Below are 113,493 nucleotides of genomic sequence, written 5' to 3'. Positions count from 1 at the left end.
CCCTCCGGCGCGGCGGTAGAGGACAGCCTGCAGTAGCTTGACAAGGAAGCGCGACCAGCAAAGCCCATAGTGGCCCCCTCCCCCACCGGGCGCTTTGAGAAGAATACACTCATACCCCCAAAGGAATTCCTCAAACAAACCGTTTGATATCAAGCGTTTAGTTTGCCGTCTTTGAATCCTTCGCCCTAAAGTCCAGTTCCTTTTCCTCAATAGGCCCAGGGAACCACCGGCCCACTCTCCGCTGGCCACGCACATGAACCTTACCGTCGCGTCGAAGCTCATCTAGAAGGGCGTTTATGGCGTAACGATGGAGATTTGGCATGGCCTGAACCAAGTCCCGCATCGGGCTTCCTTCGACTTGGTTTTCCTTGATGTGCTGTAACAGGAGCGCCTTCTCCGTCTCATGCGCTAGCCCTTTACGCCGGGTATAAACACCCTTCTGGCCCAGCGCTGCATAAAGGCTCCGAGCCAAGACCAGACGCCCCCGCGCGGCTCTTTCTAAGATCCCCTGCTCTACCAATCGGCCGATCCTAACCTCGCTGCCATCTGGAGAGTCCTCGTTATGGAAGACCGCGTCGATAACCCTTAGATCCAGGATGTCTAAGTCGTCTCGAAGACGTTTTTGTATTTGCTCAAGGACACCCATCAACGAGCTATCGCGGACCTGACCGTTTAGCGTGAGAAAGACGGAGAATTGATCGCTCCCTAAATAGCTCGGGACGTGCTTGCCTGCCCGAATTGCCTCGCTGAACATCAAGTCAGCACCTTGACCGGACCGCTCTACCAGTCCGCAACGCTCCATACCTTCGTGTAATAGCCGGTTTCTCGGCCTTGACACTGTAAGTATGTTTTCGGCCGTGACACCCCGGGGAAATCCACCTGGACTAAAGACCTCCAAGCGTCGAGGAAACTGCTTGACGATTACCGAACCTTGATCGAAATAACTTCTGTGGCAGACCGCATTTAGAAGGGCTTCCCGAACCGATCTTTCGGATAATGTCGGGATTTGATGGCGCAACAGCCCCGCCTGAAAAGCTTGGACTTCATTACGCTTAGAGATAGTAGCCCACACCTCATCCATATAGCCGAGAAACCCGCTCCGAAAGCTCCTCCGCTCTTGGTAATCTATATGGACGTCCGCCGACCTGTACTCGAATATGAGCTCGGCCTGCGGAAGATGTCTCGCTAGACCGCGTTCACCACCCAACATCACCAACGCTGCCCAAGTAACTGAGCCGTCCATGGTCAGATACACGTTTTCGAGCAGCTCGACGTCCGAACAGCTTTCCAGCGTTAACGCCGTTCTCAAAGAAACAGCATCGCCGTGGCGCTGGCACCGAGCTACCGCCAATGACCGAAAGCGTGCAATCAGCTGAGAGTCTAAAAGCGAATCGAATGACCCCGAAAGCAATGTTGCCGACGGATCACCCCCGCCTTGTAGCAGGAGATCGCGAAGGCGATCGCCTGACATCCCGGTAAGGCCTTCGCCGATGCGCATCAAGAAGCGGCCGTCTACAGAGATGGGATGACCTGGCGGTGCGGGTGGGGAGAACACTGACAAGACCCGCCCGGAAGCAGTGTCGATCTCGAAAATATCAACTCGTCGATGAAGCTTATTAAAAATCTTCTCTTTCGTGTCGACGATGTTGCGGAACACCGAAGTTCCCACGATTTCACGAGGGGGGGTGTCGGTAACGCCCAGGACGAGGTGACCTCCTCCCTCATTCGACAAAGCCACACAGTAATCTATTAGTTTGCTGACCTCGAAGTGTGACCGCGCTGCCTTAAATTCTAGGTGCTCGTCCTCGCTGCTCGCTTGCATAGCTATACGCAAATTTAGTTCGTTGTCGATTATCATGATCTTGCCTGATGGCAGTCTATGTAGCGACGAACGCGGATGACGAGCAGTGCAGCCTCATAGCTCACGCAGTCCCTCCCCACCCCGTCGCAGCCTCACCCCCGCCCCACCTCCGTTCTCCTGGATGAACTCAACACCAGCGGCCTCGAGTGCGGCGCGGATGGCCGACAGGTTGTTGGGATAGGGCACCCGGGCGCCTCGCTCGAAGTCCACTACAGTCTGACGGGAGACCTTGGCGCGCACCGCCAGTTCGGTCTGGCTGATTGCAAGCATTGCGCGCGCCCCGCGTGACTGCGCCGCGGACAACGTCATCGACGGCTCAATCTTTTTGATTGACGTTTGGTGCTCATGTCAATCATGATAATTGAGGTTGGACGACGTTCCAACTGAAAACGGCCGAGCGAGCGGCTGGAACCCGCGCGCCCGGCCTGACCATGAACCCGATGGAGGTCGGACTATGGCTACCCGCGCCCATACCACGCCCGAGGTGCGTCCGTCGCGCCGAGGCTTATTATCGACCGTCGGCTTAGCCGCGGTCGCGGCCGTCGGCTGGGTCCGGCCCGACACGACGGCGGCCGCTGCTCCGGCTCAACCGACGTCCAGTCCCGACGATCGACTGATCACCCTTTGCACCCAGTTCGATGACCTTGAACGCCAGATCATCCGGTCGCACGATGAAGACGGCGAGGACCAAGACGCCGAGGCCTTCCGCCGGAAGCTGTCCGATCGCCAGCACCCGCTGCTCCGGCAGATCGTCACCTTGCGCTCCACGACGCTGGAGGGCGCGCAAGCTCGGGCTCGGTCGCTGCACCTCTGGGACACAGAGATCAAGCACCAGGGGCAGTACGACGACAGCAACGTTAACGACGCGCTGCTCTGGGCCCTGGTCCGCGACCTGATCGGTGCAGCATGATGGCCAGCCTGGACGAGATCGCGCTAGTCCGGCTGGCGGCGCAGCGGACGGAAAGCCACCTCGGTTGGCTCAACGGCGCCATGACGTTGCTCTATATCTCGATGGGCAATGTAAAGCCTCCCGTGCACGAGGAGGTCGACACCTGGGTCCGGATCATCGAGTGGATGTCCGATGTTGTCGCCGACCTGGAGCGCAACCTGCAGCGGTCGCTCCAGCACGACGAGCTCGAGGCCATGGAAAAGCGGGTGAAGCAGTGACCCGCCAGTTCCGCGCCGCCGGCGATCCCATGCCCGCGACGCCGCCCAAGATGCCATCGCCGCCGCCGATCGGTCGGCCGCCTCGATCATGGAAGCCGCGCCCGCCAGCCGCGGGAGGCAAGCCATGACCCGCTGCTTCCGTATCCCGGTGCGCATCGGCGATCGCAAGCCGCCGGACGATGGCCCGCGCTGGCCGCCGGTGCCTGTCAGGCCGGCGCCGCCTGTGCTGGTGCCGACATGAGCCGCCCCGCGCGCAGGCCGTTCACCGCGCCCGGCGTGCCTGCAGCGATGCTTGCAGTAGCCGTCAACACCAAGCCATGCTGCTGGAAGGGGTGGCGGCCGGTACTGGACATACCGACCGCCTTGGCCTCGGAGATCAGGCTGGTGAGCAATGACGACGAGACCGGCAGGCATCCTGCATCCGGCATGTTTGGAAGGCCACTCTTTAATGCTCAGGACGTTCCCGGCCTGGTAAAGGTATCGGGCCTGCGTCCTGTTCAAGGCACCATCTTTTCGACGATTGCCGACGCACTATGTTTCGCCTTCGGCTCGGCAACATTTCTCGCACGGCTGAATACGTCGGAGAGCGATCTTGACGATCAGTTCCGCAAGATAGAACGATCAGCTCGCAACCTTCTTCAGGCCCTGGGTTACGAAAGTCGAGGAACATGGGAGGCCTTTCCAGGGCGCTTTCCTTCCCCACTGGATGACTTGATAGGGAGATCGACTGGTCAATTCCGCACGGGTGAAACCACCCGGGACATGAGGGAAGTCGGCCGCTTTCTCACAAGGCTGGCGGATCTCGCTAGAACTGCCGAGAGATATCCTGATCAAGAGCAACCAAGGACGGGCAAGCAACCGAAGCTCGGCGTCGACGAGCTCTTCAAGAGGCTAGCTGGGACATTCTTTGCCACCTTCGGGCTGGAGCCTATCGCCGGTCGCAAGGACACGTTCAACGAGCAACCAGGACAGCTATGGGCGGCGGCTGTACTGACGCTAGCCCGGGAGAGGTTCGCCAACTCGAATCAAGAACAGGAGCCAGAGCGGCAGAGACTTTTCGACCAGCTCGCGGAGATCAACGGACCACGCACGATTGCCGATCGTATGCAAGGCGGTTGGAAGCAGTGGGTTGCCTTACCTGAGGAAGAACGGTGGTTCGTCCCCGTGTGGCATCCGGCGGGTCATACGCCCGGTGATACCGGGGCGCCCGAATGGCTTTCTTTAGCCGGCATTCGAGCGCCCACAAATGATGGCGTCGAAACTTCGTCCTGATCAAACTGCCTGTGGATTACCGGAAATACCGGCACACGGGGAAATGATCATGAGCACGCCGTCCCGCCTCCTGACGATCGCTGAGGCCAAGGCCGAGTATCGCTACAGCCACTCGGGCATCTATCGCGACATCAACGCCGGCAAGATCGAGGCGATCAAGCGCGGCCGCAGTACTCTGCTGACCCGGGAGTCACTCGAGCGCGCAGTTGCGAGTGAGCCGCGCTTCGGCGCACAGGCCGCCTAAAGAAAAAGCCCCGTAACACAGCGGCGAGCTGCGCAACGGGGCTGATCAGATCAACAACGGCTACTCGTCCACGGCATGGTCGAAATAGCGGATCTGTTCGGCTCACTCAAGCTCTGCCTGCTCCCATTGGAGCGCAAAATGCGTGTCGACCCTTCCCGATTCGCCCGACAGGCGGATCCACTACTGAACCATCACTTCCGGCGGCGCTGGTGCGAGCCCAGCCTGTCCTCCCGAGAACTCGAGCACCTTAGCGAGCTCGCCGGCGCCGGCGGTAACCTGCAACGCGCCGAGGCTCTGTCCTGGGCAGCTCATGCCGCCCGGACCCGCGCGGAGGCGGCGCGATGAGCACCCGCCTCGCGATGATCCTGGAGCTGCAAGGCGTCGCGCAGGCGCCTCTGGTTCGGGCGGTTGCCGACGGTCACTTCGGCATGCTGGGGAGCGACCACTCCACGGACAACGTGTCCCGACACAAGCTCGACGTCCTGCCGGAGCCATACCTTGTTTGCGTTGCCGCGAACCAGGGGCCGGAACAAACAGCGTGCACCCGCTACATGCGAGAGTGGTCCTACTTCAGCGTCGTGCACGCCCGTGCCGAGCACGTAGACGACTACAAGGCGATCGCGCGCCTCGTGCCGCTGCACCGACGCGTGCTGCTGGTCGAGACGCTGCCGGCCCATGCGGCGGCGTGGCTCGCGTTCCTGTCCGGGAAGCCGTCCGAGAACTTCCTGGAGGCCCGGTCATGACGTGGGCCGATAGCGTCCGGACCATGGCGACCGAGAGCGGTGGCCTGCTGTCCCTACGCGTGTTCCGTCAGGACGACATGCCCGACCTGCTGGCTCATGCCCGCGCCGGCAATGCCGAGGCGTTCATGCTGGCAGAAGCGCTCTGCGGCGCACTGCAGGCGATTAGCAACGCACCCCGCAAGGCGCCGATGATTTGCGGTTGCTGCCCGCGGTCGTTCCCGAAGCATCCGTTCTCAATCGTCCTCGCTCTGCCTGAGGTCGACACCCCGATGACCGGGCTGTCTGTCGGGATCTGCAAGCGCTGCGCGACGGAACCCGAGGACATCCGCGACAAGGCCGTCATCGCGCTGCGCAAGCTGTTCCCGGATCTCCGACCGGTCGATCTCGGCCACGTGCACCAGGGTGGCCGCGCATGATCACCGCGGCGGATCTCGGACAGCGCCTCAGCCTGCGCAAGCTGAAGCGAGAGTGGCGCGGCGCCTGTCCGGCGTGCGGCTATGCGGCGGCTTTCAGCGTCCGCGCCGGCGAGCATGGCGCTGCTCTCGCCTGGTGCGCGTCCTGCCAGGACCAGGATGGCATCGAGGCAGCGCTGAACAGGGTCACAGCCGGCGCCTGGAAGCCGCCTGAGCGGCCGGACCAGCAGAGTGACCCTGAGCAGCGGGCCAAGAAGCAGGCAGCTGCCCTGCGCCTCTGGAGCGGTTCCGCCAAAGTGCCCGGCACCCTCGGTGAGCGCTACCTTGCGCAGCGTGGCCTGGCGACCCTCAGCACCTCCCCAGCCCTGCGCTTCCGCGAGGACTGTTACCATCCGCACAGCATGCGCCTGCCGGCCGTGGTGGCGCAGGTGGTCGACGTCGACGGCCGGCCGGTTGCGGTGCACCGGACCTACCTGGACCGCAGCAACGCCCGGAAGACGACGCACGAGCCGGCCAAGGCCTCTCTGGGTCCGGTCTGGCATGCTGCTGTGCGCCTGCAACCGCTCGAGCCAGGCCAGCCGCTGGTAATCGGCGAGGGGATCGAGACCAGTGCCAGTGCTGGCCTGATGATCGGGGCTCCGGCCTGGGCCGCAATCTCCTGCGGCAATCTGCAGTACGCCATGCAGCTGCCGCCCGAGGCAACCGACATCATCATCGCGACCGACAAGGACGATCCCGGCGAGCGGGCCGCACAGTCCGCTGCTTGCCGCTGGCAGGCCGAGGGCAGGCAGGTGCGCATCGCCCGTCCGAACGGCCCTGGCGACTTCAACCACCAGCTGCTGTGGGATGCGCATCATGGATAGCGCCGCGTCGTCGTTTCGCATCCAGCCTCCCCTGGCCTCGGCCTACAACGAGCCGGGCCTAACGTTCGACGGAGAGGACTGGCTCGAGGCGGAGATACCGCCGCGGCCATGGGTGGCGCCCGGTCACCTCCTGCGCGGTGCTGTGACGGTCTACGCAGGGGGCGCCGGCGTCAGCAAATCGAGCCTCATGGTCAGCTGCGCAGTGGCACTGGTTCTCGGCCTGCCGTTCGGCAAGTTCCGCCCGGTCAACCCGTGCCGAGTGCTGACCTACAACGTGGAAGACGACCAGGACGAGCAGCGGCGGCGGTTCTCAGCCGCCACACGTCACTTCGGGCATTCCGTTCACGACCTAACCGGCAAGCTCCTGCGCGTCGGCGTCGAGCGCATCGGCACCCTGCTCGGCGAGAGGCACGAACGTTTTGGGCCTCTGCCAGCCATGGAGGAGCTCGAGCTTCGCATCGCCGAGTTCGAGCCCGACGTCGTGATCCTGGATCCGCTGGTCGAGCTGCACGACCGCGACGAGAACGACAACACAGAGGTCCGCCGGGTCATGGCGCACTTCCGGTCGCTCGCCGTGAAGCACGATGTCGCTCTGGTGCTGCTGCATCACACCCGGAAGGGCACCGCCGCAGCCGCCGGCGATCCGGACAGCGCCCGCGGTGCCTCCGCCGTGATCGGGGCAGCCCGCATCGTTCTCACCGTCACCACGATGGCCGAGCCGGACGCGCAGGCCTTCGGCATCCCGGCCGACCAGCGGCAGAACTACTTCCGGGTCGACGAGGGCAAGGCGAACTACTCGGCCCTCGGCCAAGCCGACTGGTTCGAGAAGGTCGTCCACGTCCTGGAGAACGGCGACGCTGTCATGGCGCCGGCACCCTGGACGCCTCCGGTGGATGTCATCACCCCGGACAAACGCGCCAGCATCGAGGCCGACATTGCAATCGGCAGCGACACCGGCCCGTGGGCTGCCAAACTCTCCAAGGATGCCAGGTCGATCCGCAACCTGTTCTCCCGGCATGGGGTCAGCACCCTCAAGGGACAGCAGGCCCTGCTGGACGATCTGCTGATGCACGGCTTCGAGGTGGCAACCTTCAAGCGCCTCAACCGCACGACAGCGCAGGGCATCCGGTCCGCCGATGGTCGTCCGGCGAATGTCTCGTGGGTCGCCGGCGCCGAGGATCTGCCAGAGGGGACGCTGCAATGATCCGTGCGGTGTTCCGAGATAATCCGAGCGCTCGCATGGGTGGGAACCCCCTTAGGGAAAAAGCACCCATGCGTGCGCTTTTCCACACGTGCGGGTTCCGTGGTGATCCGTGCGGAAGACTGACCGAAAAGAGGGGTAGGACCCATGGGTGAAGCCAGACGGCGCCAGCAGGCGCAGACACATGCCGAGCTGCAGGCCGGCTTCGATGCTATGCAGGCGGAAGGGCAGGGTGTCTGGCGCATGGAGGCGATTGCCTCGCACCAGATCCCCTACATCCTGGTGGCAGCTGCTGGTGGCAACCAGGACGCGCGCCGCTATGCCGAGGCCATCGCCGATATGGTGCGTGCCATCACCCATTGGCCCGACGGTCAGAAGCCGCTCTGCATCACATGCGACACCATGTTCACGCCTAAGTCCGCTCATCCGGGTGGTCTCGTCATGCTGCACGCCGATCGCGCCGATGCCCGGCACCACTCCATCAGCTTGGTCTGCACGGATTGCTTTGATCGCCATGACCTGAAAGACCGCTGCCTCGCTAGACTGAACGGGCAAGGCTTCGACTTCCGCGAGATCCAGGTGCACCCCGCTGGGCAGGCCTGATCTCCCGGCAAACAGCCAGAGGCCACCACGCGCGAAAAATCACGTGGACGTCCGCTGGGGTGAACTCACCAGTGCAGTGCAGACGCGTTTAGCGAGGATCGTGCGCCCGGCTGTGTGCATGTCTCGCTTGTACCACCGCGAATGTTGCAAAGTCGGGAGTTCTGACGAGGCGATCGTGAGCTCGTCGAGACGACCGAGATTGCTTCGGCGCCGCATCGGACGAAGAAGAAGCTTGCAAGCGTCCAAAACGAGTGTAGCAATTACCCTCAACGTCCGTTCAGGAATTTCGCTACATGCCCAGACAGGTTGTCGCCTACCTCCGGGTCAGCACCGACAAACAGGGTCGCTCCGGGCTCGGCATGGAGGCTCAGCGCGAGGCCATAAGCCGTTTCGCCGCGGCCGAGGGCATGACGGTATCCACCTGGATCGCCGAGGTCGAGACGGGCAAGGGTGCGGACGCTCTTGAACGCCGCCCGATGCTGCGCGAGGCTCTCAACCAGGCTCGCGCCATCAATGGCCCGGTGATCGTGGCCAAGCTCGATCGGTTGAGCCGCGACGTGGCCTATATCGCCGGCCTGATGAGCCAGGGTGTGCCGTTCATCGTGGCCGAGTTGGGCGCCGATGCGGATCCGTTCATGCTGCACATCTACGCTGCGCTGGCCGAGAAGGAGCGAAAGATGATCTCAGAGCGGACAAAGGCTGCGCTGGCGTCGAAGAAGGGCACCGGGCAGCTAGGTGGCTATCGTCTCGGTGCGCCAGTGCCGGACACCGCTGTAGGCCTCGCTGCGCGCCGTGTGAAGGCGGCTGACTACGCTGCCAATGTCGGCCCGATCGTCCGTCAGCTGCGTGGTGAGGGTCTGTCCCTGCGTGCGGTGGCAGCCGAGCTGCAGCAGCGTGGTGTTAGAACCCCGCGCAAGGGCACCTGGACGGCGAAAGCGGTGGCAGGGCTGATCGGCTGAAGCCTTACGCGACCGGTAGCGGGCCACGTGCCTTTGGGGGCGGCGGCTTGGCAACCCCCACTGACGTCAGGCGCCGGATCATAATTGGCAGATCCGCAGCGACGTCCTTCGTCTTGCTAATCCCGGCCTGCAGCTCTGCCGCCACCAGGGTGGCCGCTGCCTGCAGGATCGCATCGTCGGAATACTGAGCCATAGCGTCTCCTAACCGACCAAAGCAGGGTCGGAGCGAAGTTCTAGCCGATGCCCCGCACGCTTCGCTATCCGCACCTGATCGCACCTAGAAGCAGACACGTTGTCGTTACTGAATTCCCACCTGTTCCCCGACGTTGCAGCGCCAGCACCAAGGTTCTAGGCCGAAAACCCGCACCGGACGTACTCTCGCACCAGCGCCGCAACGGAGTGCCTGGTGCCCGACCTCGATCTCCTTACTCTGGACGAAACGGCCGAGCGTGCACGGATCTCGATGCGCACGCTTCTCAAGCTGGTGGCCGAAGGCCGCGGTCCAGTCATCACCAAGCTCGGTGCGCGAACGTTCGTCCGCGCGGATCATTTTGCGCAGTGGATCGAGGGAAACGCTCAAACCTCCCGGCATCGATCTTCGATCGAGCTCACGAACCCTCTTACGGAGCAGCCCCATGGCTGAGCAAAAAGAACTGATAGAGGCCCTGACGGCGGTCGGGTGTGTCGACACCGACATCTGGCAGCTTGCCCACGAAGGCGTATCGGTGTCCGCGGCCGTGCTCGACCTGAAGGCCCGGTATCCGACGGTCTTCAAGAAGCCGTTCGATGTGATGACGGCCAGCGAGCCCGAGTATCAGGCGCACCGGAAAGGCTTCCTGCGCGACTTCAATCGCACGCAACAGCGGCGCCGCGACGAGCGTGAGATGGCCAAGCTGAGCGCTAGGTACGGGGCACGGGCATGAGCGACATCCAACGCCTCTTCGTCTCGGCCGCGATGAACCCGGCTAACGCCACGGTCGGTGCCTCGCCTGCCACGGGTCCGGGAACCGCGGCCTATGGCCCCAGTGGTGTCCCGGGTGGAACGATCGCAGCCGCCTTGACCCCTGGTGTCGTCGGCACGGTGCAGCTGCCCACGGTGCAGGCCGGTGGCGGCATCCTGGTCCGCAATGACGGCATCGCAGGCGCAATCCTGTTCTACAGCGACGCCGAGCCGAGTGGGGATGCAGTGTGGCCAGCCGCGGCCAGGAATGCCTCGCTTGCTGGAAGCCAGTCCGGTGGCACGGTGCGGATCCCACCCGGCCAGTTTGTCATCCTGACGGACACGACGGCCGGGCCGATTGCCACCTACACCGGCGGCCCACTGGCGATCTTCGCGGGCACATTTCAGTACGCCGTGCTGGCCAGCCCGCCGGATCACCCGAAGGCGGTGACCAAGCTATGAGCAAGGAACTGATCGAGGCCCTGCAGAAGGCGGGTGCGGTGGACTCCGACGTGCATCTGCTGGCCCGCACCGACGTGTCGGTGCAGGCAGCGGTGATCGACCTGCAGGGCCGCTACCCCGCCGCCTTCAAGCCGCCCTTCGATGCGCGCACGGCGCCCAAGGAAGAGGTCGAAGCCTGGTTTCGACGGCACACAGAAGACATGGAGCGCGAGACGCAGAGGCGGCGCAACGAGGCCGCCCTCGCTGACATGGAGCGGCTGTACGGAAAGGCGACCTGATGCTGGACATGACACTGCCACTGCTCACCGCGGCCGCGACCGAGGAGCAGCTGCGCGCGCACCTGACCCGGAACTGGAAGACGCGGGAACCTGTCCAGGCTGCCCTGGTGCAGGCCTATACTGCGGCCAAAAGCCAGCGCTTTGCCCCGATCGCGGCGCTCGATGCCTATTACCGCAGCCTGGAGCGCTCCATTTGGGACACGCGTCGACAGAACGCAGGCGCCGGGTTTAAGAATGCAGAAGACTGGAACTGCGAACTCAGGGTCCTGCGCCTGTCGCTGGCTGGCCTCGAGTACTACACGGCGTTCTCGGCACGCTGGGAAAAAATGTCCGATGCACAGCGCGTTGCCGAGCAGCTGCAGGCGCAAAAGGACGAGGAACACAAGGCCCTGCTGCGCAACATGAACCATGTCGCGGCGCTCACTCCTTCGCCGGTGTTCTCGCCGACCGCGTTCCTGCAGCAGCTCGAGGCCAGCGGCATCAGGGTTGCCGCCATCAAGCACGACCTGGTCGTGCACAATGCCGCGAAACTGACCGACCACCAGCGCCACCTCCTGAAAACCCAGAAGGCAGGCATCCTGCAGGCGTTAGGCAGCACGGAGACCTTCTGACGTGGGCATCGCCGTCGCCACCCCACGCTGTCAGGTCTGTGCCCACTCCAAGCTCGGCGAGATCAATCGCATTTGCATGGACAAGAAGAACACCAACGGCGCGATCGGCCAGATCTTCGGGGTGCACTACAAATCCGTTTCGCGGCACCGGAACGAGCACCTGCCCAAGGCCATGGTCGAGTATGCCACGCAGCAGGCCGCCGAGGTGCTGGCCGTGGAGACACCCGAAGCCGAGACGCCGCAGGACCAGATCAACGCCCTGATGACGAAAGCCCGGTCAGTCCTGGACAAGGTGGAGAAGAAAAAAGACTACACCAACACCATCCGGGCCCTGCGCGAGATCCGCGGCTGCATCGAACTGACCGCGAAGCTGAACGGCCAGATCGACCAGGGCGCCACCATCAACATCTTCGCGGCGCCGACGTGGATTGTCCTGCAGACAGCCATCATCACGGCGCTCGAGCCGTTCCCCGAGGCGCGCGCGGCGGTCCTGAAGGCGCTGCCCGCGTCGTGATCCCGATACCGCCCTTCGAGGAGCTGGCGGCAGAGATCCGGCATGCCCTGGACCCGGTGGCTTTCGCCCGGGAACGCTGCGCCTTCCAGCCGGACCCCTGGCAGGAGCGGGTGCTCGGATCGCGGCGGAAGCGGATCCTGATGAACTGCACCCGGCAGGCCGGCAAGACGACGGTCACCGCCATCCTGGCGCTGCATACCGCGCTCTATCGGCCCGGCTGCCTGATCCTGCTGTTCAGCAAGGGCGAGCGGCAGAGCACCGAGCTGCTGCTCAAGATACAGACGCTGATCGCCACCATGGTCCGGCCGCCAGGGATGCTGAAGGACGCCGCCACCGAGGTGCGCCTGAAGAACGGGTCTCGCATCGTGTCCCTGCCCGGCGATGGCGACAGCATCCGCGGCTACAGCGCGCCGGTGCTCATCGTGGAGGACGAGGCCGCCTTCGTGACCGACGCCCTGTTCGAGAGCTTCGCCCCGATGCTGGCCACGTCCAACGGGCGCCTGGTGCTGATGTCGACGCCGAACGGCAAGCGCGGGCATTTCCACTCGCTCTGGACGTCGCTGCGCCCGAACTGGCAACGCGAGAGCATCACGGCGCACCAGTGCCCGCGGATCTCCGCCGAGTACCTCGATGAGATGCGGCACGACTTCGGACCCTGGAAGTTCCGGCAGGAATTCGAGTGCGCCTTCGTGGAGGCCGACGATCAGTTCTTCTCGGACGTCGCGATCCAGCGTGCCTTCACCCGGTCCGTGCCGCTCCTGCCTCTGGTGTTCTAGATGCTCATTAACCCGTTCCTGCAGATCCCTGAGACGGTCTATGTCGAGGACCGCCAGGAGGTCACCCAGGGCGTGCCGCACTGTTTCGTCGTCGGCCTCGATCTGGGCAAGAGCCAGGACTACACCGCCCTGACCGTCAGCGAGCTGCACAAGGCCGAGCGGATCCACTGGAAGCGCACCGCCTTCGCGCCAGTGGCCACCGCCTACCGCCGCCGCGAGGTAATCAGGCATCAGGTCGTAAACTTGCACCGCTATCCCCGCGGCACCGACTATCCCTCGATCTACCGGTCAGTCCAATCGGTGATGCGCCAGCTGCCACCACGCGAGCGCAAGCCCGAACTGGTGGTCGACAAAACCGGTGTCGGGGCGCCCGTGGTCGACGCGATGCGGGAGATGGGGATGGCGCCGATCGCCGTGAGCATCACCGGCGGCAGGGTCGCGAACATGAACGACTACGCCAACTACACGGTCCCGAAGGCGCTGCTCGCGTCGGTGCTAGACATCACCCTGTCGGAGGAGCGGCTCGAGATCACCGAGGCGGCCGGTGCGTCGGAGGCGCTGCGCATGGAGCTGCAGAATTTCCACGCCAAGGTGAGCGCCAACGGCTCGGTGGCCCTCGAGGCGTGGCGAGAGGGGCATCACGACGACCTGGTGCTGTCGATGGCGCTGGCGGTGTGGCGGGGCGAGAACCTACCCCAGCCAGCACGGTGGACCTACATCGACATCATGAGCCGGTAGGCATCGTCGCTGCAGGCTAAAGAATGACGTTAATTACTTGGGCTTTTCGGAGTGACCAAACGCAGGGTGCTCATGTCAATGGGCCCCGCGGTGTTAAGGCGATCTCCAACACGCACCTGTCGGACCCAGTCAAGATTTTCATAGAAGGTCGCGGCAATTTCATCCACGCTGACTTCAGGTTGCGCGGGAATGACCGACAGCAGTTCCAGTCCTGCGGGCGTAAAGTTGCATCCGTCAACATGCCAACCAAACTTTATGGGCCGCACATCGACCAGTATGAAGCTGTCTCGGATCTCTAACAAGCCGGAAGGCTCATTAGGACCGACTAAAGTCCTAATACCAGGCTGGTTGACGATCGAGAAGCTTTCAAGAAGTCTGAGCGGCTCAGCCCATTCCCCCCGCTTGCTTACAGGAATGTAGATCCAGTTCTGCCTCAAGATATAGGGAGCAAGCTTGATCAAGGCATTTACGACTTGTGCGTCAAGAATGCTGGCTATGTGTAGAGTATGTCTGGAGATCGCTCCCGGGCGCCTAATTTCTCCCGCCAAAATTCGCCCTAACAGGTCCGCAAGTTCTTCCGTCGACGCTTTCTCGGCAACTTCTTCGAAAGCATCCATAAAATCGTCGGACGGCGCAGCTGCCGACGACGGGAGATCCTCGTCTGCCAGCGCTGCTACCGTCCTAGTTGCAACTGCTTCCCGGTTTTTCTGTTTTCGCGTCAGGCTGCGGGTCCACCGATCCAATGCACGATCAGCCAGTTCCTGGTTATCGTTATCGGAAACCCGAGATTTTGCCACTTTGGCAACTTGATTTATGATCAGCTTTCTTGCCTCAGTCTCGTCGCGAATGCCCTGAGCAATCTGTTCAAACTTTGCGACCGGCATGTCCGTCGTGGCAAAAAGCAGCCTGCCTAGAGCTTCCTGTACTGGTTTGCTGACAAGCAGGCGAAGAAGGCCACCGTCAGCGAGGTTGCCTAACATTTCTGTAGAGGAGGTGCCCTCACCGGAGGCGCCATCGCCTATATCCGCTGCAGCCATCTATTCAACTCCACGTCCGTATACTCAACCGTATACCGGCGCCCAAACTCGGCATTAACCTGTTGAAGTTGCTTTGCTCTGTGGCGGACCCGAAAGGATTCGAACCTTCGGCCTTCGCCTTCGGAGGGCGACGCTCTATCCAGCTGAGCTACGGGTCCCGCCGGGGCTGAATAGCCTGATCACCCCGCCCTGCCAAGCCTTCAGCTGCCGCCGGCCAGGTTGTCCAGGCCGGACGGCAGGAACACCGGCACGCTGGTCTGCCAGCTCGCGCCGGCACTCCAGGCCGACGCCGCGACATCGGCTCCCGACGGCAACGGCCGGCCGGGATCGCGTGTCCAGGAGACGATGTCGGCGATCACCGCGTCGCGGCCGCCGTCGCGCATCAGCAGGTGATAGCCGTGCGGGTAGTACGCGCGTCGGACCTGGGGCGGCAGCCGGGCCCAGGTGGCCGCCATGGCGCCAGCCGGCACCAGGTCGTCATGCGCGCCGTAGGCCATCAGCACGCGGCCCCTCGCCCCAAGCGCGCTCGCCGCCGCCCGGGTCATCAACTGCACGAGGCCGCGCAACGCCGTGGTCCGGCTGCCGGTCAGGGTCAAGGGATCGTACGACAGCCGGTAGAGCGCGGCCAGGTTGTCACTCGCCACCACGTGCAGCGCGACCTCGCGTCCGGTCAGGCGCCAGTCCGGGGTGAGCGTGGCGGCGGCCCAGAGCGAGGCCGTCAACAGCGGGCTCATCCGGGTGCTGCTCCACACCGCGGGCGCCAGCAGGATGACACCCGCCAGCGACGGCGCACCGGCGCGCGCCGCCAGGCACAGCGCCACCGCACCCCCCATGCTCTCGCCCATGACGTAGAGCGGCAGGCCCGGATGGGTGGCGGCGGCCAGGCGCGCCATCTGCGCCGCATCGTCGACCAGCCGGTCGCTGCCGGGCCAGCGGCCGCGATCGGGCGCCTGCCCGAAACCGCGCTGGTCCGGCGCATAGACGGCAATGCCGTGCGCTGCCAGCGCCGGACCCGAGAGCTCCCACGCGTCGCGGCTGTCATTGAAGCCGTGCAGGGCCAGCACGACGGCGCGCGTTGCGCCCGGCGGCGGCTGCCACACCCGGAGCGGCATGCGGGCGCCGTCCGCCAGCGTCCAGGTCAGGTCCGGGGGCACCAGCCGGCGATCGGCGTCCAATGCCTGGCGAGAGATCGCCGGCTGGGTCGCAGGATGCTGCGGCGAACCTGTGGCACAGCCGGCGAGCGGCAGCAGCACGGTGAGAGGCACCAGCACGGGGAGCAGCGGGAGACGGAGGTTTGTAAGCACGGCCTTCCTGCGTATCATCCGGCCACGATACCGGCCACAGACGAGGCGCATCCATGCCGTTCGGCGCATCGACCCCTACCCCGCAGCTCGGCGAGATCGAGACACTGGTCGTCGGCAGCCGGGTGCTGGCGTGCGACGGCGGCGACGGGCCGCTCGGCCATCCCCGGGTCTGGCTGCGCATCGTCGAGAGCCAGACCTTCTGTCCGTACTGCTCGCGTGTCTATGTGCTCGACCAGAACGCGGCCGATGCCGGCGATACCGGCCACTGAGCGCCCGGACGCGACGTGCCAGGACGCAGCGTGCCAGGACCTGACGTGCCAGACAGCATCGAGATCGACGCCGAGATCCCGCCCGCCACGCTCACGGACGCGCATCTCGTCCTGATCGACGGCTCCGGCTTCATCTTTCGCGCGTTCCATGCCCTGCCGCCGATGAACCGGGCCGACGGCACCCCGGTGAACGCGGTGTTCGGTTTCACCAACATGCTGGCGCGGTTCCTGCGCGACCATGTCGGCAGCCATCTCGCGGTCATCTTCGATGCCGGCCGCCGCACCTTCCGCAACGAGCTGTACAGTGCTTACAAAGCCCATCGGCCGGAGCCTCCCGAGGAGCTGATCCCGCAATTCGCCCTGGTGCGCGAGGCCACCGCCGCCTTCGGCATCCCGGCGATCGAGCTGGCCGGCTGGGAAGCCGACGACCTGATCGCCGCCTATGCCAAGGCGATGTCCCAGGCCGGCGGCCGCTGCACCATCGTCTCGTCGGACAAGGACCTGATGCAGCTGATCCGGCCCGGCGTGGACATGCTGGACCCGATCAAGCAGAAGCCGATCGGCGAGGCCGAGGTGCGCGACCGCTTCGGCGTCGGTCCCGACAAGGTGATCGAGGTGCAGGCGCTGATGGGCGACAGCGTCGACAACGTCCCGGGCGTGCCGGGCATCGGGCCGAAGATCGCGAGCACGCTGGTGGCCGAGTTCGGCGACCTCGAATCCATCCTGGCGGCGGCGCCGGCGATGAAGCCGTCCAAGCGGCGCGACATGCTGATCCAGCACGCCGAGGCGGCGCGTATCTCCCGCCGCCTGGTGATCCTCCGCGACGACGCGCCGCTGCCGCTGCCGATCGGCGAACTCGGCTTCGCGCAACCCGATCCGCCGCGGCTCGCGACCTGGCTGGACGGCATGGGCTTCCGCTCGATCAGCCAGCGGCTCGGCCTGGACGGCCAGGCGGTGGCCACGGTGCCAGCTGCCGCCGCCGGCCCTGCCGACGCCGCATCGCAGAGCGTGCCGTTCGCCGGCTACGAGACCGTCACCGATCTCGCCGTGCTGCAGGCGTGGATCGCGGAGGGGCAGGCCAGCGGCCTGTGCGCCATCGACACCGAGACCGACGGGCTGGACCCGATGCGCGCCAGGCTGGTCGGCTTCTCGCTGGCGACCGCCCCCGGACGCGCCTGCTACGTGCCGCTGCTGCATGACGGCGACCTGGAGAACCCGGTCGGCGCGCAGATCGAGGCCGGCCCGGCGCTGGCCGCGCTGGCGCCGCTGCTGAACGATCCCGGCACGCTGAAGGTGTTCCAGAACGCCAAGTTCGACCTCCTGGTATTGGAGCATGCCGGCGCGCCACGGGCGAGCCCGATCGAGGACACCATGCTGATCTCCTATGCGATGGAGGCCGGCAGCCACGGGCACGGCATGGACGAGCTGTCCGCGCGGCATCTCGGCCATACCCCCGTCACCTACGACCAGGTTACCGGCACCGGCCGCAACCGTATCCCGTTCGCCCGGGTCGATCTCCGCCGCGCCACCGACTACGCCGCCGAGGATGCAGACGTCACCCTGCGGCTATGGCACGTCCTGCGGCCTTTGTTGCGCCCGAACCGCTCGCTCGTGCTCTACGAGCAGCTCGAGCGGCCACTGATACGCATCCTGGCCGACATGGAGCAGGCCGGCATCAGCGTCGATGCCGTCGAGTTGCGCCGGCTGTCGGAGGATTTCGCCCGGCGCATGGCGGTGATGGAGACCGAGATCCACCGCCTCGCCGGACGCGCGTTCAACCTCGGCAGCGCCAAGCAGCTCGGCGAGATCCTGTTCGACGAGATGTCCCTGCCCGGCGGCAGGCGCATGAAGACCGGCGCCTGGGGCACGGACAGTTCGGTGCTGCAGGGCCTGGCCGAGCAGGGCCACGACCTGCCGGCGCGTATCCTGGACTGGCGGCAGCTGGCCAAGCTGAAATCCACCTACGCCGACGCGCTGGTCGACGAGATCAATCCGGCCACCGGCCGCGTGCACACCTCGTTCCAGATGGCGATCACCTCGACCGGGCGGCTGTCGTCGAACGAGCCCAACCTGCAGAACATCCCGATCCGCACCGAGGAGGGCGGCCGCATCCGCCGCGCCTTCATCGCCGCCCCCGGGCATGTGCTGGTCTCGGCCGACTATTCGCAGATCGAGCTGCGCCTGCTCGCCCATGTCGCCGGCATCCCGGCGCTGAAGCAGGCGTTCGCCGAGGGCCAGGACATCCATGCGCGCACCGCGAGCGAGGTGTTCGGCGTGCCGATGCAGGGCATGGATGCGGCGACCCGCCGCCGCGCCAAGGCGATCAATTTCGGCATCATCTACGGCATCAGCGCGTTCGGGCTCGGGCGCCAGCTCGGCATCCCGCCGGGCGAGGCGCGCAGCTACATCGACGCCTATTTTGCCCGCTATCCCGGCATCCGCGACTTCATGGAGAGCACCCGCGAGGCGGCGCGCCGGCACGGCTACGTGCTGACTCCGTTCGGGCGGCGCTGCTGGATCCCGGGCATCGCGGAGAAGAACCCGGCGCGACGCGGCTATGCCGAGCGCCAGGCCAGCAACGCGCCGCTGCAGGGCGGTGCCGCCGACATCATCAAGCGCGCGATGGTGCGCCTGCCCGCGGCCCTTGCCGAAGCGGGGCTGGCCGCGCGGCTGCTGCTGCAGGTGCATGACGAGTTGCTCTTTGAGGCACCGCAGAGCGAGGCCGCGCCGCTGCAGGCCCTGGCCAAGCGGATCATGGAGGGGGCGGCCAGCCTCTCGGTGCCGCTGGTGGTGGAGACCGGCCACGGGCATAGCTGGGGCGACGCGCATTGAACCGCGCCGCCGCCGCCTTGTCCGGCATTGGCGCTGCCCTGCTGCTGGCCGCGGTCGGTCTTGCGGTCATCGATCCGGCGATCCTGCATCCGTTCACTCCAGCGGCGGGGGGCGAACAGTCCAACCTGGATATCGGCGGTCCGTTCACCCTTACCGCCGCCGATGGCCGCACCGTCACCGATGCGGATTTCCGCGGCAAGTGGATGCTCGTCTATTTCGGCTATACGCACTGCCCGGATGCCTGCCCGACGGCGCTGAACAACATCGCCAATGCGCTCGACATGCTCAAGGAGCGCCAGAAGGACATGGCGCCGGTGTTCATCACCGTCGATCCGGCGCGCGACACGCCGGACGTGATGGGCAAGTATGTGGGACTGTTCGACAAGCAGATCACCGGCCTGACCGGAACGCAGGCGCAACTCGACATCGCCGAGCAGGAATACCGTGTGTACGCTGCCCGCCACGCAGAAAAGAACGGCGGCTACTCGATGGACCACAGCTCGATCATCTACGTGATGGACAAGGCCGGCCATTTCTCGACGTTTATCGATGGCGCGGCGAGTGCCGAGGACATCGCGGCCAGGCTGCGGAAACTGGACAGCTAGGTGCGGGCGCCGCTGCTGCCGGTCCTGCTGGGCCTCGGGCTTTGTGCCCCTGCGGGCGCATCGGCCGTGCAACCTGTGGCCGCACCGTTCCAGCCCGAGCATCGCGGCGGCTCTCTCCGGCTGACGGCGGATGCGAACGGCGGCACGCTGGACCCGCAGATCAACTATGTCAGCACCAACGCGCAGATCTTCGCTGTCACCAATGACGGCCTGACCGCTTTTGCCAAGGTCGACGGTCCCGGCAGCGCCACCATCGTCGCCGATCTCGCGGACAGCCTGCCGATTCCCACCGATGGCGGCCGCACCTATGTGTTCCACCTGCATCCCGGCATCCGCTTCTCCACCGGGCAGACTCTGAAACCGTCCGACGTGCTCGCCACCATGCGGCGCATCTTCAAGGTAGGCAGTCCGACCGCCGGAAGTTTCTATGGCGGCATCGTCGGCGCCACCCAATGCCTCAAGGACGCGGCGCATTGCACGCTGGCCGGCGGCGTCGAAGCCGACGATACCGGGGGCACCGTCACCTTCCACCTGACCCAGCCGGATGGCGAGTTCTTCGACAAGCTGGCGATGCCGCACGCTTCCGTGGTCCCGGCCGACACCCCGATCAGGGACCTCGGCAATATTCCGGCTGCCGCCACCGGGCCGTACCGGATCACGGCCTTCGATCCCAACCACGGCATGACGCTGGAACGGAACCCCTATTTCCATGTCTGGGACCCGGTTGCGCAGCCGGAGGGCTATGCCGACCGCATCCAGTATGATTTCGGCCTGACCGACGAGGCACAGGTCACCGCGGTCGAGAATGGCCAGTACGACTGGATGTTCAACAACAAACCGCTCGATCGGCTCAGCGAGCTTGGCGACCGCTACGCCTCGCAGGTCCACATCCAGGACATGTTCGCGATCTTCTACGTGCCGATGAACATGAACCTGCCGCCGTTCAACAACCTCGAGGCCAGGCAGGCGGTCAACTATGCGGTCAACCGTGCCGCCATGGCGATCTTCTTCGGCGGCCCTGCGGTCGCCGAGCCGCTCTGCGAGATGGTCCCGACCGGCATTCCGGGCCGCATCGATGCCTGCTTCTACAGCAAGGGCGCAGACTTCGATCATCCCGCACAGCACTGGCAAAAGCCCGACCTCGTACGTGCCCGCGCGCTGGTCAAGGCGAGTGGCACCAAGGGCGCGAAGTTGACTCTGATCGTACCCAACCGAGCTGTCGACATATCGATGGGGATCTACCTGCAGAACACGCTGCGGCAGATCGGCTACGACACCTCGGTCAAGTTCGTGACCGACGCCATCGAGTTCAATTACATCCAGAATACCAACAACAAGGTGCAGATCAGCCTGACTGACTGGTTCGCGGATTATCCCGCCGCGTCGAACTTCCTCGACGACCTGTTCGGCTGCGAGAACTTCCATCCCGGCTCGGACTCGTCGATCAACATCTCAGGGATGTGCGACCGCACGATCCAGGCCGCCATGCAACAGGCCGGACGGATTTCTGTCACTGATCCGAAAGCCGGTGCGGCGCTATGGTCGCAGGTCGGGCGGCAGATCATGCAGACCTCTGCGGCGGCTCCGCTGATCCAGTTCAAGTATATCGACCTGGTCTCGAAGCGATTGGGGCACTATACGTACACCTTGCTGTACCACATGCTGTTCTCGCAGGTCTGGGTGCAATGAGTGCCGCGCCACCGATCACGCGCCGCGGCGCACGGCGCTCCGGTCCGTGGGCCACGGCGGCCGCAACGCTCGGGCGCGACCGCGCCGCGATGCTCTCGCTCGCGGGGCTGCTACTGATCGTGGCGGCCTGCGTGCTGGCGCCGGTCTATGCGCACGACATCGCGCACACCGATCCGTTCGACAGCGACGTGGCCGCCACCGTGACCCTGGACGGCCACGACCTCGCGGTGATGCAGCCCAACGACAACCCGCTGCATCTCGGCCTCAGCCCGCTGGCGCCGACCTGGCATCCATCCGCCTATCTGCTGGGCTCCGACAGCCAGGGCCGCGACGTGATGGCAAGGCTGCTGTATGGCGGCCGCAACTCGCTGCTGATCAGCGCCGCCGCCACGCTGCTTTGTATTGTCATGGCCGCGGTGGTCGGCATCGTGTCGGGCTTCTTCGGCGGCCTCGTCGATGCGGCACTGTCGCGGCTGATGGACATCATGTGGGCCGTCCCGGTCTATCTGTTCGCGATCTCGCTCTCCATCGTCACCATCAGCCAGGGCCTGCGCATCGGCCCGTTCACCATCGAAAGCGACAACCTCCTGCTGCCGATCGGCATCATCGCGCTGGTCTATGTGCCGTACGCCGCGCGCCCGATACGCGGCCGCGTGCTCTCGCTGCGCAACAGCGAGTTCGTGCTCGCGGCACGCGGCCTCGGCGTGCCGCGATCGCGGATCCTGCTGCGCGACATCCTGCCCAATGTCAGCTCCACGCTGATCGTGCTGGCGCCGCTGCTGATGGCGCTGGCGATGCTGGCGGAGTCCGCGCTGTCGTTCCTGTCGATCGGCGTGCAGGCGCCGGCGGCGAGCTGGGGCACCATCATCCAGGATGGCCAGGGCCTGATTTACACCCGCCCGATGGTGGCCCTGGCACCCGGGCTTGCCATCGTGCTCACGGTGCTGGCGCTCAACCTCCTCGGCGACGGTCTGCGCGACGCGCTCGACGTGCGCGAGACCAGCCGGAGGCGTGGCTGATGGCGCTCGCCGTCCTTGCCCGCCTCGGCCAGACCGTCTTCGTGCTGTTCGGCATCAGCGTGCTGGTGTTCGTGGTGTTCTTCGCAACGCCGGGCGCCGATCCGACCGCGCGCATCGCCGGCCGCAACGCCTCGCCGGAGACCCTGGCGCTGATCCGGCACGAGTACGGCTTCGACCGCTCGCTGCCGGTGCAGTACGAGCGCATGATGGGCCGCCTGTTCATCACCCGCGACCTGACCTCGTTCGTCGACCATGGCGAGCGCGTGGTCCCCGAAGTGTTCCACGCCGCCCCGGTCACGCTCTCCCTGGTGTTCGGCGCCGCGATCGTCTGGGTGCTGGCGTCCATCGGCATGGGCACGCTCGCCACCGCGCTGCGCGGCAGCCTGGTGGATCGCGGCCTGATGATCCTCGGCCTGATCGGCATCTCGATGCCGGTGTTCTGGCTCGGCGAGGTGATCAACCTCATCACCCAGAGCCGCCTGCACGACACCTGGATGTTCTCCTGGGTGCCGGGGCTCGGCTACGTGCCGCTGACACAGGACCCCGTGCGCTGGTTCAAGGTGCTGGTGATCCCGTGGATCACGCTGGCGATCCTGTTCATCGGCATCTATGGCCGCGTGCTGCGCGCCGACCTCGTCGCCGCCTACAGCGAGGATTTCATGCGCACCGCGCAGGCCAAGGGGCTGTCGGCCAGCCGGGTGCTGTTCCGGCACGGCCTGCGCACCTCGATGATCACCTTCGTCTCGCTGTTCGGCCTGGATTTCGCGCAGCTCGTCGGCGGCGGCGCGCTGCTCACCGAGGTGGTCTTCGGCCTGCAGGGGGTCGGCCGGCTGACATACCAGGCGCTGTCCAACCTCGACCTGCCGCTGATCATGGCCACCGTGATGTATTCCGCGGTGTTCGTCGTGCTGGCGAACGCGCTGGTCGATATTCTCTACGTGTTCCTCGACCCGAGGGTGCGCGATGCACGATGAGCTGCTCGCCGCGCGCGCGCTCAGCATTGCGCTTCCTGGGGCGCACGGCCGCATGATCCGCATCGTCGAGGAGCTCAGCTTCTCGCTTTGCCCGCGCGAGATCCTCGGCATCGTCGGCGAGTCCGGTTCCGGCAAGAGCATGACGGCGCTGGCGATCATGGGGCTGATCGACGTGCCGGGGGCGAGCATCACCGGCTCGATCCGCTTCAAGGGCCAGGAGCTGGTCGGGCTGGGGGCCCGCGCGCTGCGCCACCTGCGCGGCCGCGAGATCGCGATGATCTTCCAGGACCCGATGACCGCACTCACGCCGGTGCATACCATCGGCTGGCAGATCGACGAGCAGATCCGCGCGCATGAAAGCCTGAGCCGGGCCGGCGCCCGCGCGCGCACCATCGACCTGCTCGGCGAGATGGGCGTGCCCGACCCGAAGCGGGCCGCCGACCGCTATCCGCACCAGCTCTCCGGCGGCCTGCGGCAGCGCGCGATGATCGCCATGGCGCTGTCGTGCAACCCGTCGCTGCTGATCGCCGACGAGCCGACCACGGCGCTCGACGTCACCGTGCAGGCGCAGATCCTCGACCTGCTGCGCCGCTTGCGCCGCGACTTCGGCTCGTCGGTGCTGCTGATCACGCACGACATGGGCGTGGTGGCCGAGACCTGCGACCGCACGCTGGTGATGTATGCCGGCAATGCCGCCGAGCGCGGCCCGACCGGCGCGATCTTCGCCGACCCCGGGCATCCCTACACCCGCGCCCTGCTCGCCTCGATCCCGCCGATGCACGGCGTGCGCCCCGCCCGCCTGCTTTCCATCCCCGGCCAGCCGCCGAGCCCCGCCGACCGTCCGAGCGGCTGCCCGTTCCGGCCGCGCTGCCCGCTCGCGCATGCGGCCTGCGAGCGGACGCCGCCGATGGTCCGGCGCGGCGAGCAGGATATCGCGTGCGTGCTCGCGGCATGATGTCCGCCCCGGCCCCGATCATCGAGGCCCGCAACCTCGGCAAGCACTACCGCGTCGGCGGCGGCCTGTTCGGACGCGCCCGGCTCACGCTGCGCGCGCTCGACGACGTCTCGCTCGCGGTCATGCCGGGGGAGACACTCGGCATCGTCGGCGAATCCGGCTGCGGCAAATCCACACTCGGGCGCTGCCTGCTGCGTCTTGCCGACAGCAGCTCCGGCCGCGTGCTGTTCGAAGGCCAGGACATCACCGCACGCAGCCAGCGCGCCCTGCGCCGGCTGCGGCCGCGCATGCAGATGGTGTTCCAGGACTCCTATGCCTCGCTCAACCCGCGCCGGCGCATCGACGACCTGCTGGCCGAGCCCATGCGCGTGCACCGGCGACCGGACGGCGCGCCGCACGACCGCGCGTTCATCGCGCGCCGACTGCGCGACCTGCTCGACCTGACCGGACTGCCCGCCAGCGCGCTCGACCGCTATCCGCACGAGTTCTCCGGCGGCCAGCGCCAGCGCATCAACATTGCACGGGCGCTGGCGCTGCAGCCCAGCCTGATCGTCGCCGACGAGCCGGTCTCCGCCCTCGACGTCTCGATCCAGGCGCAGATCATCAACCTGTTCACCGATCTGCGCGAGACGCTGGGGCTGACCTACATCTTCATCGCGCACGACCTCAGCGTGGTGCGCCACATCGCCTCGAGCGTGGCCGTGATGTATCTCGGCGCCATCGTCGAGCGCGGCGCGACCGACAGCGTCCTGCATGCGCCGGCGCACCCCTACACGGCGGCGCTGATCACGGCGATCCCGGAGCCGGTCGTGAGCGCGCACGCGCGTGCCCGCGTCATCCTCAAGGGCGACGTGCCGAGCCCGCTCTCGCCCCCGCCGGGCTGCCGCTTCCACACCCGCTGCCCGCAGGCGCAGTCACGCTGCCGCAGCGAGATCCCGCCGCTCCGGCCCATCCTGTCCACACCGGGCGCAAGCGAGCACGCCGTCGCCTGCCATTTCCCGCTGGCAGGCTCCTGAAAAAGCAAGGCCAGGGCGCTGCCCTGGTCCCGCTGGGGCCGAAAGGCCCCAGACCCCGATTCTTAAAGTTAAGGATTTCAAAGGCTCGCCTTTGATGGGCTTGAGCCGCGAAGCGGATCGAGGGGGCAAATCCCTTGGCCTTCACTAGAGCCTGATCCGATCGATCATGCTCAGCTTGTCGTTTGACAGAGCAGCTTTATCCGACACTTGGCATCGCGAAGCGATTCCAATTGATCGGATGCTGCTCTAGATCAATCTGGTAGAGCAAGTTTACCGGCTCAACTTGAGCCGGTCTTGCTCTAGGTCATGTGGACGGATTTGGACAAGATGAGGCCGCAGGCGAAGGCCACGATTGACTCGTAGTTCTGCCGGGTTTTCTCGCATCGCAATGTTACTCGCTTGAAGCGCTTGAGCTTGCCGACTGCCTGCTCGATACGGGCGCGAGTTTTGTAGAGCAGCCTCGGGAAGTGCCTGGGGCTGTGGACGGTGATCTTGCGGACCGGAATCAGTGGGACGATGCCAAGCTTTCGTGCTGCGCTTCGGTTGCTCTTGGCGTCGTAGCCTTTGTCAGTCAGCACGGCACGCGGCTTGATGTCGGGACCGATGCCGAGCAACAGGGGGAACTGCGGGCTGTCGTTGGCCTCGCCGCCGGTCAGATGGAAGGCGAGTGGCTGCCCATCGAAGTCGGTCTTGAGGTGGATTTTGGTCGAGAAGCCGCCGCGCGACCGGCCAAGCGCCTGATTTTGCTGCCCCCTTTTGCACCTGCGGCCGAGACATGAGCGCGAACCGTAGTGCTGTCGAACATCTGCACGAGGTGCGCTCTGGGGCTGAGTTCGGCCAGCGACTGAAAGAATGCCTCGAAGACACCGCTGTTGCTCAGCCGCGAGAACCGCTTCCAGACCGTGTTCCAGAGCCCGTATTCGGCTGGCAGCGCCCGCCACGAGACGTTCTGCAGCGTGAAGAAATGCAGCGCCTCGAGAAAGCGTCTGTCATCACGAGCCTTCTCGCCCCGCCTCGGAAGACGATCGTGTCCCACCGCGTGGTGTAGAGCGGCGTATCTGGGCAGCGTTGGCTGCGTGATCAGGCGGCCATTGATGGCAGGCTGACGGCGAGATCATCGCTCAGCGGTGCGATGGTTTCCAGCGTCATGTAGCGTGCGCGTTGCACGGCCCACTCGTCGTTCTGCTCCAGCAGCAGGGCGCCGATCAGGCGCGTGACCGCGGCTTCGTTCGGGAAAATCCCGACGACTTCGCTGCGTCGCTTGATCTCGCCGTTGAGGCGCTCGAGAGGATTGGTGCTGTGCAGCTTGGCTCGGTGCTGCGCCGGAAACCCCATGTAGGCCAGCACGTCCACCTCGGCATCGTCCATAAGTGTCGCCAGCCGGGGCACGCGAGGACGGACCTGATCGGCGACTTCGCGCCACTGCCTACGGGCCGCCGCCGCATCGTCCTGGGCGAATGCCGTGCCGATCCAGGCCGAGACGATGCGGCGCTGGGTCTTCCCGGCGTGTGCGAGCGCGTTGCGCATGAAATGCACGCGGCACCTCTGCCAGGTGGCGCTGAGCACCTTGGTGATGGCAGCCTTCAGGCCCTCGTGCGCGTCAGAGATCACCAATTTCGTGCCGCGCAGGCCGCGCCGCGCCAGGCTGCGCAGGAATTCGGTCCAGAACGGCTCGGCCTCGCTGTGCCCGACGGTCATGCCGAGAACCTCGCGCCTGCCGTCGGTGTTGACGCCGACCGCGATGATCACCGCGACCGAGACGATATGGTGGTCGCGCCGCACCTTCACGTAGGTCGCGTCGAGCCAGACATAGGGCCAGTCGCCCTCGATCGGCCGGCCCAGGAAGGCATTCACCCGCTCGTCGATCTCGCTGCAGAGACGCGAGACCTGGCTCTTGCTGATGCCCTCCATGCCCATGGCCCGGACCAGATCGTCGACCGAGCGGGTCGAAATCCCCTGGATGTAGGCTTCCTGAATGACAGCGGTCAGGGCCTTCTCGACCATGCGCCGGGGCTCGAGGAAAGACGGAAAGTAGCTGCCACGGCGCAGCTTTGGGATCCGGAGCTCGACCGTCCCGGCCCTGGTTTCCCAGTCCCGGTCACGGTAGCCGTTGCGCTGGTTGATCCGGTCGGTGCTCCGCTCGCCTGGTGCCGCGCCGCACAAGGGCTCGGTCTCCAGCTGCATCAGGCGCTCGGCGGCGAAGCCGATCATCTCGCGCAGGAACATCGCGTCAGAGCCCTTCTCCAGCAGCGCGCGAAGGGCGATCTTGTCGTCGGTCATCGTGGTGGTCCCAGGTCAGAGTTGCGTGTCGCAACCCAACCCTACCCAGTGCCGCCGCGATGGCCGCCATCAGGCCTGCCTGCGCTCCCGCCTCCGGCGGTCGCTGCGACAGGCCCGACGGCCGCGCTGCTACACCACGTCCGGGGACACGACCCGGAAGACAGCCCCGGAAGACCTCCAGAACGATCTCCCAATCCTCCTCGCTCATCCGCGTCAGCATCAAACAGGTCCACTTCTGCCGACCCGCTATGAATCACTGATCGACCGTCTTGTGAATCCCTGGCCGATTCCGTCCACATGACCTAGCCTCAGGCCGCGGCCTCGCGTGCCAGCGGATGGCAAGTGTCCTCCCGGCGGTCCAGCTCCGGAGCCGAGGCGCGTATCGCGCGCACCAGGTCGTCACGCAGCACCGACACCGCGGCGCGCGCCCTCGCCGCCTCGTCGAGGACATCGCCGGCGCGCGTCCCGTTGCGGACGGTCTCGGCGGAGACGACCGAGAGCCGGTTCGACATGGTCCTGGTGCCATCGGCCGTCATCCCGACCGCCCGGGCGATGTCCTTGGCGGTTGCCGCCTGGCGCTCCATCGCCTCCGAGATCGCGGCCGCAACCCGGTCGACCTCGGCCACCATCCCGGCGATCCCGTTCACCCGGCTGATCGCCTCCGCCATCGCGCTTGCGATCACCCCGACCTGGCCATTGATCTCGTCCGTGGCCCGCGCCGTCTGCGTCGAAAGCGATTTCACCTCGCTCGCCACCACCGCGAAGCCGCGCCCGGCTTCACCGGCGCGCGCTGCCTCGATGGTCGCGTTCAACGCCAGCAGGTTGGTCCGGCTGGCAATATCGGAGACCAGCCGCGTGATGTCGCCGATGCGCACGATCGTCTGCGACAACGCCTGGATGGCGCTGCTGCTGGCCTCGCTCTCGCTGACCACCTGCCGCGTTGCGAGGCTGGCTGAGCCGACCTGAACGGCAACCTCGCGCATCGCGCCCGAGAGCTCCTGCACCGCTCTCGCGATGACGTTGCTTTCCTCCAGCATGTGCAGCGCGTCGGCCGAAACCTCTTCACTGTCACGCCCGACCGCTGCCGCCGAACGCACCATGTCGTCCGCCGCCGCGCTGACCCGTTCCATGCCGGCGGCCACCTGATCCACCGCAGCGGCAGCCTCGTCCTCGATCTGCCGGGCGAGGTCGCGCATCCCCTCGGTGCGCGCCGTCTCGGTCGCATTGCGCTGACGCGTCGCCTCCAGTTCGAGCCCGCGCGAGGCGCAGGCGCCGTCGCGCAGGGTGATCAGGGCACGGGCGAGATCCCCGAGTTGGTCACGCCGGGCGGTGCCGGGCACCCGGGTTGCTAGATCCCCCGCGGCCAGGGCGCGAGTCGCCGCCGCCAGCCGGACCAGCGGCCGCAGCGCGAGCGACAGCGCCAGCCAGTTCACCAGACCGGCCACGGCGGCCAGGATGACGGTGCCCCAGACCGCGGTCCGGATCAGCCGCGTGATCGGCGCGTAGAGTTCCACCAGCGGCATGCCAACGAACAGGATGCCGACCACCTTGCCGCCGCTGTCACGCAGCGGCTCGTAGATCGCAAGATGCGTCCGCCCCAGCACCACGGCAGTGCCCCGGTAGCTCTCGCCACGCTGGAAGATGGCATCGTGCACCGGGCCGGACGCCAGCCGGGTGCCGGTGGCGCGGTGACCGTTCGGCGCGATCACATTGCTCGCGACCCGCATGTCGCCGGCGAACAAGGTTGCGGCCCCGCCCCCGGTGCGGCGCAGCGCATCGACGATGTCCTCGCGCCCGTTGACCGCATGGCCGCCGAGCGAGAGCTCGCCGTTCTCCAGGCGCCACCCGGTCCCGAGCGGGCTGAGCAGCTCCTTGAGCAGCGTGACGTTGGTCGCAAGCTGGCGCTGTGCGGCGGCTGCCAGAGCCGACCGCGCCTCGCGCAGGGTCCAGGATTCCACCGCCGTGACCGCGAGAATCATCATCAGCAGCGACACCAGCACCAGCTGCGGCGCGAGACCGACGCGCGCGAGCGCCCCCCGCAGCGGGGCAAGCAAATCGGGCACTGCTGGACCCCCCGGGAGTGACAGCGCAGTTATAGAACGCAGACATTACCGAATGCTTTACACCGGCCGTGCGAGATTCAGGCGCGGACGTGGCCCGCGGCGGGCGCGTGTGATCGCGACATCGAGCGCCGACAGGAAGGCCGACCGATCTTTGGCCGAGAACGGCCTCGGACCGCCGGTGACCTGACCCGCCGAGCGCAGGTCGTCCATCAGGTTGCGTGTCGCCAGCGCCAGGCCGATCGCGGTCTCGTCGAACAGCTTGCCGGTCGGCGCCAGCACCGCGGCTCCCGCCCGCACGCAGCGGGCGGCCAGCGGCACGTCCGAGGTCACCACCACATCCCGCGCACCGGCCCGCTCGGCGATCCAGCCGTCGGCGACATCCGGGCCGCTCTCGACGACGACGCGCTCGACCAGCGGCGATGCCGGCACGTTCATCATGCTGTTCGAGACCACGTACACCCGCACGCCGTAGCGCGTGGCGACGCGATAGACCTCGTCCTTCACCGGACAGGCATCGGCATCGACGAAGATGCGTGTCGCCTGTCCAGGCGGCTGATCGGACGCCAAGGACGTCACTAGCTCGACTGCGTATCGAGCCGGCGCAGCACCGCGATCACGTCCGACGCGGTCTCGTCGACGGTCTGCTCGACCGGTACCACCAGCGCCGGCTCATCGGCGCCGGGTTCCTCCAGCGTGCGCAACTGGCTCGGCAGCAGCGTAGGCGGCATGTAGTGCCCGCGGCGTCGTTCGAGACGAGCCCGCAACACCACCTCGGGGACCTTCAGGTACAGGAAATGCAGCCCCGGCCGCCCCTCGCCCAGGCGTTCGCGATAGACGCGCCGCAGCGCCGAGCAGGTCAGCAGGCCGCCGGTGCCGGCCTCGAGACGCTCGCGTATCCACTGCGCGCAGGTATCGAGCCACGGGCCGCGATCCTCGTCGGTCAGCGGAATGCCGGCCGCCATCTTGGCGACGTTCGCCTTGGGGTGCAGTTCGTCGCCTTCCTGGAACGGCCAGCCAAGCTCGTCGCGCAGCCGCAGCGCGATGCTGCTCTTGCCGGAGCCCGACACGCCCATCACCACCAGCACGCGGGGTCGCAAAGCGGCGCTCATCCGGGGGCGCGCATTCGGGGGGCGCTCATGCGGGCTCGAATCGTGCGACGCCGTCCGCACCCGCCACCAGCACGAGCGCGGCCCGGCCGATGAACAGGCCGCTTTCGATCACGCCGACGATCTCGCCGATGCGACGCTCGAGCGTCGCCGGGTCCTCGATAACCCCGAAGTTGCAGTCCAGGATCAGGTTGCCGCCGTCGGTGACGAACAAGCTGTCGTCGCGATCGTGCCGCGGCGACACCCGGGCGCCCAGGCGGCCCAGCCGGTGCGCGGTGGCCTCCCAGGCGAACGGCGTGACCTCGACCGGGACCGCCGTGTGCTCGCCCAGGTGACGCACCAGCTTTCGTTCGTCGGCGATGATCACCAGCCTGCGGCTCGCCGCCGCCACGATCTTCTCGCGCAGCAGCGCGCCGCCGAGGCCCTTGATCAGGTTGAGCGACTTGCGCTCGATCTCGTCGGCGCCGTCGATGGTGAGGTCGATGCCGTCATGGTGGCCGAAATCGGTCAGGGTGATCCCGAGCTTGCTTGCCTGCGCCGCGCTGTGCTCGGAGGTGGCGATCGCGGTAAACTTCAGACCTTCCTGGATGCGCCGGCCAAGGGCCGCGATGACGAAGGCGGCGGTCGAGCCGGTGCCGAGGCCCACCACCATGCCGTTCTCGACCAGCAGCGCCGCCTGCTCGCCGGCTTCGCGCTTCAACGCCGCGGCGGGATCATCCATCACGCTTCTCGGCATCGGATTTGCCGGCCGCCGCCTCGTCCAGCACCCAGACCAGCTCACCCTCGGTGGTGATGTGCGACGAAGGCTGCGCCGGATCGCGGGCGCGCACTTTGCCAAGCACCTCGGCCTTGCCGGCCCCTGTCACCAGGAACAGCACGTAGGCGCTGCTGTGGATGGCCGGGTAGGTCAAGGTGAGGCGGCGATGCGGCGCATCGTGCGGCGTGCAGGTCGAGACCCAGGCGGTGCGCTCCTCCAGCACCGCCGTGCCGGGAAACAGCGAGGCGGTATGGCCGTTCTCGCCCAGGCCCAGCAGCACGACATCGAACAAGGGCCGTCCCGGCTGCAGCGCGTCGCTGCCATAGACCGCCCGCAGCTCGCGCTGGTAGCTGCGTGCCGCCTGAGCCGGATCGCCCTCGGCCGGCATGCGATGCACCCGCTCCGAGGGTACCGGCACATGCGACAGCAGCGCCCGGTTCACCATGTTGTAGTTGCTGTCGGCACTGTCGGGCGGCACGAAGCGCTCGTCGCCGAAGAACAATTCTAAACGTGACCAGGGGAACTCAGTCGCGAACGGGGCTGCCGCCAGGATCTCGTAGAGCCGCTTCGGCGTCGATCCGCCCGACAGCGCGATGACGTAGGGTGCATCGCCCGGCTTGGCACGGGCTCGCTCGAACAGGAACTCCGCCACGCGCCGGGCCACGGCCTGCGCATCCGGCAAGATCCACTCGCGACCTTCGGCAACGTCGGTCATCAGGCGGCTCCCGCCTCGCCGAGCACATACCGCTCGATGCCGCGCGCGAAGCCCTCCTCCTCGGAGGAGCTGCTCACGTGCGTCGCCGCCTGCTTGACCTCGTCGCTGGCCTGGCCCATCGCGATCGACAGGCCGCTCTTGCGGAACATCAGCACGTCGTTCGGCTGGTCGCCCAGCGTTGCGATCTCGCCGGCCGGAACGCCGAGCATCGCAACGAGGCTCTCGACGACCCCGCCCTTGTTGGCCTGCGGGTGCGTCACGTCGAGATAGTACGGCTGCGAACGCGCCGCCGACGCGCTGTCGCCGAGCGCCGCCTGCACGTCCTTTTCGCAAGCCTGCATCAGTTCGAGATCGTCGCTGACGCCGACGATCTTCACCGCACTATCCAGCGCGCTGCCAAAATCCTGCGCGACCTTCGGCGCGAACTTCACCGTCCACTGCTCGCGCGCGACATGCGGGCCGTTTGCATCGGGCACGATCCAGTCCTCGCCGGAATACACCCAGACATCGACCTTGTGCTCGCGCAGGATGCCGATGGTGCGCTCCGTCACCGCCCGCGACAGCGTCCGGGCCTCGATGATGGTCATGTCGGGCTTGACGAACAGCCCGCCGTTGAAGCCCGCCACCGGCTCGGTGATCGCAAGCGGCTTGATCACCATCTGCATGCCCTTAGGCGGCCGGCCGCTGGTGATCGCGAACCGTATGCCGCGCTCCTTCAAGCTGTGCACCGCCCGGATCGCCCGATCGGTCAGCAGCTTCTCCTTGGTGACAAGCGTGCCGTCGACATCCGCCAGCACCAGGCTGATCTTCGTGGCACCCTGGGGCGCGTTGTCGCTTGCGGCACTCATGCTGCTTCTCCGGGCCTGCCATAGCCGGGGCTGCGGGGCAGGATGAAACGCTCCATCGCCGTCGCCCAGCCATCCTGCTCGTTGCTGTCGGTGACGAAATGCGCGGCCGCCGCGACCTCGTCGGTCGCATTCCCCATGGCGATCGCGACGCCCGCGACCTGCAGCATGGCAATGTCGTTGCTCATGTCGCCGATGCACGCCATCTCCGCCGGCGGCACGCCGAGCAGGTCAGCCAGGTGCAGCGCCGCGCGGCCCTTGTTGGCATCCGGATGGGTGACATCGAGATAGTACGACTGCGAGCGGTGCGCGTTGACCCGGTCGCCGAGCAGCGTCTGCACGTTCTTCTCGACCCGTTCGAGCAGATGGTAGTCCGCACTCGACCCCATGATCTTGCCGACCTTGTGGTAGTGGCTGGCGAAGCTGTCCACTACCACCGGCTCGAGCTGTACCGCTCGATGCTCCTGCGCCACATACGCACCGTCAGGACGGCGTATCAGCCAGCTTCCCTCGGCGAACAGCCAGCTATCGACGCCGTGCTCGTCCAGCGTCTCGACAACGATGCGCGCGACCTGAGGATCGAGCGCCATCGCCGCGACCAGGCTGCCATCCGGCGCCAGGATCTCCCCGCCATTGAGGCCCGCGCGCGGCGTGTCGATGCCGAGCGGCTGCAGGAACATGTCCATGCCCCGCGCCGGGCGGCTGCTGACCAGGGCGAGTTGCACGCTGGCATCGCGCAGCCTGGGCGCCATCTCCAGCACCGCCGGCGTCAGCTCCTTGGTGCGGGTGACCAGCGTGCCGTCGATATCCGAGACCAGCAGCCTGATGCGGCCGGACGGGTCGTGCCGCCCAGCTTTGAGAGTGGCGCCCTGCAGCGGTGCTTCCGGAAGCGTGCTCATGCGGTCAACCTCAACCAGTGCCGCCCGTCGCGCGCGAGCAGCTCGTCGGCCTGCGCCGGACCGGGACGCCCGGCGGCATACTGGCAGACCTCGCCTTGTCCCGCCTGCCACGCATCGAGGATCGGCTGCACCACGCGCCAGCCCATCTCGACATTGTCGGCGCGCTGGAACAGCGTCGCATCGCCGATCAGGCAGTCATAGATCAGGGTCTCGTAGCCGGTGCTTGGCCCTTCCTGGAACCAGTCCGCATAGTCGAACTTCATCCGCACGCCGCCGAGCTTGACGACAGGCCCGGGCAGCTTGGCCGAGAACTGCATCGTGACCCCCTCGCTCGGCTGGATTTGCAGCACCATGATATTCGGCGTCAGCTTCTCGACCGGCGTGTCGCGGAACAGCGCGTACGGCGCCTGCTTGAAATGCACCGCGATCTCGGTCTTGCGCAGCGTCAGCCGCTTGCCGGTGCGCAGGTAGAACGGCACCCCGGCCCAGCGCCAGTTGTCGATGTTCAGCTTCATGGCGACAAAGGTCTCGGTCTCGCTGTCCGGTGCGATGTCCGGCTCCTCGCGATAACCGGGGATCGGCCGGCCTGCGATGGTGCCCGCGTCATACTGTCCGCGCACCGCGTCGCGATGGGTGGTCTCGTGGATCGCCGCCAGCACCTTGGTCTTCTCGTCGCGCACCGCATCGGCGTCAAACGATGCCGGCGCCTCCATCGCAACCATCGCCAGCAGCTGCATGATGTGGTTCGGGACCATGTCGCGCATTGCGCCGGTCCCTTCGTAGAAGCGGCCGCGCTTTTCGACGCCCACCGTCTCCGCCGCGGTGATCTGCACATGGTCGATGTTCTGGCGGTTCCAGAGCGGCTCGAAGAAGCCGTTGGAGAAGCGCAGCGCCAGGATGTTCTGCACCGTCTCCTTGCCGAGATAATGGTCGATCCGGTAGATCTGGCTCTCGTTCAGGCTGGCCAGCAGCTTGGTGTTGAGCGCCCGCGCCGAGCCGAGATCCGAGCCGAACGGCTTCTCGACCACCACCCGCCGATAGCCCATGTCGGTCTCGGCGGTGAGTTTGGCCGCATCCAGCTGCGAGACGATGGTGCCGAAGAACCTCGCCGCGACCGCGAGGTAGAACACGCAGTTGCCGGCGCCGCAGATCTCGCCCAGCCGCTGGTAGGTCGCCGGATCGTCGAAGCTGCCGCGCACATAAGACACGCGCTGGCAGAGCCAGTTCCACTCGTCCTCCTGCAGCGTCACCGCGGTCGCACGCCGCTGCGCCACGAACTGCCGGATCGTGATCTCCAGCTGCGCGCGGAGATGCTCGGTATCCATCTCCGCCCAGTCGACCGCCACGATCGCGAAATCCGGGTTGAGCAGCCCCGCGCAGGTGAGATTGTAGATCGCCGGAATGAGCAGGCGCCGGGTCAGGTCGCCGCCGCCGCCGAAGATGACCATCGTGCAGGGCGGTGCAGGCGTCGGCCGGCCGCTGTCGTCGTCGGACTGATCGCTCAGATTGACAGGGCCGGTCGGGGCGTCCATGCGGCTGACTACTTGACCTCCGACACGTCGCCGCCGTGCTTCTTTTCGGTGAGATGCTGCTCGACATGGCCGCCGAACTGGAACCGCATCGCCGACAGCAGCTTCTCGGCGTAGTTGTTGTCGGTGCGGCTGCGAAAGCGCGTGAACAGCGATGCGGTCAGCACCGGCGCCGGCACCGCCTCCTCGATGGCCGCCTCGATGGTCCAGCGTCCCTCGCCGGAATCCGCGACCTGCCCGGTATAGTCGGACAGGCTCTCATTCTTGGCCAGCGCCGAGGCACACAGGTCGAGCAGCCAGGACGACACCACGCTGCCGCGGCGCCACACTTCGGCGATATCAGCCATGTTCAGCTCGAACCGCTCGTCCTCCTGCAGGTCATGCGAGTTCTTGTTGCGCATGATGTCGAAGCCCTCGGCATAGGCCTCCATCATTCCGTATTCGATGCCGTTATGCACCATCTTCACGAAATGCCCCGATCCCGCCGGACCGCAATGCAGGTAGCCCTGCTCCGCCCGCGGATCGAGCTTGGCGGTGTCGCCGCGCCCGGCGGTGCGCTCCACCTCGCCCAGACCCGGAGCCAGCGCCGACAGGATCGGGTCGATGAGCTCCACGGCCTTCTTGGCGCCGCCGATCATCATGCAGTAGCCGCGCTCGAGGCCCCAGACGCCGCCGGAGGTGCCGACATCGACATAGTGGATGCCCTTCTCGCGCAGCGCCTTCGCCCGCCTGATGTCATCCTTGTAGAAGCTGTTGCCGCCATCGATGATGATGTCGCCGCTCGCCAGCAGGCCGCTGAGCGTGTCGATGGTGTCCTCGGTGATCTTGCCGGCCGGCAGCATCACCCAGAACACCCGGGGTGCCGCGAGCTTGCCCACCATGTCGGTCAGGCCATGCGCCTCGGCGCTTCCCTGCGCGCGCTCGTGCACCTTGGTCACCACATTCGGGTCGTGGTCATACAGCACGACCTCGTGCCCGTGCCGGGACAGCCGGACCGAGATATTGCCGCCCATGCGGCCAAGACCAATGACGCCGATCTGCATGAGGATCTCCGTGACGGTGATGACTTGCGAGAATGAAGCGACGCCCGGCGACGCGGCGCCGGGCGTCCCTGATGCGTCAGCCGGCGGCGGCGACCTCGATGGCCTTGCCAAGTCTCTGCAGCCCGGCCGCAAGGTTGCCGTGGATGTGTACGCGCAGCGCGCGCCGGCCGCGCTCGGCCAGCACGTCGAAATCGCCGCGCGCCTGCGCCGCCTTCACCACGCCGAACGAGTAGGTCTCGCCCGGCACCGGCAGGTCGGCGACGTCATCCGCGGTGATCTGCAGGAACACCCCGCTGGCCGGTCCGCCCTTGTACGCCTGGCCGGTGGAGTGCAGGAAACGCGGCCCGAACTCGGCGGCGGTCGCCACCTTCTTCGCATCGCGGATGGCAAGCCGCGCGGTCTGGATCCAGCCGCGCGTTTCGGCATCGCGCTGGATGTAGGCCAGCAGCGCCACGTAGTCGCCCGCCTTGATCCGATCGAAATGCGCCTTCAGCACCGCGTCCAGCGAGCCGCCCCCCAGGGCCTTCGCATTGACGGGATCGGCGAAGAAACTGAAGTCACCGTCCTTGCCGAACGGCGTCTCCTCCGGCAGCGAGCCGGTCTTGCTGTAGGCATCGGTCAGCTTGCGCGTCTCGATCTTGCTGGCTTCCACGTCCGGCTGGTCGAACGCATTGATGCCGATGATGGCACCCGCCACCGCGGTCGCGAACTCCCAGCGGAAGAACTCCTGCACGATCTGCACCGGACTGGCCAGCGCGATCGACACCACCGGCTGCCCGGCCTGCTTCAGCGCCTCGATCGCGCGGTCCTGCGCCGCGTCCGGCGCATCCGCCAGCCGCAGATAGGCGAACACCCGGTCGCGGCCGTACTGCTCGGGGGAGGCCAGCGTCTCGCCGTCGATCGGGATCAGGCCGAGCCCGTTCTTGCCGGTGCTCTCCGCCATCAACTGCTCGAGCCAGGCGCCGAGATCGGTTATCGCAGGCGACGCCACGATCGTCACCTTGTCCCGGCCATGCTTGGCGGCGACGCCGAGCACAGTGCCGAGCTGCACGCCCGGGTTCTGCAGCGGCGGCGTGCCCGAGCCGCACGCATACGCCATGCGCTGGCCGCTCTCGAGGAACTCTTGCAGGTCGAGGCCCATGGCCGCCGCCGGCACCAGCCCGAAGTTCGACAGCACCGAATAGCGGCCGCCGATCTGCTTCTCGCCGTGGAAGATCTTCCAGAAGTGGTCCGCCTTTGCGACCTCCTCCATGTGCGAGCCGGGATCGGTCACCGCCACGAAATGGCTGCCGACCTTGTCCGGCCCGACCGCCCGCTTTGCCGCCTCGAAGAAATACGCCTTGAGGATGTTCGGCTCCAGCGTGCCGCCGGATTTTGAGCTGACGATGAACAGCGTGTTCGCGAGGTCGATCTTGTTCTCGAACGCCTTCACCTGCTGCGGGTCGGTGCTGTCCAGCACATGCAGCCTCGGATAGCCGCCACGGTGGCCGAAGGTCTCCGCCAGCACTTCCGGACCGAGGCTCGAGCCGCCCATGCCGAGCAGCAGCACATCGCTGAAGCCGCACGCCTTCACCTCCTTCTGGAAGCTGGTGAGTTCGCCCTGATGCGCGAGCCGCTCGTCGATGATGTCGAGCCAGACCAGCCAGCTGGTCTCGTCGCGGCCGGTCCAGACCGAGGCGTCGCGCTCCCAGATCCGGCGCACGGTGCCGTCCTTGCGCCAGGCTTCCAGGCTCGCCTGCACCGCGGCCTCGAGATCGGGCGGCAGGCTGATGGAGGCACTGCTCAGCTTGTTACCGGCCAGCGCCACCTGCTTGGCCGCCACCGCGCCGAGCAGCTGGTCGAAGCTGTCGGCGAACGCGGACACGCCGTCCGCCACCAGCTTGCTGGTCACGCCGGGCAGGTCCAGCCCGAGCCGCTCCGCCTCGGCCAGCACATGGCGCGCGCCTTCGACGTCCTCGGTGAGCGAATTGCGGGCAACGCCGTGGTCGCGGAACGCATCCATCGTCGCCGGCGGCATGGTGTTGACGGTGTCGGCGCCGATCAGCTCCTCGACATACAGCACGTCGCTGTACGCCTTATCCTTGGTGCCGGTGCTGGCCCACAGCAGGCGCTGCGGGTTGGCCTGCGCGCGGACCAGCGTCTGCCAGCGATCGCTGGCCGACACTTCGAGATAATGCTGGTAGGCCAGCTTGGCGTTGGCAATCGCGACCTTGCCGCGCACCGCCTTCAGCGCCGCGGTTTCCGGATCGCCCTTGGCGAGCCGGTCGTCGATCTTCTTGTCGATCAGCCCGTCGATGCGGCTGACGAAGAACGAGGCGACGCTGGCGATGTGGCTGATGTCGTGGCCCTTCGCGTGCCGCTCCTCCAGGCCGGCGATGTAGGCCTCGAGCACCTTCCTATAGGCATCGAGCGAGAACAGCAGGGTGACGTTGACATTGATGCCGTCGGCGATCGCCGCCTTGACCGCCGGCACGCCCGGCTCGGTGCCGGGGATCTTCACCATCAGGTTCGGACGGTCGACCGTCTTCCACAGCCGCTTCGCCTCGGCGATGGTCTCGTCGGTACGCATGCCGAGATACGGCGAGACCTCCAGGCTGACATAGCCGTCGAGCCCGCTTGTCTCGTCCCATACCGGCTTCAGGACCGCCGTCGCCTCGCGGATGTCGTCGATCGCCATCGTCTCGTAGATGTCGCTCGCCGTCGCGTTGCCCGCATCGGCCAGGGTCTTGAACTGGCCGTCATAGTCGGTCCCATGCCCCATCGCCTTTTCGAAGATGGCGGGGTTGGAGGTGACGCCCTTGAGCCGGTCCTTCTGCACCAGCCCGGCCAGGCTGCCATCCTGCACGAAGGATCTCTGGATGAAGTCGAGCCAGGGCGACTGCCCGAACTTCTCCAGGGTCCGCAACGGATTGCCCGCGTCCTGGGCGCCCGGCGTCTTCTGTACTACGTTCATGAGTGCTCCTGTTGGGTTGGCTCTCAGAATGAACCGGCGTAGGGCCTCAAGATGCGTCCGCTGCCGGAGACTTGGCAAGCAAGGCCAGGGCTCTGCCCTGGACCCGCTGGGGCCTGAGGCCCCAGACCCCCATTCTTGAGTTAATGGATTTCAAAGGCTTCGCCTTTGATGGGGTCCAGGGGCAAAGCCCCTGGCCTTTCTAGCATGATCACAAAAGGATCAGCCACCAGGAGGGACATGCGGCGGCCGCGCCTCGCCGACACCGAGGCGGCGATGGAACCATTCCCGGATGGTCTGGAAGGTCACGTACAGCATCGGGATGATGAAGATGCCGACGCAGCTGGCGGCCAGCATCCCGGCGAACACCGGGGTGCCGACGTCGCGCCGGCTGATCTGGGCGGCGCCGGTCGCGAACACCAGCGGCAGCAGGCCGAGGATGAAGGCGAACGAGGTCATCATCACCGCACGGAACCGCATGTGCGCGCCCTGCCTGGCCGCCTCCAGGATGCTGTCGCCGGCCTCCCGGCGCTCCTTGGCGAACTCGACGATCAGGATGCCGTTCTTGGCGGACAGCGCGATCAGCACCACCAGGCCGATCTGCGCATAGAGATCGAGCGACAGCCCGGCCAGCACGATGCCGATCATCGCGCCCAGCACGCCGACCGCCACCGACATCAGCACCGGGATCGGGATGATCCAGCTCTCGTACAGCCCGACCAGGAACAGGTAGGCGAACAGCAGCGACATCCCGAGGATGATGCCGGTCTTGCCGCTGGCCTGCACCTCCTGGTAGGCGGTGCTGGTCCATTCATAGTCGTAGCCGGTCTGCAGCGTCTGCTTGGAGATCGCCGCCATCGCCGCGAGCGCGGTGCCGGACGACACGCCGGGTGCGGGTCCGCCATTCACCGTGATCGCGCGGTAGTTGTTGTAGCGGGTGATCGCCTGCGGACCGGTGATGATCTTGACGGTGGCCAGTGAGCGCAGCGGCACCGTGCCGCCGCTGCTGTTGCGCACATAGATCGACCACAGATCGTCGATCTTGGAGCGGTTGCGCGCCTCGGCCTGCACGTTGACCTGCCAGACCCGGCCGAACAGGTTGAAGTCGTTGACATAGACGCTGCCGAGCGTGGTCTGCAGGGCGGTGAAGATGTCGTTCACGTTGACGCCGAGCGCCTGCGCCTTGGTGCGGTCGATCTCCAGGTAGAGCGACGGGTTGCTGGCGGTGAAGGTCGAGAACACCCGGGCCAGGCGGTGGTCGGCATTGGCGGCGGCCAGCAGGCCCTGCACGGCACTGCCGAGCTGCACCGGATCCTGGCCCTCTAGGCCTTCGAGTTCGTACTCGAAGCCGCCGCCCGGCGACAAGCCGATGATCGGCGGCAGGTTGAACGGGAAGATCGTCGCCTGCCGGATGTTCTGCGACCCCATGAACACGTCCCGCAACAGCGACTGCACGTTGGTCGCCGCCGTGGTGCGCTGGTCGAACGGCTTCAGGCGGGTGAACACGAAGCCGGTGTTCGGCTCCTGCACGGTGTCGAGGAACGAGTAGCCGATCACGCCGAACGTGTGCAGGGCGCCCGGCAGCGCCGCGTCCATCTTCTCGACCTGGGCGACCACGCCGCTGGTGCGCGCGACCGAGGCGCCGTCCGGCAGCTGCACGTTGGTGAAGAAGCCGCCCTGGTCCTCCTCCGGCAGGAAGCCGAGCGGCAGCGTCTTCTGGATCACGAAGATGCCGAAGCCGCACAGCAGCACCACCAGAACGCCGCCCAGGGCGAAGCGCAGCAGCCTCGCCACCACCCGCGAGTAGCCGTTGCGGGTGCGGTCGATGCCGTTCAGCACCCGGCCCAGGATCCCCCGCCGCGGGCCGGTATGGCGCAGGAACACGCCGCACAGTGCCGGCGACAGGGTCAGCGCGTTCAGCGCCGAGATCAGCATCGCGATGCAGATGGTGACCGCGAACTGCTGGAACAGCACGCCTGACAGGCCGGGGATGAAGGCGATCGGCACGAACACCGAGAGCAACACCAGGGTGATGGCGATGATCGGGCCGGTGATCTGGTTCATCGCCTTGCGGGTTGCCTCGGGGGGCGAAAGGTCCGGCTCCTCCTCGAGCACGCGCTCGACATTCTCCACCACCACGATGGCGTCGTCGACCACGATGCCGATCGCCAGCACCATCGCCAGCAGCGAGACCGTGTTGGCCGAGAACCCCAGCGCCACCATGCCGCCGAAGGCACCGATCAGGCTGACCGGCACCGCGCAGGTCGGGATGATGGTGGCGCGCACGCTGCCCAGGAACAGGAACACCACGAGGACGACGAGGATGAAGGCCTCGAACACCGTCTTCAGCACCTCGTGCACGGTGTCGTGCACGAAGTCGGTACTGTCATAGGTCACATTGTAGGTCAGGCCGGCCGGGAACCGCCCCGCGAGCCGGGTCAGCAGCGCCTTGATGCTGGTGGCGGTGTTGAGCGCGTTCGCTCCCGGCGCCAGGTAGATCGCCAGCGCCACCGAGGGCTTCTGGTCGAAGCGCGATTCGGAATCCAGCGTCTGCGCGCCGAGCTCGATGCGGGCGATGTCCTTGAGTTTCAGCGACGAGCCGTCCGAATTGGCGCGTATGACGATCTGGCCGAACTGTTGCGGCGTCACCAGCCGCCCCTGGGTCTGCACGTTGAACTGGTATTGCTGGTCGGGCCCGGCAGGCCGCGCGCCGATCCGCCCGACCGCCGCCACCTGGCTCTGCGAGGCGATCGCACTGGTGATGTCGGACGGCGACAGCCCGAGCTGCACCAGGCGGTTGTTGTCGAACCAGACCCGCATCGAATAGTTCTGCCGCGAGAGCAGCGAGGCCTGGCCGACGCCGGTGGTGCGCGAGACCTCGTCGATGATGTTGATGGTCATGTAGTTGGCGATGAACAGCGGCTTGAACACGCCGGTCGGGCTGTAGAAGTTCACGAACATCAGGATCGCCGACGATCGCTTCTGCACCGTCAGGCCCTCGGCCTGCACCGTCGCGGGCAGTTCGGCATTCGCCGTCTGCACGCGGTTCAGCACGTTGACGGTGTCGATGTCGGGATTGGTGCCGAGCAGGAAGCTGACGGTCAGGTTGTACGAGCCGTCATTGCCGCTGACCGACCGCATGTAGATCATCTTGTCGACGCCGACGACCTGCGCCTCGATCGGCTGTGCCACGCTGTTCTCGACGACGTTGGCAGAGGCGCCGGGGTAGGTCGCCGCCACCTGCACCTGCGGCGGCACGATGTCGGGGAACTGCGCCACCGGGATGCGGGTCAGGCCGACGACACCGGCCAGCGTGATGACGATCGCGATCACGATCGCGAGCCGCGGCCGGTCGATGAAGACTCCGGAGATCATGCGCGCCGGCCCTTACTGGCGGTTCGGCGTGGTGCCGGGGGTCGCGGGCGGCGCGGCGTTGCCGTTCTGGGCGGCGCCGGATTTCTCCGCCGGGGCGGCTTGCCCCTTGGCCGGCCCGCTCGCCGGCGGCGCCTCGCTCGGGTCGGCGACCACCGCCTGCGGCGCCTCGGGCTGCACCTGCAGGCCGGCATGCACCCGCTGGACGCCGTCCACGATGACGCGGTCGCCCTCCCTCAGCCCGCTCTCGACGACCTGCTGCGCGCCGTTCAGCGGGCCGAGCTTGACGTTCGACCGCTGCGCCTTGTTCTGCGCGTCAAGGGTGAAGACGTAGTTGCCCTGCTGGTCGGAGAGCACGGCAGCACTCGGCACGATCATCGACATCACCGGATGCGGGTCGGTGATCTGCACCGTCACGAACTCGCCATTGACCAGCTGCCGGGAGCCGACACCGCCCTGGTCGCCACCGCCCCGCTCCGGGTTGGCGATGGTTGCGCGCAGCGGGATGGTGTCGGTGTTGGCGGCCACCGTCGGCGACACGTAGTCGAGCTTGCCGGCCTTGTCGTAGGTGTCGCCATTGGTGAGCATGACATGCACGCGGGCGGCGCCGAGGCCGCCGAGTGCCGCATACTTCTTCTGCAGGGTCACCACGTCACGGGTCGCCACCGGGAACTCGACATACATCGGGTCCTGGGTGACGATCGTCGCCAGCGTGCCGCTTGTCGGGCTGACCACGTTGCCCTCGTTGACCGCGGTCTCGGTGATGCGGCCGTCAACCGGGGCGCGTATCTCGGTATAGGCGAGGTTGATCTGCGCCGACTGCAGGTTGCCCTGCGCCGTCAATACAGCGCCGGCATTGCCCTTCGCCGTCGCGACCGCGTTGTCGAGGTTGGATTGCTGCCCGGCCGGTGTGTGCAACAGCGCCTGCTGCCGCTGCAGGCTCAGCGAGGCGTAGCGAATGTTCGCCTGCGCCTGCGCCAGGGCACCCTGCTGCGCCAGCACCTGCGCCTGGAACGGCCCCTGCTCCAGCACGTAGAGCAGGTCCCCCTTCTTCACGTCCGCGCCTTCCGTGAACAGGCGCCGCTCCAGGAAGGCGGTCACCCGCGCCACCAGCGCCACGCTGTCCACCGCCTGGATGCGGCCGATGAACTGGCTGACCGAGGTGACCGGCTGCGACCTGACCTCGGTGACGCCCACGGCAGGCGCGGGTGGCGCACCCTGGGCCACCGCCCGATCGCCCGTTGCGCCGAGAGCCGCACAGGCAAGCAGAACCGCCGGTGCAGCGCGGGACAGGATATGCATGGGTCGTCCTCGTCAGATGCCGACTGTATGCCGGCTTCGGAAGCGGTGCAGCGATCGCGAAGCCGTTGCGACTGACCGCTCGGTCACCTTCTGACTTACACGACCGCACCGCAGGTCTGCAACCTGCCCTCCCGGGAGGCCGTTCCCGCGATGGGTCCGACATAACGGGAAGGGGACGCGGGTGCAGCCTGATCCGACACACGCTCGCGACAGGAGGCCGGCTTTCGACGGGGAGCCGGGACAAGCCGGGCAAGCCCCTCACAGGGTCGTGATCGTCGGCGGCGGGTTCGGCGGCATGAATGCCGCGCGCGCCCTGCATCGGGCCGACGCCGCGATCGTGCTGATCGACCGCACCAACCATAACCTGTTCCAGCCGCTGCTCTACCAGGTCGGCACCGCGGCGCTGTCCGGCAACGACATCGCCCTGCCGATCCGCTCGATCTTCCGTCGCCAGCGCAATGTGACGGTGGTCATGGACGAGCTCATCGGCATCGAGCGCGACCAGCGCCGCATCCGGCTCGCCTCCGGCAACAGCCTCGCCTACGACACGCTCATCCTGGCGACCGGCTCGGTCTATTCCTGGTTCGGCCACGACGACTGGAAGCAGCACAGCACGGCGCTCAAGACGCTCGACGAGGCGGACCTGCTGCGCAACCGGCTGCTCGACGCCTTCGAGCGGGCCGAGATCGCGACCGACCCCGCCGAGATCGCCCGGCTGCTGACCTTCGTGGTGATCGGCGCCGGCCCGACCGGGGTGGAACTGGCCGGCGCCATCGCCGAGCTGTCGCGCCACACCCTGTCGCGCGACTTCCGCCGCATCCACGCCCCGGACGCCCGCATCATCCTGTGCGATGCCGGGCCGCGCGTGCTGGCGCAGTTCCCGCAGCATCTCTCGGACTACGCCGCCCGGCGCCTGCAATCGCTCGGCATCGAGCTGCGGCTGTCATGCCAGGTCGGCGCCGTCGATGCCGACGGCGTCGAGGCCGGCGGCACGCGCATCCCGTCGGCGTCCGTGTTCTGGGCCGCCGGCACCGAGGCGACCCCGGTGGCGCACTGGCTCGACGTGCCGCCGGGCAAGCACGGCCTGGTCGCGGTCGGACCGGACTGCACCCTGCCCGGCCATCCCGAGATCTTCGTCATCGGCGACGCCGCCGCATGCCAGGGCGCCGACGGCAAGCCGCTGCCGGGCCTCGGCTCGGTCGCCAAGCAGCAGGGCCACCATGTCGGACGCATCGTCGCGGCCCGGCTGGCCGGCGGCACGCCGCCCGGCGCCTTCCGCTACCGCGACTATGGCCAGCTGGCGATGATCGGGGCGTCCTCGGCGGTGGCGGATTTCGGCTGGATCCGGCTGACCGGGTTTGCCGCCTGGGTGGTCTGGAGCGCGGTCCACCTGCTGCTGCTGGTCAGTGCCCGCAACCGCCTGGTGGTCTATATCAACTGGGTCTGGGCCTGGCTGACCTATGGCCGCGGGGCTCGCGTGATCACCAGGCCGCTCTCCGACATCCTGCCGGACCGCGACCCAGAAGCAGGCGGCGCTTGACCGATCTCAGCCACCATACCGCCGACGGTTTTTGCAACCCGCCCTGGCTGAGCCCGCCCGAGCCGGCGCCGGACCCCGCGATCGCCGCCCCACACGGCTCCCGCAGCCGGATGCTGACCCTGCTGCGCTGGCGCATGCGGCGCTCCGGCTCCCCGTGGCCAACCTGGATTACCGATCCGCCGCCTTCTGGTGACCCTTTCGCGGTGCCCTCGCCAGGGCAGGTCAGCGTCACCTTCATCGGCCATAGCTGCTTCCTCATCCGCCTGCCGGGGCTCACCGTGTTGACCGACCCGATGTTCAGCCATCGCGCCTCGCCGGTCTCCTGGATCGGCCCGGCCCGGGTCCGGGCGCCGGGGCGCCGGCTGGACGAGCTGCCGCCGGTGGACCTCGTGCTGCAGTCGCACAACCATTACGACCATCTCGACCTGCCATCGCTGCGGGCGCTGTATCGCCGGTCGGCCCCGCGCGTGATCACGCCGCTCGGCAATGCCGGCCTGATCCGCAAGGCCGGCCGCTTTTCGGTCGAGGAGCTGGACTGGTGGCAGACTTCACAGGGGTGGCAAACGGGACAGACCGATCATCCGGTGCCGGTGCGCATCACCGCGGTGCCGGCGCGGCACTTCTCGGCCCGGACCACGCGCGATACCGGGCGCGCGCTTTGGGCCGGGTTCATGCTGGAGACCATGCCGCGCCAGGAGGCGCCTCACGGGGCCGGGCTGCGCATCCTGTTCGCCGGCGATACCGGCGACGGCACGCACTGGCCGTTGATCCGCGACCGGCTCGGCGCTCCCGACCTCGCGCTGCTGCCGATCGGCGCCTACGCGCCGCGCGCCATCATGCGGCGTATGCACATGGACCCGGCGGAAGCGGTGCGGGCGCATCGGCAGCTTGGCGCGAAGCAGTCGATCGGCATGCATTTCGGCACCTTCCGCCTGACGGACGAGGCCGTGGATGCGCCGGAGCTCGCACTCGCCGTCGAACGCGATCGCCAACATGTTGACCCTGCTGCCTTCGTGACACTCGGTTTCGGCGAGTGCCGAAGCTTCTTGTTCCCACCGACTTGAGCGACCGGAACCGCGCGCGTCGCGCCGGGTTGTTGCGGCGCATGAAAACAGGAGCCTGACCCCGTGGCGAGCAGTTTGAAGAGTGGCGTCCGCGAAGGCTACCCGTTCCCGCGTGGCGCTCACTGGGACGGCGAAGGCGTCAATTTTGCCCTGTTCTCGGCCAATGCGACCAAGGTCGAGGTCTGCCTGTTCGACCAGAGCGGCACCACCGAGCTCGAGCGCATCGCGCTGCCGGAATTCACCGACCAGATCTTCCATGGCTGGATCCCCGAGGTCGGCCCGGGACAGGTCTATGGCTACCGCGTGCACGGTCCGTATGCGCCGGATGCCGGCCATCGCTTCAATGCGAACAAGCTGCTGCTCGACCCGTACGCGCGCGCCCATGTCGGCGAGCTGCAATGGGACCCGGCGATCTTCGGCTACACGATCGGCCACAAGGACGAGGACCTGTCGTTCGACACGCGCGACAGCGCGCCGTTCATGCCGAAATCGGTTGTCGTGGACCAGAACTACGACTGGCACGGCCAGCCGCGCCGCAATCCGATCGCCTGGGACCGCACCGTGCTCTACGAGACGCACGTGCGCGGCTACACCATGCAGCACCCGAAGGTCGAGGAGGCCCTGCGCGGCACCTATGCCGGTTTCGGTACCAAGGCGGTGCTCGACCACATCAAGGGCATCGGCGTCACCTCGGTCGAGCTGCTGCCGGTGCACAGCTTCATCAACGACAGCCAGCTGCTGGACCGCGGCCTCACCAACTACTGGGGCTACAACACCATCGGCTTCTTCGCGCCCGACCCGCGCTATGCCGCCGACCGCGCCAACTCGCTGCGCGAGTTCAAGGAGATGGTCTCCAAGGTGCACGAGTCCGGCCTCGAGCTGATCCTGGACGTGGTGTACAACCACACCGCGGAAGGCAACGAGCGCGGCCCGACGCTGTCGTTCAAGGGCATCGACAACGCCTCCTACTACCGGCTGCTGGCCGACAAGCCGCGCTACTACATCAACGACACCGGCACCGGCAACACGGTCAATCTGAGCCATCCGCGCGTCATCCAGATGGTCACCGACAGCCTGCGCTACTGGTCCGAGGAGATGCATGTCGACGGCTTCCGCTTCGACCTCGGCACCATCCTGGCGCGCGAGCCGAACGGCTTCGACAACCAGTCCGGCTTCCTCAAGGCCTGCTGCCAGGACCCGACGCTCGGCACCGTGAAGCTGATCGCGGAGCCCTGGGATTGCGGGCCCGGCGGCTACCAGGTCGGCGAGTTCCCGCCCGGCTGGGCCGAATGGAACGACAAGTTCCGCGATACCGTGCGCGACTTCTGGAAGGGTGCATCCAATGTCGCCGAACTGGCGCCGCGCCTGCTCGCATCGCCCGAGCAGTTCGACCATCAGGGCCGCAAGCCGTGGGCCTCGGTGAACTTCGTCACCGCGCATGACGGCTTCACGCTGAACGACATCGTCACCTACGACGAGAAGCACAACGAGGCCAACGGCGAGGACGGCAAGGACGGCTCGTCCGACAACCGCTCCAGCAACTATGGCATCGAGGGCCCGACCGACGATCCCGAGATCAACCGGGTCCGCGCGCGGCAGATACGCAACCTGCTCGCCACGCTCCTTCTCAGTCAGGGCACGCCTATGCTGGTGGCGGGCGACGAGTTCGGCCGGACGCAGAACGGCAACAACAACGCCTACTGCCAGGACAGCGCGATCTCCTGGGTCGACTGGAACATCGAGGAGAAGGGGCAGGCGCTGATCGACTTCGTGACGCGTGTCACCAGCCTGCGCGCGCGCTTCCCGATCCTGCGCCGCAACCGCTTCCTGACCGAGGCCTTGAACGAGGAGCTCGACGTCAAGGAGCTGACCTGGATCAATGCCGGCGGCGGCGAGATGCAGCAGGGCGACTGGGACGCGGCGGCGCAGAGTGTCGGCCTGGTCCTGGACGGCCGCGCCCAGCAGAGCGGCATACGCAGGCGCGGCGAGGATGCGACGATCCTGCTGATCACCAATGCCTGGCATGACCTGGTGGAGTTCACCCTGCCGAGCCATGGCGGCACCGACCAGCACTGGACCCTGATGATCGACACCAACATCTCCGAGGCGGAGGAGAAGAAGGAGGACCAGACCTTCAAGGCGGGTGCGGTCTATGGCGTCACCGGCCGTTCGTTCCTGATGTTCGCCCTGGTGCCGGATAACGCCTGATGAGCACGCGCCAGCACAGGCTTCCGGCAGGCGCGGCCCTGCTGCAGGACGGCTCGACCGAGTTCCGGCTCTGGGCTCCGGGCTGCCGGCAGGTCAGCTTGCGGCTCGAGGCGGATGGGTCGACGCAGCCGATGCAGGCGCTGGCGGAAGGCTGGCACACGCTCCGGCTGCGGGCGGCCGGAGCCGGCACGCTCTACCGGTTCGTGCTGCCGGACGGCATGCAGGTGCCGGACCCGGCCTCGCGGTTCCAGCCGCACGATGTGCACGGACCGAGCGAGGTGATCGACCCGGCAGCCTACGAGTGGTCGTTGGACTGGAACGGGCGGCCCTGGGACGAGATCGTCCTCTACGAGTTGCATGTCGGCACCTTCACCCCTCAGGGCAGCTTCCTCGCTGCGATCGGCAAGCTCGACCACCTGGCCGCACTCGGCGTCACCGGCATCGAGCTCATGCCGGTGTGGGATTTTCCGGGGCAGCGCAACTGGGGCTATGACGGGGTGCTGCCCTACGCGCCGGACTCGTCCTATGGACGGCCGGAGGACTTCAAGGCGCTGGTCGAGGCGGCGCATGCGCGCGGCATCGCTGTCCTGCTCGACGTGGTCTATAATCATTTCGGACCGGACGGGAACTACCTGCCGGTCTATGCCCCGAAATTCTTCACCGAGCGCCACCACACGCCCTGGGGCGCGGCCGTCAACTACGACGGCGAGGGCAGCCGGGCGGTGCGCGAGTTCGTCATCCATAATGCGCTGTACTGGCTCGAGGAATACGACCTAGACGGGCTGCGCCTCGATGCGGTGCACGCGATCATCGATGACGGGCCCAGGCATCTTCTCGACGAGCTGTCGGAGCGGGCCCGCGCCGGCGCGCGCCGCCCGGTGCATCTGCTGCTGGAGAACGAGGACAACGAACCCAAGCGCCTGACGCGCCGCGGGCGCGAGCCGGTGCACTACACCGCGCAGTGGAACGACGATGTCCACCATGTCCTGCACGTCGCCGCCACCGGCGAGAAGACCGGCTACTATGCCGACTACGCAGGCAATACCGGGCTGCTGGCCAAGGCGCTGGCGGAAGGCTTCGCCTACCAGGGCCAGATGATGCCGTATCGCGGCGCGCCGCGCGGTGCGCCGGCCGCCAGCCTGCCGCCGGGTGCGTTCGTCGCCTTCATCCAGAACCACGACCAGGTCGGCAACCGGGCGTTCGGCGACCGGCTCGGCACCATTGCGAGCCCGGCCGCGATGCGTGCCCTGGCCGCGACCTACCTGCTGCTGCCGCAGACGCCGATGATCTTCATGGGCGAGGAATGGGGTGCGAGGCAGCCGTTCCCGTTCTTCTGCGACTTCGAGGGCGACCTCGCGGATGCGGTGCGCCGCGGCCGTCGCGAGGAGTTCTCGCGGTTTCCGGAATTCCAGGACCCGGAACAACGCGACCGCATCCCCGATCCGCTGGCCGAGAGCACCTTCACGTCCGCCAAGCTGGACTGGAACGAGATCAACCAGGATCACCTCGCACTCTATCGCGACCTGCTGGCGGTGCGTCGCCGGGAGATCGTGCCCCTGCTGCCGCACATCGTGCGCGGCGGCAGCGCGATCGAATTCGGCGCCGGCGCGGTGCAGGTGCGCTGGCAGATCGGCCTCGACAACGTGCTGGCGCTGTCGGTCATTCTTTCCGACACGACCATCGAGTTCCCCACGCCGACCGGCCGGACGATCTGGTCCGAGGGCGAGACCGATCCGGGCATGGGCCCCTGGTCGGTGCGCTGGTCCCTGGAGGCTGCATGACCACGCCGCGCGCCACCTACCGGCTGCAGTTCCATGCCGGCTTCGGCTTCAAGGACGCCACCGCCGTGGCGCCCTATCTGGCCAGGCTCGGCGTGAGCCATGTCTATGCGTCGCCCTACCTGAAGGCCCGGCCGGGCAGCACGCATGGCTATGATATCACCGACCATCTGGCGCTGAACCCGGAACTCGGCAGCGAGGCGGATTTCGACGCCATGGTTGCCGCCTTCAAGGCGCATGGGCTTGGTCAGATCCTCGACTTCGTGCCGAACCACATGGGTGTCGGAGGCGCCGACAACCCGCTCTGGCTCGACGTGCTGGAATGGGGTCCGCAGTCCGACCATGCCGGCTGGTTCGATATCGACTGGGATCCGGACCGGCGCTACCTCAAGGACAAGCTGCTGGTGCCGTTCCTCGGCGACCAGTACGGCGTCGAACTCAAGGGCGGCAAGCTGCAGGTCAAGTTCGACGAGCAGGATGGCAGCCTTGCGGTCTGGGCCTATGACAACCACAAGCTGCCGATCTGCCCGCTGCAGTACGACATCGTGCTCGGCCATGACGATCCCGAGCTCGACCGGCTGAGCGACTTCTTCTCCGACCTGGCGCAGTGGCGGCCGCAGATGGCCGAGCGCGCGGCCGCATTGAAATCCGACCTCGCGCGTACAGCGGGCGAGAATCCGGCCGCGCGGGCAGCGCTCGATGCCAGCATCGCGGCGCTCAATGCCGACTGGCGCGCACTCGATGCGCTGATCCAGCAGCAGAGCTGGCGCATCGCCTATTTCGGTGTGGCCGGCGACGACATCAACTATCGGCGCTTCTTCAATATCAACGATCTAGCCGGCATACGCATGGAGCTGCCGGCGGTGTTCCGGCACGCGCATGGCCTTATCCTGCCGATGATCGAGGACGGCACCATCGACGGGCTGCGCATCGACCACATCGACGGGCTGCTCGATCCGAAAGCCTATATCGAGGACCTGCGTCGCGCGACCGACCGACCGTTTTATCTGGTGATCGAAAAGATCCTGGCGGCGCACGAAGCGCTGCGCGAGGACTGGAAGGTCGAGGGCACCACCGGCTACGACTTCACCAACCTGGTGCTCGGCGTGCTGGTCAATCCGGGCGCCGAGGCGGCCTTCACCGCCACCTATCACGAATTCACCGGCCTGCGCACGCCGTTCGCCCGCATCGTCTATGACTGCAAGATACGCATCATGGAAAACGAGATGGCGAGCGAGCTGAACGCGCTCGGCCGCGATGCGGGGCGGGTCGCGCGGCAGAATCCGATGACGGCGGATTTCACCAAGACGGTGCTGCAGCGGGCGATCAAGCAGATCGTCGCCTGCTTCCCGGTCTATCGCACCTATATCGAGTTTGAATCGGACAGCGACAGCGCCGACAAGCGCGACCTCGACTGGGCGATCACCCAGGCACGCCGCTACGACCCGGCGCTCGATCCGTCGGTCTTCAGGTTCCTGCACGACCTGCTGTCGGGACGTCTGACGGCGCATCCGAAGAGCGGCTTCAACCGCACCAGCGTGCTGCGGCTGGCGATGAAGCTGCAGCAGTACAGCGGCCCGGTGATGGCCAAGGGCCTCGAGGACACCGCCTTCTATCGCTACAACCGGTTCGTGGCGCTGAACGAGGTTGGCGGCGAGCCGGAACGGTTCGGCCTGTCCGCCGGTGCCTTCCACAAGGCCAACACGCAGCGGGCCAGGAACTGGCCGCACGCCATGCTCGGCACCTCGACGCACGACACCAAGCGCGGCGAGGATACCCGCGCCCGGCTTGCCGTGCTGGCCGACATCCCCGACGAGTGGGCGCGCCAGGTGCAGACCTGGAGCCGGCTGCTGCGCGCCCGCCGTGGCGATGTCGAGGGCAACGCGCCGCCGGATCGCAATGACGAGTATCTGCTCTACCAGCTCCTGGTCGGCTCCTGGCCGGTGGAGATGCTTGCCGGCACCAACGCCGACGGGCTGCGGGCCTATGGCGAACGCATCAAGGCGACCCTCGAGAAGTCGATGCGCGAGGGCAAGCTGCACTCGAACTGGTCGTCGCCGGATACGGCCTACGAGGACGCGATGCAGTCGTTCGCGCGCGACGCGCTCGACCCGAACCGCGACAGCTTCCTCGCCGCCTTCCTGCCGTTCGTCCAGAAGGTCGCGCGTCTCGGGGTCGAGAACAGCCTGGTGCAGGCGGTGCTCAAGCTGACGGTGCCGGGCATGCCCGACCTCTACCAGGGCAGCGAGATGTGGGACCTCAGCCTGGTCGATCCGGACAATCGCCGTCCGGTCGACTACGAGGTCAGGCGCCGCGCCCTGGACGCGATCGAACCGGCCCTTGCGGAGCGAGGCGCCGCAACGCTTGCCGAGCTGCGCGACGACTGGGCCGATGGCCGCATCAAGCTCGCCGTGACGACCCTGCTGCTGCGGCTGCGGGCGGAGCATGCCGCCTTGTTCGCCGATGGCGGCTATGAGCCGATCGCGGTCGCCGGCGAGCGTTCGGAACAGGCCTTGGGCTTCGTGCGATCGCACGAGGACAGCCGCCTGGCGGTGCTGGTCTCGCGCTACCCCGGCCTGCGCGATGCCGAACCGGGCTGGGAGGGAAGCAGTGCCACCCTGCCCGACGGCGAGTGGGTCGACCTGTTCAGCCAGCGTCGCTACGCGAGTGGGGACGTGCCGCTGGCCGACCTGTTCGCGCTGTTGCCGGTGGCCGTGCTGGTCAGGTCGTAGCGCCGGGGATAGGCTCGGCTTAGAGGCTGCTGGAAACACCTGCTGCTGGCGATCCGACGCGCCTTTCCTGTGCTCCGCTGCTCACGGCCAGACGGCCGCTGCGCTGCGGTGCTCGGAAAGTCACGACGGCCGCGGCCCTTCAGGCCGCTCTCATCCAGCATCAGGTGTTGCCAACAGCCTCTTCGGTGGCTTCACCGCGAAGCAAGGAGCCCGCTGCCATGCCGACCAACACCACCCAACATCCGGATCCGGTGCCGGCCCCACCGGCCGGTTTCACCCACGAGCAGGTCGAGGCCTTGTTCTTCGGCGCCGCGCGGGACGGGCAGGCCGATCTGCTGGAGGCGTTCCTCGATGCCGGCGCGGATGCCAATCGCGCCGATCTGCGCGGCTACACGCCGCTGATCCTGGCCTCCTATAATGGCCATCTCGACGCCACCCGGCTGCTGCTGGGACGCGGTGCGCTGCCGGACGGCCGCGATGCCAAGGGGAGCACGGCGCTCGGCGGGGTTGCCTTCAAGGGCGATGTCGAGATTGCCCGTCATCTGGTCGAGGCAGGTGCGGCCGTCGATGCCCCGAACGATGTCGGCCGCACGCCGCTGATGTTCGCGGTGATGTTCGGCCGCGAGCAGATGGCGCGCTACCTGTTGGAGGCCGGCGCCGATCCGCGTCGCAGCGATGGCGAGGGCAACAGCGCGCTCAGCCTGGCGCGGCGGCAGGGCCACCAGGACCTGATCGACCTGCTGGGAGCGATCGCGACCGGCTGAGGCGCGAACAGCGCCCGTGCTGATCATTCGACCAGCATCGCGCTTACCGTCGCGAGGAGCATGAGCGCCATCGATACGTTGAAGAGGCGCAGCCGGATCGGATGATGCAGCAGCCGGCCGCCGCTCGCGCCGATCAGGCCCCAGCCGCCGACGCATGGGACGCTGACAAGGGTGAACACCAGGCCGAGCAGCGGTCCGAACACCAGGGCGTTGCCGCCGGGCGGCAGGAAGGTGGCGGTCGCGGCGACTGCCATGATCCAGCCTTTGGGGTTGATCCACTGGAAGGCGCAGGCGCCCCAGAAACTCAGCGTCCGCACCGCACGCAGATCGCCTTGCACCGGCGCCGTGGCGATCTTCCAGGCGAGCCAGGTCATCCAGATCGCGCCCACGGCCTGCAGCGCCCGCTGCAGCATCCGGCTGTGTGCCAGCGGCACGCCGAGGCCACAGGCCACGAGTGCCACCATCACCCCGAAGCCGATCGCGACGCCGGCCAGTTGCGGCAGCGTGCGTCGAAAGCCGTGCGCGGCGGCGGCACTGAGCATCATGATGTTGTTCGGCCCGGGTGTCGCCGAGGCGCTGAAGGCGAAGCTCAGCAGCGGCAAGAGCGGGAAACTGGGGTCGGCGGGAGATCCTGGCACGATCGGTTCCTGTTCGGAGCCGGTAGCCGGGAGCGGACTGAAGCGAAACCCCGACCGGACCGGCGGGTTTCGGGAGGCAACTCGAGGCCGTCAGGCCTTAGCGCGCATACTCCCGGACCCCACCAGAGGTGATAATCCAGAGGACGGCGGCGAGGGCGGCGCGCATGCCACGACCCTTAGCAGGATCCGCCGGAGTAACAAGCGGCCCTCATGGGCGGCCTGGCAACTTCGACGTGCTCTTCAGCGAATGCCTTCCGCGGCGAGATCCTCAAGCAGCCGCACGATCACGTCGACGGCCAGCTCCGCATCCTGCCCGGTGATCGACTCCGCCGGATTGTGGCTGATGCCGCCGCGGCAGCGCACGAACAGCATCGCGATCGGGCAGAGCGCCGCCATCGCCATCGCATCGTGGCCGGCGCCGCTCGGCAGGCGCTTGGTCTCCAGGCCACAGGCGATGGCCGCCCGCTCCAGCCGGGCCTGCCAGTCCTCGGCGCAGGGAGCCGCCGAAGCGGAGAAGCCCGGCGCGATGCTGTGGGTGACACCGTGCTCCGCGGTGATCGCGTCCCACTCATGGAACAGGGCGGCGCAGGCCTTGTCGCGCAGCGCGTCGGTCGAGGCACGCAGGTCGAGACTGAATTCGACCTCGCCGGCGATCACGTTGACGCCGCCGGGCCAGGCCCGGATCTGCCCCACCGTCGCGGTGACCCCGGGCCAGGCCAGGCCGGCGCCGCGCGTTGCCACGATCATCTCGGCGGCGGTCGCCAAAGCGTCCCGCCTGCTGTCCATCGGCACCGTGCCGGCATGGCCCGCCTCGCCGCATACCGTGACGATGAACCGGCTGGCGGCATTGATCGCGGTGACCACCCCGAGGGGCAGGGCCGCCTGCTCGAGTACCGGACCCTGCTCGATATGCGGTTCGAGATAGGCGATGACGCGGTCGGGCCGGTAGGCGGCGTCGCCGAGCCGATCCGGGTCGCAGCCGAAGGCCGATAGCGCATCGCGCAGGGTGATGCCCTCGGCATCGTGGGACGCGAGGTGCAACGCCGCATCCAGCGTCCCGGCGCAGGCGCGCGAGCCGGTCAAGGTGCGCGCAAACCGCACGCCTTCCTCGTCCCCGAAGGCCAGCAACTCGACCGCGAACGGCAGCCGGATGTCGCGGTCGCGAAGCCGTTCCAGCGCCGCCAGGCCGGCGAGGATGCCCAACGCGCCGTCATAGCGGCCGGCGTCGGGCACGGTGTCGAGATGCGAGCCGATCAGCAGCGTACGGGCGTCGGGATCGCTGCCCTCCAGCCGCCCGACCAGGGTCGCCGCCGCATCCAGGCGGGTTGCGAGGCCCGCCTGCTGCATCCAGCCGCGCGCCAAGCGAATGGCAGCCTCGTGCGCCGGGGTAAGATAGAGCCGGGTCAGGACCCCGGCGCCATCCGTGCACCGCGCCAGCGTGTCGAGCCGTCCGAGCAGGCTCGCCGGGTCGTGCGGCATCGAGCCGTCTGCTTCACTCCGCATTCCCCGCCCGTCCTCGCCCGGCCCCGGAGACGGGCAGAGCAAGACCCGGGCCGGACCGCCTGCGACGTTCAGCCTCGGCTGTAGGTGCCGATCAGCAAGCCCCTGGCGATGACGTGCCCGCGCAGCGCGGCGACCAGGGCCGACCGGCCCGGCGCCTTGTTGAAGCTCGGCACCTCGTCGAGGGCGAACATCTGGAAGGCGTAGCGATGCGGCCCGTGTCCGCGCGGCGGGTCCGGGGGGAGCCAGCCATGCGACAGGAACGAGTTCCGGCCCATGCCGAAACGCTCGCTGCCCGATCCGGAGGCCGGCAGGTCGCCCTCGGCCAGGCCACCGTCATACGGCGGCAGATCGCCCAGGATGGCGTGCACCAGCGGCCGGAAGGTCGGGCTGTCGGCATCCTCGACGAGCAGCACGAGGGCCTGCGCCTCGGGCGGCACGCCGATCCACTCCAGCGGCGGCGACAGCTTCTCGCCATCCTCGGTGTAGCGGGACGGGATCGGCCCGTCCGGCGGGAACGCTGTCGAGGTGACGGCGATCACATCCGGCACGTCGGCGAAGCTTGCGTCCTGCGTCACCAGGGCCTGGGTCCCGGGACGCACCGACTTCAGCGCGCGGCCGACGCCGGCAGGCAGTTTCTCGAGCATGCAGAGGCTCCCTCTTGACGGCCCCGTCTTGGAGACACACCGACGTTCCGCAGGCGCACAAGGTTGCCTGCAAGGCTTGCATCCTCGCGTGAGCGTGCGCACACCCTGCGCAGCCCGACAGGACGATGACCGATGAGCCGCTTCTGGAGCGACCTGGTGCACGAGTTGACGCCGTACGTCCCGGGCGAGCAGCCGCGCGTGGCCGACCTGGTCAAGCTCAACACCAACGAAAGCCCGCTCGGCCCGTCACCGCGCGCGCTAGAGGCGATCCGCGCCGCGGCCACCGACACGCTGCGCCTGTATCCGGACCCGGACGCCACCGCTTTGCGCCAAGCGCTGGCCCGCTACCACCGGGTGCAGCCCGAGCAGGTGTTCGTCGGCAACGGCTCCGACGAGGTGCTGGCGCATGTCTTCGTCGCCTTGCTGCGGCACCAGGCACCGCTGCTGTTCCCGGACATCACCTACAGCTTCTATCCGGTCTATTGCCGGTTGTTCGGCGTGCGTCACGAGACGGTGCCGCTGGACGACGAGCTGCGTGTGCGCATCGCCGACTACCGGCGCCCAGCCGGCGCGATCATCCTGGCCAATCCCAACGCCCCGACCGGCATCGCGCTGACCCGGGATGCGGTCGCGTCCCTGCTGGCCGCGCATCCGGACCAGCCGGTGGTGATCGACGAGGCCTATGTCGATTTCGGCGCCGAGACGTCGATCCCGCTGGTCGCCAGCCACCCGAACCTGCTGGTGGTGCACACCATGTCGAAGTCGCGCGCCCTCGCCGGGCTGCGCGTCGGCTACGCTGTCGGGGATGCCGCCCTGGTCCAGGCGCTGATACGGGTCAAGGACAGCTTCAACTCCTATCCGCTCGGCCGGCCGGCCCAGGCCGGGGCCATCGCCGCGATCGAGGACGAGGCCTTCTTCCAGGCCAGCCGCCAGACGGTGATCGAGAGCCGCGAGCGCCTGACCGAGGGGCTGCAGCGGCTCGGCTTTGTCGTGCTGCCGTCCTCGGCCAATTTCGTGTTCGTGCGCCATCCGCATCGCGATGGCGCCGAACTCGCGCTGGCACTGCGGGAGCGCCGGGTGCTGGTGCGGCATTTCGCCAGGCCGCGTATCTCGGCCTACCTGCGCATCACCGTCGGCACCGATGCGCAGTCCGACCGGCTGCTGGCGGCGCTCGCGGACATCCTGTCGCGCAATGCGGTCTCCGCCTGAGAGCCTGTTTGCAAACGCCTGCTGCTGGCGATCCGACGCGCCTTTTCTCCGCTCCGGTGCTCACAGCCGAGAAGGCTGCTCCGCTCCGGTGCTCGGAAAGTCACGCCGGGCGCGGCCCTTCAGGCCGCTCTCATCCAGCATCAGGCGTTTTCAAACAGGCTCTGAAGCAACCCGCTCCTGCGGCCGCTTCCCACTCCCCGCCGGGCGTCGTAAGCCTGCGGCGCACGACGACAGGATACCCCGCGATGCGCGCATTCGATGGACAGCACTCCGACAACCAGCCGATCCGGCGCAACACCGCCGAGAAGCAGAAGCAGTTGCGCGAGCTGAAGGAGACCCTGGCCGCGATGAAGCCGCACGTGTCCGCCACGCTGCGCGACAGCGTCAGGAAGCGGATCATGGAGCTCGAGGCCGAGCTGAAGACGCGCTGACCTTCGCCGGCAACCAGGCATGACGGTCTCGCTGACCCGGCGCGTCGACGACCTGCTGGCCGGCGCCTTTGTCTCGGCCGGGCTGCCGTCCGAGACCGCCCGGGCGTCCCGCGCGTCGCGGCCGGAGCTTGCCGACCTGCAATGCAACGGCGTGATGCCGCTGGCCAAGGCGACCGGGCGCAACCCGCGCGAGATCGCGGCCGAGGTCGCGACCCTGCTCGGCGCCAGGCCGGAGTTCGACGAGGTGAGCGTCGCCGGTCCCGGCTTCCTCAACCTGCGGCTGTCGGCGGCCTTCCTCGCGGAGTGCGCGCGGGCGCAGGCGGCGGACCCGGCCCATGTCGGCATCGAGCAGGTCGAGAGCGGCCTGGTGATGCTCGATTTCGGCGGCCCGAATGTCGCTAAGCCGCTGCATGTCGGACACCTGCGCACGCTGGTGATCGGCGAGAGCCTGCGTCGCATCCTCGGCGCGCAGGGCATCCGCACCCTCTCGGACACCCATCTCGGCGACTGGGGCCTGCAGATGGGCATGCTGCTGTCGGAGATACGCCGGCGCTGGCCTGATCTGCCGCCGGGCAGCCTGCCGCCGCTGACCGAGGCCGACCTGCAGGTGCTCTATCCACAGGCCGCTGCTGCCTGCCGGGCCGATCCCGCCCGCATGGACGCGGCGCGCGCCGCGACCGCGGCGCTGCAGGCCGGCGACCCGGAGGCCCGCCGCGTCTGGTCGGAACTGCGCCGGATCTCGCTCGACGCGCAGATGCGGGATTTCGCGCTGCTGGATGCGCATTTCGACCTGCTACTGGGCGAGAGCGACGTGCAGAAGCTGATCCCCGACATGATCGCCGACCTGCGCGCGCGCGGTATCGCCACCCTGAGCGAGGGCGCGCTGATCGTCGAGGTGGCGACCGCCGAGGAATTCAGGCCGATGCCGCCGCTGCTGCTGGCGAAGTCGGACGGCGCCGCGCTCTATGCCACGACGGACCTTGCGACGTTGCTGTCGCGCAAGCGCGAGTACGATCCCGCGCGCATCATCTATGTGGTCGACCAGCGCCAGGCGCTGCATTTCGAGCAGGTGTTCCGCGCCGCGCGCCGCGCCGGCTATGTCGGCGGCATCGAGCTGGTTCATGCCGGCTACGGCACCGTGAACGGGCCGGACGGCAAGCCGTACAAGACCCGCGAGGGCAATGTGGCGCAGCTCGCCGACCTGCTGGGCGACGCCATCGGCCGCGCCGCCGAGCGCCTGCCGGAGACGCCACCAGGCCTCGACCGCGAGCAGCTTGCGCGCCTGGTCGGCCTGGCGGCGGTGAAGTTCGCCGACCTGTCGTCGTTCCGGACCTCCGGCTACGTGTTCGACGCCGAACGGATGGTCTCGTTCGAGGGCCGCACCGGACCCTATGTGCAATATGCCTGCGTGCGCATCGGCTCGATCCTGGCCCGCGCCGAGGCCCAGGGCGCCATGCCGGGTGCGATCGCGGTAGTCGCGCCGGCGGAGCGCGCGCTGGTGCTGGAATGCGCCAGGCTGCCGGACGCGGTGGCGTCTGCCAGCCGCAACCTCGCCCCGAACGAGATCGCCGACTACGTGTTCGCGCTGGCCCAGGCCTTCAGCCGCTTCTACAGCGAGTGCCCGGTGCTGGCTGCCTCTGACGACGCCGAGCGCGGCTCTCGGATCGCCTTGTGCGGCCTCACCCGCATGGTGCTGGCAAAGGGCCTCTGGCTGCTCGGGATCGCGGTTCCCGGGCGCATGTGACGGACGCTCCGTCATCTGTCATCTGAGTGCCAGCGACGCCAGCAGCGCCAGCGCCAGCACGGCGCTGACGATCTGCCAGCCGCGCAGCGGATCGCGCGCGAATACCGGCACGCGCCCGGATGGGATCACCTGCATGCCGGCCTCGCCGTGCTCGAGGGCGAACAGCAGCTCGATCGCATCGGCGTAGCGCTGCGCGGGTGCGACGGCCACCGCCTGCAGCAGCACGCGGTCGAGCCAGGGCGGCAGGTCCGGCCGCAGCTTGAGCAATGGCTGCGGGACCCCGAAGTGCGGATGCGAGAACGGCTCGATCTCGCCATAGGGATAGGCGCCGGTGAACGCCCGGTACAGCGTCACCCCGAGCGCGTAGATGTCGGTGGCGACGCTGCCCGCATCCTCGCCCGCCAGCATCTCCGGCGCCCGGAAGCTGGCGGTCCCGGGGGCGGCGGCAAGGGCAGGGGTCGCGGCATCCGCCTCCAGCTGCGGCAGCCGGGCCACCCCGAAATCGATCAGCCGCAGGCCGCCGCCTTCGGTCAGCACGATGTTCTCTGGCTTGATGTCGCGATGGATCACCCCGGCCCGATGCAGCCCTGCCACCGCCTTGCACAGCCGCACGCCGATGCCGATGCCCTGCGGCGCCGAAACCCGCGGCGCGCGGCGTAGCCGGCGCTCCAGCGTCTCGCCGGCATAGAACGGCATCGCCAGATACAGCGCGCTGCGCCGCTCCGCAGGCAGGTCGATCACCTCGCCCAGCCACGGGCTGCGCACCGCGGAGCCGATCCAGGCCTCGCGCGCCAGTGCAGACAGCAGCATCGGGTCGGCCTGGCGTGGCAGCTTGAGCACGACCGGCGCGTCCGCCCGGGTGTCGCGCGCCACGAACACCCGGGTGTCGCGCCCGGACGGCAGCGCGCGTTCCAGCCTGAAGCCGTCGAAGGACTGGCCTTCGCGCAAGTCGGGCACGCACGGCAGGTCCACGAGAGCCGCCGCGAGGTCGTCCTGGCCGGCCGGCGGCAGCGACAGCACGTCGAGCACGCAGGCGGTCAGGTTGTCGGTGCTGCCCGCCGCGGAGGCCGCGCGGACCAGCAGCGACGCCGCCTGCGCCGGCGTTCCCGACGCCAGCAGCCGGGCGATGTCGCGGTCGCGGAGCGCGCCGTGCACGCCGTCGCTGCACAGCAGGTAGCGGTCGCCGTCCTGCGCCGGCACCGCCTCGCAGCCGACGGCGAGGTCCGGCTGCAGGCCGATCGCCCGGGTCAGGATGTGCGAGCGCCCGGCGCCGGGCAGTACGTCGTCGCTGGTCAGGCGCTGCAGGCTCGGCGCCCGCCGGCGATACAGCCGGCTGTCGCCGACATTCACCACGAAGGCCTGCCGGCCGCGCAGCACCAGCGCGGTGAAGGTGCAGGCCATGCCCTCCAGTTCGGCATCGACCCGGCCGATGGCATGGATCCAGCGATTCACCGGGTCGATCGAGCGCCCGAGCGCATGGCGCATGCCGAGGGCCGGGTTCTGCGAGCCGAAGCCGTCGAGGAACAGGCGGACCGCCAGTTCGGCGGCGACCCGTCCGCCGCGATGGCCGCCGAGCCCGTCCGCGACGACGGCGACCGCGACCGGAACCGCATCGGATCCGGCGGCATGGCTCGGATCCTGCAGCAGCCTCGCGGGCGATACCGCCACGTAATCCTCGTTGCGCGTTCGCTTGCCAATGTCGCTACAAAATCCTGCCTGCAGTTTCATCATCAAGCCTACTTTCAAGGCAGATTCTCATTTTTCAGAAGTCTCTCGTCCATTCCGCAAGGCAAAGGTGCAATGTCAGCCGTCTGAAGCTGCAACCGGGTGTCGCCAGCGAGGCGTTCTGATGATCAACCGGGCGTTCCTGAAAGCCGGCCATACCCCGACATTGCTCTGCGCCTTCTTCTATTTCGACATGGCGTTCATGGTCTGGGCGCTGCTCGGCCCGCTCGGGGTGCAACTCTCCAGGCTGCTGCACCTCACCGCCGGCCAGAAGGGGCTGATGGTGGCGCTGCCGATCCTTTCGGGTGCCGTGCTGCGCGTGCTGTTCGGGGTGCTGGTGGACCGCCTCAGGCCGCGCCTGACCGGCATCATCACCCAGTGCATCGTGCTCGCCACCCTGGTCGCCACCTGGCTGATCGGCATCCACTCCTATGGCGAGATGCTGATCCTGGGGCTGCTGCTCGGCGTCGCCGGTGCCTCGTTCGCGGTGGCCCTCCCACTGGCCTCGCGCTGGTACCCGCCGGAGTACCAGGGCATCGTCCTGGGGATCGCCGGCGCCGGCAATTCCGGCACCGTGCTCGCCGCCCTGTTCGCGCCCACCCTGGCGGCGCATCTGGGCATCGCCACGGTGTTCGTGATCGCCGCAGTGCCGGTCGCGATCGCGTTCGTGACCTACCTCGCCTTCGCCCGCAACGCACCCTCGCCGCCGCCGCCGAAGCATCTGGCGGACTATGCCACCGTTCTGGGTCATGGCGATGCCTGGTGGTTCATGCTGTTCTACGGTGTGACCTTCGGCGGCTTCTCCGGCCTCGCCTCGTCGCTCACCATCTACTTCAACGGCCAGTACGGGCTGAGCGCGATCGCCGCCGGCTACTGCACCGCCGCCTGCGTGTTCGCGGGCAGCATGGTGCGCCCGGTGGGAGGCGCGCTGGCCGACCGCATCGGCGGCATCCGTGCCCTGACAATCATGTACATGATCGCGGCGGCTGCCCTCGTCATCGTCTCGATCGGGTTGCCGCTGTTCTGGATGGCGCTCGCGGTGTTCGTGGTCAGCATGCTTGCGTTCGGCATGGGCAACGGCGCGGTGTTCCAGCTGGTGCCGCAGCGCTTCCGCCGCGAGATCGGCGTGATGACCGGGCTGGTCGGCATGACCGGCGGCGTCGGCGGCTTCTTCCTCGCCTCCTCGCTCGGCTTCGCGCGCCAGCATACCGGTTCGTATGGCGCCGGCTTCCTGATCTTTGCCGGCCTGGCCCTGCTGGCGCTGCTCGGCCTGACCAGCGTGAAGTCGCGCTGGCGCACCACCTGGGGTGCGAGCGTGGATGTGGCCCAGGTGTAGCGCGGGCATGGACGCGCTGACCGTCACCCGCACCGAGACGCACTGCCCGTATTGCGCGCTGCAATGCGGCATGACGCTCGAGCGCGCAGGCGACGGCGTGTTCACCGCGCAGGCGCGCGACTTCCCGACCAACAAGGGCGGCCTGTGCCGCAAGGGCTGGACCGCGGGCAGCCTGCTCACCCATCCCGAACGCCTGACCACACCGATGCTGCGCGACCGCAAGGGGCAGCCCCTGCGTCCGGCGTCATGGGACGAGGCGCTGGACCGGATCGCCGGCGGGATCCGGCTGCTGCAAGCGGCACACGGCCGCGACAGCATCGCGGTGTTCGGCGGTGGCGGCCTGACCAACGAGAAGGCCTACCTGCTCGGCAAGTTCGCGCGTGTCGTGCTCGGCACCGCCAATATCGACTATAACGGCCGCTTCTGCATGGCGTCGGCCGCGGTCGCCGGCCTGCGTGCGTTCGGGCTCGATCGCGGATTGCCGTTTCCGCTCGAGGATATTCCCGGCGCCGAGACGATCCTGATCGCGGGCGGCAACCCGGCCGAGACCATGCCGCCGATCATGCAGTATTTCGAGGCGCAGCGGGACCGCGGCGGCCGGCTGATCGTGAGCGACCCGCGCCGCACCGCCACCGCGAAGCTCGCCGACCTGCACCTGCAGCTCACCCCGGGCACCGATGCGTCGCTCGCCAACGGGCTGCTGCACGTGGCGGTGCGCGACAAGCTGATCGATGCGCACTTCATCGCCACCCGCACCACCGGCTGGGAGGCGGTCCGACGGACGGTGGCCTCGTACTGGCCGGACCGGGTCGAGCGCGAGACCGGGGTGCCGGCGCTGCAGATCGAGCGCGCCGCGCACATGCTGGGCGAGGCGGCGACGGCGATCATCCTGTCCGGGCGCGGCGCCGAGCAGCAGAGCCAGGGGGTGCAGAACGCGCTCGCCTTCATCAACATGGCCCTGGCACTCGGACAGGCCGGGCGCCTGCATTGCGGCTGGGGCTGCCTGACCGGGCAGGGCAACGGCCAGGGCGGCCGCGAGCACGGCCAGAAGAACGACCAGCTGCCCGGCTATCGCCAGCTCGCCAATCCGCAGCATCGCGCCGAGGTGGCAGCGGTTTGGGGTGTGGCGCCCGAAAGCCTGCCGCAGCCCGGACTGCCGGCCGTCGGCATCCTGGATGCGCTCGGCCAGGAGGGCGGCATCCAGGGGCTGCTGCTGATGGCCTGCAACGTGCTGCTGTCGGCACCCGATACCGGCATGCTGGCGAAGCGGCTCGCCGAACTGCCGCTGTTCGTCGCCTGCGACCAGTTCCTGTCCGAGACCTCGTCGCTCGCCGACATCGTGCTGCCGGTGACGCAATGGGCCGAGGAGAGCGGCACCATGACCAATCTCGAAGGCCGCGTGCTGCGCCGACGCCAGGCCAGCGCGCCGCCGCCGGGTGTGCGCAGCGACCTCGACATCATGGCCGACCTCGCCGCCCGGCTCGGCCAGGGCCGCCACATCCCGTCCAGCGATCCGGAGATCGTGTTCGACGAACTCCGCCGTGCGTCGAGCGGCGGACCGGCGGACTATGCGGGGATCAGCCTGGAGCGCATCGACCGCGAGCAGGGCGTGTTCTGGCCCTGCCCGGACGAGACGCAATGCGACAGCCGCCGCCCCTACCTGCAGCGCTTCGCGCACGAGGATGGCCGCGCCCGCTTCCACGCGGTGCAGCGCCGCGCGTCCGCCGAGGAGCCGGATGCGCGCTACCCGCTCTACCTCACCACCGGCCGGGTGCTCAGCCACTACCAGACCGGCGCGCAGACCCGACGGGTGCCGGAGCTGGTCGCCGCCGAACCGGAGGCGTTCGCGGAGATCCATCCCGACACCGCGCGGCAGGCCGGGATCGCGCAGGGCGGCATGGCCCTGCTGACCACGCGACGCGGCGAGGGGCGCTTCAAGGCGCGGCTGACACCGGACATCCGGCGCGACACCATCTTCGTGCCGTTCCACTGGGGCGGCGCGTCGAACGCCAACCTGCTGACCAACGACGCTGTCGACCCGAATTCGAAGATCCCGGAATACAAAATCTGCGCCGTACAACTGGCATCCGCGTGACCATCGTAAGGACAACACGACCATGATCGAGAGCACCCCCAGGATCATCACCGGCATCTTTGCCTTCACCGGTGCCGGGTATGGCAGCCCGGTGGGGCTCGCGGGGCTGGAGGCCTATCGCGTGCCGGCCGACAAGCGCTCGCAACTGGTCTATCTGCGCGCCGGCAATTCCGCGGCCGAGATGGTGAGCCTGGTGCTGCTGCGCGACGGCAAGCCGATGCGCCTGTTCCCGCTCGGCGCCAAGTCCGGCCAGCACGTGCCGCTCGCGGTGGTCGAGGATCTGTTTCCCGAGACGGTGCTCGAGATGCGCATCGCCGCTCCCGAGGGCGTCACCGGCACACTCGTGCTCGACATGGGCCTGATGGAAATCTGATGGGGGACGTTTCGATGACGCGACAGAGGCTGGTGGTCATCGGCAACGGCATGGCCGGTGCGAGGGCGGTGGAGGAGGTGCTCGCACGCGGCGGCGGCGACATGTTCGACATCACCATGTTCGGCGACGAACCGTATGGCAACTACAACCGCATCATGCTGTCGAACGTGCTCAGCGGGGCGCAGGACGGCAGCGAGATCACCATCAATCCGCTCGACTGGTACGCCGACAACGCGATCACCCTGCATAGCGGCTCGCCGGTCACCGAGATCGACCGCGCTGCCCGGGTGGTGATGTCGCAAGCGGGTGTGAAGGCGCATTACGACGTGCTGCTGATCGCCACCGGCAGCCGCGCCTTCATCCCGCCGATCGAAAACATACGCGACGAGACACACGACCTCCGCAAAGGCGTGTTCGGGTTCCGCTCGATCGACGACTGCAACGGCATCATGGCAACCGCGAAACGCAGCAAGGTCGCGGCGGTGATCGGCGGCGGCCTGCTCGGGCTGGAAGCGGCGCGCGGACTCCTCAACCATGGCTGCGCGGTGCATGTCATCCATCTGTCCAGGCACCTGATGAACGCCCAGCTCGACACCCAGGGCAGCGCCATCCTGCGCCGCCAGATGGAGGAGATGGGCGTCACCATCCATCTCGGCAAAAGTACCGAGGCCCTCCTTACCGAGGGAGACATGGGCAATGGCCGCATCACCGGGCTGCGCTTCAAGGATGGGGACACCCTGGCCTGCGACATGCTGGTGGTGTCGGCCGGCATCCGCCCGAACATCGAGATCGCGCAGCGCGCCGGGCTGACGGTGGAGCGCGCCATCGTGGTGGACAACACCATGCGCTGCCTGGACGACCGCCGCATCTTCGTGGTCGGCGAATGCGCGCAGCATCGCGGCAAGGTGTACGGACTGGTGGCGCCGCTGTGGGAGCAGGCCCGCGTGTTTGCCGATCACGTCACCGACCACAACCTGGACGCGGCCTATCACGGCTCCAAGCTCGCCACCAAGCTCAAGGTGATGGGCGTCGAGCTCGCCTCGATGGGCATCACCGAGCCGGCCGAGGCGCGCGACGAGGTGATCCAGTTCAGCGAGCCGGGCCGCGGCACCTACAAGAAACTGATCGTGCGCGACGGGCGCCTGGTCGGCGGCATCCTGATGGGCGACATCTCCAAGGCGGCCTATTTGATGCAGGCGTTCGACCGCGACAGCCCGCTGCCGGACGAACGGCTCGGGCTGCTGTTCGACCTCGGCACGCCGTCGCAGAAGGTCACACTCGATGAGATGCAAGGCGACCAGCAGGTCTGCAACTGCAACGGCGTCACCAAGGAGGCGATCGGCGCCTGCGTGAAGTCCGGCCGCAAGACCACCAGGGCGGTGATGGATGCGACCCGCGCCGGCATGGGCTGCGGCTCCTGCAAGAGCCTGGTCGGCGAGGTGGTGGCGTGGTTCGCCGGCGGCGCGGTCGAGGAGGACCCGCAGGTCCACTACTACGTGCCCTGCATCCCGATGACCAAGCCGGAACTGGTGGAAGCGGTGCGCGGGCAGGGCCTGCGCTCGGTCTCCTCGGTGTTCCGGGCCCTGGCAGGCGGCGTCGAGGATGCGGCCAGCAAGCCGGCGCTCGCCTCGCTGCTGGTCACGCTGTGGGCGGGAGACTACGAGGACGAGCGTGACGCGCGCTTCATCAACGATCGCGTGCACGCCAACATCCAGAAGGACGGCACCTTCTCGGTGGTTCCGGAAATGCCCGGCGGCGTCACCACGCCGGACGACCTGATCCGCATCGCCGAGGTGGCGAAGAAATACAACGTGCCGCTGGTCAAGCTCACCGGTGGCCAGCGCATCGACCTGGTCGGCGTCTGCAAGGAGGACCTGCCGAAGGTGTGGGCCGATCTCGGCATGCCGTCCGGGCACGCGTACGGCAAGAGCTACCGCACCTGCAAGAGCTGCATCGGCACCGAGTTCTGCCGCTTCGGGCTCGGCGACAGCATGGGACTGGCGACGAAGATCGAGCGCCGGTTCCGCGGCGTCGACAGCCCGGCCAAGCTGAAGCTCGCCACCGCCGGCTGCCCGCGCAACTGCTCCGAGGCGATGGTCAAGGATATCGGCGCGGTCGCGATCGGCAGTGACAGGTGGGAGATCTATGTCGGCGGCGCCGCCGGAGCGCATATCCGCAAAGGCGACGTGCTGTGCACCGTGGATGGCGAGGACGAGGTGATGCGGATCACCGCGCGGTTCATGCAGTACTACCGCGAGACCGCGAAATGGAAGGAGCGCACCTACAGCTTCGTCGAGCGCGTCGGCATCGAGCGGCTGCGCGCGGTGGTGGTCGACGACAGCGACGGCATCGTGGAGGCGCTGGACGCCGCCATGCAGCGTTCCGTCGATGCCGCCTACGACCCCTGGCAGGAGGCGATGCGTCCGCGCACCGCGAACCAGTTCAGCGGCCTGCTGCTGACGGGCGGAGCCAAGTGATGCCGGCCCCGATCAGGATCGCCCACCTCTCCGACATCCCCGAAGGCGAAGGGCGGCTGGTCGAGGCGGCGGGCATGCATCTCGCGGTGTTCCATACCCGGGCCGGCGTGTTCGCCACCCAGCCGGACTGCCCGCACCGTCAGGGCCCGCTCGCCGACGGGCTGACCGGCACCCACACCGTCATGTGCCCGCTGCACGACCGTATCTACGACCTGCGCACCGGGGCCGGGGTCAACACCGATTGCAGCATCACCACGTATCCGCTGACCGTGATGCAGGATGGGGCGATCATGCTGGAGATGGCGCAGGCCTGAGAGGCCATTCGCTCCTGGCTGGGCGGGCACCGAACCGGTCTCAGACTTCCGGCCGCTGAACGACGTTCTAGGAATCAGTGAAGTCGCGGCGTGTTCCCGGTGGGGCGATCAGATTCGAACAGCGCCTTGGCTTTGGCCGACCGGTGCGCGTGCTCGGCAAACGGCGCCATGAAGGGCTCATCGGTCTCGTGGTCGGCGCCGGGACGGCCGTGCAAAAGAGGCCAGGGCGACCGCTCCCAGATGGCCGAGCCATCCGGCACGAGCCCCGCGCCCTCCAGGTCAGCGCAAGATGCATTTCTGTCACGGCGATCCGCATCGAAATGCCACTTGAGATATTCTGGGAATGATATACGAAAGAGCACGGTTATCCGTTTCTGGAGTGCGCAGCGATGCGGGGCCTGTTCCGTCTAGTAGCCGAACGCCGGTCGAAATAGGGAGTTGGACGCCGACCAACTCAAACGATCGTACGGCTGGCGGCAGATGCACCGACATAGTCGGTTGGTAGGGTATCCGAGCGTTATGAGCCGACGCCCGCAAATGGCTAGCAAGACATTTCGTTCCGATACTAGAGCGAAAGTTTGGATTGTACGAAAGTTTAAGCACGGTTAGGCTCTAACCTATTCAATCGCTTCAACCAGAGCGACTGAAAGACTGAACTCTACTTCGAAGGGGTGACGATGGCAGTGAGGAAAGCTGGAGATCGGGAGTTCGCTTGCGTCGCGATGGCGGGCCGGAGCGAGCCCGCCGTCAGACTGGCCAGGGCCAGACTGCTTTACGCGGGACTTATCTGCGTGACCGCTGCCGCCACCGCACGTCCGGTTTATGCTCAATCCGCACCATCGCAAGGCGGAACGTCCAGCGGTCCTGGGGTGCCGGCATCGAACGCCGGCGATACCTCGGCCGGTCAAGAGATTGTGGTAACCGCCGAGAAACGCACCCAGACGGAGCTCAACGTGCCGATTGCGATCACCGCAATCACCGGTGCGGATCTTACCAGCCATGAGCAAACGCACTTCGAAGACTACGCTGATACAATTCCAGGTGTACAGGTCACCGACACCGGCTTAATCGGATCGCAGCTCATCATCCGTGGCCTCTCAAGTGGCTCCGCCTCGACCAGCCCCTCTGCAGCAATCTACATCGACGACACGCCCTACTCCGTGGAAGGGCCGCTCGCCGGATCCTTCGGGGCGGCGCCCAACCTCGACACCTATGATCTGCAACGGGTTGAGGTGCTGAAGGGACCGCAAGGCACACTTTACGGCGCAGATGCGCTCGGCGGACTGTTGAAGTACGTGACCAATGCGCCAGATCCGTCCAAGTTTGAGGGCAGTCTCCTTGTCGGGGCCAGCGGCGTCTACAACGGGAACACCCCGGGTGGCGATGTACATGGAATGGTGAATATTCCACTTGCTGACAATTTGGCACTGCGCCTTGTCGGCTACGACACCTATGCCCCAGGTTTTATTGACAATGACTATCTCCATGAGACCGGGATCAACGATACGCAGACCTATGGTGGCCGTGCCTCTCTGTTATGGGAGCCACTTTCGAACCTCACGGTCCGCCTCAGTGGGCTCGTTCAGAATAGGCAATACGGCGACTTCTCCTCCGAATACGTCAACGGGGCTACTGGTAGACCGTACCCGACCGCCACCAGCGCGTGCTCTTCGGCGGTGGCGTGCCCCGCAGGACCCCTGGTGCTTAACAACTATATCGACCAGCCGGGCCACACCTTGAACGCAGTTGCGAGCCTCAATGTTCGATGGGACGCTGGTCCGTTCACCGTCACATCCACCTCGAGTTACGCACGCTTCGTCACCAGTGGCATCTGGGACTACACAGGCCCGCTCGGTGCGACTACTACATCCGCCCTGAATACTCAACTTGCCACCCCGGGGACTTACGGGATCGGGGTCAATGACTATCGGGCGGCAAACATGTACACCCAGGAGCTGCGCCTCGCCTCTCCCGAGTGGCAGAAAGTGGCGTGGCAGTTTGGGGGCTACTTCAACCACGAAAGTTCAATCTTGGAGCAACTCGGCTTTCCAATCAGCGCGGCGACAAACCAAGGTCTGACGTCGTTCCTTCCGCCAGACAACCTGCTCACGGAAAACGCTCCGACGACCTACGCGGAGTACGCAGGCTTCGGTGACATCGACTACCATATTCTGCCGACCTTCGACATCTCCGCGGGCGGCCGCTATAGCGCGATCCACGGGACCGTTGTTGAAAACGCCTATGGGCCCTTTGGGGCAGGGCAGTCGATCCCGTTCACAACGACCAATGAGCGCGTGGCCACGTTTTCTTTGGAAGCGAGCTGGCATTTTACGCCAAGGAACATGTTCTATACCCGAGTGGCAAGCGGGTTTAGCCCCGGTGGTCCGAACGAGCGCAGTCCGACGGCGACTTTTCTGCCCAGCACATACGCTGCCGAGACGACGGTTGACTACGAAGCGGGCCTCAAGGGAAGGCTCTTCGGCAATCATCTCACCTATCAGGTTGACGCCTTTGACATCGACTGGCACACGATCCAGTCGTCAGTGATTATTGACGGGTTCGCATCGATTGCCAGCGTAGGCGACGCGCATAGCCGCGGGTTCGAATGGGACCTCGCCTACGTTCCTCGTCACGGGTTGACCTTCAAATGGGACGGTGACTACACCTACGCGAGCCTGGCATCGGTGACGCCTGAGGGTGTCAGCGTCGGGGCCCAACAGGGCGACATCCTACCCCTCGTACCGCGCTGGCAGACGAGCGGGAGCGTACAATACGAGCAACCGGTATCCGCCGATTGGTCTGGGTTTGGCAGCGCTGCGGTTCGGTTCAACGGTGATCGCCTCGGTGATTTTCATCCCGGCATTTTCCGAACGCCTCTCCCAGCCTTTACAATGATCGACTTCCAGCTTGGCATGGAGAACAAGAAGTACTCGGTCACCCTCTACTGCAAGAACTGCTCCAACGTCATCACGCCGACCGACGATCTGACTTGGAACTCCTCCTCCAACGGAACCGGCCTACAAAACGCGGCTGTCTTCACCCCGCGAACGGTTGGCGTTGAGCTAAGCTCGAGGTTCTAGCATCACGTCGGGCACACGACTGAGCGCTAAAGAAACACATGCTTTCGCTTTCCTTTCCGTGAAGTTCGTCACTTATCGCAATTGAACGTGTCTGCAGAGCGAGAGGACAAGCGTGAGGGTAGGGAAGTTGAAACGTCCATTCGGGAAAGCCTACAGGACGAGGCCGCCGTTACGTTTGCGGGCTCATATGCTCCTTGCGTTCCTGATGCTCGCGGCGGTGTTCGCCTACGCGGATCAGGCATTGCTCGCTTTGCTTGCCTCCAGGGTCAAGGCTTCCTTCGGCTTGTCGGACGCGAGCTTGGGCGTTCTCCAGGGCCTCGCTCTTAACCTGAGTACGGCGATAGCGCTGCTATTTGTCGGGCCGCTAGTCGACAAGATAGATCGAGTGAAGCTCTTGATGTGCGCCGCCGGGATGTGGAGCGTCTTCACGGTGCTCACCGGCCTCGCTCATGAGTTCTGGCAATTGTTTTCCTGCCGAGTTGGTGTTGGTATTGCGGAAGCAGCGGTCTACCCCTCCGCCTTCTCGCTCATCGCAGATCTCTATTCGCCGAAGCGTCGAGCACTGGTGGTCTCGATATTTCTGATCGGCACACTTGCAGGCGCGAGCGCCGCAACCGCCATCTCCGGAGCCTTGATCAGAGCCCTTGATGTGGCGATCGCTGCTCACACCGGCGCCCTCTGGATGTTGCCGGCATGGCGAGTGGCTTTCGTCGCCGCGGCGCTTCCGGGCTTTGCTCTCGTTGTCGCACTGGCGGCCTCGCGGGAGCCCGGGCGGCGACAGGAGAGCGAGGTTTTGGTCGGTGCGCAGACGCCAGGGTCGTTTGTCGGTTTCCTCGTTGAGAAACGACTGCTGCTGGGACGCCTTGTGGGTGCGATCGTGCTGTCGCAGTTTGGTATGGCGTCGATGATCTTCTGGATTCCGAGCACGTTCACGCGAGCCTTTGCCTTCAGCGCCGGTCAGGCTGGCGAGTGGCTAGGCGCCATATTCGGACTAGGATCGCTGTCAGGCCTCGCAGTCGGGACCGTCCTTCTATCCCTGCTTAGCCGGCGTTACGAAGCCACAGCGCCCTTGATTGTGCTCAAGACCGCGGTCATTCTGGCGGCTCTCACAGTCCTGATCATACCGTTCGCGAATTCTCCGATGCTCCTTGCGACAACGATCACCGGCTTCATAGGGTCTGTCTATGTCGGGATCACCGTTGCACCGAGCCTACTTATGGCTGTGGCACCGAACCACCTGCGCGGCCGGCTTATCTCGCTTGAGACGTTGATCCTCATCGGTTCGACTGCAGTAACGCCACCGCTCGTCGGAGCGCTGTCTGACCACGTCTTCACCGGCCCGCACGGGCTAGCGCTTGCGCTCAGCGCAGTGGCGATACCTGGCAACCTGCTCGCACCGCTACTATTGCGGAGGATTGAGCACCTGTTGCCACAGACTCAAGACACGGCATCCCGCGCCGCAAACCGTGCTTTGAGCGAGGCGTCCTAGCTTCGCAGGGTCTTACAACAATGCTACTCGGTTTTGAAGAGGAACGTCTCCAGCGCCGCGAGCCACTCATTGGGTTTATCTACGGTGCAGATATGTCCAGCGTTTTCCACGATGTGCAACCGCGAGAGGCCCGGCCGAATCGCAGCGTGAAGCTCCCGGGCCAAAGGCAGCGGCAGGATAGGATCGCGATCGCCGTGCAGCACCAACGTGGGGCACTCAACTCGCGCCAGAACGGAGCGGAAATCCATGGTGTGCCACTCCCCGCCGCGGCGGAAGAAGTGCCGCCGCACCTCTGGACGATCAATGGAACGCCCCAAGGCGATCCGGTCGAACTCACCCAGGCAATAATACGGTAGGCATCGGCGCATGAACTCCGCCTCGGTCTCGGGGCCGCCAGTCTGCGATAAGTGTCGACGCGCGATCTCACCGATTTCCGCACCGCCCAACTCGGCGAACATCTGAGCGGAGAGTTCGGCATCCGTGCGCGGTGCCGTGCAAACCAAGCCAAGCTTAGACACACGCTCAGGGTAAGCGGCGGCGAAGGCTTGCGCGACAAAACCGCCGAAAGAGGCGCCCAGCACGTAGGGTTTGCGGATGTCGAGTGCGTCGAGAAAACCGGCGACGTCGTCGGCCCATTGAGACAGCGTCCAATCATCCGGCGTGCTTTCGTCGCTGCGGCCATTGCCGCGGTGATCAAGATATATCACCTGCGCGTGCTCGACGAACGGCGACATGAAGGGCTTGTAGGTCGCGTGGTCAGCGCCGGGACCGCCGTGCAAAAGGAGCAGGGTCGGCCGCTCCCGCATGGCCGGACCCGCCGCGACGAGGCCTGCGCCCTCCACGTCGAAGTAAAGTTGCACTCCGTTCACAGCGATCCGCATGGAGGTCTCCCCTTGAGTGATTCTGAGAATGATATACAACTGACAAAGCCTGTCCACTGTCGGAGTGCAGCGATGCAAGACCTGAAGATCAAGGTCGCCAGGGTGATTGACGAGCTCGGCCCGGAGCTCGTCGATGTGGCGCGGAAAATCCACTCGCAGCCCGAGCTGGCTTTCGAGGAGCGATACGCGGCGGATTTGTTGTGCTGCGTACTGGAGCGGCATGGCTTTGTGCCGGAACGCCAGGCGTACGATCTTGAAACTTGCTTCCGGTGCGACTTCGGCGAAACCGGACCTGTTGTTGCTATTCTGTCTGAATATGATGCCTTGCCAGAGTTGGGCCATGCATGCGGGCACAATCTGATCGCGGCCATGGGCTTGGGGGCAGCTTTGGGACTTGCCAAGGTCGGCGCCTTTGGCGGCCGAGTGCGCTACCTGGGAACCCCTGCTGAAGAGTTCGGCGCCGGCAAGGCGGTGATGGTTGCGCGCGGCGCGTTCGCCGGCGTCGACGCAGCGATGATGGTGCACCCTGCCGCGGTCGATTTGGAGGCCATGCCTGCGCTCGCCTTCACGGCGGTCAAGGCGACTTTTCGGGGCAAGGCTTCGCACGCTTCAGTATCGCCGGAGAAAGGGGTGAACGCGCTTGATGCATGCGTCAGCGCCTACCAAAACATTGCGCAGCTGCGCCAGCACATCACGCCGTACGAGAGGGTGCATGGCATTATAAATTACGGCGGTGCGGCTCCAAATATAGTGCCCGAACGGGCCGAGGCTACCTTCTTCGTGCGGGCTGGGGATGAGGCCGGACTTGAAGCGTTGGCCGCGCGGGTGGGCTTGTGCCTCAACGCAGGCGCCATGGCCGCCGGGGCGAGCGTGGATCTCGACTGGTGGGAACGTCCGTATCTTGATTTGCGAAGCAACGGCGCCCTGGCCCGGACCTATCGAGCGAACGCCGAGACGCTGGGGCGCTCGTTTAGAGAAGTCTCGGAAGTTCCTGTGAGTGCGCGCGGCAGCACAGACATGGGAAACGTGAGCTACGTCACACCCTCCATCCACCCCACTATCGCGATCACGTCGGGTGAGATGGTTTCACCCCATACTCCCTGTTTCGCCCGTTGTTCGGCTTCTAGGACGGGCGAAGGTGCCGCGCTCGACGGCGCCAAGGCCATGGCGATGACAGCGATCGATTATTTTTCATCCCCTGACCTGCGCTCAGCGGTCGCGCGAGACTTTGCGAGCGGCACTGGCACGCTATAATGGCGATCCACAAAACCGGACCAGTCGATGCCTCGCCGCTCCCTGCCCGCCATCGCTGGCGACGGCTCCTCTCCGCTCCAGCCTTCCCTTCGAGAGCGCAAGCATTTACGCGCGCGCCAAACCATTCTTGATGAGGCGACACGGCTGTTCCTGGCAGGGGGCTATTCAAACACCACGCTGAAAGACATCGCCGACGCTGCGGAGACCTCGATTGCGACCATCGTGCGCTATTTCGGCAGTAAGGACGCTATCCTGTTGCACAGAGAGCGCGCGGTTGTTTCTGAACTTGCCGAACGCGTCGGGTCGCGCGCGCATCGGACGCTAAGCGACGGCGTTCGCGGCGTTACCGAGACGTCATTCCTCGATTTGACTGAGCGCTCTCTTTTATTTGAAATAATGATCACTGAGCCCGAGTGCGTGCACCTTCTCGCAACCATGCGCCGCGAGTGGGAGAACGTGGTCGAGGAGCTCTTTCTCCAGTTCTGTCCGAAGACGCGGCAAGGGCGGCTGCGTGCCAAGAGCCTGGCGTACATGCTGGCAGCCATTGGCATGGCGAACACGCAGTTCTGGCATGAAAACAGGAAGCGGTTTGATCTCCGCACATCCCAGCAGGGCTTGATCGACGAGTTCATCACTGCCTTTGTTGAACCCCTCGAAAAGAACTACGACGCCTAGCAGCGCATGATCCGACCGATCATGCTCCGCTTGTCGTTTGAAAGACCGGGTGTTCGCCAACTGGCAGCGGCTCGTCCTGCTACGAGACCGCTTCGAGCGCGTTTTGCCCGATCCATTCGTCGGCCGGCAACAGGGGGAACGCCTGAGCCGCACGGGAGAAGACGCCGGCCCCTCGCCACTCCTCGCGATGCGCCAGAAGCGGAATTCCGGTGATCCGGGTCGTGGGTCCGCCGGAGACCGGGTCCTCGATCGGGAAATGCCCCTGGGTCGCGCTCGCGCGGTCGGCCAGACCCTGTCCCGAGACCCTGGGAGCGGCCCAGGGCCGAGAATCGAGGCCATTGCCCCGGAAGATCAGGGCCGTCGTGTGCTCGGGCGTGGTCACGACCGGCTCGATCTGCATGGGATCGCCGATCACCACGGCGCGCCGGGCGCGCCAGATGGCGCCGACCGCCTGCTGCGGCGCAGCCTGGCCCGCCTCGTCGATCAGCAGCCAGCCGATCGACGCCGCGGGGAAGCGGTTGAACATGCGTCCGATCGACGCGAACGTCGTGGAGACAACCGGCACCAGCAGGAAGAAGAACCCCCAGTCCTGCGCACTGGGCCTGGGGGCACCGGGCGCGTTCGTGGCAGTCAGGACGACGGTGTTGAGGGCTTTCTTGAGCGGCCGGACCCCAGCGATCACGAAGGCATGGTGCAGGCGGACGGCGGTAACGAACAGCGCGTCGCGCGCGTGCCGAAAGCGGCCGCCGTTCCACGGGCTGCTCGTCTGGAACAGATCGTCCGGTTGCGACCAGAATCCTGGACCGGGGAGACTGTCGCCGAGTTCGCTTCGCCCGTCTTCCAGCTGCTGCCCGAAGCGTGCCGTCTCGGCCAGCAGGGTCTCCAGACGGGCTTTTGCCTCGGCGTGGCGTCCCCCGAGCCGTTCCTCCTCGGCGGCCGCGACGGCGAGGCGTGCCCGGGCGTCACGGGTCGCGCGCTGGGCCGCGTCGAGCCGCGCGACCTGCTCGCGTATCCCGCTTTCGTGCGCCTGCCAGGCCCGCGTGCGGAGCAGTCTGGACAGAACAGACGCCTGCAACGAGATCAGCGCGGTGAGCTTGGCGGCCTCGAGGCTCTCCTGCCGGGCGGCGGCGTCCACCTGGCTGCGCGCCGTCGCGACCGCTTGCGACGCGGATGCTTGGTCGAGCCGGAAGCGCTCACGCGCCTCGCCAGCCTGCGGCAGTTCCGTCTCCACCCGCCGCAACGCTTCACACGCCCGGGACATCGCTGCCGGTTCGTCCCGCAGTCTCGTGCTGTGGGCGCGCGCCTGACGGAAATTGTCCCTGGCCTGCCGCCATCGTGCCATGGCCTCTGGGTACCTGGGCGGTGGATCGAGTTCTGCCAGGCGGCCGGGCTTGCCGCCCTTGCGGTGCAACGCGTCCGGCCAACCGGCTCGGTTGAACCAGTCGTTCAAGCCCCAGTCCTCGTCTCGCCAGAAGCGGCTGAAGAAGGCGTGCCGGTTGTTCGCGCGGCTGAGCCGGGCCGCGATCAGGCCCCAGGCGCGCTTCGGACACGACGGACGCTATCAGGTGTGACGGACATGGCCGCATCCTTGCCCCGGTGATGTGGCGAGACAAGGCACGGATGGTCGACTACTCGGCTGCTGCGGGAGGAAAGATTCTCCATGACCATCGCCTCGGCCGCGCAACCCGGCGGCGAGAGCGATGATCGCCTTATCCGCCCGGCGCGACAATCTGGCCCGACCGACGCGGATCCGGTAGTAAACGGCCTCTTGGAGGTTGTGACTTGAACCGGAAGACACGCCGCGGCGAGGAGAGAGCCCGGAGGACCGCCCCGGCAGAGGCTCCGACCGCGGCTCCGCTGCTCAGTCTCGCAGGGTCGCACTTTGGCGACGGCCGCCTGGGCGAGGCCGACGCGCTCTGTGCCAGGCATCTCGCGACCAGCCCGGGCCATGTCGTGGCGCTGCAGATGCGGGCGCAGATCGCCCTGTTTGAGCAGCGGCCGGCGGATGCCGTGGTGCATCTCACCAAGGCGCTCGCTGCCGCTCCCGATGCGGTGGTCCTGCATGCCGGCCTGGCTCAGGCCTACCGGGCCGCGGAGCAGCCGGTGCAGGCCGAGGCGCATTACCGGCGCGTCGCCCGGCTGCAACCGAGCGCCGTGACGCATCTGAACCTCGGCAATATCCTGATGGAGCTGCAGCGTCCCGCCGAAGCAGCACCGGCTTACCGCCTGGCGCTGCGCTTCGATCCAGGTCTGGCGGAGGCTCATTACGGATCAGGCATCGCCCTGGTGGCGCTTGGCAGCAACCAGGCCGCTGATGCATTTGCCAACGCCGTCGCCTCGCGGCCTGATTTCGCGAGCGCGCATGTCGGTCTCGTCGAAGCCCTCCAGGCGATGAACTTGTACGATGCGGCCTTGCAAGCTGCATCCCAGGCCCTCGTCCATAGCGATACACCCGAACTCCGCCTGCTGTTTATCGACTGCGCGCGCGACGCCATCTCACCCCAGGACACGCCGGAATTGCGGCAAGGCCTACGACGCGCGCTCGAGGAACTCTGGACGCGACCGCAGGACCTGGCACCGGCGATCTGCATGATGGCCGCGCAGCGAGGCTCGATCGACGCACTCGAAGAACCGCTCAGTAGCCTGCTGAGCGTGGCACCGGTTCGTCATCGGGACGTCGAGGCGGCACTCGCGCGACAGCGGCGAGAGTGGCTCAAGGCCGCGAGGTCGGGCGCGGCATTCTCTCCGACCGAGCTGGCGTGCGCCTGCAGGCTGGCGCAGCAGTGCTTCATCAACGAGTATGCATGGGACGTCTGCGCGGCAGAACTCGGGGAAATCGAGCTCCTGCAGGCCCAGGTGCAGACAGCACTCGATCGCCATGTGGCGCCGCCCGATGCGCTGCTGGCGGCGCTTGCCATGTATGTGCCGCTTTCTTCGCTGATCGGCATCGTGGCGGCGCCGGTGTCTGGGCGGCCAGCGGAGCTTGTGGCCGTCCTCGCACAGCAGGTCATCGAGCCTGCCGAGGAACTCCGGTTGCGAGATACCATTCGTCGGGCAACGCCGATCGATGATGAGGTTTCGCGAGCCGTGCGCGCGCAGTACGAAAGCAACCCGTATCCACGATGGGTCGCGACCTTGGCGACGTCGCGACAGGTCTCGCTGGGAGAGTGGCTGCCGGCGCGGTTCGGCATTTCATCGGGCTCCTTTCCGAGCGGGCGGACGCTGGATGTTCTGGTGGCTGGCTGCGGCACCGGGCAACACGCCGTGGAGACGGTCCGGGCCCTGAGCGACGTCAGCGTGCTTGCGATCGATCTGAGCCTGACCAGCCTGGCCTTTGCCGCACGAATGACTGCGGCGCTCGGTGTCGCGGGCATCGAATACATGCAGGCCGACCTGCTCGAGGCGGCACAGATCGGCCGCTCCTTCGACATGATCGGCGTCGGCGGTGTCCTGCACCATCTCGCCGATCCCTGGGCCGGCTGGCGCGCCCTGCTCGCGTTGCTGCGGCCGGGCGGCGTGATGAACGTCCTGCTTTACACGGTGCGTGGTCGGACAGACGTGCAGTTGGCGCGAGACTGGATCGCCGCGCGTGAATACGAGCCCACGGCCAGCGGTATCCGCGCGTGCCGCAACGCGCTCATGACACTGGACGCGGACTGGGCGGTGCGGCTTGCGGCAAGCCCGGACTTCGCCTCCAGCAGTGGCTGCCGGGACCTGCTGTTTCATGTCCAGGAAAGGGCCGTGACCTTGCCGGAAGTCGCACGGTTTCTGGCCGAGGAGCAGATTGAACTGCTTGGCGTGGAGGTTCCGGCCGCGACCGAGCGGGCGTTCAAGGCGTGGAACGGCGACAGCGGCGACGACCAGCTGCGTGACCTTTCGCGCTGGGACCTGTTCGAGGCGGAGCACCCGGGATGCTTCGCGGGAATGCTGAACCTGTGGGTACAGGCGCGGCGTCCCGCGTAAAGGCGCGGACCCGAAGCAGGGTTTCCGGCTTGTCCAAGTCAATCGAACTCGGTCGGTAGCGCCGGATCCCGGTGGTGGGCGAACAGCCGGGCGATCTGGTGCGGCAGGGTGCGGCCGGTGGAGAGGTCGGCGGGGATCTCGTGCTCGCCGAAGCAGCGCACCTCGCTGGTCTCCAGGCTGCCCCTCGCCTCGCCGCCGGTCAAAGTGCAGAGGAAGAACAGCTTGTAGATCGAGTGCAGTTCGACCGGCTGGTGGCCCTGCCTGGCACGATCATGCAGCAAAGCGAGCTTCACGATCCGGGCCTCGTAGCCGCTCTCCTCGCGTATCTCGCGGAGTGCGCACTCCGAGGCGGTCTGGTTCACGTCGGCCCAGCCGCCGGGCAGCGTCCAGCGGCCGGCATCCGAGGTCTCGCGCACCAGCAGCAGGCGATGGCTCTCGTCGAATACCGCGCCGCGCACATCCACCTTCGGCGTCGCATAGCCCCGCTCGGCGGCGAACAGCGCCCGCAGCGCGGCCGCGTCGCCGCCCACACGCTCCGCGAGCATGCGTGCGGCAAGCCCGCGCAGGGCCTCGTAGCGGTCGCGATCATACGGGTCGCGCGTAAAGGCGAGCCCGGTCTGGGCGATCGCCTGCAGCTCGCGCACCTGACGCAGCCATTCGGGCTCGCCCTGCATCACGCCTCCAACGGTTTTGCGCAGCCATGGACGGCCGGCGGCGGCAGGACGATACAGGCTTCCTCCGGTCGCACCCAGCCACAGCAGGAGACAATGCGCCCATGCCGCCGCCCGCCAACGAACCGACCCCCGCCAGCATCGGCGCGCTACTCTCGGACGTGCGGGCGCGCACGCCGCTGGTGCACAGCATCACCAACCTGGTGGTGACCAACAGCACCGCCAACGCGCTGCTGGCGCTGGGCGCCTCGCCGGCGATGGTCGAGGGGGTGGAGGAGGTCGCCGAGTTCGCGGCGATCGCCGGCGCGCTGGTGATCAATCTCGGCACCATGGATGCCGGCCGGGCGCAGGCCATGCGCCTCGCCGCCGACGCCGCACGAGCCGCCGGCACCCCGTGGATCCTGGACCCGGTCGCGGTCGGCGTCCTGTCCTACCGGTCGCAGGTGGCAGTCGAGCTGCTCGCGTTCTCGCCCGCCGTGGTGCGCGGCAACGCCTCGGAGATCATCGCCCTCGCGCGCCAGGCGGGTGCCGTGCAGGGGGGCGCGGCTTCCGGCGGCCGCGGCGTCGACAGCACGGCACCGGCCGAGGCGGCCCTCGACGCCGCCAAGGCCCTGGCAGCGGCGCTGCGTTGCGTCGTGGTGGTCAGCGGCGCCACCGACTACGTGACCGACGGACTGCGCACCATCGGCGTGAACAATGGCCATCCGATGATGAGTCGTGTCACCGGTCTCGGCTGCACCGCGACCGCCCTGATCGGCGCCTGCCTCGCGGTCACGCCGGATACGCTGACGGCTTGTGTTGCGGGCATGGTGTTCACCGGACTCGCCGGCGAGATGGCGGCCGAACTGGCCCCTGGTCCGGGCAGCCTGCAGGGCGGCCTGATCGACGCGCTCTATCTGATGGACGCCGATCTGGTCACCCGGCGCGCCCACCTCGTAGCACCCGACGTCTGATCGGCCGGCGTCTGATCGGCGAGCCCGGCGGCGCTCAGCGCCGGAAGATCGTCAGCAGCACGAACAACAGGAGCGCGGTCGCCTGCAGGATCACCCGCCAGCGCATCAGCCGGTTCGAGCGCTGCGGATCGCCACCGCCGCGGACGAACCCCACCACGCCGGCCGCCAGGACGCCGACGGTCCCGATCATCGCAAAAACCATCAGGAACGTCAGGAGGACCCGCATCCGCAAGACATAGGCCACTGCGAAGCATTTGACAGCCGCCGCTCACGCGTGGTTGCACACGCGCCTGAGTTGTCAGGGACGAACCGGATGCACGTGAAAGGCAATGATCGGACCCGTCTGCCGCGAGTTGGGCGGGTGGCGCTGGCGGCCCTGCTCGCCTGCCTCCTCATGCCTGCCTTCGGCGCCGTGTCGCGCGGCCAGTCGAGCAGCGCTGGGCACGCCACGGCCCCGGCGACCGTGGCGGCGGCCCCGATCAGTGCGGCCCCGATCAGCGCGGCACAGGCGCAGCAGGTGCTCGACATGCTGAACGACCCGCGCAGGCGGGCCGCCTTCACCAGCACCTTGACGGCGATCGCCCGCAGCCTGCCGGTGGCGGTCCCGGCTCCGGCCGCTGCTCCGGCCCCCGGCAAGCCGGCAGCGCCGGCCAAGGTCACGCTGGCGCCCAACAGCCTCGGCAGCGAGTTGCTGGGAGAGGTCGGATCGGCGCAGCTGCTGGTGCTGACGCAGGCGCGCGCCTTCGGCCGCATGTTCGGCGACGCGGTGCTGGCGACGCGCTGGGTGAGCCACGAGCTGCGCGATCCGGCGAGCCGCGCCGTGCTGTTCGATGCCGCGTGGCGCGCAACGCTGGTGATCGCCGGCGGCCTCGTCGCCGAGCGGCTGCTGACCCTGCTGCTGGGACGGCCGCTCCGCGCGCTGGCGCGGGATGCGCGGGTCGCTCAGGAGGGCATCCCCCTTGATAGCGGGCCCCGTGATCGCGCCCCGCATGATCGCGCGCCGGATCCGGCCGGCCAGAGCGCCCCCGACGACAGCGAACCTGTCACCGCGGCCGAGCAACGGCAGCGCGACGCGCGGCACCGCTGGCACACGCTGCGCGTCCTCAAGCGGGTGCCGTTCGCCCTGCTCCGGCTGCTGATCAAGCTGGTCCCGCTCGGCGCCTTGCTGGCGATCGGCAACATTGCCGGCACCGGCTGGGCGCAGCAGCCGGTCAGCCAGCTGGTCATCGTCACCGTCACCAACCTGTACGGCTTCGGCCGCGCGCTGTATCTGCTGCTCGACATGCTGCTGGCGCCCGCGGCCCCCGGCGTGCGCCTGCTCGGGGTCACCGACGATACCGCATCGCTGCTGTGCCGCTGGTGGGTGTGGCTGATCGCGGTACCGGTGGTCGCGGTGGCGGTGACCGACATCGGCGGCCTGGTCGGCCTGCCGCAGCGGGCCGGGCAGTCCATCATCCGGGCCATCGTGCTGATCGAGCACATCCTGCTGGCCGGGCTGATCTGGCGCACCCGCGTGCGGGTCGGCAACGCGCTGCGCCCTCCCCGGCGGATACGCGAGACCAGCACCGGCGCGGTGCTCATGCGGCTCGCCCAGCACTGGTGGGTGCCGGCCTTGTTCTTCGACTTCGCGCTCTGGCTGGTCTGGGCGGCGCAGGTGCAGAACGGCTACCAGCAGATCTGGCGCATCTTCATCCTCACCGTCGCCATCATCATCGTCTGCCGCTTCATCGCACTCAGCCTGCTCGGGCTGCTGGACCGGCTGTTCCACGTCAGTCCGGAACTGGAGCAGCACTATCCCGGCCTGGAGCTGCGGGCCAACCGCTGGTACCCGCTGCTGCGCCGGGCGGTGAACGCCATCATGCTCGGCGCCGGTGCGGTGCTGCTGCTGCAGAGCTGGGGCCTGCCGGCGCTGTCCTGGTTCGCCGCCGGGCAGCTCGGCACGCGCATGGTCTCGGCGCTGCTCTCGATCCTGGTGGCGCTGATCCTGGGCGTGGTGGCCTGGGAGGGCGTCAATGCCGCGCTGGACCGCCAGGTCTCGAACTTCGGCCGCACCGCGCAGACCGCGCGCGCGGTGCGGCTGCAGACGCTGCTGCCGATCCTGCGCACGGTGCTGTTCATCACGCTGGGCGCCATCGTGTTGCTCACCATCCTGGGCGAGATCGGCATCAATGTGGCGCCGCTGCTGGCCGGCGCCGGCATCCTCGGCGTCGCCATCGGCTTCGGCTCGCAGAAGCTGGTGCAGGACTTCATCACCGGCATCTTCCTGCTGGTGGAGAATGCCATGCAGGTCGGCGACACCGTCACCGCCGCCGGGGTCACCGGTACCGTCGAGCATCTGTCGATCCGCACCCTGCGGCTGCGCGGCGGCGACGGCTCGGTGCAGATCATCCCGTTCTCGTCGGTCAGCACGGTCACCAACCTGTCGCGCGACTTCGCGGTGGCGGCGATCGCGATCAATATCGCGGTCGCCGAGGATACCGATCGCGTGTGTTCGATCCTGCACGAGGTCGGCGCCGGCCTGCGCGCGGACCCGGCATTCGGCGACTTCGCGGTCGCCGACTTCGCCCTGAACGGCGTGGACAGCATCGGCGACTACTCGGTGGCGATCAGCGGCACGATGAAATGCACCGTCGGCGGACGCTGGCCGATCCAGCGCGAGTTCTACCGGCGGCTGCGCATCGCGCTGCAGGATGCGAAGGTGGCATTGCCCACCCGCCCGCTGGCGATCCCGAACCTGCATCTCGCCCCTGAGCCGACCCCGGAATCCGCATGACCGACGCCCCCGCTCCGCTCGAACGCCACTTGCGCGCCGACGGGTTCGCCCTGGTCCGCGCGGCGCCGATGCGGGCGCTGCTGGAACCGTACGGCCTGGGCGACTGGGACGGGTTCGCGCAGAGCTGGAACGATCTCGGCAGGGACCGCTACATGGCCGATGGCGGCCGCTACCGCCGGCGCCGGCATGCCAACTTCTCGGTCACCGACGGCGAGATCCAGCGCAAGCCGCACCAGCCGCACTACCAGAGCCGCGACTACAACCTGCTCAATGGCGGCCTGGAGCGCTGGTTCAGCCCGGTGACCGACGAGATCGGCACCCATCCGGCGCTGCTTGCCATTCTGCGCCTGTGCGACGCCAGCTTCACCGCGCTGACGCCCGCCACCGTGCGGCCGCAGACCTGGCATGTCGAGCTGCACCAGTTCCGCATCGAGGCGAACAGTGACGAGGCCGGGCAGCCGACGCCGGAGGGTCTGCACCGCGATGGTGTCGACTGGGTGCTGGTGCTGCTGGTCGCGCGGCGCAACATCGCCAGCGGCGACACCAGCATCCACGACCTGCAGCGCCAGCCGCTCGGCAGCTTCACCCTGACCGAGCCGCTGGATTCCGCCTTCGTCGACGACAGTCGCGTCTATCACGGCGTCACCGCGGTGCGGCCCCTGGACCCCACGGAGCCCGCCTATCGCGACGTTCTGGTAGTAACCTTCCGGCGCTAGCGAGAGGCTGTTTGAAAACGCCTGATGCTGGATGAGAGCGGTCCGCAGGGCCGCGGCCGGCGTGACTTTCTGAGCACCGCAGCGCAGCGGCCGCCCATGCTTGAAAAGTGGGGGCCGCGAGCAGAGGAGCGCAGGAAAGGCGCGTCGGATCGCCAGCAGCAGGCGTTTGCAAGCAGCCTCTACTGGACCAGGGTCCAGGTGCCGTTGACCTGCTTGAACGAAAGCTGCGCGGTATTGGTCTTGTTCTTGGTGATCGCGGTGACTGCACAGCTATAGATGCCGTTATCCTTGGCGGTGCAGTCGGCGTTGGTGACATCGAAATCATGCACGTCATAGGGGCCGCTGAAAATTCCCAGCGTGTTCGCCGAGGTCTGCGCGTTGGCCGCCTGCATCCGGCTCTGGATGACCTGCTTGATATCCGCCTTGGTGGGCGCACCGGCCTGGCTGCAGGCCGCCAGCAGCAAGAGCGATGCTCCCATCGAAGTCAGAATCGAAACGCGCATCGCCGGTCCCCTGGATATGTTGGCCTCGGGTAACGAGCCAGCCGGCATCGGGTTCAGCACCCGGGCATCCCCAAGACTTTGACATAGGACACCTGTGGTGCCAGCGATGCAGGCGACGGACGGGAGCGCCAGCCATGATCGAGCATCTCGATCTCAGGGTGAACGGGGCAAGGCTGCATGTGGCCCGCACCGGGCATGGCCGGCCGCTGGTGCTGCTGCATGGGTGGCCGGAGTTCTGGCTGACCTGGGAGCCCGTGATGACCCGGCTCGCCGGCCGGTTCCAGCTGATCGCGCCCGACCTGCGCGGCTTCGGCGACAGCGACAAGCCGGACGGCCCGTTCGGCGCCCCCGAGCATGCCGTCGACATGCTGGCGCTGCTCGACGGGCTCGGCCTCGGGCAGGTCGGGCTGGTCGGGCACGATATCGGCGGCGGGGTGATGCAGGCGCTGGCGCGGCTGGCGCCGGCGCGCCTGACCGGGCTGTTCTTCTTCGACTTCATGTATCCGGGCGTCGGGCCGCGCATGGCGACACCGGATCGCCTCTCCGAGATCTGGTACACCTCGTTCCACCTGACCGACCTGGCGCCGGCGCTGGTCGGTGCCTCGCCCGAGACGATCCGGATCTATGTCACGCATTTCCTACGGCACTGGGCCTTCCGGCCCGAGACCTTCGACGACGTGCTGGAGGCGTTCGTCGCCAATTTCCAGAAACCCGGCAACGTCGCCGGCGGCTTTGCCGCCTACCGGGCCACGGCCACGAGCAGGCTCGCCATGATGAAGGGCGAGGCGCCCGCGCTGCCGCCGATCCTGCTGCCGACCTGCGTACGCTGGGCCGAGCATGATCCGCTGTTCCCGTATGCCTGGACGGACCGCCTCGGCGAGACCTTTCCCGACCTCGACCTCGCGCTGTTCCCCGGCGTCGGCCATTTCCCGCATCGCGAGGACCCGGATCACGCCAGCGCCGAGATCGCGGCGTTCTTCGGTGCCTGATGTCCCTTACTTAACGAATCGGGGTCTGGGGCCGCCGGCCCCAGCGGGTGCAGGGCAGCGCCCTGCTAGCGCACGTAGCTCGCCACAGGCGCAGGATCGCGCAGCGCACCGCGCGAGACCAGGAACTGCTGGAACGCCTCGTAGCGTTCGCGGTCGAGATGCGCCGGGTCGCGCGCCAGCGCCGCGAGGCTGGCCCACCAGGCGGCCTTGTTCAACTTGGTGTCGAGTTCCGGACGCGCCCGTATCGTCTGCTGCCAGACGGCATCGGGATCGTGCAGCAGGCAGGCGGTCCCGTCCTTGAGGGCCGCGAGGAAGCGGGCGATCTTCGGATCGCCGGCGTGGTCGCGTCGCGCCACCACTATCAGCTCGTCATACGGCGGCACGCCGTGCTGCTCGGGCCGGAAGGCCACCGGCTGCAGGCCCTTCTGCTGCAGGTCGATCATCTCGTAGTTGCGCATGCCGAGCACCGCATCGACGCGGTGCGTCATCAGCGCCTGCTCGATCTGGAAGTTGACGTCGGTGCGAACGATATCACCCGGCGCCAGCCCGGCCGAGGCCAGCATGCCGTTCAGCATCGCCTCGTCGCCGGGCCCGACCGAGACGCCGACGCGACGGCCCTTGAGGTCGGCGAGACTGTGGATGCCGGTGCCGGGCAGGGTCATCAGCACGTTCAGCGGCTGGTCCATCAGCGTGCCGACGCGCACCACCGGCAGGCCGCGTGCCGCCATGAACGCGAGCTCGGTCTGGTAGCTGATCGCGAGATCCGCCTGCCCGGCCGCCACCAGGCGCGGCGGCGAGCTGGTATCGGCGGGCGCAATCAAGGTCACCTGCAGGCCGTGCCGGGCGAACGCGCCGCAATAGTCGGCGGCCAGGATCTGCTCGTGGTCGGCATTGACGAACCAGTCCAGGATCACGCTCAGCCGGTCGGCGGCATGACACGCGATCGGTGTGGCGGCACACATGAGAGCAACCAGAAGCAGGGTCAGCGAACGCATCGTCAGAATCCCGCACTCGCGGTGAGCAGGGCGGCAAACCCGCCGCCCACCAGGTAGGTCGGCGAGGTGCCGGCGATGACCGTCCCCCTGCGGCCGGTCGTCGGCTGCGCATTGGTGGTCGGATTGGCGACGCCGGACAGGAAGGCGCTGTCGGTCAGGTTGACGAAATTGAGGCGCAATTCGGGATGCTGCGCATGGGCGATGTTCGGCAGGCGCACGCCGAGCGTCATGTCGGCCTGGGTGTGGTCGCTGATCCGCTCGTCATCCATGAATGTCGAATATTGCGGACCGGTATATTTGACACTGAGCACGCCGAACAGCGTGCCGTCGTCATAGGTGAGACCCACCGCTCCGGACAGGCGCGGGCTGCCGACCGCGATCTTGCCGGCCGTCGGCAGCAGGTCGCTGCCCGACTGGATGTCCCCGGCTTGAATGTCATTGTCGATGGTGGCGTAGAGATACTCGCCGGAGACGTACGGGCTGAGATGATGCCAGGGCCGCAGCCCGAACTCGGTATCGACGCCGCGCGAGGTCTGGCCGCCGGCATTCACCGTGCCGCCGATCAACGCACCGTTGAGGTCGAGCACGGTGCTGATCTGCCGGTTGGTGAAGTTGTAGTTGAACAGCGTCACGCTGCCGATCAGGCGATCACCGGCATAGCGCCAGCCGAGTTCCTCGGCGATGCTGTATTCCGGCCGCAGGTCGGTGCTTGCCGCACTCGCGACCTGGCCGGTCGACGGGTCGTAGGTGGCAAACAGCGTGCTCTGCGCCGGTGCCAGGAAGTTGGTCGTCACGTTGGCGAAGAGCTGGTCGTGCTGATCGATCCTGTACCGCAATGCGAGGCGCGGCAGCGGCTCGGCATCGTTGAAGCCGCTGCGATAGGCCGCCCCCGGCAACCCGTTCCAGCCCAGCCGGCTGACCATCGCCTCCTTGAAACCCAGATCGAGCGTCAGCCGGTCGGCCAGGAAGCAGATCTGGTCGCTCGCGAAGATCGCATTGGTCTGCGCGATCATGTGCGTGTCGGAGGCCAGCAGCTGTTGTCCGTTTGCCAGCCGGATGCTGCTGCCCGGCAGGTCGAGCCAGATGTCGGCCGGCGTGCCGTCAGGGCTCAGCGCACTGAAAGGCTGGGTGTCATGCTCGTCCACGTATTCATACCAGGCGCCGAGCGTGAGGTGCTGCGCGCCGGCATCCCAGGTGATGGCGGGCACCACGCCGCTGCGCCAGGTCTGGCCGACATAGTCCGCCATCACCGCGGCACTGCCATTGACGGTGCCTGGCAGCGACAGCGTGCCCGGCACCGGCTGGCTGCCCTCGAACAGGCCGGAGGTGGACAAATCCGTGCCGCCCGGCGTGTTGCCGTAGCCGTATTGCGCATACGCCGTCACCGAGAGATGCAGGTGCTGCGCCAGCGTGAAGCGGAACGGCAGCGCGCCATACACCAGCCGGTACGGCTGCTGGTACAGCCGCCAGTAGTTGGCGTCGCCCGGCGAGAAGCTGCCGTCATAGTTGTTCGAGAACCCGTAGGCGTGCCAGTCCGCGAGGTCCGGCTCCGGGTACGAGGTGGTGACCGCGTCGTGCCAGGTCACCAGCAAGGCGCCGTGGTCGCCGTCGCCCCAGTCGCGCACCAGCTTGAAATCGACATGCTGGCGGCGGTCGCGCCCAGAGCCGCGCGCATTGTCCGCCGCCGCGTGCGAATAGGACAGGGAGGCGCGCAGCCCGCTGGCGCCCAGCGTGCCGCTCTCGAGCCGGATGAACTCGCGGTTGCTGTGGTAGGAGCCGTACGAGGCATCGACGAGGCCGCCGGCATGATCGGACGGGTCGCGCGAGGCGAGGCTCAGCACGCCGCCGGCGGCGTTGAGCAAAGGCGCATCGAGGTTGGCCGAGCCCTGTGCCAGCGAGATGCTGTCCAGGTTCTCGGTGTCGATGAACTGCGACGGATAGGAGTCATAGTAGGCGGCGTCGTTCAGCGGCATGCCGTCGAGCAGCGTGCCGATCTCGGTCTGGCCCAGTCCACGCACGGTGATGCCGACCTGGGTCGACAAGCCGAGCGGATCGGCGGTCGAGATGTTGGCGCCCGGCACCAGGCTGATGAGCTGGAACGCATTGGCGCTCGGCGGCTGCTTCTGGATGAAGTCGCGGGTCACCTCGCTCGTCGCCTGCGGCCCGGTCTGCACCGAGATCAGGCCACCGCCGGGTGCGACGCCATGCACGCCGTCGGCACTGTCGAAGCCGCTCTGCCCGTTGACGGTGATCTGCTCGGGCGTGTCCTGCGCCGCCGCCGGCATGCCGCCGAGCAGCACGATCGCGGCGCCCGCCCAGGAACAGCCGCACGCCAAAATCCAGCGCCTTTTATCCATCGCATGCCTCCCTTCGCTGGAATGACCCAGATCAGGTTCGACGGGTGTGATCTCAGTCCGCCTGTCGCGGACACCCCGGTCATGCGGCTGTCATGGAACCAGTGTGGCTGTCTCGTCAAGCCGCCAGGCGGGCGGCGATGACATCGGCGACGCGCAGCGCGTTGGCGACGATGGTCAGCGTCGGGTTCACCGCGCCTATCGAGGGAAAGAAGCTCGCATCGGTCACGTAGAGGTTGTCCAGCTCATGCGCCTTGCAGTCGGTATCGAGCACCGAGGTGGCCGGGTCGGTACCGAACCGCAACGTGCCGGCCTGGTGCGCGGTGCCCCCGATCGGCGTGTCCTTCCCCAGATACAGGCTGCGGTCGAACAGATGCGGATGGATATCGACCTGGTTGCAAATCTGCTCGAGCTTGTGCTTGAGCCGGTGGTGCCCCTCCATGTTGGTCTCTCTGACGTCGAGATAGACCCGGCCGTCCTGGTAGTGCACCCGGTTCTCGGGCAACGGGATGTCCTCCGACGTCAGCCAGAAATCGATCGAGTGCTTCGCCATGTAGTCGAACGGCATCTCGGGCAGCCATTGCAGGAATTTCGGCAGCCCCTCGCCATGCACCTGCACCCCGTCCGACTTGCCGACCATCTGGATATGGCCGAGCGGATACTCCCAGTCTTCGGACCGGAAGTAGAAATCGTTCAGGCCGAGCGTCTTCTGGAACCGCGTCGGGTTCGGTGTCTTGGAGACCGCCAGCACCGTGCTGTTGTTGTGGCGCATGTAGTTGCGCCCGACCTGGTCCGAAGCGTTGGCCAACCCGCGCGGGTGCGCATCGCTCGCCGAGCGCAGCAGCAGCAGCGCCGACGACAATGCGCCGCACGCCACGACCACGATATCGGAGGTGAGGGTGATCCGTCCGCCGCCCTGCGTCACTGCCAAAACCCCGGTCACGCTGTGGCCCGAGGCGTCGGTGGTCAGCTTCTCGACATAGGTGCGCGTCAGCAGGGTGAGGTTGTCGTGCGTGCGCAGCGCCGGATCGACCACCATGATCTGGCTGTCGGCCTTGCCGTTGGTCGGGCACGGGTAGCCGTCGAAGGCGTCGCAGCGCACGCACGGCGAATGCGGCAGCGCCTCGCCATGCCGGTCCTCGTCGAGCAGCACGCCGACCGGCAGATGGAACGGATGGTGGCCGATGCGCTTGAGGTTGTCGAACAGCTCCTGGATACGCGGCTCGTGGCTGACCGGCGGCTTCGTGTAGGGGCGGGTGCTGGGCGGCTCGGTCGGATCCTCGCCGCGCAGGCCATGCACCGCGAACAGCTCCTCGGCAGCCTGGTAGTACGGCTCGAAGGTGTCGTAGCCGACCGGCCAGGCGGGTGCGACGCCATCGGGATGCCGGATCTCGCCGAAGTCGCGTTCGCGCAGGCGAAACATCACCGCGCCGTAGAATTTGCTGTTGCCGCCGACATTGTAGTGCAGGCCCGGATGGAAGCTGGCGCCATCGGAGCTGTACCAGGTTTCCCGCGCCTGATACTTGGCGTCGACGAACACCGTCTTGCTGTCCCACATGTCGCGGCCGCGCCGCAGATAGTCGCCGCGCTCGATCAGCAGGATGCGCTTGCCGGTCCGGGCCAGGGACCAGGCCATGGTGCCACCGCCCGGGCCGGAGCCGATGATGATCACGTCGTAATGGTCGCTGGCCATCGCCGTCTTCACTCCGCAGGGGATGCTCGCGGAGCAACGCGACCTCTCCCGCCTTGTTCCGACATCTTGAAACCGGCCGCCTGCCTGCCGCGCTATCGCCGTGCAATCACGGCCAGGAGAGCCGCATGCCGGGTTTCGACTTCATCGCGGTGCTCGGCGTGCGCGCCCTGCTGGTCGTGCTGTTCTTCCCGTTCAGCGCGCTCGACAAGATCCTCGGCTTCCGGGGAGCCGTGGCCCAGGCGCGCGAGGTCGTGAGTTCGCCGGTACTGGCGTCCCTGCTCCTGCTGGCCGGACTCGCGGTCGAGATCTGCATGCCGATCCTCATCCTGACCGGGCTCGCTGACCGCCTCGCCGGCTTCGTCATGGGTGGCTACTGCATGGTCACCGCCCTGCTGTGGAAGCGGTTCTGGCAAGCCGGGGATTTCTGGAGCGGCCCGGACAGCAAGGGCCGCGGGCTGTTCTGGGACTTCCTGAAGAATTTCTCGCTGGGCGGCGGCTTCCTGCTGATCACCTTCGGCACCATGAGCGCCGGCAGCTTCATCGCGCACCCGCTCTCCTCGACCCACCCCTACGCCGTGCGTGATGCCATGCACCCTGGCGCCCAGGAGCCCTCCCGATGAGCGCGGAGCAGCAGCCGAACATCCCCTACTGGCATCTGTGGACCGACCGAGAGGGCGTCAGCCACCAGAAGCGCTGCGCGCTGACCGACGTCCAGATGAAGGCGATGGGCCAGAACACGCGCGACACCGACGGGCGCCGCGGCCACCGGTCCGGCATCATCGGCGACATGCCCGCGGTGCTGATGGTGGTGCAGCTCGCCGCCGAGCCGGCCGTCGACCAGGCCTGCCGGTTCATCTAGAGCCATGGACGGCTTCGACATACGCGACCCGCGCTTTGCCGGCTTCATCCTGGGCAACGCGCCGCTCGAGGAGATCGCCTCCGGCTTTCGCTGGATCGAAGGACCGGTCTGGATGGGCGACTGGAACTGCCTGCTGTTCCAGGACCTGCCCCGGAACCGCACCATGCGATGGAGCGAGAGCGAAGGTCTCTCGGTCTGGCGCTCGCCCTCGAACTACGCGAACGGCCAGGCGCGCGATCGCCAGGGACGGCTGGTCGCCTGCTCGCATCGCGGGCGCTGCGTCACCCGGACCGAGCATGCCGGCAGCGTCACCATCCTGGCGGATCGCCATGCCGGCCGCCGCCTGAACGCGCCGAACGATATCGTGGTCAAGTCCGACGGGTCGATCTGGTTCACCGACCCGCTCTACGGCATCCTGACCGACTACGAGGGGGGCCGGCAGGTCTCGGAGCAGCGGCCGGCAGTCTATCGGCTCGACCCAGACCGCCGCGAGTTGAGTGTCGTCGCCGATGATTTCGACGGCCCGAACGGCCTCGCCTTTTCCCCCGACGAACGTCTGCTCTACATCGCCGAGACCGGCGACCAGACCAAGCCGAACCCGAAGCAGTACCTGCGGGTGTTCGAGGTCGCGGCTGACGGACGCAGCCTGACCGGCGGCGAGATCTTCCACAAGGTGGAACCGGGCTACAGCGATGGCTTCAGGGTGGACGAGGACGGCAACCTCTGGAGCAGCGCCGGCGACGGGGTGCACTGCATCTCCCCCGAGGGCGAGTTGCTCGGCAAGATCCTGGTCCCGCATACCGTCTCCAACCTCGCCTTCGGTGACCACGACACCTGCCGGCTGTTCATCGGCGGCTCGCACACCCTGTATGCGATATTCCTGAACCGGCGCGCTGCGGGCAGCCCGGCGGCCGGATGAGGATCGAGGCGGTCGAGCGCATCAGCCTCACCACCCGCGATGCGGCCGGGCTGGCGGCGTTCTATGGCGACGCCTTCGGGTTTCGCGACATCGGGCGACACGCGATCGACGCCGCGATCTATGGCGCCGGCGGCAGCGCGCTCACGCTCAGGCTCGGCAGCCAGGAGATCGAGCTGGTGCAGTTCGACCGGCCGGGCGCGCTCTATCCGCCTGTCAGGTCCAGCCATGACCGGTTCTTCCAGCACATCGCCCTGGTCACCACGGACATCCGGCGTGCGCTGGCGCGGCTGCCGGCACAGGCCACGATGATAAGCCGGGATGCTCCGGTGACCCTGCCGGCCTCGTCGGGGGGCGTGACGGCGGCCAAGTTCCGCGATCCGGACGGCCATCCGCTGGAGCTGCTGCAATTCCCGGCGGACGCGATACCGGAACACTGGCGCGGCGCCACCGACATGTCGCAGCCCTGCATCGGGATCGACCATTCGGCTCTGGTGGTCACCGATACAATTCGTAGCATTGAATTCTATTCCAGTATCGGCCTGACTGTTATGACACGCACCGTGAATATCGGCATAGCGCAGGACCGGCTAGACTATGTCGAAGCGGCACGGGTGGATGTCATCGGGCTTGCGCCCCGTCGCACGACGCCGCATGTCGAGCTGCTCGACTACCGTTCGCCGCGGCCCGGATCGAGCGCAGTCGTCGCCGATGCCGATATCGCCGCTACCCGGTTGATATTACGTCACCCCGGCGGCCAGGCGCCGGTCCGGATGATGGATCCCGATGGTCATCGGCTGGTTCTGCTGCCCGGCTGAAACCGGGTGGCGCGAGCCGCACGAAGCCGCTCGAGCTTCACGAGGAAGTGTATTTCCTTGCCCTGCCGGAATGTTACCCTTTACTTGAGATCGGAAGCATTCAAGGCAGACCGAACCGTATTTAGATCGTTAAATTAGCATTACACTTTATCAATACGCCGCAGTTGATTGACGTTAAAATAACGGACGGAAGCTTCTCGTGCGATATACCCTAGACTCTCCTGCTGTTCGGACCCGCGCGCCATGACCGACTTCCACCCGAAGCCCTCTTTCGAGCCGGACCCGCGTGCGCCGCTGGTCAGCGTCGGGCTGCCTGTGTTCAACGGCGAGGCATATGTCGGCCGTGCCATCGACTCCATCCTGTCGCAGACCCTGACGGATCTGGAGCTGGTGATCTGCGACAACTGCTCCACCGATGGCACGCAGGCACTCTGCGACGCCTATGCCAAGGCCGATCCGAGGGTCCGCTACATACGCAACCCGCGCAATCTCGGCGCCGGGCCGAACTACGATCGCTGCTTCCACCTCGCGCGCGGCACCTACTTCAAGTGGGCGGCGCATGACGACATGATGGCGCCGCACTATCTCGAGCGCGCGGTCGCCGCCCTCGAGGCGCGGCCCGATGCGGTGCTGTGCACGGTCGGCATCCGCGAGATCGGGCCGAACGAGGAAACCCTCCGGGTCTTCGCCAACGAGTTCGGGCGTGCGACCTCGAGATCCGTCGCCACACGGTTCGGCGGCCTGATCCATACCCGCCACCAGTGCGAGGATTTTTTCGGGCTGTACCGGCGCCAGGCGCTGATCGGGTCCGGCCTGCACGACAACTATAGCGGCTCGGACCGGGTCCTGCTGGCGGAGATGGCGCTGCGCGGACCGTGGGTCAGCGCGCCGGAGCCGCTGTTCCTGCATCGCGAGCACGACAGGCGCTACACCCGTGCCGTGCTGCTCGTCGATCCCAAGCAGGCGGCACTGTGGCAGGACACCAGCGGACGCGCCAGACAGCGCAACACGATGTTCCACTGGGGCATCTATCGTCGCTATTGGCGTCTGGTGAACAAGACCGTGTCGTCGCCGGCGGCGCGCCTGGGGTGCTATGCCCAGCTGCTTGCCTGGTGGGGCACCGACGGACATGGCGGCGACGTGGCGCGCGATATCGTGCGGACGATGAGCCCGGCCTTGTTCCAACGCATGCGTATCGCCAAGCAAGCCGTCCTGGGCATGAGCCGCACGGTCCGGCGCGGCAGCCTGCCGCCTACCGTCGCCGGATCAGGGGCGCCACTCGGCGAATAAGGTCCTTCGGGGCAAGGAAATACAGCGCGGCCGGATAGACGATCAGTCCGGCCGCCATTTTTGCGAGCAGAAGTGCAGTGAAAGACAACCCGGCCAGCATGACCCCGGTGAGGATAGTCGCGCCCGCCATGACCAGCACCGCGCCGAATGCGGGCAGCGAGGCCATGACCACGAGCCGGCCGACGCCGGGGATCTGCTCGCGCACGAAGGCGATCACCAGCGGAGCCGATAGGCTCGTCACCACCAGGTTCGCCCAGGCGATCGCGACCAGGCCGCCGAGCCAGGCGGCAGGCAGGCTGCAGAGCAGGCGCGCCGCCATGATGACGACGCTATATCGCACCGGGATATCCGGACGGCCGCGCGCGTTGACCGCCGCCGTGAGCAGGTAGTTCGACGAATGCGCGATCCCGGACAGCGACACGATCGCCAGCAGCGGCGCCGACGCAGCCCAGCGCGCGTTCAGCAGCGTGCCAACGATCTCCCGGCTCGTCACCGCGATGCCGACGAACACCGGCAGTGCCACGATCGCAACGCCGCTCAGGAAGTCGCGCAGCGTTTCGCGGAACGCCTGCATGTCGGTCTGGCGCGCGGAGAAGACCGGGAAGGCCACCCGGCCGACGACACCCGAGAAGCCGTTGATCATGGCGCTGCTGATGCGCTCAGCCAGCGAGTAGATGCCGACCGCGGCGGAACTCAAAAACAGTCCGGCCGAGAAACGGTCAACCTGCATCACGACGAAGCCGAGCAGCTGGTTGCCGACGCGATGCCGGCCGAATTCGAAGATGCCGGCGGCGGCCGGCCGGCTGACCCGCAGGCCCGGCCAGATGCCGCTCACCGGCATGACCAGGAGGGCCTCGAAGATCCGGGCGACGAGATAGTAGCCCACCAGGCTGTCGGCTCCGTAGCCACGATGCGCCAGCAGCACCGCCACCGCAAAGCCGCCCACCTGCGAGATCAGGGTCCGGATCGCCAGCGTGCGGAACTGCAGTTCGCGTTGCAACAGGCCGTGATAGGTGGCGGTGATCCCCACGAACGGCAGGCAGATCGCCAGCAGCGGCATGACATGGTGCAGGGCAGGTGCCGCGAACAGGGCGGCGAGCGGCCAGGCGCTGGCGGCGAGCACCAGGCCGGCCAGCGTGCCGAGCCCGAGCAGCATCCAGAAGGTGGTATCGAAGTGCTCGGCATCGATGCTCTCGCGCTGGATCAGCGCGTCGGAGAAGCCATCCAGCAGCAGCGTCATCATCAGGGTCATGGCCAGCAGGCCCATGGTCATGACACCGACCGCGGCCGGCCCGATGATATTGCCGACCACGATAAAGACGAGCAGGGCCGCGATCTGCTGGGTCCAATAGTCCACTGCCGACCAGCCCGCGCTACTCAGGGTGCCCTGTCGTTTCATGTTTTTTCACACGTGTTTCCTGTGGTAGCAACACATGCAGCAAGACCCAGGGGGCCGCAAGTTCCGGTGCCCGGACGCCGCCGCGATCGGCCTCCGGCAAGACCTGCCCCTCGGGCTCGCCCGATTTTCGTTTCGCCTTGCCTTGCCGTTTTCCACAGATTGAGACAGCGCGGTTCGTGCCGTTGCGATGTTTCAACAATTAGAAGTTGGACAAGACCATGAAAGTAGCGATCCTGGCCGGCGGCAAGGGGACCCGCATCGTCGAGGAGACGGAAATCCGTCCGAAACCGATGGTGGAGATCGGCGGCATGCCGATCATCTGGCACATCATGCGGCACTACGCCCGCTACGGCCACGACGAGTTCGTCATCGCACTCGGCTACAAGGGCCAGTACATCAAGGACTACATCCTGAAATACAGCTCCCTGCACTCGGACCTGCATGTCAGCCTGCGCACCGGCGAGGTCACCCGTCGCAACGGCCTTGCACCGGATTGGCACGTGAACCTGGTCGATACCGGCCTGGAGACGCAGACCGGCGGGCGCATCAAGCGGCTGTCGTCGCTGATCGGCAACGAAACCTTCATGCTGACCTGGGGGGATGGCGTGTCGAACGTCGATCTCGACAAGCTGCTGGCCTTCCACAAGGCGCACGGCAAGCTGGCGACGATCACCGCGGTGCGGCCGCCGGCGCGCTACGGCCATCTCGATTTCGACGGCGACCGGGTCTGCGAGTTCAACGAGAAGCCGCAGGCGGCTGAAGGCTGGATCAACGGCGCGTTCTTCGTGCTCGAGCCGGAGATCTTCAACTATATCGAGGACGACACGACGCAGTGGGAAAAGGAGCCGCTGCAGAACCTGGCGCGCGACAACCAGCTCATGGCCTACAAGCACGACGATTTCTGGCAGTGCATGGACACGTTGCGCGACAAGTATGTGCTGGAGAGCCTGTGGCAGTCCGGCAAGGCACCCTGGAAGACGTGGTCCGAAGCCTGAAGACTGAAGCTGAAGTGTCGCGGTCGATCGCGAATTTGAGGGGCGTGTCATGAAGGTTCTTGTTACCGGCCATCGCGGCTATATCGGCTGCGCGCTGGTGCCGCTGCTGCAGCAGGCCGGCCACGAGGTCGTGGGCCTGGACAGCGATCTCTACCGCCGCTGCACCTTCTCGGGGGCGATGGCGGATGTCGTGTCCATCGACCGCGACATCCGCGACGTGGTGGCCGCCGATCTCGCGGGCGGCTACGACGCCGTGCTGCACCTCGCGGGGCTCTCCAACGACCCGCTCGGCAACCTCGATCCGGACCTCACGATCGCGATCAACCACGAGGCGACGGTCAAGCTGGGCCGCCTCGCGCGCGACGCCGGCATCCCGCGCTTCGTGTTCTCGTCCTCGTGCAGCCTGTACGGTGCCGCCGGCGACAACTTCGTCGACGAGACCGCCGAGGCGAACCCGGTGACGCCGTACGGCGCCGCCAAGATCATGTCGGAGCTGGCCCTCACCGAGCTCGCCACCGACGATTTCAGCCCGACCTTCCTGCGCAACGCCACCGCCTACGGCTTCTCGCAGCGGGTGCGCTTCGATCTCGTGGTCAACAACCTGACCGCCTGGGCGCTGACCACCGGTCGCGTGCTGATGAAGAGCGACGGCACGCCGTGGCGGCCGATCGTGCATATCGAGGACATCTCGCGTGCCTTCCTGTCGGTGATGCAAGCGCCGCGCGAGGTCGTCCACCTGCAGGCGTTCAATGTCGGCCGCAACGACGAGAACTACCGGATCAGCGAGATCGCGGACGCGGTGCGCGAGCTGGTGCCCGGCTGCCGGATCGATTTCGAGGCGGGTGCCGGCCCGGATGCGCGCTGCTACCGGGTCGATTGCAGCAAGATCGTCCGCATGGTGCCGGCATTCCAGCCGCAATGGACGATGCGCGCCGGCATCGTGCAGCTGCGCGACGCCTACATCGCGGCCGGCCTGCAGCAGGAATGGTTCGAGGGGCCGAAGTTCAGCCGCATCGCCCACCTGCGCTCGCTGCTGGCCGAGCACGATCTCGACGCCAAGCTGCGCTGGTCGGATGCCGCCCACGCGCACCGCGAGCAGGCCGAGAGGATCCCGGCATGATCACCCGTATCAAGGGCTGCCTGTCCTGCGGCTGCGAGGACCTGCACGAGATCATGTCGTTCGGCGAGACGGCGCTCGCCGACCGGCTGATGAGCGAGAAGCAGCTTGCCGAGCCCGAGCCCAGGGCGCCGCTGGAGCTGGTGTTCTGCCCGCGCTGCGCGCTGGTGCAGATCCGGCATACGGTCGATCCGGAAGTGCTGTTCTGCAACGACTATCCGTATTTCTCATCGGTCTCGCCGATGCTGATGCGGCATTTCCGCGGCAGCGCCGAGGAGATCATCGCGTCAAGGCATCTCGGGCCGGACAGCCTCGTGGTCGAGGCGGCCAGCAATGACGGCTACATGCTCAAGCCGTTCATGGAGGCCGGCATCAAGGTGCTCGGTATCGATCCGGCCGACGGTCCGGCGGCGGCGGCAACCTCGGCCGGCGTGCGGACGCTGAACACCTTCTTCAGCCTCGAACTGGCCGAGAGGCTCGCCGGCGAAGGCGTTGCCGCCGATGTGTTCCTGGCCAACAACGTGCTGGCGCATGTGCCGAACCTCAACGAGTTCGTCACCGGTATCCGCACGCTGCTCAAGCCGGATGGCATCGCGGTGATCGAATGCCCGTACCTGCTCGACCTGATCGAGCACAACGAGTTCGACACGATCTATCACCAGCATCTCTGCTACTACTCGGCGACCGCGCTCGATGCGCTGTTCCGGCGCAACGGGCTGTTCCTGAACGACGTGCGCCACCTCGCCATCCATGGCGGCTCGCTGCGCCTGTTCGTCGGTAGAGGCGAGAATGTCGGCTCGGCGGTGACCGAAATGCTGGAAGCCGAGCGTCATGCCGGCGTCAGCACGTTCGCCTACTATGAAAATTTTGCCGGCAAGGTGCGCGAACTGCGCGAGCGACTGGTGGGCATCCTGGCCGACATCAAGGCGAGCGGCAAGCGCATCGTCGGCTACGGGGCGGCCGCCAAGGCCAACACGCTGATGGCGTATTGCGGCATCGGGCCTGACCAGCTCGACTATCTGGTCGACCTGAACCCGAACAAGCATGGCCGCTTCTACAGCGGCAACCACCTGCCGATCTATCCGCCGAGCAAGCTGGCCGAGAACCCGCCCGACTACCTGCTGATCCTGGCCTGGAACTTTGCCGCCGAGATCATGCAGCAGCAGCAGGCCTTCCGTGATGCGGGCGGCAAGTTCATCGTGCCGGTACCCGATCCGGTTATCCTCTGAGACAGCGAAGCGCGAACCATGAGCAACCCCACCTGCCCCTGCTGCGGCCACCTTGCGAGCGAGCCGCTGTACGAGGTCCACAACGTGCCGGTGCACAGCGTCACCGTGCTGCGCACGCCCCAGGACGCCCGCGCCATCACCACCGGCGAGATCGCTCTTTCGCTCTGCGGGCATTGCGGCTTCGTCTTCAACTCGGCGTTCGACGGCGCCAAGCAGGACTACTTCCACGACTATGTCTCGACGCAGGCGATGTCGCCGGTGTTCAACAGCTTCCACAGGCGCCTGGCCCAGGACCTGATCGACCGGCACGACCTGCATGGGCGCCACGTCGTCGAGATCGGCTGCGGCCAGGGCGAGTTCCTCGAACTGCTCTGCACGCTTGCCGGCAACAACGGCACGGGCTTCGATCCCGCCTACGAGCCGGGGCGGACGCTGCCGGAAGGCGTGCGGATCATCAAGGACGTGTATTCGAAGCGTCATGCCGAAGCGGCCGGCGATTTCATCGCCTGCAAGATGACGCTGGAGCATATCGGTGCTGTCGGCGACTTCGTGGTCGGCGTGCGCGAGGCGGCCGGTGACGATGCGAAGCGCATCGTATTCTTCCAGGTGCCGGATGCCGGCCACGTCCTGGCCGAGAACGGCTTCTGGGACGTGTACTACGAACACTGCTCGTATTTCTTTGCCAGCACGCTGGGCACCCTGTTCACCCGCGCCGGCTTCACCGTGACCAAGCTGCGCTCGGACTATGACGGGCAATATCTGATGGTCGAGGGGCATCCGGCGCCGAACACGCAAGAGGCGGGTGCCCCGCCGGGTGACGCGGCGCCGCCGCCCGCGGATGTGGCGCGCACCATCGCCGAGGTGCGCCGCTTTGCGCGCGAGGTGCCGCAGATCCTCGCCGACTGGTCGCACGACCTCAAGCGGCACAAGGCGGAAGGCAAGCGGACCGTCCTGTGGGGCGGCGGCTCCAAGGCGGTCGCTTTCCTCACCACGCTCGGCGTGACCGACGAGATCGAGGCGGCGGTGGATATCAATCCCGAGAAGCATGGCAGCTTCCTCGCCGTGACCGCGCATCCGGTGATCGGCCCGGAACAGCTGCGCGGCCAGGCGATCGACCGTGTCATTGTCATGAACCCGATCTATTGTGACGAGATCGCCGCACACCTTCGCACCCTCGGTGTCAGCGCCGAACTGGTACCGGTGACGGCCGTGCTGGCGCGGCTGGCAGCCTGACAGGAGCATCCGCCATGACTGTGAGCCTCGCATCTTCCCCCACCGCCTCCCAGGCGGCTGCGCCGCAAATCACCGCGACGCAGTCCTTCGACACGGTCGTCGAGCGCATGATCCCGATCGACCGGCTGATGGCGGCCCGCGACGAGCTGCGCGCGCAGTTCCAGGCCGGCAAGCCGTACCCGCACGTGGTGATCGACAATTTCTTCGACCCCGAGATCCTGCGCCGCATCACCGCTGAGTTCCCGAGCCAGGGCGGCCGCGACTGGATCAAGTACGACACCGAGAACGAGATCAAGCAGACCTCGCGCGGCATCGCCGACCTGTCGCTGTTCACGCAGGCCTTCTTCCTGCAGATCTGCGCCGAGCCGATGATGGATTTCCTGCGCTATGTCACCGGCCATGCCGACCTGGTGCCGGACCCGCTGTTCCACGGCGGCGGCCTGCATGAGAGCCCGCGCGGCGGCTGGCTGAACGTGCATGTGGACTGGACCCAGCATCCGGTGCTGCCGCTGGCCCGGCGGCTGAACCTGATCATCTACCTGAACGAAGGCTGGGACCCGGCCTGGGGCGGCGCGCTCGACCTCGTCGACCACGTCACCAAGCAGCCGGGCGCCAGCGTGGCGCCGATCTTCAACCGCGCGGTGATCTTCGAGACCAACGACGAGACGCTGCACGGCTTCCCGGACCCGATGACCTGCCCGGTCGATGTGACCCGCAAGTCGGTGTCGCTGTTCTACTGGAGTCCCGACCCGGAGGCGATCAAGAAGGCCAGCTTCATCACCTTCCTGCCCGGCAAGAAGCATACCCGCCTGAAGGCGCTGGCGCGCTCGTTCGTGCCGCCGATCACCTACGTGGCACGCGACAAGCTGGCGGCCCTGGTGCGCAGCAGGCTGCGCCGACGCAAGACCGCCTGATCCGCCAGGATCGCGGCACGCACAAAACCCGGGACGGTCGGAATGACGCAGCGTACCTATCTCATTTCGCTCGGCCTGCTCGTGCTGGCGGCGCTGGCGGCGCAGCTCGGGCTGTTCGGCGTCGGCCTGTACCGGATCACCTCGGACGAGAGTGCGAGGATCCTGACCGCCTGGCACATGGCGTGGTCGAACGCGCTGGAGCCGTTCCTCTGGCCGCCGTTCTACAAACTGTTCGTCGGTTCGGCACTGCGGATCGATCCGGACATCTTCATCACCCCGCGGGCGCTGGTGTGCGCAACCGGTCTGCTGTGCCTGCTCGCCCTGGCGAGGCTGGCCACCGCCCTGTTCGAGGATCACAGGATCAGCCTGATCGCGGCGGCGCTGGCTGTGCTGGCGCCGCAGCGGCTGATCTTCAGCGTCGTGCCGCTGTCGGACATCTACTACTTCCTGTTCGTCATCACCGCCGCCGCCTGTACCGCCGACTGGCTGCGCACCGACCGCCCCCGGTCGCTGCTGCTGGGGTGCGGCTGCATCCTGCTGGCGGAATCCGTGCGCTTCGAGAGCGGCCTGTTCGCCGGCTTTCTGGAACTGCTGCTGCTGTACCGGACCTGCATCCGACGCGACCTGCGGTTTTCGACACTGGTCGCCGCCTCGGTCGTGCTGTTCATCTTCCCGGCCTTCTGGGCGGCGAACTCCTATGTCTGGTACGGCTCGCTGAACAATCTCGGCGTGGTGACCCAGCAGTTCGTCGGCATGTTCGGGCACGACTACATCCAGGCGCTGAAATGGGCGCCGCTGCGCTGGTTCATCCAGGACACCATCTGGAACCCGCTGACCGTCGGCGGCGTGCTCGTCGTGCTCTGGCTGTCCCTGCGCGAGCGCGTGGTGCGGCTCTGGGCGCTGGTGTTCCTGCTGCCGCTGCTGGTGTTCAGCGTAACCACCGTGGTCAGCCTGAGCACCCCGACGGCGGCCACATGGCGGACCAGCGGCGTCTGGACCCTGATGATGCTGCCGTTCGATGCCGTCGCCGCCTACAGGATCGGCCAGTATCTGGCGCGTTCGGCGCGCCTGCCACGCGCGGCCCTCGCCGGGCTGCTGATCCTCGCGATGATACCCAACGGCATACGCAGCCTCTGGTACGCCCGAGACGGGCTCTACAACAACGAGACCCGCCTCACCCACCAGGAGCGCGCGCTGGACCGCTTCGTCGACAAGAAGCTCGCCCACACCAAGGCAGGCGAAGCGCTGATCGACAGCTCCACCAACCTCGACTACATGGACGTGCTCGCCTTTGCGAAGCACCCGGACCGGCTGCTGCTGACCGGCGGCGGCGATCCGGTGCGGATCGGCTTCTACGAGCCGATGCGGCAAACCTATGCCGGCAAGCCGGAGGCGGATTTCTACCTCAAGGACCGCTTCGGCCTCGACCATGGCGGCGACCTGCGGACGCTGAACGCGTACCATGTCAGCCTGATCGTGGTCCGCAACCCGGCCTTCATCGCGGCGCTGGACGCGAGCCCGCTCGCAACCCGGGTGCGCTCGTTCAACGACTGGACCGTGTTTGCGGTCAGCCCGACCGTGTCATCGCAGCCCTGGCACGGCGCCGTGCTCAGGAGCCCGCCCCAGGCGCCGCACGCGGGCTGACCATGCGACCGGACATGACGACGGCCCGGGACCGCCGCACCCGGGTCCGCTTGCCCCCGCTGACCGGCACCCCCCTGGCAAGCTGGGGCGCCTGGATGGTGCTCGGCCTGGTCCTGGTCTGGGTCAGCGGCCACGCCCTCGATCACCGCGTCGCCCGCTATGTCCACGAGCGGCTGGCCTTCTCGCGCAATGCGCGACGCCTGGTGCACATCCCGGAGCTGGTCATCCTGGCGGGTCTGGTGGGCGTGGTCGCACTCGGCGCGTGGTCGGCGCTGGTCGGCAGGCTGCGCGGCGTCTGGCGGCAGTTGCTGCTGGCCTCGATCAGCGTCTGCATCGCGATGGCGCTGACCGACGCGCTGAAGATCTGGTTCGGCCGCATTCCGCCGCTGCGCTGGTATGACCAGCAATGGCGGAATTTCTATGCCTACCTGCCCGGCTCGTTCCCGTCCGGCCACATGACCGCGCTGAGCGCGGTCGTTCCGATCCTGTGGCAGGTCTCGCGCTGGGTCGTCCTGGTCCTGGTGATCGCGGGGGCCGCCGGATGCTACGGCCTGATCCGGATGCAGGGGCATTTCATCTCCGACCTGTTCGGCGGCATGATGGTCGGGGGCACCGTCGGCTATGCGGTGCTGTGCGCGGACCGACGCAGTTGACTACCTCGAATATCCTCTGATGAAACGTCTGCGCGCGCGAGGGTGGTCTCGATCTGCAAGGCTGAGCCGGCCATCACGGCTCAGCCTTCAGACCTTGGGTGAGAGCGTCACAGGCCGCTTTCGGGCGATGGTGGTTTTCATCACCATCGACGCATAGATTGTTCGCATTTCGCCGGAACACATCATTGGCAGCATCCTTGGGCAAGGCCGCGATAAGATCCTGCGTGCAATGCCCATGATCGCGAAGGTCCATGTCCACGCCGGTGATCAGCACCTCCACAGGAACGAGCATCTCGTAGATGCCCGGTCCGACCCGCACGTGCGAGAGGAGCTTTGCACCTGCTGCACAGACCGGTGCGAATAGCTCGGGATGTCTGAGCAGCAAGCGATCCAGGCGTCGCCCGGCAATCCGCGGGCGGTTCCCCAGGTAGAGGCTAGCCATACCATTGGCTTCGCCATTTTCGAATATCTCGATGTCGGCCAGTTCATGGATGACGATGATGGCTTTACAGGATGCCGTCTGGCAGTGCGTGGCGAGTGCATGGGCGGCGGCCGATGCCACTTCATCCGTCGAGGGCAGCGTATCGTCCGGGTTCCAGTCGTGCGCCGAAGCTGCGGCTGCCGTCGCCGCGGCCATACCGTTGTAACACAGCGCCACCGCGCAGAACACGGCGAGAAGCTTTTTCATGACCGGTAAAACTTGAAGTCTTTGTCCTGAACGCCCGGAATGCGAATGAAGGAGTATCCCTGAACCCATCCCGGACGGTGGTTCCGAATTAGCCGCCCGTTTTTTGCCATTACGCCGGGAACGCTTTCCAGTCCCCCGCGCACGTCGGCATTAGAAGAAGGTCTTTCCCCCTCTTTGGCCATGGATTTCGGTGAGTAGAAGTAGGTGGCATCCTGGCTGATATCGATTGCGGCGCCACTGAGAATTCGTTCGGCGAGGTGGAGCGTTGTGAGCGTCGTCATATGGCTGTGGGAGTAGTTGCCGTTGGCCCAGACCTGCGACACCCGCGTGATTTGGCCGCGCGTCATGCGATTTACTACAGTCCAACCAACCATGGCCTGCGCGGTCTCATTTTCGCCACCGGCTTCGGAGACGATGATACGGGCAAGATCGTTGAGATTCTCCTGCGCAAGCTGATCGTCGGTTTGGGTGGCATTTTCCTCACTCGAGAAAATCGACATCAGGAGGCTCGACTTTCCATGCAGGCGCAGAGCGCGCCGGTGGCGTTCTCGGCCGCCGACGGCGTTCGACCCGGAACAGCATATGGCATCGGGACCGCCTCCGTTGACCATGTTCTCGCCATGTTACGACGTCCCAAGGCTCGAGCGGGGCTTGAAGGTGCTGCACGGTCGGGTCTAAGTGCCTGCCGGTCGGGTAGGAGACGCTTGTCGGCCAGCCGACCGGTTGTGCCGAGGTGGAGGCCAGCAACTGCATTTCATCTCGGACCTGTTCGGTGGGATGATGGTTGGGGACACCGTCAGCTGCGCGGTGCTATGCGCGGACCGGCGGACATGATCGCCTCATGCCCTTTGCTCGCCGAGTCCTTCTGACAGATAGAACCGGGCGAGTTCGCGCGCCGTACCCAGTCTGATCTTCGGCAGGCTGCTGCGGTCGAACATCTCGGCGTAGCGCCTGCGGTTCTTGCGGGTCGTCCCCACGATATGGCTGACCATCGCCCATTTCACGCTGTCACTGCCGCCTTCGAGACCACCGGGACGTTCAGCGTCGAACCATGACCGGCGCAGGTAGCGGAACAGGCTCACGGCGACGGGCGTATCCAGCAGAATGAACCCCGTCGCCCGTGCCAGGCGCTGCGGCAGGCACCGCGAATAATTGCCATCCATCACCCAGCTCGCGCCCAGGATTGCCTTATCGTGCAGGGCGATGAACTCCTCGTCCGGCCGGGGCCGCCAGTTCGTGTTCGGCCGATGATAAAGCTGGTCCAGGTGGATCGCTGGCAGGCCGCGAGCCCGCGCTATCGCGGTCGCGAGAGTGGACTTGCCGCTGTTCGATGGCCCCATGATGCAGATGCGCCGCCCGAGTCCATCGAGGGTCACGGTCCGTGTCGCCTCAGGCTGTGCCGGACAGGTGGATCCCGACGAAGCGGCCGATCCCCGCGAAAGCGGTTTTGAGCTGCCCGGGTGTGGGCGATCCACCCCGCGTATAGACCGCAACAACGATCGGGACGTCGGCTCTGGGCCAGGCGACGGCAATATCACCGGCCGCATCGCGGCCGTTATTGCCCGTCTTGTCTCCGATCAGCCAATTTGCGGGCAAACCGGCGCGCAGCCGGTTGCCACCAGTCTGGCACCCGATCAACCACCCGGTCAGAGCCCGTCGCGACCGGTTTGACAGGACGTCTTCAAAGACGAGGCGGCGCAGGGTGCGCGCCATCGCAGCCGGTGTCGTCGTGTCCCGGGTATCATCGAGCGACCGGAAGTTCAGGGCGAGTTCGGTGTCGTCCAGCCGGGTGACGCCATCTCCGATCCGGCGCCAGAACGCCGTCAAAGCCGCCGGGCCACCGATGCGCGACAGGAGCAGAGTGGCGCAGGTGTTGTCGCTCTGCTCGACCGCCGCCTTGCACATCTCGCCCACCGACAGCCATCCCTTCGCCAGGTTCGCTTGAGCGACGGGAGCGTGCCAGTCGCGCATGTTGGCTTTGCCATAATGGATCGCCCGCTCGAGACCGTCGCAGCCACGATCGACGTGCAACAGCACGCAGGCTGCAAGCGACGCCTTGAAGGTGCTGCACATGACAAAGCGCTCATCGGCCCTCCAGCCCAGTTGCCTGCCCGTCCGGAGGTTTTCCGCATAGAAGCCGATATGGCCTCCGCTCTTTCGCTCATACTCTGCAACCGGCGGGAGCGGGACTTCCCGAGCCAGGGCCGGTAATGCCAGGAACAACACAGGCCCGTACAGAACATCCCTTCTTCGCATCGTCTGTGTCCATCACTGCCGCGTCTTGAACAAGGCGAGGTCGAGATGCCTGCCGGTCGAGTAGTTGACGCCGTCGAGCCGGCCGAGCTGTCGCGCCGCAATCCCGTCCGCCGCCAACCTCGCCTGGAAGGCCGCCGCGTCGCGTGATCCGACCAGCGCCATCGCGCAGCGCGGGTCCCGTTCGAGCAGGTCGGCCGCCGGTGCCGGACCGATCAGGCGTGTCGACGGACCGACCAGGAACACCAGGCTCGGCTCGCTGAACGAGGTGGAAGCCAGCACGCTGTCCGGACACGGCCTGACCTCGGCCACCATGGCCGCAATGCGCGGGCTCAGCCAGATCGTGCGCAGGCTGGGCAGCACGATGATGAACAGGCTGGCATAGGTCGCGAGGGCGGCAGCGGCGACGAAGCCCAGCGCCCGGCGCGGCGCGCGGAGCGGCCAGAGCAGCCAGGCTGAAGCCAGCACCAGGGCGATCGCCAGTACCGACACGAAGCTCGCCACCGGCGAGACCACATGCTGCAGGCGCCAGAGCAGCACCGGCCCGGCGGCCGCGATGCCGACGCCCACCACGAGCCAGACCAGGCCATACGCCGCGAGCAGGAGGCGTCCCGCGATCCGGCGCGGCGGCGACCATCCCTCGGGGGCAACCAGCGCCGCCGCGGCGAGGATGGCGATCGCCGGATAGGCCGGCAGCACGTAGTGCGGCAGCTTGGTGGCGACGAGCTCGAACACCACCCAGTGCGGAATGATCCAGCACAGCAGGAACCGCACCGGATCCTGCCGGCGCCGCAACCAGGCGAACGGAATGGCGCAGGCGGCGAACAGCGAGCCCGGCCAGAAGGCGATCGCGAACACCAGCAGGTGGTAGCCGGGCGGCAATCCGTGCGCCTGCTGGCCGGACGCCACCTTGCCGAGGAAGTTGGTGCCGACCGCCTTGCCGAAGAACGTGCCGTGGCTGACCAGCGAGATCGCGATGCACCAGGGCAGCACGATGGCCAGCATCAGCGGCACCCCCCAGGCCGGGCGCAGGCGCTTCCACCAGCTCGCATCGCGCTCGCTCAGCGCGAGTGCGATCGGCGTGCCGAAACCGGGGATCAGCGCCACCGGCCCTTTGAGCATCAGACCGAAGCCGAGCGCTCCCCAGTACAGCGCCGCCACCCAGGCCGGTGCGGGCCGGGGTTCGCGCCGCCCGCTCCAGGCCCGCAGCAGCGCGAACTCGGCGAGCAGGATGCTCAGCAGCAGCGTGCTGTCGATCGTGGCCATGCGGCCCTCGGCCGTCATCAGCACCGAGACCGCCAGCAGCAGCGCCGCGAACAGGCCGGCCTCGGTGCCGAACAGGCTGGCGCCGATCGACGCGGTCAGCAGCGAGGATCCCACCACGGCGACCAGCGAGGGGATGCGCCAGCCCCAGACCTGGCGATGCTGCAATGTCCCGGTGGCTGCCACCGTGGCCGCCTCGAGCCAGTAGATGCCGGCCGGCTGCAGGTAGCGCGGCTGGTCCTGGAACCGCACATCGATATAGTTGCCCGACTGCAGCATCTGGGCCGACGCTTCCATGTAGCGCGGCTCGTCGCGATCGAGCGGCGGCAGCGAGGCGCGGCCGGGCAGGAAGATCGCCAGCGTGAAGGCGGCCAGCAGGGCGTAGTGGCGGGCGGTCAGGGAAGGCAAGGGCTTTGCCCTTGACCCACTGGGGCCGGAGGCCCCAGACCCCGATTCCTTGACGCCCCTGGCCTTACGCCTCGGTGACACGCTTCGGACGCACCGTGCGCTTCTGCAGCCAGATCACCCCGATCATGTCGCGCAGCCCGACCAGGGCACGGTTCCAGTTGGTGTATTTCGACTGCCCGTGCAGCCGCGCGCGATGCCGGACCGAATAGCACAGCAGCGGATGGCCGTAGGTGCCGAGCAGGGCCGGCAGGAACCGGTGCAGCCCCTCGAACTGCGGCAGGCGCAGGAAGGCGTCGCGCTCGAATAGCTTCATCGGCGCGCCGGTGTCCGGGCAGCCATCCTGCAGCAGGCGGCGGCGCAGGCCGTTGGCGAACCTGGTCGCAAGGCGTCGGGACAAGGTGTCGTTGCGCTTGAGCCGGACGCCCACCACCAGAGGTGCCGCGCCGTTGGCGCCCTCGGCGAGGGCGAGCATCGGCGCGATCTCGCGCGGGTCGTCCTGGCCGTCGCCGTCGATGGTGGCGACCCAGCGGGCGCGCGCCGCGTGGATGCCGGTATGCAGGGCCGCCGACTTGCCGCAGCAGCGGTCGTGGCTGAGCACGCGCAGTTCCGGCAGCACGTCGCGGCAGGCGACCAGTTCGCGGAGCGTCGCATCGGTGCTGCCGTCATCGACGAAGATCACCTCGAACGGCCGCAGCTCCTGCAGTGCCGACGCGATCTCGCTGATGACCGGGCGGATGTTCTCCGCCTCGTTGAGCACCGCCGCCACGATAGTGATGCGCAGCGGCGTGTGCTCCTGGCGCGGCTCGCTCACGCCGCCCTGCGGCCCGCGAGCGAGGCCGGGAGGGCCGCGATGGCGCGGTCGACCAGGGCTGCGTCGCCTTCCGGCGTGAGGATCTCGGCGATCACGGCACGGGCCGCCTCGCTGGCGATGTCGGCGGCGCGGGCGCGCACTTCGTCGATCGCGGCCCGCTCGGCCGCATGGATGCGGTCCTGCGCCATCCGTTCGCGCCGCCTGGCCGATGCATCGGCATCCTGGCGGGCCTGCTCGGCGATCCGGGTCGCCTCCTGCCGCGAGCGCTCGACCAGGGCCGCCGCCTCGGCCAGGGCCGCCTCGCGCTCACGCTGCGCATCGGCGAGCATCTGCTCGGCCTCGCGCTTCAGCCGGGCCGCCTCGTCCAGGTCCTGGCGCACCTGGGCCGCGCGGTCGTCCAGGATCGCCAGCAACGGCCGCGCGATCCGGCGACCAAGCAGGACAAAGAACAGCACGAAGGCAACGCTGTACCAGAACAGGGGCTCATGCAGCAGCGTGTTGAACATGTGCGGTCCTATCGCCGGTCAGGCCGTGCGGCCGGCAAGCGCTGCGTCCACACGCATCTCCACCAGTCCGCGCCTGGCAGGCTGGCCGGTGACACGCTCGACCAGCAGCAGGGCGGTATCGGCGGCGACCACGCGCATGGCGCCCATGGCGCGCGTCCGCTCCTGCGCAAGCTGCGCCTCGGCGGCGGCGATCTCCGCCTCGAGCCGGTCGTTCATCTCGCGGGTGCGCAAGGCTGCCGCCTCGCGGGCGTCGTTCAGCACGCGGTCGATGTTGGCCTGGGCTTCGGCGGCCGCGCGGCGTCGCGCGCGGCGCAGATCGTCGATCGCGCGGTCGGCGCCGTTCTTGGCCGAGCGTGCCGCCTCGAGATCACCCTCGATGCGGCTGCGGCGGGCGTCGAGCACCGAGGCCACGCGCGGCAAGGCCGAACGGCTCAGCACCAGGTAGAGCAGCAGGAAGATCACAGCCCCCCACACCACCTGCCAGATGGTCAGCGGATTGCGGAAATCGAGCTGCGGCATGCCCGCGGCGCGGGCCGAAGACGCGGTCACCGCCAGCAAGGCGCCCACCGCCAGCAGCGGCGCGGTCGTGCTGGCCGCCAGGCGCCGGTTCACGCCAGTCGCACCGCGCATCGAGCGTCTCTCCGGATCAGCCGAACAGGACGAGGAAGGCGATCAGCAGCGCATAGAGGGCGACCGCTTCCGTCAGCGCGAAGCCCAGGATGCCGATGCCGAACACATGCGGGCGGGCCGCCGGGTTGCGCGCGATCGAGGTTACCAGGGCCGCGAAGATGTTGCCGATGCCAACGCCGACGCCGGCGAGCGCGATGACGGCGAGGCCTGCGCCGATATCCTTGGCAGCTGCGAGATCCATGGGAATGTCCTTGTATCGTTCGGGATTGGGTATCGTTCGGGATTGGAAGAAGGTCTGGTACGCGCCGCGTCAGTGCGCCGTGGCCTCGCGCAGGTAGATGCAGGTCAGGATCGCGAACACGTAGGCCTGCAGCGCGCCGACCAGCAGCTCGAGCGCCATCAGGGCCATGTTGACGACGAGCGGCGCCACCCCGAGCGCCGGGCCGATGAGATGCAGCCCGCCCAGCATGATGGTGAAGGCGGCGAACATCTCGAACATGACGTGGCCCGCGACCATGTTGGCGAACAGTCGGATGGAGAGGCTGACCGGGCGCGACAGGAACGTCAGGATCTCGATCGGAACCAGCAGCGGCGCCATCGCGATCGGCGCACCGTCGGGCATGAAGTTGCCGAAGAACTTCATGCCCTGGCCCACCAGCGCCACGATGAGCGCCACGCAGAACACCATGAGCGCCAGCGCCGCGGTGACGGCGATGTGGCTGGTGTAGGTGAAGCTGCCGGGGATCAGGCCGACATAGTTGCCGACCAGGATGAAGAAGAACAGCGTGAAGATGAAGGGGAAGAAGCGCGTGCCGGAATGGCCGATCTGATCCGACGCCATGTCGTGGATGAATTCGTAGGCGAGTTCGGCGGCGGCCTGGAAACGCCCCGGGACGACGGCACGCGGCCGCATGCCGATATAGAGAAACAGCAGGATCAGCACCGAACTCAGCAGCATGTACAGGACCGACTGGCTCAGATGCAGTTGGGCGCCGAGCGGCCCCAGCACCGGGTGCAGCTCGAACTGCCCGAGTGCGTCGATCTTGTTGTCTGCGGCCGCCACCCTCGTCTTCCCCCAGCTCCGGTCCCACGGCCGGGAACCTAGCGCTCCGTATAACGCCCGGCGCCTATCGCGCCCAACTGCTTCCTGTCGCGGCCGTTGTCTAACGCGTTCCCGGGTCCGGCGCCACCAGCCGCCAGACATTGACGATCCCCGCGACACCGCCCAAGAGCACGAACAGGATCAGAAACAGCGGACGCATGCCGAGCCAGCGATCCAGGCCCCAGCCGATCGCGGCGCCGACCACGACCGCGGAAACCAGCTCCACGCCCACGCGCATGACCAGCCCGAACGAGTTCCGGTCGATCGCGCCGTCGGAGACGGGTTGCGGACCCATGCCCGATTTCGCCCGTGCCTCCTCGAGCCGCTGCTCGAAGGATTTTGCGGCTGCCGGTGTGCCCGGTCGCGTTTCCTCACCCATCTTCTTCTTGCACCTCCTGACGGGCGCAGCGCTAGCTAACGGCGGTGCAATGACCTGTCAAGCAACCCGCCCGCAGGCAGCCTCCACCTGACAGGTCGTTGATGTAGAAAGGATCACAAGCCTCAAAGACCGTCTGAGAATGCGCAGTAGCATTAACAAACAGGCTCTCAGAAGGTGATGCTGGTGCGCAGACCGATGATAGCTTCGTTGGCGATACGAACGGTGTCGTCGGGCGTGCTGGCATCCGGGTTGGCGATGCCGCCGCCGGGCGTGAACACGTACTGGAAGTCCGGCTGCACCGACCACCACGGCGTCACCTGCGCCTGGTAGGTGACCTCGATGAAGCTTTCGGTCGAGCGGATCGGAATGGCCTGGTTGCCGGAGAACAGCCGTCTGTCCTGGTCCAGCGCACTGGCCTCGCTGCTGACCCGGGCCAGTCCGTAGCCGATCCCGAAGCTGTCGCCGGGACGCGACCGCAGCGGCGCCTTCAGTGACAGGCCGAGATTGGTGCTGAAGCTGATCTCGTTACGGTCTCCGGGAGCGCCCATCAGGCGGGCGAACATGCCGAGCGAGCGCACGCCCGCGGCGTCATGCCAGATCTGCTGGTCGTCGCTGG

At 67.0% G+C, this 113,493-nt stretch carries 106 protein-coding genes, 1 tRNA gene, 1 pseudogene and 1 riboswitch (2 of these 109 cut by a window edge); of the genes and pseudogenes, 62 read left to right on the top strand and 46 right to left on the bottom strand.

Going from position 1 to position 113,493, the window contains the following annotated elements:
• On the top strand, positions 1-19 hold the 3' portion of the coding sequence (locus tag ACQY4O_RS17950; protein WP_428377766.1) for a tyrosine-type recombinase/integrase. 515 nt of this gene lie to the left of the window's left edge; the window shows 19 of its 534 coding nt (coding positions 516-534); the start codon falls outside the window, past its left edge; it ends in the stop codon at positions 17-19.
• Positions 20-157: 138 nt separating this feature from the next.
• Here ACQY4O_RS17950 and ACQY4O_RS17945 read toward each other — a convergent pair whose 3' ends face one another.
• Both ACQY4O_RS17945 and ACQY4O_RS17940 read right to left on the bottom strand, forming a co-directional pair.
• The gene (locus ACQY4O_RS17945; protein WP_428378237.1) at positions 158-1,822 is read right to left on the bottom strand and encodes an ATP-binding protein; all 1,665 of its coding nucleotides are present in this window, start codon (positions 1,820-1,822) and stop codon (positions 158-160) included.
• 93 nt (positions 1,823-1,915) lie between these two features.
• On the bottom strand, positions 1,916-2,170 hold the full coding sequence (locus ACQY4O_RS17940) for a helix-turn-helix transcriptional regulator (RefSeq protein WP_428377765.1): 255 nt from the start codon (positions 2,168-2,170) through the stop codon (positions 1,916-1,918).
• Positions 2,171-2,315: 145 nt separating this feature from the next.
• Between ACQY4O_RS17940 and ACQY4O_RS17935 the strand changes: the two genes are divergently transcribed.
• The 10 genes from ACQY4O_RS17935 (at position 2,316) to ACQY4O_RS17890 (ending at position 9,326) form a co-directional block, all read left to right on the top strand.
• On the top strand, positions 2,316-2,771 hold the full coding sequence (locus ACQY4O_RS17935; protein ID WP_428377763.1) for a hypothetical protein: 456 nt from the start codon (positions 2,316-2,318) through the stop codon (positions 2,769-2,771).
• Positions 2,768-3,028 carry a hypothetical protein gene (locus tag ACQY4O_RS17930; RefSeq protein ID WP_428377761.1) on the top strand — a complete coding sequence of 87 codons (261 nt, stop codon included), beginning with the start codon at positions 2,768-2,770 and terminating at the stop codon, positions 3,026-3,028. Before ACQY4O_RS17935 ends, ACQY4O_RS17930 begins: the two co-directional genes overlap by 4 nt.
• A 384-nt stretch (positions 3,029-3,412) precedes the next feature.
• A complete protein-coding gene (locus tag ACQY4O_RS17925; protein ID WP_428377760.1) occupies positions 3,413-4,300 on the top strand; it encodes a hypothetical protein in 888 nt (295 codons plus the stop codon).
• A 49-nt stretch (positions 4,301-4,349) separates the two neighbouring features.
• A complete protein-coding gene (locus ACQY4O_RS17920; protein ID WP_428377758.1) occupies positions 4,350-4,544 on the top strand; it encodes a helix-turn-helix domain-containing protein in 195 nt (64 codons plus the stop codon).
• Between the two features lie 341 nt (positions 4,545-4,885).
• Complete coding sequence (locus ACQY4O_RS17915; protein ID WP_428377757.1) at positions 4,886-5,287, top strand: hypothetical protein; 402 nt, start codon at positions 4,886-4,888, stop codon at positions 5,285-5,287.
• Between the two features lie 23 nt (positions 5,288-5,310).
• On the top strand, positions 5,311-5,703 hold the full coding sequence (locus tag ACQY4O_RS17910) for a hypothetical protein (protein WP_428377755.1): 393 nt from the start codon (positions 5,311-5,313) through the stop codon (positions 5,701-5,703).
• A complete protein-coding gene (locus tag ACQY4O_RS17905; protein WP_428377754.1) occupies positions 5,700-6,563 on the top strand; it encodes a DUF7146 domain-containing protein in 864 nt (287 codons plus the stop codon). Before ACQY4O_RS17910 ends, ACQY4O_RS17905 begins: the two co-directional genes overlap by 4 nt.
• Positions 6,556-7,767, top strand: a complete 1,212-nt coding sequence (locus tag ACQY4O_RS17900) for an AAA family ATPase (protein ID WP_428377753.1) — start codon at positions 6,556-6,558, stop codon at positions 7,765-7,767. Before ACQY4O_RS17905 ends, ACQY4O_RS17900 begins: the two co-directional genes overlap by 8 nt.
• Before the next feature lie 210 nt (positions 7,768-7,977).
• On the top strand, positions 7,978-8,367 hold the full coding sequence (locus ACQY4O_RS17895) for a hypothetical protein (RefSeq protein WP_428377752.1): 390 nt from the start codon (positions 7,978-7,980) through the stop codon (positions 8,365-8,367).
• Positions 8,368-8,660: 293 nt separating this feature from the next.
• Positions 8,661-9,326, top strand: coding sequence for a recombinase family protein (locus tag ACQY4O_RS17890; protein ID WP_428377750.1), 666 nt, complete (start codon positions 8,661-8,663; stop codon positions 9,324-9,326).
• Positions 9,327-9,330: 4 nt separating this feature from the next.
• Here the strand turns inward: ACQY4O_RS17890 and ACQY4O_RS17885 are convergent, their stop codons facing one another.
• A complete protein-coding gene (locus ACQY4O_RS17885) occupies positions 9,331-9,519 on the bottom strand; it encodes a hypothetical protein (protein ID WP_428377749.1) in 189 nt (62 codons plus the stop codon).
• A 213-nt stretch (positions 9,520-9,732) separates the two neighbouring features.
• Here ACQY4O_RS17885 and ACQY4O_RS17880 point away from each other — a divergent pair, with 213 nt between their 5' ends.
• Genes ACQY4O_RS17880 through ACQY4O_RS17845 form a run of 8 tightly spaced genes read left to right on the top strand, consistent with a single transcriptional unit; the run spans position 9,733 to position 13,645 of the window.
• A complete protein-coding gene (locus ACQY4O_RS17880) occupies positions 9,733-9,969 on the top strand; it encodes a helix-turn-helix transcriptional regulator (protein ID WP_428377748.1) in 237 nt (78 codons plus the stop codon).
• Positions 9,962-10,249, top strand: coding sequence for a hypothetical protein (locus tag ACQY4O_RS17875; RefSeq protein ID WP_428377746.1), 288 nt, complete (start codon positions 9,962-9,964; stop codon positions 10,247-10,249). The genes ACQY4O_RS17880 and ACQY4O_RS17875 overlap by 8 nt, the downstream gene beginning before the upstream one ends.
• Positions 10,246-10,728, top strand: a complete 483-nt coding sequence (locus ACQY4O_RS17870) for a hypothetical protein (protein WP_428377745.1) — start codon at positions 10,246-10,248, stop codon at positions 10,726-10,728. The genes ACQY4O_RS17875 and ACQY4O_RS17870 overlap by 4 nt, the downstream gene beginning before the upstream one ends.
• Positions 10,725-11,006, top strand: coding sequence for a hypothetical protein (locus ACQY4O_RS17865; RefSeq protein WP_428377743.1), 282 nt, complete (start codon positions 10,725-10,727; stop codon positions 11,004-11,006). The genes ACQY4O_RS17870 and ACQY4O_RS17865 overlap by 4 nt, the downstream gene beginning before the upstream one ends.
• Before the next feature lie 8 nt (positions 11,007-11,014).
• Positions 11,015-11,617: a hypothetical protein gene (locus ACQY4O_RS17860; protein ID WP_428377742.1), complete on the top strand. Its 603-nt coding sequence runs from the start codon at positions 11,015-11,017 to the stop codon at positions 11,615-11,617.
• A 1-nt stretch (position 11,618) separates the two neighbouring features.
• Positions 11,619-12,131: a hypothetical protein gene (locus ACQY4O_RS17855; protein WP_428377740.1), complete on the top strand. Its 513-nt coding sequence runs from the start codon at positions 11,619-11,621 to the stop codon at positions 12,129-12,131.
• The gene (locus ACQY4O_RS17850) at positions 12,128-12,907 is read left to right on the top strand and encodes a terminase large subunit domain-containing protein (RefSeq protein ID WP_428377738.1); all 780 of its coding nucleotides are present in this window, start codon (positions 12,128-12,130) and stop codon (positions 12,905-12,907) included. The genes ACQY4O_RS17855 and ACQY4O_RS17850 overlap by 4 nt, the downstream gene beginning before the upstream one ends.
• Entirely contained in the window at positions 12,908-13,645 is a 738-nt protein-coding gene (locus ACQY4O_RS17845) for a hypothetical protein (RefSeq protein ID WP_428377737.1), read from the top strand. It begins immediately after the preceding gene.
• A gap of 29 nt (positions 13,646-13,674) precedes the next feature.
• Here ACQY4O_RS17845 and ACQY4O_RS17840 read toward each other — a convergent pair whose 3' ends face one another.
• From ACQY4O_RS17840 to ACQY4O_RS17830, 3 genes are all read right to left on the bottom strand, one after another.
• On the bottom strand, positions 13,675-14,682 hold the full coding sequence (locus ACQY4O_RS17840) for a DUF2806 domain-containing protein (protein ID WP_428377736.1): 1,008 nt from the start codon (positions 14,680-14,682) through the stop codon (positions 13,675-13,677).
• A gap of 81 nt (positions 14,683-14,763) precedes the next feature.
• A tRNA-Arg gene (locus ACQY4O_RS17835) sits at positions 14,764-14,840 on the bottom strand.
• 42 nt (positions 14,841-14,882) lie between these two features.
• Positions 14,883-15,953 carry an alpha/beta fold hydrolase gene (locus ACQY4O_RS17830; protein WP_428377734.1) on the bottom strand — a complete coding sequence of 357 codons (1,071 nt, stop codon included), beginning with the start codon at positions 15,951-15,953 and terminating at the stop codon, positions 14,883-14,885.
• Positions 15,954-16,039: 86 nt separating this feature from the next.
• Here ACQY4O_RS17830 and ACQY4O_RS17825 point away from each other — a divergent pair, with 86 nt between their 5' ends.
• From ACQY4O_RS17825 to ACQY4O_RS17790, 8 genes are read left to right on the top strand one after another with little or no spacing between them, the layout of a single operon-like run.
• Complete coding sequence (locus ACQY4O_RS17825) at positions 16,040-16,255, top strand: zinc-finger domain-containing protein (protein WP_428377732.1); 216 nt, start codon at positions 16,040-16,042, stop codon at positions 16,253-16,255.
• Positions 16,256-16,300: 45 nt separating this feature from the next.
• Positions 16,301-19,087 carry a DNA polymerase I gene (gene polA / locus ACQY4O_RS17820; protein WP_428377730.1) on the top strand — a complete coding sequence of 929 codons (2,787 nt, stop codon included), beginning with the start codon at positions 16,301-16,303 and terminating at the stop codon, positions 19,085-19,087.
• Positions 19,084-19,692, top strand: coding sequence for an SCO family protein (locus ACQY4O_RS17815; protein WP_428377728.1), 609 nt, complete (start codon positions 19,084-19,086; stop codon positions 19,690-19,692). Before polA ends, ACQY4O_RS17815 begins: the two co-directional genes overlap by 4 nt.
• On the top strand, positions 19,693-21,381 hold the full coding sequence (locus ACQY4O_RS17810; RefSeq protein ID WP_428377727.1) for an ABC transporter substrate-binding protein: 1,689 nt from the start codon (positions 19,693-19,695) through the stop codon (positions 21,379-21,381). It begins immediately after the preceding gene.
• Positions 21,378-22,400 carry an ABC transporter permease gene (locus tag ACQY4O_RS17805; RefSeq protein WP_428377725.1) on the top strand — a complete coding sequence of 341 codons (1,023 nt, stop codon included), beginning with the start codon at positions 21,378-21,380 and terminating at the stop codon, positions 22,398-22,400. The genes ACQY4O_RS17810 and ACQY4O_RS17805 overlap by 4 nt, the downstream gene beginning before the upstream one ends.
• Positions 22,400-23,374 (top strand): ABC transporter permease, encoded by a 975-nt coding sequence (locus ACQY4O_RS17800; RefSeq protein WP_428377723.1) that lies wholly within the window; start codon positions 22,400-22,402, stop codon positions 23,372-23,374. Before ACQY4O_RS17805 ends, ACQY4O_RS17800 begins: the two co-directional genes overlap by 1 nt.
• A complete protein-coding gene (locus ACQY4O_RS17795; protein ID WP_428377722.1) occupies positions 23,364-24,329 on the top strand; it encodes an ABC transporter ATP-binding protein in 966 nt (321 codons plus the stop codon). Before ACQY4O_RS17800 ends, ACQY4O_RS17795 begins: the two co-directional genes overlap by 11 nt.
• A complete protein-coding gene (locus ACQY4O_RS17790) occupies positions 24,326-25,345 on the top strand; it encodes an ABC transporter ATP-binding protein (RefSeq protein ID WP_428378236.1) in 1,020 nt (339 codons plus the stop codon). Before ACQY4O_RS17795 ends, ACQY4O_RS17790 begins: the two co-directional genes overlap by 4 nt.
• A 299-nt stretch (positions 25,346-25,644) precedes the next feature.
• Here the strand turns inward: ACQY4O_RS17790 and ACQY4O_RS17785 are convergent.
• The 15 genes and pseudogenes from ACQY4O_RS17785 to ACQY4O_RS17715 form a co-directional block, all read right to left on the bottom strand.
• Positions 25,645-26,064: pseudogene (locus ACQY4O_RS17785) on the bottom strand (transposase); the annotation flags it as partial.
• Positions 25,998-26,381: a transposase gene (locus ACQY4O_RS17780; protein WP_428377720.1), complete on the bottom strand. Its 384-nt coding sequence runs from the start codon at positions 26,379-26,381 to the stop codon at positions 25,998-26,000. The pseudogene ACQY4O_RS17785 and the gene ACQY4O_RS17780, both read right to left, overlap by 67 nt.
• 44 nt (positions 26,382-26,425) lie before the next feature.
• Positions 26,426-27,625: an IS256 family transposase gene (locus tag ACQY4O_RS17775; protein WP_428377718.1), complete on the bottom strand. Its 1,200-nt coding sequence runs from the start codon at positions 27,623-27,625 to the stop codon at positions 26,426-26,428.
• Between the two features lie 308 nt (positions 27,626-27,933).
• Positions 27,934-29,688 carry a methyl-accepting chemotaxis protein gene (locus ACQY4O_RS17770; protein WP_428377717.1) on the bottom strand — a complete coding sequence of 585 codons (1,755 nt, stop codon included), beginning with the start codon at positions 29,686-29,688 and terminating at the stop codon, positions 27,934-27,936.
• Positions 29,689-29,745: 57 nt separating this feature from the next.
• The gene (locus ACQY4O_RS17765) at positions 29,746-30,255 is read right to left on the bottom strand and encodes a YaiI/YqxD family protein (protein ID WP_428377715.1); all 510 of its coding nucleotides are present in this window, start codon (positions 30,253-30,255) and stop codon (positions 29,746-29,748) included.
• A gap of 8 nt (positions 30,256-30,263) precedes the next feature.
• Positions 30,264-30,797 carry a gluconokinase gene (locus ACQY4O_RS17760; protein WP_428377714.1) on the bottom strand — a complete coding sequence of 178 codons (534 nt, stop codon included), beginning with the start codon at positions 30,795-30,797 and terminating at the stop codon, positions 30,264-30,266.
• 25 nt (positions 30,798-30,822) lie between these two features.
• Positions 30,823-31,515 (bottom strand): ribose-5-phosphate isomerase RpiA, encoded by a 693-nt coding sequence (rpiA, locus tag ACQY4O_RS17755; protein WP_428377712.1) that lies wholly within the window; start codon positions 31,513-31,515, stop codon positions 30,823-30,825.
• Positions 31,508-32,266 carry a 6-phosphogluconolactonase gene (pgl, locus tag ACQY4O_RS17750; protein WP_428377710.1) on the bottom strand — a complete coding sequence of 253 codons (759 nt, stop codon included), beginning with the start codon at positions 32,264-32,266 and terminating at the stop codon, positions 31,508-31,510. The genes rpiA and pgl overlap by 8 nt, the downstream gene beginning before the upstream one ends.
• A complete protein-coding gene (locus tag ACQY4O_RS17745) occupies positions 32,266-33,114 on the bottom strand; it encodes a Cof-type HAD-IIB family hydrolase (RefSeq protein WP_428377708.1) in 849 nt (282 codons plus the stop codon). The genes pgl and ACQY4O_RS17745 overlap by 1 nt, the downstream gene beginning before the upstream one ends.
• Positions 33,111-34,010, bottom strand: a complete 900-nt coding sequence (locus ACQY4O_RS17740) for a Cof-type HAD-IIB family hydrolase (RefSeq protein ID WP_428377706.1) — start codon at positions 34,008-34,010, stop codon at positions 33,111-33,113. The genes ACQY4O_RS17745 and ACQY4O_RS17740 overlap by 4 nt, the downstream gene beginning before the upstream one ends.
• Positions 34,007-35,458 carry a glucose-6-phosphate dehydrogenase gene (gene zwf, locus ACQY4O_RS17735; RefSeq protein ID WP_428377704.1) on the bottom strand — a complete coding sequence of 484 codons (1,452 nt, stop codon included), beginning with the start codon at positions 35,456-35,458 and terminating at the stop codon, positions 34,007-34,009. The genes ACQY4O_RS17740 and zwf overlap by 4 nt, the downstream gene beginning before the upstream one ends.
• Before the next feature lie 92 nt (positions 35,459-35,550).
• Positions 35,551-36,582: a phosphogluconate dehydrogenase (NAD(+)-dependent, decarboxylating) gene (gene gnd, locus ACQY4O_RS17730; protein ID WP_428377702.1), complete on the bottom strand. Its 1,032-nt coding sequence runs from the start codon at positions 36,580-36,582 to the stop codon at positions 35,551-35,553.
• A 76-nt stretch (positions 36,583-36,658) separates the two neighbouring features.
• A complete protein-coding gene (locus ACQY4O_RS17725; RefSeq protein ID WP_428377701.1) occupies positions 36,659-39,535 on the bottom strand; it encodes a bifunctional transaldolase/phosoglucose isomerase in 2,877 nt (958 codons plus the stop codon).
• Between the two features lie 219 nt (positions 39,536-39,754).
• The gene (locus tag ACQY4O_RS17720) at positions 39,755-42,907 is read right to left on the bottom strand and encodes an efflux RND transporter permease subunit (protein WP_428377699.1); all 3,153 of its coding nucleotides are present in this window, start codon (positions 42,905-42,907) and stop codon (positions 39,755-39,757) included.
• Positions 42,908-42,919: 12 nt separating this feature from the next.
• Positions 42,920-44,206: an efflux RND transporter periplasmic adaptor subunit gene (locus ACQY4O_RS17715; protein WP_428377698.1), complete on the bottom strand. Its 1,287-nt coding sequence runs from the start codon at positions 44,204-44,206 to the stop codon at positions 42,920-42,922.
• Between the two features lie 268 nt (positions 44,207-44,474).
• On the opposite strand from ACQY4O_RS17715, the gene ACQY4O_RS17710 reads away from it, so the two are divergent.
• The 6 genes from ACQY4O_RS17710 (at position 44,475) to ACQY4O_RS17685 (ending at position 54,292) form a co-directional block, all read left to right on the top strand.
• Complete coding sequence (locus ACQY4O_RS17710; RefSeq protein WP_428377696.1) at positions 44,475-45,746, top strand: NAD(P)/FAD-dependent oxidoreductase; 1,272 nt, start codon at positions 44,475-44,477, stop codon at positions 45,744-45,746.
• Positions 45,743-46,810, top strand: coding sequence for an MBL fold metallo-hydrolase (locus ACQY4O_RS17705; protein WP_428377694.1), 1,068 nt, complete (start codon positions 45,743-45,745; stop codon positions 46,808-46,810). Before ACQY4O_RS17710 ends, ACQY4O_RS17705 begins: the two co-directional genes overlap by 4 nt.
• Positions 46,811-46,873: 63 nt before the next feature.
• On the top strand, positions 46,874-49,018 hold the full coding sequence (gene glgX, locus ACQY4O_RS17700) for a glycogen debranching protein GlgX (RefSeq protein WP_428377693.1): 2,145 nt from the start codon (positions 46,874-46,876) through the stop codon (positions 49,016-49,018).
• The gene (gene treZ, locus ACQY4O_RS17695) at positions 49,018-50,799 is read left to right on the top strand and encodes a malto-oligosyltrehalose trehalohydrolase (RefSeq protein WP_428377691.1); all 1,782 of its coding nucleotides are present in this window, start codon (positions 49,018-49,020) and stop codon (positions 50,797-50,799) included. The genes glgX and treZ overlap by 1 nt, the downstream gene beginning before the upstream one ends.
• The gene (treY, locus tag ACQY4O_RS17690; protein ID WP_428377690.1) at positions 50,796-53,528 is read left to right on the top strand and encodes a malto-oligosyltrehalose synthase; all 2,733 of its coding nucleotides are present in this window, start codon (positions 50,796-50,798) and stop codon (positions 53,526-53,528) included. The genes treZ and treY overlap by 4 nt, the downstream gene beginning before the upstream one ends.
• A 218-nt stretch (positions 53,529-53,746) precedes the next feature.
• Positions 53,747-54,292, top strand: a complete 546-nt coding sequence (locus ACQY4O_RS17685; protein ID WP_428377688.1) for an ankyrin repeat domain-containing protein — start codon at positions 53,747-53,749, stop codon at positions 54,290-54,292.
• A 23-nt stretch (positions 54,293-54,315) separates the two neighbouring features.
• Here ACQY4O_RS17685 and ACQY4O_RS17680 read toward each other — a convergent pair whose 3' ends face one another.
• From ACQY4O_RS17680 to ACQY4O_RS17670, 3 genes are all read right to left on the bottom strand, one after another.
• Entirely contained in the window at positions 54,316-54,930 is a 615-nt protein-coding gene (locus ACQY4O_RS17680) for a LysE family translocator (RefSeq protein ID WP_428377686.1), read from the bottom strand.
• A 240-nt stretch (positions 54,931-55,170) separates the two neighbouring features.
• A complete protein-coding gene (locus tag ACQY4O_RS17675; protein WP_428377685.1) occupies positions 55,171-56,433 on the bottom strand; it encodes an allantoate amidohydrolase in 1,263 nt (420 codons plus the stop codon).
• Positions 56,434-56,501: 68 nt separating this feature from the next.
• On the bottom strand, positions 56,502-57,077 hold the full coding sequence (locus ACQY4O_RS17670; RefSeq protein ID WP_428377683.1) for a YbhB/YbcL family Raf kinase inhibitor-like protein: 576 nt from the start codon (positions 57,075-57,077) through the stop codon (positions 56,502-56,504).
• A gap of 132 nt (positions 57,078-57,209) precedes the next feature.
• Between ACQY4O_RS17670 and hisC the strand changes: the two genes are divergently transcribed.
• The 3 genes from hisC (at position 57,210) to argS (ending at position 60,461) form a co-directional block, all read left to right on the top strand.
• The gene (gene hisC, locus ACQY4O_RS17665) at positions 57,210-58,286 is read left to right on the top strand and encodes a histidinol-phosphate transaminase (protein WP_428377681.1); all 1,077 of its coding nucleotides are present in this window, start codon (positions 57,210-57,212) and stop codon (positions 58,284-58,286) included.
• Positions 58,287-58,531: 245 nt separating this feature from the next.
• Entirely contained in the window at positions 58,532-58,717 is a 186-nt protein-coding gene (locus ACQY4O_RS17660) for a hypothetical protein (RefSeq protein WP_428378255.1), read from the top strand.
• A gap of 19 nt (positions 58,718-58,736) precedes the next feature.
• The gene (gene argS, locus ACQY4O_RS17655; protein WP_428377679.1) at positions 58,737-60,461 is read left to right on the top strand and encodes an arginine--tRNA ligase; all 1,725 of its coding nucleotides are present in this window, start codon (positions 58,737-58,739) and stop codon (positions 60,459-60,461) included.
• Positions 60,462-60,479: 18 nt separating this feature from the next.
• On the opposite strand, the gene ACQY4O_RS17650 is transcribed toward argS, so the two are convergent.
• Positions 60,480-62,192, bottom strand: a complete 1,713-nt coding sequence (locus ACQY4O_RS17650; RefSeq protein WP_428377677.1) for a bifunctional protein-serine/threonine kinase/phosphatase — start codon at positions 62,190-62,192, stop codon at positions 60,480-60,482.
• 118 nt (positions 62,193-62,310) lie between these two features.
• On the opposite strand from ACQY4O_RS17650, the gene ACQY4O_RS17645 reads away from it, so the two are divergent.
• From ACQY4O_RS17645 to ACQY4O_RS17615, 7 genes are all read left to right on the top strand, one after another.
• On the top strand, positions 62,311-63,522 hold the full coding sequence (locus ACQY4O_RS17645; RefSeq protein WP_428377675.1) for a nitrate/nitrite transporter: 1,212 nt from the start codon (positions 62,311-62,313) through the stop codon (positions 63,520-63,522).
• A gap of 7 nt (positions 63,523-63,529) precedes the next feature.
• Complete coding sequence (locus ACQY4O_RS17640) at positions 63,530-65,617, top strand: molybdopterin oxidoreductase family protein (protein WP_428377674.1); 2,088 nt, start codon at positions 63,530-63,532, stop codon at positions 65,615-65,617.
• A gap of 22 nt (positions 65,618-65,639) precedes the next feature.
• Entirely contained in the window at positions 65,640-65,990 is a 351-nt protein-coding gene (locus ACQY4O_RS17635; RefSeq protein ID WP_428377673.1) for a hypothetical protein, read from the top strand.
• A 14-nt stretch (positions 65,991-66,004) separates the two neighbouring features.
• Positions 66,005-68,467, top strand: coding sequence for a nitrite reductase large subunit NirB (gene nirB / locus ACQY4O_RS17630; RefSeq protein ID WP_428377671.1), 2,463 nt, complete (start codon positions 66,005-66,007; stop codon positions 68,465-68,467).
• Complete coding sequence (locus ACQY4O_RS17625) at positions 68,467-68,781, top strand: Rieske (2Fe-2S) protein (RefSeq protein ID WP_428377670.1); 315 nt, start codon at positions 68,467-68,469, stop codon at positions 68,779-68,781. The genes nirB and ACQY4O_RS17625 overlap by 1 nt, the downstream gene beginning before the upstream one ends.
• Before the next feature lie 791 nt (positions 68,782-69,572).
• The gene (locus tag ACQY4O_RS17620; protein ID WP_428377669.1) at positions 69,573-71,861 is read left to right on the top strand and encodes a TonB-dependent receptor; all 2,289 of its coding nucleotides are present in this window, start codon (positions 69,573-69,575) and stop codon (positions 71,859-71,861) included.
• Positions 71,862-72,048: 187 nt separating this feature from the next.
• Positions 72,049-73,350: an MFS transporter gene (locus tag ACQY4O_RS17615; RefSeq protein ID WP_428377667.1), complete on the top strand. Its 1,302-nt coding sequence runs from the start codon at positions 72,049-72,051 to the stop codon at positions 73,348-73,350.
• Positions 73,351-73,373: 23 nt separating this feature from the next.
• Here the strand turns inward: ACQY4O_RS17615 and ACQY4O_RS17610 are convergent, their stop codons facing one another.
• The gene (locus ACQY4O_RS17610) at positions 73,374-74,231 is read right to left on the bottom strand and encodes an alpha/beta fold hydrolase (protein ID WP_428377666.1); all 858 of its coding nucleotides are present in this window, start codon (positions 74,229-74,231) and stop codon (positions 73,374-73,376) included.
• 72 nt (positions 74,232-74,303) lie between these two features.
• Between ACQY4O_RS17610 and ACQY4O_RS17605 the strand changes: the two genes are divergently transcribed.
• A complete protein-coding gene (locus tag ACQY4O_RS17605) occupies positions 74,304-75,485 on the top strand; it encodes a M20 family metallopeptidase (protein WP_428377665.1) in 1,182 nt (393 codons plus the stop codon).
• A gap of 27 nt (positions 75,486-75,512) precedes the next feature.
• A complete protein-coding gene (locus ACQY4O_RS17600) occupies positions 75,513-76,160 on the top strand; it encodes a TetR/AcrR family transcriptional regulator (protein ID WP_428377663.1) in 648 nt (215 codons plus the stop codon).
• Positions 76,161-76,239: 79 nt separating this feature from the next.
• Here ACQY4O_RS17600 and ACQY4O_RS17595 read toward each other — a convergent pair whose 3' ends face one another.
• A complete protein-coding gene (locus ACQY4O_RS17595) occupies positions 76,240-77,610 on the bottom strand; it encodes an AAA domain-containing protein (protein ID WP_428377661.1) in 1,371 nt (456 codons plus the stop codon).
• 503 nt (positions 77,611-78,113) lie between these two features.
• Between ACQY4O_RS17595 and ACQY4O_RS17590 the strand changes: the two genes are divergently transcribed.
• On the top strand, positions 78,114-80,123 hold the full coding sequence (locus ACQY4O_RS17590; protein WP_428377659.1) for a methyltransferase: 2,010 nt from the start codon (positions 78,114-78,116) through the stop codon (positions 80,121-80,123).
• A gap of 38 nt (positions 80,124-80,161) precedes the next feature.
• On the opposite strand, the gene ACQY4O_RS17585 is transcribed toward ACQY4O_RS17590, so the two are convergent.
• Positions 80,162-80,797: an NUDIX hydrolase gene (locus ACQY4O_RS17585; RefSeq protein ID WP_428377658.1), complete on the bottom strand. Its 636-nt coding sequence runs from the start codon at positions 80,795-80,797 to the stop codon at positions 80,162-80,164.
• Between the two features lie 101 nt (positions 80,798-80,898).
• Between ACQY4O_RS17585 and thiM the strand changes: the two genes are divergently transcribed.
• The gene (thiM, locus tag ACQY4O_RS17580) at positions 80,899-81,747 is read left to right on the top strand and encodes a hydroxyethylthiazole kinase (RefSeq protein ID WP_428377656.1); all 849 of its coding nucleotides are present in this window, start codon (positions 80,899-80,901) and stop codon (positions 81,745-81,747) included.
• Between the two features lie 34 nt (positions 81,748-81,781).
• Here the strand turns inward: thiM and ACQY4O_RS17575 are convergent, their stop codons facing one another.
• Positions 81,782-81,949, bottom strand: coding sequence for a twin transmembrane helix small protein (locus ACQY4O_RS17575; RefSeq protein ID WP_428377654.1), 168 nt, complete (start codon positions 81,947-81,949; stop codon positions 81,782-81,784).
• A gap of 117 nt (positions 81,950-82,066) precedes the next feature.
• On the opposite strand from ACQY4O_RS17575, the gene ACQY4O_RS17570 reads away from it, so the two are divergent.
• Positions 82,067-84,520 (top strand): mechanosensitive ion channel family protein, encoded by a 2,454-nt coding sequence (locus tag ACQY4O_RS17570; RefSeq protein ID WP_428377652.1) that lies wholly within the window; start codon positions 82,067-82,069, stop codon positions 84,518-84,520.
• Positions 84,517-85,236, top strand: a complete 720-nt coding sequence (locus ACQY4O_RS17565) for a 2OG-Fe dioxygenase family protein (RefSeq protein ID WP_428377651.1) — start codon at positions 84,517-84,519, stop codon at positions 85,234-85,236. The genes ACQY4O_RS17570 and ACQY4O_RS17565 overlap by 4 nt, the downstream gene beginning before the upstream one ends.
• 179 nt (positions 85,237-85,415) lie before the next feature.
• On the opposite strand, the gene ACQY4O_RS17560 is transcribed toward ACQY4O_RS17565, so the two are convergent.
• Positions 85,416-85,715 (bottom strand): hypothetical protein, encoded by a 300-nt coding sequence (locus ACQY4O_RS17560; protein ID WP_428377650.1) that lies wholly within the window; start codon positions 85,713-85,715, stop codon positions 85,416-85,418.
• A 158-nt stretch (positions 85,716-85,873) separates the two neighbouring features.
• Here ACQY4O_RS17560 and ACQY4O_RS17555 point away from each other — a divergent pair, with 158 nt between their 5' ends.
• Positions 85,874-86,728 (top strand): alpha/beta fold hydrolase, encoded by an 855-nt coding sequence (locus tag ACQY4O_RS17555; RefSeq protein WP_428377648.1) that lies wholly within the window; start codon positions 85,874-85,876, stop codon positions 86,726-86,728.
• Between the two features lie 65 nt (positions 86,729-86,793).
• On the opposite strand, the gene ACQY4O_RS17550 is transcribed toward ACQY4O_RS17555, so the two are convergent.
• The 3 genes from ACQY4O_RS17550 to ACQY4O_RS17540 all read right to left on the bottom strand — a co-directional run bounded on the left by ACQY4O_RS17550 (position 86,794) and on the right by ACQY4O_RS17540 (position 91,770).
• Positions 86,794-87,723: an ABC transporter substrate-binding protein gene (locus ACQY4O_RS17550; protein ID WP_428377647.1), complete on the bottom strand. Its 930-nt coding sequence runs from the start codon at positions 87,721-87,723 to the stop codon at positions 86,794-86,796.
• A 2-nt stretch (positions 87,724-87,725) separates the two neighbouring features.
• Complete coding sequence (locus ACQY4O_RS17545; protein ID WP_428377645.1) at positions 87,726-90,080, bottom strand: TonB-dependent receptor; 2,355 nt, start codon at positions 90,078-90,080, stop codon at positions 87,726-87,728.
• Positions 90,072-90,168: riboswitch (TPP riboswitch) on the bottom strand. (Overlaps the previous gene by 9 nt.)
• Before the next feature lie 27 nt (positions 90,169-90,195).
• Positions 90,196-91,770: an FAD-dependent oxidoreductase gene (locus tag ACQY4O_RS17540; protein WP_428377643.1), complete on the bottom strand. Its 1,575-nt coding sequence runs from the start codon at positions 91,768-91,770 to the stop codon at positions 90,196-90,198.
• 125 nt (positions 91,771-91,895) lie between these two features.
• Here ACQY4O_RS17540 and ACQY4O_RS17535 point away from each other — a divergent pair, with 125 nt between their 5' ends.
• The 5 genes from ACQY4O_RS17535 to ACQY4O_RS17515 all read left to right on the top strand — a co-directional run bounded on the left by ACQY4O_RS17535 (position 91,896) and on the right by ACQY4O_RS17515 (position 95,653).
• Positions 91,896-92,390, top strand: a complete 495-nt coding sequence (locus ACQY4O_RS17535) for a DoxX family membrane protein (RefSeq protein WP_428377642.1) — start codon at positions 91,896-91,898, stop codon at positions 92,388-92,390.
• Positions 92,387-92,629 (top strand): hypothetical protein, encoded by a 243-nt coding sequence (locus tag ACQY4O_RS17530; protein ID WP_428377640.1) that lies wholly within the window; start codon positions 92,387-92,389, stop codon positions 92,627-92,629. The genes ACQY4O_RS17535 and ACQY4O_RS17530 overlap by 4 nt, the downstream gene beginning before the upstream one ends.
• A gap of 4 nt (positions 92,630-92,633) precedes the next feature.
• The gene (locus ACQY4O_RS17525) at positions 92,634-93,548 is read left to right on the top strand and encodes an SMP-30/gluconolactonase/LRE family protein (RefSeq protein ID WP_428377638.1); all 915 of its coding nucleotides are present in this window, start codon (positions 92,634-92,636) and stop codon (positions 93,546-93,548) included.
• Complete coding sequence (locus ACQY4O_RS17520) at positions 93,545-94,363, top strand: VOC family protein (protein ID WP_428377637.1); 819 nt, start codon at positions 93,545-93,547, stop codon at positions 94,361-94,363. The genes ACQY4O_RS17525 and ACQY4O_RS17520 overlap by 4 nt, the downstream gene beginning before the upstream one ends.
• Positions 94,364-94,606: 243 nt before the next feature.
• Entirely contained in the window at positions 94,607-95,653 is a 1,047-nt protein-coding gene (locus ACQY4O_RS17515; RefSeq protein WP_428377635.1) for a glycosyltransferase family 2 protein, read from the top strand.
• Here ACQY4O_RS17515 and ACQY4O_RS17510 read toward each other — a convergent pair.
• Positions 95,616-97,052 carry an oligosaccharide flippase family protein gene (locus ACQY4O_RS17510; RefSeq protein WP_428377634.1) on the bottom strand — a complete coding sequence of 479 codons (1,437 nt, stop codon included), beginning with the start codon at positions 97,050-97,052 and terminating at the stop codon, positions 95,616-95,618. The genes ACQY4O_RS17515 and ACQY4O_RS17510 overlap by 38 nt on opposite strands.
• Positions 97,053-97,270: 218 nt before the next feature.
• Here ACQY4O_RS17510 and rfbF point away from each other — a divergent pair, with 218 nt between their 5' ends.
• The 7 genes from rfbF to ACQY4O_RS17475 are packed head-to-tail and all read left to right on the top strand — an operon-like array spanning position 97,271 to position 104,837.
• Entirely contained in the window at positions 97,271-98,047 is a 777-nt protein-coding gene (gene rfbF / locus ACQY4O_RS17505) for a glucose-1-phosphate cytidylyltransferase (RefSeq protein ID WP_428377633.1), read from the top strand.
• Between the two features lie 49 nt (positions 98,048-98,096).
• On the top strand, positions 98,097-99,167 hold the full coding sequence (locus ACQY4O_RS17500; protein WP_428377632.1) for an NAD-dependent epimerase/dehydratase family protein: 1,071 nt from the start codon (positions 98,097-98,099) through the stop codon (positions 99,165-99,167).
• A complete protein-coding gene (locus ACQY4O_RS17495; RefSeq protein WP_428377631.1) occupies positions 99,164-100,393 on the top strand; it encodes a class I SAM-dependent methyltransferase in 1,230 nt (409 codons plus the stop codon). Before ACQY4O_RS17500 ends, ACQY4O_RS17495 begins: the two co-directional genes overlap by 4 nt.
• Positions 100,394-100,411: 18 nt before the next feature.
• Entirely contained in the window at positions 100,412-101,626 is a 1,215-nt protein-coding gene (locus ACQY4O_RS17490; protein ID WP_428377630.1) for a class I SAM-dependent methyltransferase, read from the top strand.
• Positions 101,627-101,640: 14 nt separating this feature from the next.
• The gene (locus ACQY4O_RS17485) at positions 101,641-102,540 is read left to right on the top strand and encodes a 2OG-Fe(II) oxygenase (protein WP_428377629.1); all 900 of its coding nucleotides are present in this window, start codon (positions 101,641-101,643) and stop codon (positions 102,538-102,540) included.
• A 42-nt stretch (positions 102,541-102,582) separates the two neighbouring features.
• Complete coding sequence (locus tag ACQY4O_RS17480; RefSeq protein WP_428377628.1) at positions 102,583-104,184, top strand: hypothetical protein; 1,602 nt, start codon at positions 102,583-102,585, stop codon at positions 104,182-104,184.
• A gap of 14 nt (positions 104,185-104,198) precedes the next feature.
• Complete coding sequence (locus ACQY4O_RS17475) at positions 104,199-104,837, top strand: phosphatase PAP2 family protein (protein ID WP_428377626.1); 639 nt, start codon at positions 104,199-104,201, stop codon at positions 104,835-104,837.
• Positions 104,838-104,910: 73 nt separating this feature from the next.
• Here ACQY4O_RS17475 and ACQY4O_RS17470 read toward each other — a convergent pair whose 3' ends face one another.
• The 12 genes from ACQY4O_RS17470 to ACQY4O_RS17415 all read right to left on the bottom strand — a co-directional run.
• Positions 104,911-105,525: a hypothetical protein gene (locus ACQY4O_RS17470; RefSeq protein WP_428377624.1), complete on the bottom strand. Its 615-nt coding sequence runs from the start codon at positions 105,523-105,525 to the stop codon at positions 104,911-104,913.
• Entirely contained in the window at positions 105,522-106,025 is a 504-nt protein-coding gene (locus ACQY4O_RS17465) for a hypothetical protein (protein ID WP_428377623.1), read from the bottom strand. The genes ACQY4O_RS17470 and ACQY4O_RS17465 overlap by 4 nt, the downstream gene beginning before the upstream one ends.
• 339 nt (positions 106,026-106,364) lie before the next feature.
• Entirely contained in the window at positions 106,365-106,901 is a 537-nt protein-coding gene (locus ACQY4O_RS17460; protein ID WP_428377622.1) for a hypothetical protein, read from the bottom strand.
• Between the two features lie 13 nt (positions 106,902-106,914).
• Positions 106,915-107,781 carry a class A beta-lactamase gene (gene bla, locus ACQY4O_RS17455; RefSeq protein ID WP_428377621.1) on the bottom strand — a complete coding sequence of 289 codons (867 nt, stop codon included), beginning with the start codon at positions 107,779-107,781 and terminating at the stop codon, positions 106,915-106,917.
• Positions 107,782-107,793: 12 nt separating this feature from the next.
• Positions 107,794-109,449 carry an ArnT family glycosyltransferase gene (locus ACQY4O_RS17450; RefSeq protein ID WP_428377620.1) on the bottom strand — a complete coding sequence of 552 codons (1,656 nt, stop codon included), beginning with the start codon at positions 109,447-109,449 and terminating at the stop codon, positions 107,794-107,796.
• Positions 109,450-109,513: 64 nt separating this feature from the next.
• The gene (locus ACQY4O_RS17445; RefSeq protein WP_428377619.1) at positions 109,514-110,260 is read right to left on the bottom strand and encodes a glycosyltransferase family 2 protein; all 747 of its coding nucleotides are present in this window, start codon (positions 110,258-110,260) and stop codon (positions 109,514-109,516) included.
• Positions 110,257-110,754 carry a F0F1 ATP synthase subunit B gene (locus ACQY4O_RS17440; protein ID WP_428378235.1) on the bottom strand — a complete coding sequence of 166 codons (498 nt, stop codon included), beginning with the start codon at positions 110,752-110,754 and terminating at the stop codon, positions 110,257-110,259. The genes ACQY4O_RS17445 and ACQY4O_RS17440 overlap by 4 nt, the downstream gene beginning before the upstream one ends.
• Positions 110,755-110,784: 30 nt before the next feature.
• Positions 110,785-111,396, bottom strand: a complete 612-nt coding sequence (locus ACQY4O_RS17435; RefSeq protein ID WP_428377618.1) for a hypothetical protein — start codon at positions 111,394-111,396, stop codon at positions 110,785-110,787.
• 16 nt (positions 111,397-111,412) lie between these two features.
• Positions 111,413-111,637 (bottom strand): ATP synthase subunit C family protein, encoded by a 225-nt coding sequence (locus ACQY4O_RS17430; RefSeq protein ID WP_321984806.1) that lies wholly within the window; start codon positions 111,635-111,637, stop codon positions 111,413-111,415.
• A gap of 69 nt (positions 111,638-111,706) precedes the next feature.
• Positions 111,707-112,459 (bottom strand): F0F1 ATP synthase subunit A, encoded by a 753-nt coding sequence (locus ACQY4O_RS17425; protein WP_428377617.1) that lies wholly within the window; start codon positions 112,457-112,459, stop codon positions 111,707-111,709.
• 100 nt (positions 112,460-112,559) lie between these two features.
• The gene (locus ACQY4O_RS17420; protein ID WP_428377615.1) at positions 112,560-112,877 is read right to left on the bottom strand and encodes an AtpZ/AtpI family protein; all 318 of its coding nucleotides are present in this window, start codon (positions 112,875-112,877) and stop codon (positions 112,560-112,562) included.
• A 167-nt stretch (positions 112,878-113,044) separates the two neighbouring features.
• Positions 113,045-113,493, bottom strand: partial view of a carbohydrate porin gene (locus tag ACQY4O_RS17415; protein WP_428377614.1) — the 3' end only. 1,006 nt of this gene lie beyond the right edge of the window; only the last 449 of its 1,455 coding nucleotides appear in the window; its start codon lies beyond the right edge, outside the window; the stop codon is at positions 113,045-113,047.

The sequence above is a fragment of the Lichenicoccus sp. genome (assembly GCF_965277665.1).
Taxonomy (GTDB): domain Bacteria; phylum Pseudomonadota; class Alphaproteobacteria; order Acetobacterales; family Acetobacteraceae; genus Lichenicoccus.
Note: the sequence above shows the minus strand (reverse complement) of the source record. Positions and strands in the feature narration are given on the sequence as shown.

Coding starts and splice junctions, on each gene's coding strand:
- ACQY4O_RS17945 (WP_428378237.1), bottom strand. CDS start 1,822: ATGCAAGCGAGCAGCGAGGACGAGCACCTAGAATTTAAGGCAGCGCGG.
- ACQY4O_RS17940 (WP_428377765.1), bottom strand. CDS start 2,170: ATGACGTTGTCCGCGGCGCAGTCACGCGGGGCGCGCGCAATGCTTGCA.
- ACQY4O_RS17935 (WP_428377763.1), top strand. CDS start 2,316: ATGGCTACCCGCGCCCATACCACGCCCGAGGTGCGTCCGTCGCGCCGA.
- ACQY4O_RS17930 (WP_428377761.1), top strand. CDS start 2,768: ATGATGGCCAGCCTGGACGAGATCGCGCTAGTCCGGCTGGCGGCGCAG.
- ACQY4O_RS17920 (WP_428377758.1), top strand. CDS start 4,350: ATGAGCACGCCGTCCCGCCTCCTGACGATCGCTGAGGCCAAGGCCGAG.
- ACQY4O_RS17915 (WP_428377757.1), top strand. CDS start 4,886: ATGAGCACCCGCCTCGCGATGATCCTGGAGCTGCAAGGCGTCGCGCAG.
- ACQY4O_RS17910 (WP_428377755.1), top strand. CDS start 5,311: ATGGCGACCGAGAGCGGTGGCCTGCTGTCCCTACGCGTGTTCCGTCAG.
- ACQY4O_RS17905 (WP_428377754.1), top strand. CDS start 5,700: ATGATCACCGCGGCGGATCTCGGACAGCGCCTCAGCCTGCGCAAGCTG.
- ACQY4O_RS17900 (WP_428377753.1), top strand. CDS start 6,556: ATGGATAGCGCCGCGTCGTCGTTTCGCATCCAGCCTCCCCTGGCCTCG.
- ACQY4O_RS17895 (WP_428377752.1), top strand. CDS start 7,978: ATGCAGGCGGAAGGGCAGGGTGTCTGGCGCATGGAGGCGATTGCCTCG.
- ACQY4O_RS17890 (WP_428377750.1), top strand. CDS start 8,661: ATGCCCAGACAGGTTGTCGCCTACCTCCGGGTCAGCACCGACAAACAG.
- ACQY4O_RS17885 (WP_428377749.1), bottom strand. CDS start 9,519: ATGGCTCAGTATTCCGACGATGCGATCCTGCAGGCAGCGGCCACCCTG.
- ACQY4O_RS17875 (WP_428377746.1), top strand. CDS start 9,962: ATGGCTGAGCAAAAAGAACTGATAGAGGCCCTGACGGCGGTCGGGTGT.
- ACQY4O_RS17870 (WP_428377745.1), top strand. CDS start 10,246: ATGAGCGACATCCAACGCCTCTTCGTCTCGGCCGCGATGAACCCGGCT.
- ACQY4O_RS17865 (WP_428377743.1), top strand. CDS start 10,725: ATGAGCAAGGAACTGATCGAGGCCCTGCAGAAGGCGGGTGCGGTGGAC.
- ACQY4O_RS17860 (WP_428377742.1), top strand. CDS start 11,015: ATGACACTGCCACTGCTCACCGCGGCCGCGACCGAGGAGCAGCTGCGC.
- ACQY4O_RS17845 (WP_428377737.1), top strand. CDS start 12,908: ATGCTCATTAACCCGTTCCTGCAGATCCCTGAGACGGTCTATGTCGAG.
- ACQY4O_RS17840 (WP_428377736.1), bottom strand. CDS start 14,682: ATGGCTGCAGCGGATATAGGCGATGGCGCCTCCGGTGAGGGCACCTCC.
- ACQY4O_RS17825 (WP_428377732.1), top strand. CDS start 16,040: ATGCCGTTCGGCGCATCGACCCCTACCCCGCAGCTCGGCGAGATCGAG.
- ACQY4O_RS17805 (WP_428377725.1), top strand. CDS start 21,378: ATGAGTGCCGCGCCACCGATCACGCGCCGCGGCGCACGGCGCTCCGGT.
- ACQY4O_RS17800 (WP_428377723.1), top strand. CDS start 22,400: ATGGCGCTCGCCGTCCTTGCCCGCCTCGGCCAGACCGTCTTCGTGCTG.
- ACQY4O_RS17795 (WP_428377722.1), top strand. CDS start 23,364: ATGCACGATGAGCTGCTCGCCGCGCGCGCGCTCAGCATTGCGCTTCCT.
- ACQY4O_RS17790 (WP_428378236.1), top strand. CDS start 24,326: ATGATGTCCGCCCCGGCCCCGATCATCGAGGCCCGCAACCTCGGCAAG.
- ACQY4O_RS17775 (WP_428377718.1), bottom strand. CDS start 27,625: ATGACCGACGACAAGATCGCCCTTCGCGCGCTGCTGGAGAAGGGCTCT.
- ACQY4O_RS17760 (WP_428377714.1), bottom strand. CDS start 30,797: ATGAGCGCCGCTTTGCGACCCCGCGTGCTGGTGGTGATGGGCGTGTCG.
- rpiA (WP_428377712.1), bottom strand. CDS start 31,515: ATGGATGATCCCGCCGCGGCGTTGAAGCGCGAAGCCGGCGAGCAGGCG.
- pgl (WP_428377710.1), bottom strand. CDS start 32,266: ATGACCGACGTTGCCGAAGGTCGCGAGTGGATCTTGCCGGATGCGCAG.
- ACQY4O_RS17745 (WP_428377708.1), bottom strand. CDS start 33,114: ATGAGTGCCGCAAGCGACAACGCGCCCCAGGGTGCCACGAAGATCAGC.
- ACQY4O_RS17740 (WP_428377706.1), bottom strand. CDS start 34,010: ATGAGCACGCTTCCGGAAGCACCGCTGCAGGGCGCCACTCTCAAAGCT.
- zwf (WP_428377704.1), bottom strand. CDS start 35,458: ATGGTCATCTTCGGCGGCGGCGGCGACCTGACCCGGCGCCTGCTCATT.
- gnd (WP_428377702.1), bottom strand. CDS start 36,582: ATGCAGATCGGCGTCATTGGTCTTGGCCGCATGGGCGGCAATATCTCG.
- ACQY4O_RS17725 (WP_428377701.1), bottom strand. CDS start 39,535: ATGAACGTAGTACAGAAGACGCCGGGCGCCCAGGACGCGGGCAATCCG.
- ACQY4O_RS17720 (WP_428377699.1), bottom strand. CDS start 42,907: ATGATCTCCGGAGTCTTCATCGACCGGCCGCGGCTCGCGATCGTGATC.
- ACQY4O_RS17715 (WP_428377698.1), bottom strand. CDS start 44,206: ATGCATATCCTGTCCCGCGCTGCACCGGCGGTTCTGCTTGCCTGTGCG.
- treZ (WP_428377691.1), top strand. CDS start 49,018: ATGAGCACGCGCCAGCACAGGCTTCCGGCAGGCGCGGCCCTGCTGCAG.
- treY (WP_428377690.1), top strand. CDS start 50,796: ATGACCACGCCGCGCGCCACCTACCGGCTGCAGTTCCATGCCGGCTTC.
- ACQY4O_RS17685 (WP_428377688.1), top strand. CDS start 53,747: ATGCCGACCAACACCACCCAACATCCGGATCCGGTGCCGGCCCCACCG.
- ACQY4O_RS17675 (WP_428377685.1), bottom strand. CDS start 56,433: ATGCGGAGTGAAGCAGACGGCTCGATGCCGCACGACCCGGCGAGCCTG.
- ACQY4O_RS17670 (WP_428377683.1), bottom strand. CDS start 57,077: ATGCTCGAGAAACTGCCTGCCGGCGTCGGCCGCGCGCTGAAGTCGGTG.
- hisC (WP_428377681.1), top strand. CDS start 57,210: ATGAGCCGCTTCTGGAGCGACCTGGTGCACGAGTTGACGCCGTACGTC.
- ACQY4O_RS17660 (WP_428378255.1), top strand. CDS start 58,532: ATGCGCGCATTCGATGGACAGCACTCCGACAACCAGCCGATCCGGCGC.
- argS (WP_428377679.1), top strand. CDS start 58,737: ATGACGGTCTCGCTGACCCGGCGCGTCGACGACCTGCTGGCCGGCGCC.
- ACQY4O_RS17650 (WP_428377677.1), bottom strand. CDS start 62,192: ATGATGAAACTGCAGGCAGGATTTTGTAGCGACATTGGCAAGCGAACG.
- ACQY4O_RS17645 (WP_428377675.1), top strand. CDS start 62,311: ATGATCAACCGGGCGTTCCTGAAAGCCGGCCATACCCCGACATTGCTC.
- ACQY4O_RS17640 (WP_428377674.1), top strand. CDS start 63,530: ATGGACGCGCTGACCGTCACCCGCACCGAGACGCACTGCCCGTATTGC.
- ACQY4O_RS17635 (WP_428377673.1), top strand. CDS start 65,640: ATGATCGAGAGCACCCCCAGGATCATCACCGGCATCTTTGCCTTCACC.
- nirB (WP_428377671.1), top strand. CDS start 66,005: ATGACGCGACAGAGGCTGGTGGTCATCGGCAACGGCATGGCCGGTGCG.
- ACQY4O_RS17625 (WP_428377670.1), top strand. CDS start 68,467: ATGCCGGCCCCGATCAGGATCGCCCACCTCTCCGACATCCCCGAAGGC.
- ACQY4O_RS17615 (WP_428377667.1), top strand. CDS start 72,049: ATGCTCCTTGCGTTCCTGATGCTCGCGGCGGTGTTCGCCTACGCGGAT.
- ACQY4O_RS17610 (WP_428377666.1), bottom strand. CDS start 74,231: ATGCGGATCGCTGTGAACGGAGTGCAACTTTACTTCGACGTGGAGGGC.
- ACQY4O_RS17605 (WP_428377665.1), top strand. CDS start 74,304: ATGCAAGACCTGAAGATCAAGGTCGCCAGGGTGATTGACGAGCTCGGC.
- ACQY4O_RS17600 (WP_428377663.1), top strand. CDS start 75,513: ATGCCTCGCCGCTCCCTGCCCGCCATCGCTGGCGACGGCTCCTCTCCG.
- ACQY4O_RS17585 (WP_428377658.1), bottom strand. CDS start 80,797: ATGCAGGGCGAGCCCGAATGGCTGCGTCAGGTGCGCGAGCTGCAGGCG.
- thiM (WP_428377656.1), top strand. CDS start 80,899: ATGCCGCCGCCCGCCAACGAACCGACCCCCGCCAGCATCGGCGCGCTA.
- ACQY4O_RS17575 (WP_428377654.1), bottom strand. CDS start 81,949: ATGGTTTTTGCGATGATCGGGACCGTCGGCGTCCTGGCGGCCGGCGTG.
- ACQY4O_RS17565 (WP_428377651.1), top strand. CDS start 84,517: ATGACCGACGCCCCCGCTCCGCTCGAACGCCACTTGCGCGCCGACGGG.
- ACQY4O_RS17560 (WP_428377650.1), bottom strand. CDS start 85,715: ATGGGAGCATCGCTCTTGCTGCTGGCGGCCTGCAGCCAGGCCGGTGCG.
- ACQY4O_RS17555 (WP_428377648.1), top strand. CDS start 85,874: ATGATCGAGCATCTCGATCTCAGGGTGAACGGGGCAAGGCTGCATGTG.
- ACQY4O_RS17550 (WP_428377647.1), bottom strand. CDS start 87,723: ATGCGTTCGCTGACCCTGCTTCTGGTTGCTCTCATGTGTGCCGCCACA.
- ACQY4O_RS17545 (WP_428377645.1), bottom strand. CDS start 90,080: ATGGATAAAAGGCGCTGGATTTTGGCGTGCGGCTGTTCCTGGGCGGGC.
- ACQY4O_RS17540 (WP_428377643.1), bottom strand. CDS start 91,770: ATGGCCAGCGACCATTACGACGTGATCATCATCGGCTCCGGCCCGGGC.
- ACQY4O_RS17535 (WP_428377642.1), top strand. CDS start 91,896: ATGCCGGGTTTCGACTTCATCGCGGTGCTCGGCGTGCGCGCCCTGCTG.
- ACQY4O_RS17530 (WP_428377640.1), top strand. CDS start 92,387: ATGAGCGCGGAGCAGCAGCCGAACATCCCCTACTGGCATCTGTGGACC.
- ACQY4O_RS17525 (WP_428377638.1), top strand. CDS start 92,634: ATGGACGGCTTCGACATACGCGACCCGCGCTTTGCCGGCTTCATCCTG.
- ACQY4O_RS17520 (WP_428377637.1), top strand. CDS start 93,545: ATGAGGATCGAGGCGGTCGAGCGCATCAGCCTCACCACCCGCGATGCG.
- ACQY4O_RS17515 (WP_428377635.1), top strand. CDS start 94,607: ATGACCGACTTCCACCCGAAGCCCTCTTTCGAGCCGGACCCGCGTGCG.
- ACQY4O_RS17510 (WP_428377634.1), bottom strand. CDS start 97,052: ATGAAACGACAGGGCACCCTGAGTAGCGCGGGCTGGTCGGCAGTGGAC.
- rfbF (WP_428377633.1), top strand. CDS start 97,271: ATGAAAGTAGCGATCCTGGCCGGCGGCAAGGGGACCCGCATCGTCGAG.
- ACQY4O_RS17500 (WP_428377632.1), top strand. CDS start 98,097: ATGAAGGTTCTTGTTACCGGCCATCGCGGCTATATCGGCTGCGCGCTG.
- ACQY4O_RS17495 (WP_428377631.1), top strand. CDS start 99,164: ATGATCACCCGTATCAAGGGCTGCCTGTCCTGCGGCTGCGAGGACCTG.
- ACQY4O_RS17490 (WP_428377630.1), top strand. CDS start 100,412: ATGAGCAACCCCACCTGCCCCTGCTGCGGCCACCTTGCGAGCGAGCCG.
- ACQY4O_RS17485 (WP_428377629.1), top strand. CDS start 101,641: ATGACTGTGAGCCTCGCATCTTCCCCCACCGCCTCCCAGGCGGCTGCG.
- ACQY4O_RS17480 (WP_428377628.1), top strand. CDS start 102,583: ATGACGCAGCGTACCTATCTCATTTCGCTCGGCCTGCTCGTGCTGGCG.
- ACQY4O_RS17475 (WP_428377626.1), top strand. CDS start 104,199: ATGACGACGGCCCGGGACCGCCGCACCCGGGTCCGCTTGCCCCCGCTG.
- ACQY4O_RS17470 (WP_428377624.1), bottom strand. CDS start 105,525: ATGAAAAAGCTTCTCGCCGTGTTCTGCGCGGTGGCGCTGTGTTACAAC.
- ACQY4O_RS17465 (WP_428377623.1), bottom strand. CDS start 106,025: ATGTCGATTTTCTCGAGTGAGGAAAATGCCACCCAAACCGACGATCAG.
- bla (WP_428377621.1), bottom strand. CDS start 107,781: ATGCGAAGAAGGGATGTTCTGTACGGGCCTGTGTTGTTCCTGGCATTA.
- ACQY4O_RS17435 (WP_428377618.1), bottom strand. CDS start 111,396: ATGCGCGGTGCGACTGGCGTGAACCGGCGCCTGGCGGCCAGCACGACC.
- ACQY4O_RS17430 (WP_321984806.1), bottom strand. CDS start 111,637: ATGGATCTCGCAGCTGCCAAGGATATCGGCGCAGGCCTCGCCGTCATC.
- ACQY4O_RS17420 (WP_428377615.1), bottom strand. CDS start 112,877: ATGGGTGAGGAAACGCGACCGGGCACACCGGCAGCCGCAAAATCCTTC.